Raw genomic sequence first — 113445 nt, 5'->3', positions numbered from 1 at the left:
GTGAGTCCGCCGATCAGCAGCCCGAGCCCGGCCCGCTGCAACGAAATGGGAAGCGCGGCTTGAAGATCGCCGGTCGACCACAGCTCGCCGTAACTCTTCAGGATCGTCAGGGGCCCGGGCAGAACGGTTGGACTCAGCCAGCCCTGCCCGGACACCAGTTGCCAGGCGACGAGCAGCAGTATCGGCACGATGAAGCGCACACCGAGCGTCCGGGTGACTGACCGGCGAGGACGGCCCGATGCGGCGGACGGCCGGTAGTCGCGTTCGACGATCGCTGCCGGGTCGGGTGAGGCGGTGCCCTGTGGCGCGGCGACGGTGGCGGTCATCGGTCGTCGACGCTGTCGAAGTCGAAGAAGGGATCGCCGTCCGAATCACGCAGCAGCGACAGCTCCCATGCGAAATAGGCCTCGTACCAGGAAGCCCGTTCGGGGCCGAAATCCGGTGGGCCCGTGCGGTCCACGATCGCGCCGGCATACTCGGGGTCCGCGGTGGTCAGCGCATCGGCCGCCGCCTCGATGCCGCCTTCGAGCACCGAGACCGCCGACGGCAGCGTCGCCGCGACGTGTTCGGCGGCGAAGTCGGCGTCGCCGACCAGCACGATGCGCGCGCCGTCGGCGTCGGCGATGATGTCGTCGAGGTGCTCGCGACGGGCGTGGAGCGACCCGCGCAGGTGACCGGCGTCGTACCGCGTCGAATCGCGCAGATCCACGAGCCGGACCGGTTGTTGCTGCACTTCGCTCCACGAGATCCGCGCGACGTCGGGCAGCGGTATCTGGAATCGGTTGCCGGGCAGCACATCTTCATCGGGCGTGTAGGCGACGACCGCGAGCGGCCCGTCGTGCAGGAATCGCAGCCACTGCGTGGTGTTGGCGGCTCGCACGAAATCCGGGGTGTCGACCAGAATCACTCGTGCGCCCCGGACCGCGATGAACTCGTCGGTGCCTTGTACGAGCTGCCCGCCGGGTGCCGAGATGGCCGCGGCGAAGTGCTGCTCGGCGAACTCACCCGGCGTGCGTACGTCGAGGAGATAGGTGGTGGCCTTGGTGTCGTCGAGGTGCTGGGCGACTTCGGCGACGGTGAGAACCTCGGCGCCGGCCTTCGCCAAGGTGCCGGCCGCCCACTGGGCGAGCTCCGGCGTCACCGCTTCCGGAGCGGGGATGTCGGATTCCGCGCCGAAGGCCAGCGCGCGACCGGACTTCTCCCACGCCGGGGTGCCGTTGTGCAGCGAGAAGACCGGATTGCGAATCCCGGTGTTGATCAGCGATTGGGCGCCGACGATGCCGCGGGTGCGGCCGGCGCAGTTGATCACCACCTTCGTCTGCGGATTGTTCACCAGTTGGGTGCCGCGGTAAGCGATCTCGGCTCCGCCGCCCGTGTTGTAGCCGCCGGGGATGTGGTGGTGGAGGTACTCGGCCGCCGGACGGCTGTCGAGGACGATGACGTCCTCGCCGGCTTGCCGCCACTGTTGCAGGGTGTCGCTGTCGATCGTGGGCGTCGCGTACGTGCGTTCGATCCACTCGCCGAGAGTCTTGCTGCGGACATTCGTACCGGTGTAGATCCGGCCGCCTGCGCTCTTCCAGCCGTCGACGCCGTTTTCCAGGACCTCGACATTGCGGTAGCCGAGCCGTTTGAGGAGTTCGGCGCCGCGCTCGTCCACCTCGGGCCGCCCGGCGAGCACGATCAGCGTGTCCGGCCGCGGGACGAGAGCAGTGATGTGCTGCTCAATGTCATGGAAAGGGAGGCCGGCGCTGATCGCGATGTGGCCATTGCTGCGGTCGAGGGGCGTCCGCAGGTCCAGGATGGCGATCTCACGGTCGCGCTTGGCGAGGAGATCCAGCAGGTGATGGGCGGTTATGGGCACGTCGGCCAACAATGCTCCGAACTCGCAGGCCGGGCGACGGTTGTAGTCACCCCGATTTGAAACCAGAATCCGGGAATGGATTCGGACCACGGTCCGGTTAATCTCTTTGAAGGCGCCGGACGGGCCGGCCCTCGAAAGCAAGGAGACCTCATGACCGTTGCAGTAGCCACCGACCTGAGCGCTGGCACCTGGGCGATCGATCCGGTGCACTCGTCCATCAGCTTTTCGGTCCGCCACCTCGTGGTGAGCAAGGTCCGGGGCAAGTTCGACACGTTCAGCGGAGCCATCACGGTCGCCGAGGACGGCACCCCCTCGGTGACCGCCGAGATCGCCGTGGACTCCATCAACACCGGCAATGAGCAGCGTGACGCCCACCTGAAGTCCGCCGACTACTTCGGCGCCGACCAGTACCCCGTCGCGACGTTCAAGTCGACTTCGGTGACCGCGAACGGCGACAACTACGTCCTCGACGGCGACTTCACCCTCAAGGGCGTCACCAAGCCGGTCAGCCTGGAACTGGAATTCAACGGCGTCAATCCCGGCATGGGCCACGGTGCGGTCGCCGGCTTCGAGGCATCGGTTGTGCTCAACCGCAAGGATTTCGGTATCGACATCGACATGCCGCTGGAGACCGGTGGCGCCGTCGTCGGCGACAAGGTCACCATCACCCTCGAGATCGAGGCTCTCAAGCAGGCCTGAGTTGCAGGCGCGAGCGTGCGCAAAATGCTGCTGCTTGACGGCGTGTCGGGCCGCAGACGCGCACGCTCGCGGTGCAAGGGGCTAGAGCCGGGCGGCCAATTCAGTGCCCTGGCGAATGGCGCGTTTGGCGTCGAGCTCGGCCGCCAATGCCGCTCCACCGATGACATGGGGCGAGATTCCGTGCTCGCGAAGCCCGGCTTCGAGGTCGCGGACCGACTCCTGCCCGGCGCAGATCACCACGTTGTCGACGGGAAGAACGCGAGCATCGGTCCGGTCGGCCCCGAAGCTGATGTGCAGACCCTCGTCGTCGATGCGTTCGTAGTTGACGCCGGATAGCTGGTGCACGCCTTTGGCTTTCAATGACGCGCGGTGCACCCAGCCGCTCGTCTTGCCGAGATTGCGGCCTTGCGGACCCTTGGTGCGCTGCAGCAGATACACCTCGCGGACGGCGGGGGCGGGCAGCGGCGTCACCAGTGCACCGCGGGCCTCTTGCGGATCGGCGGCGCCCCATTCGGCTTTCCATTCCTTGAGGTTCAGCGTGGGGGATTGATCGGTCGTCAGGAACTCGCTGACATCGAATCCGATGCCCCCGGCGCCGATGACGGCGACGGACCGGCCCACCGGAGCGCCCATGATGGCCTCGGCGTAGGTGAGCACCTTCGGATGATCGATTCCGGGAATGTCGGGCATTCGCGGCGTGACGCCGGTGGCCAGCACCACGTCGTCGAATCCGGCAAGCTCCTTGACACCGGCGCGCACGCCAAGCCGTACGTCCACGTCGTGCTTGTCCAGCATGGTGGTGTAATAGCGGATCGTCTGGTCGAACTCCTCCTTGCCGGGAATCCTTCTGGCCAAGTCGAATTGACCGCCGATGGTAAAGCCGGCCTCGAACAACGTCACCCGATGGCCACGTTGGGCGGCGCTCACCGCGGTTGCGAGCCCGGCCGGGCCCGCGCCGACGACGGCCACCGATCGGGCGCGGCGCGTCGGGCCAAGGATCAACGACGTCTCACGACCGGCCCGCGGATTGAGCAGGCACGACACCTTCTTGTGCACGAAGGCGTGATCCAAACATGCCTGGTTGCAGGCGATGCAGGTGTTGATCTCGTCGGCATGGTCGGCGGCGGCCTTGCGAACCCAGTCCGGATCGCTCAGCAGTGGCCGCGCCATCGAGATCAATTGCACGTGGGTATCGGCGAGGATCTGTTCGGCCGTCTGCGGCATGTTGATGCGGTTGGACGCCACGACCGGGATGCGCACGTGTTCGGCCACCGCGCTACTGATGTCGACGAATGCGCTGTTGGGCACCGACGTGACGATGGTCGGCACCCGGGCTTCGTGCCAGCCGAAGCCCGAGTTGATGATCGTCGCCCCGGCCGCTTCGACTTCCGTTGCCAGCGCGATGATCTCGTCCCAGGTCTGGCCGTCTTCGACATAGTCGGCCATCGACATGCGGTAGCAGACGATGAAATCCGTTCCGACGGCCTGTCGAACGCGGCGCACGATCTCGACGGGGAACCGGCGCCGGTTCGATGGCGAACCGCCCCACTTGTCCGTGCGCTTGTTGGTGCGGAGAGCAAGGAACTGATTGAGCAGATATCCTTCGCTGCCCATGATCTCGACGCCGTCGTACCCGGCTTCGCGGGCCAGCAGTGCGCACCGGACGAAGTCGTCGATGGTGCCGTCGACATCGCGCAGCGCGCGGGGGCGGAACGGATTGATCGGTGCCTTGATGGACGAGGCACTCACCGAAAACGGGTGATAGGCATAGCGTCCCGCGTGCAGGATCTGCAGCAGGATCTTGCCTTCCGCGTCGTGGACGGCAGACGTGATCTTGCGGTGTCGTCGTGCCTCGGTCGACGACACGAGCTGTGAGGCGAACGGCAGCAGCCAGCCTGTTTTGTTGGGAGCGTATCCGCCGGTGATGATCAACCCGACGCCGCCGCGGGCCCGCTCGGCGAAGTACTCGGCGAGCTTGCCGGTGTCGTGTGCGCGGTCCTCCAGGCCGGTGTGCATCGAGCCCATCACCACGCGGTTGCGTAGGGTGGTGAAGCCAAGTTCCAACGGCGATAACAGGTTTGGATAGCTCATCAAGGCTCCCTCAGTGCGGCTGAGACTTCGGAAAGCCAGTCGATGGCGCTCTCCTCGGCGCGGATCCCGCCACGCAGCACCAAATACTGATGTAGAGCACTGCCACTGAGCGCCGCTGGATTCGGAAACTGTCGCTTCTCGTATCCCCGGTAGGTGTCCAGCAGGGCAACGCGTTCGGCGCGTAGCGCGTCGATCTGAGACCGCAGCGCGGCGACGTCCCCGTATGCGGCCGCGCGGACTTTCACGGCCAGGTCACGCGTTCGGTTGTCGGCCACCGAGCCGCCCCGGCCGCTCAAGGGTTCGGCGATCCAGCGCGCCAGCTCGGCGCGGCCGGCGTCGGACACGGTGTAGACCTTCTTGTCCGGACGCCCGCGTTGAACGACGGGCGTGACGTGTACCCAGCCATCGTTCTCCATCGCTCGGAGCGTGCGGTAGATCTGCTGGTGCGAGGCCGCCCAGAAGTAGCCGATCGAGCGGTCGAACCGATGGGCGAGTTCGTAACCCGAACCGGCCTGTTCGCAGAGCGACACCAGGATGGCGTGTGGCAGGGCCATGTCCGCACAGTAGGCGGTACCGGTGGTCCTATGCAACAAGTTGCAGTGCAGCAAAGTGCATAGGGGGTGGCTACTAGGCGAGGTGTATCTGCAACGTTTAGTATCAGTAACCACGCGCCACCCATAACTGGGCGGCGCGTGAAGTTAGGGCACACTGAGACGCGCGTCCAAGTATGGGCAACGCATACTGTCGCGACGGACTCACGAGTCCTGACCACACGTACCCGACCAGCAGCCCACTGGACAGGAGAGACATCAGTGACGTACGTCATTGCCGAACCCTGCGTCGACGTCAAAGACAAGGCATGCATCGAGGAATGCCCCGTCGACTGCATCTACGAGGGTGCACGCATGCTGTACATCCACCCCGACGAGTGCGTGGACTGCGGTGCATGCGAGCCGGTCTGCCCGGTCGAGGCCATCTACTACGAAGACGATGTGCCGGACCAGTGGAGCAGCTACACGCAGAGCAACGCTGATTTCTTCTCCGAGCTCGGCTCGCCGGGCGGTGCCTCCAAGGTGGGCCAGACGGACAACGATCCGCAGGCCATCAAGGATCTGCCGCCGCAGGGTGAGGACTGATCACGGTCGGGACTGACCTCGAGCCCGTGCGCCAGCGCCGTTCAGCGATATTGCCGGAGTTCCCGTGGGACACCCTGGCCGACGTCACCGCGCTGGCACGCTCGCACTCTGACGGCATCGTCGACCTTTCGGTAGGCACTCCGGTAGACCCGGTCGCCCCGGTGATCCGGGAGGCGCTGGCCGCCGGTAGTGCCGCACCCGGTTATCCGACGACCGCGGGGACGGCTGCGCTGCGCGAGGCGATGGAGAAGGCGCTTCAGCGTCGCTACGGCATCACCGAGTTGACGCCGGATGCCGTGCTGCCGGTGATCGGTACAAAAGAGCTCATCGCCTGGCTGCCGACACTGCTCGGCCTCGGCCCGGACGATCTCGTCGTCGTACCCGAACTCGCCTACCCGACCTACGAGGTCGGCGCGCTTCTGGCCGGGACGCAGGTCCTGCGCGCAGACTCGCTGACGCAGCTCGGCCCTCAAGTGCCCGCGCTGATCTATCTGAACTCCCCGAGCAATCCGACCGGCCGGGTGTTGGGTGTCGAACATCTGCGCAAAGTGGTGTCGTGGGCGCGGCAACGCGGCGTGCTGGTCGCCTCAGACGAGTGCTATCTGGGCTTGAGCTGGGATGCGCATCCGCTCAGCGTGCTGCATCCTTCCGTCTGCGACGGCGACCATACCGGGCTGCTCGCCATTCATTCGCTGTCGAAGACGTCCTCGCTGGCCGGCTACCGAGCCGGTTTCGTCGCGGGTGACCCGGCCGTGGTCGCCGAGCTGCTCGCGGTCCGCAAGCACGCCGGGATGATGGTCCCGACGCCGGTGCAGGTGGCCATGATCGCCGCCCTCGACGACGACGACCATGAAGTGGTGCAGCGCGAGCGGTACGCGCATCGCCGCGACCTGTTGTTGCCCGCGTTCCGCGCGGCCGGATTCACCGTCGAACACTCCGAGGCGGGCCTGTATTTGTGGGCCACACGTGGTGAGCCGTGCCGCGAAACCCTGAAGTGGCTGGCCGGGCGGGGCATTCTCGTCGCACCCGGCGAGTTCTACGGACCGGCCGGTGCGCAGTACGTGCGGGTTGCGCTGACGGCCACGGACGAGCGCATCACCGCTGCGGTGCAGCGATTGACCTGAGCTGCGGTGCAGCGATTGAGCTGAGCTGCGGTGCAGCGATTGACCTGAGCCGCGGTGCAGCGGCTCTCAGCCCAGTAGCCCGAGCGACATCGCCGTTGTGACCGCCGCGGTGCGGTCCGACACCTCGAGCTTGTTGAACGCGCGCAGCAGATGCGTCTTCACGGTCGCCTCGCTGATGTGCAGTTCGCGGCCGATGTCGGCGTTGGTCTTGCCCTTCGCCACCAACGCGAGCACCTCGACCTCGCGCGCGGACAGTGACGCAGGAGCGCGCATCAGGCCGAACAACCGGCTCGCCACCGACGGCGCCAGCACGGTCTTGCCGGCGGCGGCGTCGCGCACCGCCGTTGCCAACTGTGCGCGGGACGCGTCTTTGAGCAGATAGCCCGCCGCGCCTGCCTCGACGGCGCGCAGGATGTCGGCGTCGGATTCGTAGGTGGTGACGACGACGACGCGAGTCGACGCCGAGGCGGCCAGGATGCGTTCGGTCGCAGCGACGCCGTCGACGCCGGGCATCCGCAGATCCATGAGAACCACGTCCGGGCGCAGGGATTCGGCCATCGTGATCGCCTCGGCGCCCGAGGCCGCCTCGCCGACGACCTCGAGATCTTCCTCGGCGTCGATCATGCCGCGCAGCCCTTCCCGGACCACCGGGTGATCATCGACCAACAGCACTGTCGTCGTCATGCCGGAACCTCGATGTCGATTCGCACGCCGGGCGGTGATGACACCGTCACCGTGCCACCCGCCTGGCCGACCCGCGCGCGGATACCCTGCAGGCCGAAGCCGTCTTGGTGGTCGTCGGGGAGTCCGATCCCGTTGTCCGACAACGTCAACTGCACCGAATCTGCCGCGGCGCGCAGCGTCACGGTGACTGCACTGGCGTGGGCGTGCTGGCGGATGTTGGCCAGTGACTCCTGGGTGGCGCGCAGCAGGACGACGTCGGTGGCCATGCCGAGCGCGGGCAACTGCTCATCGACGTGCACCGCCACCGGTATGCCGGTCTCGGCGGTCAGGCGCTCGCATTGCCTGCGGATCGCCGCGGGCAGCGAGTCGGCGCCGAGGGCGGCGGGCGTGAGGTCGGCGACCATGACCCTGGCCTCGGCAAGGTTTTCGCGTGCCGTGGACTCGATGAGCTCGACGTGGTTGACGGCGGCGGCGCGGTCGGTTTCCAGCTCGACCTGTACGGCCTGCGCGAGCGCGACGATGCTGGTGAACCCTTGCGCGAGCGTGTCGTGGATCTCGCGCGACAGGCGCTCGCGTTCGGCGGCCGCACCGGCCAGCCGGGACAGCCGTGCCGATTCGGCACGGGACGCGGCGAGTTCGGACACCACGTCCGCGAGCATCCTGCGCTGTTTCATCGAGGTCATGATGACCGTGCCGATGACGGGTGCACTCACCACGCCGATGGCGGTAATAGCAATGGCCAGTGGGAGATTCGGGGAGCGGATGTCACCGAGCAGCGTCAGTGACAACGGCACGAGGTTCACCACGGTGGTCACGGCGAGCGCGGCCGCGAGCGGCAGGGTCGCGAAAAACAGTGGATACAGCGCGGGTATCGCGGTGACCGCGACTGGTGAAGCCCACATGGCGAGCACCCACAGCGCAACGACGACGACGATGAAGCTGACTGTGCGCCAGGAGGTCTCATCGCTGCGAATGACATCGTTCCCGACGGCCGCGATGACCGCCAGGAGTGCCGCGAGCGCACACACCGCCAACACCACATGTCCACCGAACCGGCCCTGCAGCAACACGACCGCGACCATGGCGACCACGATCAGGCCCGCCACGTAGCCTTTCCACAGCCAATGCCACTCGCTGCCCCGGGCCGTCGGCGCCGTCATCCTGCCGATGCTAGCGCTCAGCTGTCCACCCAGTTGCCGTGAAAGCCATGCGGCACGCGGACCGGAATGTGCACGGTGGCCACCGTCTCCAGCGTCTGCCCGTCGAGCAGGATCAGGTCGCTGCGGTCCGCGGCGTGGTCGTAGACGAAGCCCATCAGGACGCCGTCGTTCTCCTCGGAATCGGGACCCGACGGGACGAACACGAACTCGCCGGGCTCGCGCCCCGGCCCGAAGGACACATGCTCGCTGGTGCCGGTGGCCAGGTCATGGCGCAGGATCGACTCGGGCGCGGTGATTCCCGGCGCATGCGGGGTATAGCCGACGGCGTAGCCGTACCGATGCCGCAGGCCGACGAGGCGTTCGTCGACCCGCGGGAACTCCTGGGGCGTGTCGTCCAGGCGTTCTTCGTCGACCTTGCCTGTCGCGAGGTCGACGGTCCACCGGTCGAGTGTGCGGGCGTTGGTGAACTGCTCCTCGGGGGCGAACACCGACTCGTGCCGCACCACGTCGAGCACAATCCGCTCACCCTCGGGTCCGGATTCGTCGTAGGCGTTGAGCGGGTGGAACACGTAGCAGGGATCGACCTCGAACCACCGGATGTCGGCGGCCGTACCGGCCCTGGGAAATACACCGATGCGTGCTTGCCGCTCGGGCGCCCAGCGATACGGAAACGCGCCGAGCGCCGAGGTGCCGCCGTTTTCGGAGGCCCGGATGACGGCGCGGACGACGAAATCGGGCGCGGCGTGGTGAGAGGCGAACCGGCTGAGCCACCGTGCGGCGGCCTTGGTCGGCCGGCTGGTCATCTGGCCGGAGAAGTCCAGTGCGACCGGCAGGTCGTAGATCACGACGTAGTGCTCGGTCAGCGAGAAGTCGTGCATCATCGTCTGTGCGCGCAGTGGTATGTCGACGGTCCTGCGCACCTTGCCGTGCACATCGGTGACTGTGTACTGCACCAGGTTGCCGCGCATGGGGTGGTAGGACACCGCGTGCAGCTCGCCGGTCAGCGGATCGCGTTTGGGGTGCGCGGTGTAGCCGGCCATCAACGTCCCGCAGAAGTCCGAGCCGCCAATGGTCTCCAGCTCGTCGTCGAGTTCATAGGGCCGGACGCCGGACTCGGTGAGGGCCAGCGTGCGGCCTGCGTGCCCGATGACGTTGGTGTTGGCCGCGAAGTCGAGACCGGCGCGACGCGGTCCGCCCGGCCAGCGCTCACCGAGCTTGCGGGCCACGTCGGCCGACCGGACCCAGCGGTTGCGGTACCACTGTGCCTTGCCGTCGCGCAGCCGCAGTCCGTGCACCATCCCGTCGCCGAGGAACAGGTGATATCGCGCGGGGTCCGGATTGCCGACCGAATTGGGACCGTTGCGCAGGTAACGCCCGTCGAGATAATCGGGAATGGTGCCGGTGACGGCCAGGTCCAAGGCCGTCGTTTCCTGGTGAACCGGCGCGTAATTGCCGGCGAGATAGACGTTTTCGGATTCTCGTGCCGTCAGTGCCGTTGTCATGCATTCATGGTCTGGTCTCTACGCGACGACCGCGACGACCTGGCGGCTGATTGTGCTGTCAGTCGAATGGTTGACAGTGTCCGATGAGCTTCACGCCGTCGCCCGCAAGCTCAGCGAAAGCAAGAGCCGTACATCGGGATCGGAGAGCGGTGTGCCCAGGAGGTTTTCCAGGCGGCGGACCCGATAGCGGACGGTGTTGGGGTGAACGTGTAGCCACTGTGCGGCGGCGGCGATGTCACCGAAACTGTCGAGATACGCGCGCAACGTGTCGGCGAGCATGGGTTCGTCGGTTCGCAGTGCGCGCACCCGCGGATCGATCAGCCGGTCGTCGGCGGCGATCGCGGTGACGATCTCGTCGAGCAACACCGTGGTGCGCGCCTCGGCCAGGGACGTGACCTGGCCGAGCGCACCGGGGTGACGTTCGGCGCTGTCGAGCACGCGGTCCACCTCGGCGCGGGCGGCGGCTGCCCCGGCCAGTCCGGCAACCGGCGCCGCGATCACGGCGTGCACCTCGAGACCGAGCTCGGAGCGCAGCGCTGCCACAGTCCCACGGATCCACGACGTCACCGCGGCCGGCTTTCCCGTGCTCGGGAACAGCACGTAGACCCGCGTGCGAACCGACGCCACCTGTGCGTCGTGGCGAAAAGCGCTGGCGCTCAGGGACAGTACGTCGGCCAGGCGGGCACCCGCCGAACTGCCGTCGAATCCGATCAGCGCGGCCCGGCCGTCGAGCGGAACGCCGAGTTCGCGCGCGACGAATTCGATGTCGACAGGGTCGTCGTCGTCTCGCAGCCCGAGCAGTTCCTGCACACGGATGGCGTGCGTCGACGGGGTCGCGGCCAAACGGGCCATGATGCGTGCGGCGAGCACGGCTGCGCCGCGTAAGACGTCGTCGGCGTCCTCGGCCAGCGGGCGGCTGCCCTGCTGAACCCAGATCGTGCCGGCGAATGCGGGTGCTCGACGCTCGTCGGCGGCCGGTTGGAAGATGCCGATCGCCGACCGTGGCCGCAAACCCAACTCGGGACGCTCGGCAACGCGCACCACCTCGGGTTTGGCGCGCAGCGCATCGAAGATGCCCCACTGGGCGATCCACGCGAGGTGTTCCGACGGCCCCGCGCGGCCGAGGATCGACAGCCGCCGCAGTTCGTCCGCCTCGTCGTTGGATGCCGAGTACGCCAGCACGTGCGACTGGGCGTCTTCGATGCTCACCATGCCGTGCGTACGGTCGGCGATCGACTGGGCCAGCCCGAACAGGTCGGTTCCCGAATCGTGCAGCGCGCGGTCACCGTGATGTTCGAAGACGTGGTTGACCAGCCGGTAGAGCCGCTCCCAGCGTGCCCGCGGGTCGACGGCGACCACGGCGGTTCCAGCGCCCGCGGCGCGGGCCACCACAGCCGGTGACGGCTCTTTGATGAAGATCGCGGCCGGCGCTCGCCTTGCGGTCTGGTGGTCGACCCAGTTCAGCGCGTCGGTTTCCGAGATGCCCAACAGGAAGAACAGATCGGCCGATCCGGCGGCCGGGGCCAGCCCGAGCCGCACGTCGTCGGAATCGATGAGCGCCGCCGACGCCACTGGCAGATCGAGCCCGCGCGGTGCCTGCACGAGCCGGACCAGCGTGGCGTCCAGCGCCAACAGCAGTTGTCCGAGGCTGACACCGGTGGCCCGCATGTTGTCCGATTCTACTGACGGCCACTCGCACTGTTGTGTGATCGGACAAGGGTTACGTGGATCACGTCGGGGATTCTTATGGCATGGATGCCATCACCGACGTGCCGATGCCGGCCAACGAGCCGGTCCACGACTATGCACCGGGCTCGGGTGAACGCACCCGGCTCACCGCGGCCCTGTCCGAACTCCAGGGCGCTCCGATCGATCTGCCGCATGTCATCGGCGGCGACCACCGGATGGGCGGGGGCACGCGCATCGACGTCGTGCAGCCCCACCGTCATTCGGCTCGGTTGGGCACCTTGACCAACGCCGAGCACGCCGACGCGTCGGCGGCGATCGACGCCGCGCTCGCCGCGAAGCACGAATGGGCCGCGCTGCCGTTCGACGAACGCGCCGCAGTCTTCTTGCGTGCCGCCGATCTCCTGTCGGGCCCCTGGCGGGAGAAGATCGCCGCGGCGACGATGCTGGGGCAGTCCAAAACCGCCTACCAGGCCGAGATCGACGCGCCGTGCGAGTTGATCGACTTCTGGCGTTTCAACGTCGCGTTCGCGCGCCAGATCCTGGCCCAGCAGCCGATCAGCAGCCCCGGCGTCTGGAACCGGACCGATCACCGGCCGCTGGAAGGTTTCGTCTACGCGATCACGCCGTTCAACTTCACCGCGATCGCGGGCAACCTGCCCACCGCACCCGCACTGATGGGCAACACCGTGGTGTGGAAACCGTCGCCGACCCAGACCTTCGCGGCGTACCTGACCATGCAACTGCTGGAGGCCGCTGGACTTCCGCCGGGTGTGATCAACCTGCTCACCGGCGACGGAATCGCGGTTTCCGAAGTGGCCCTTGCCGATCCGCGACTCACGGGCATCCACTTCACCGGATCGACCGCGACCTTCCAGCACCTGTGGCGCGAGGTCGGCGCCAACATCGACCGCTACCACACCTACCCGCGGCTGGTGGGGGAGACCGGCGGCAAGGATTTCGTGCTGGCGCATGCGTCGGCTCAGCCGGACGTGTTGCGCACGGCACTGATCCGCGGCGCGTTCGACTACCAAGGCCAGAAGTGTTCGGCCGCGTCGCGCGCGTTCGTGCCGCGGTCGGTGTGGCACGAGATGGGTGACGACTTCCTCTCGGCCACCTCCGAACTGGCGTACGGCGATGTCACCGACCTGTCCAACTACGGCGGTGCGGTGATCGACGAGCGGGCGTTCGCCAAGAACGTCAAGGCCATCGAGAGGGCGAAGAGCGCCGCCGGGGTCACCATCGCGGCGGGCGGTGAATACGACGATAGCGTTGGCTATTTCGTACGACCTACCGTGCTTCTGTCCGACGACCCGACCGACGACGCGTTCTGCACCGAGTACTTCGGGCCGATCCTCGCCGTGCACGTCTATCCCGACTCCGACTACGACAAGATTCTCGATGTCGTCGACACCGGCGCACGCTACGGGCTCACCGGCGCGGTGATCGCCGACGACCGCGCCGCCGTGCTTCAGGCGCAGGACCGGTTACGTTATGCCGCAGGCAATTTCTACATCAACGACAAGCCGACGGGTGCCGTCGTCGGGCAGCAGCCGTTCGGTGGATCCCGGGCATCGGGCACCAACGACAAGGCGGGCTCGGCGCTCAACTTGTTGCGGTGGACCTCGGCGCGGTCGATCAAGGAGACCTTCGTGCCGTCGACCAACCACACCTACCCCCACATGGAGGCCTGACCATGGGCGTCTTCGATCGCGTCGCGCGACCGGCGATCCTGGCGGCGTCGCGCTCGCAGCGCCTGCGCCACACCGCCGAACGGCTGTCGGTGACCCGTAAGGTGGTGGACCGGTTCGTCGCCGGCGAGACCATTCCCGATGCCCTCGATGCTGTTGTGGCGCTGCGTGGTTCGGGGCGCCTCGTCACCATCGACTACCTCGGTGAGGACACGACGAGCAGTGAGGATGCCGAGCATACGGTACGGGCCTACCTGGCGCTGCTCGACGGACTGCAACTGCGTGCCGAGGCCGAAATGCCGGTCCGCCCACTGGAGGTGTCGCTCAAGCTCTCTGCGCTGGGCCAGGCGTTGCCGCGGGACGGCGAGAAGATCGCGCTCGAGAACGCGCACACCATCTGTACGAAGGCACGGGAAGTCGGCGCATGGGTGACCGTCGACGCCGAGGATCACACCACCACTGACTCCACCTTGTCGATCGTTCGCGACCTGCGGACTGAGTTCGACTGGCTGGGCACGGTCCTGCAGGCCTACCTCAAGCGCACGCATGGTGATTGCGAGGAGTTCGCCGCGGCGGGTGCCCGTATCCGGCTGTGCAAGGGCGCCTACGACGAGCCTGCGTCGGTGGCCTACCGCGACACCGACGAGGTCACCGACTCCTATCTGCGCTGCCTGAGAACGCTCATGGGCGGCCGCGGATATCCGATGGTCGCCTCGCACGATCCGGTGATCATCGACGCCGTACCCGCCCTGATCCGCGAATTCGGCCGGGGGATCGACGATTTCGAATACCAGATGCTCTACAACATCCGCGACGCCGAGCAGCGACGGTTGGCCGATGCCGGCAACCATGTACGGGTGTACGTGCCGTTCGGATATGAGTGGTACGGCTACTTCGTGCGCAGGCTCGCCGAACGCCCGGCCAACCTGACGTTCTTCCTGCGTGCGTTGGCTGAACGCGCCTGACGTTCACTGCCGAACACCTTGCCCCGCAACATTTCCCGGTGGCGGCGTCAACCCTGGTGAAGTAAGAGCATCGCCCACGCTGCGATACTCTGCGCGTCGGTGATGCCGCCGTCGCGAATCATCCGCTCGACCTCGGCGCGGGTGAACCATTCGCTGTGCATGTCCTGTTCTTCGTGCTCGCGTTCGTGGTCGCCCTCGGTCAGCCCGGTCGCCAGGAACACCCAACCCCGCTGGCTGCTCATACCCGGTGCGACGTCGAGTTGGCCGAGCCGCACCACGCTGGCCGCGCGGAGCCCGGTTTCCTCGCGAAGCTCACGCTCAGCCAATTCTGCGGGTTCGAGGTGTTGCTGTTCAGGTGCAGTGCCCTGCGGGAACTCCCAGCGCCGCAGCCCGAGCGGATACCGGAACTGCTCCACGAGGTGAAATCGGTCACCATCGCACGGGATCACCAGTGCGTAGGTCGGTTTGTCCACCACCGCGTAGACCCCGCTACTGCCGTCGGGGCGCACGATGTCGTCCTCACGCAGCGTCAACCAGTTGTTCCGGTACACCTCACGTGTCGAGACCTGCCGGATTACTCCCATCGTTCCATTATCCCGGCGGAGTAGCCTCACATGCGTGTTGCTGGCCTCCTTGAACCCCGCAGCGGTCGCTGCCGGCGCCGATCTCGGCGATGCGGTCCGCATCGACGGTGCTGTGCTCAGCCGCAGCGATATCGTCGGCGCCGCCACCTCGGTCGCCGAACGCGTTGCCGCCGCCCAACGGGTCGCCGTCCTGGCGACACCGACCGCGACCACCGTGCTGGCGATCACCGGATGCTTGATCGCCGGCGTGCCGGTGGTGCCGGTGCCCGCCGACGTCGGGGCCACCGAGCGCCGTCACATCTTGACGGATTCGGGCGCTCAGGCCTGGCTGGGGGAGCGGCCCGACGAAACGGAAGGGCTGGCGCACATTCCCGTCCGGCTGCATGCCCGGTCCTGGCACCGCTATCAGGAGCCCGCGCCGGATGCGACCGCGATCATCATGTACACATCCGGCACCACCGGCCCGCCCAAAGGGGTACCGATGAGCCGGCGGGCGATCGCCGCGGATATCGACGCTCTGGCGACGGCCTGGCAGTGGACCGCTGACGATACCCTGGTGCACGGGCTGCCTCTCTTTCACGTCCATGGTTTGGTGCTGGGACTGATCGGCTCCCTGCGGATCGGAAACCGCTTCGTACACACCGGGAAACCCTCACCCGCTGCCTATGCCGAGGCGCAGGGGTCGCTGTACTTCGGTGTGCCGACCGTCTGGTCGCGGGTGGTCAACGACCTCGACGCGGCGCTGGCCCTGTCGTCGGCGCGTCTGCTCGTGTCGGGTAGTGCACCGCTGCCGGTACCGGTGTTCGAGCAGTTGACCAAGCTCACCGGCAAGCCGCCGGTGGAACGCTATGGCAGCACCGAATCGCTCATCACCTTGAGCACGTTCGCCGACGGTGAGCGCAGACCGGGTTGGGTCGGGTTACCGCTTGCCGGGGTACACACGCGACTGGTCGACGACGACGGCGCACCGGTGCCCCACGACGGCGAAACCATTGGGCGGCTGCAGATCAAGGGGCCCATGGTGTTCGACGGCTACCTCAATCGACCCGATGCCACCGCAGAGGCATTCGATGCGGACGGCTGGTACCGCACCGGGGATGTCGCGGTGATCGACGAAGGCGGGATGCACCGCATCGTCGGCCGGGAGTCGGTCGACCTGATCAAGTCCGGTGGCTATCGCGTCGGCGCCGGTGAGATCGAAGCGGTGCTGCTCGGCCATCCCGGCGTCAGCGAGGTCGCCGTCGTCGGCGTGGCCGACGACGATCTCGGCCAGCGCATCGTCGCGTTCGTCGTCGGCGACGCTGAGCCGGCAGCCCTGATCGACTATGTCGCACAGCAGCTTTCGGTGCACAAGCGGCCACGGGAAGTGCGGCTCGTCGAGAGCTTGCCCCGCAATGCGATGGGGAAGGTCCTGAAAAAGGAGCTCGCGCAATGGGGTTGAGGTTCTCTGAGATCTGCATCGACGCCCGCGATCCCGAAGCGTTGGGTGCGTGGTGGGCGCAGGCCCTGGGCTGGCCGAAGCACACCGATTCCGACGGTGACGTGGTGCTGACCCCGCCGGCCGGTGCCGGCCCCATCTGGTTGTTCCTCGCGGTGCCTGACGACAAGGTGGTCAAGAACCGCCTGCACCTCGACTTCACCCCCGACGACCAGGGTGCCGAGGTGGACCGCCTGATCGGCCTCGGCGCCCGGCATGTCGACATCGGCCAGGGCGAACAGACGTGGGTGGTGTTGGCAGACCCCGAGGGCAACGAGTTCTGCGTGCTGGCCGCCGACTGACCGGTGACAATGGGCTGATGGATCAGGGACAGCTGGCCGACTTCCTTCGCACCCGACGTGAAGCGCTGACACCCGAGGACGTGGGATTGCCCGCCGGTCCTCGCAGGCGAACCGTCGGATTGCGCCGTGAGGAGGTCGCGGCACTCGCGCTGATCTCGACCGACTATTACTGCCGCATGGAGCAGCGGCGTGCACCGCAGCCGTCGGCGGACGTGTTGGTCTCGTTGGCGCGCGCGCTGAGGTTGTCGCTGGACGAACGCGACCACCTGTTCCGGCTGGCCGGGCACAACGCCCCGGCCAGACTACCCACCGGGGATCATGTCAGCCCGGCCACGATGCGGATTCTGGATCGCCTGCAAGACACACCGGCTCAGGTGATGTCGGCGTTGGGCGAGACGCTGGTGCAGACCCCGCCGGCGCGGGCTCTGCTCGGTGAGGAAACGACCTACCAAGGCTTCGCGCGCAGCGTTGTGTACCGATGGTTCACCGACGACGCGTCCCGCGAGCTGTATCCGGTCGACGATCGCCCCGCCATCGGGCTGTCATACGCTGCCGGCGCCAGAATGGCCTATGCGCGCGACGGTGCCGGCTCGCGAGCCGCCCAGATCGTCGACGACCTGCTGAGCCGCAGCGCCGAGTTCGCCGAACTGTGGAAGCGCCACGACGTCGGGCATGCTCCCGAACTGACCAAACGCATCGTGCATCCGAAACTCGGTGTCCTAGAGGTGCAATGCCAGATCCTGCACGACGCGGTGCAATCGCACAGCCTGTTGGTGTTCACCGCCGAACCCGGGACCACCAGCCACGCCAAACTCACTGCGCTGGGCGCCGACCCGGAGTCCTACCTGCGCGACCTCCCCGCCGATGCGCGGGTGAGCCAGTGAGTTTCAACCGTCGAATCGGTGGTGGCCGATGACCGTGGCCAGTTTCAGCTTGGTGTGGCTTTCCGAACCCGGCACCGTCAGGTAGATCACCACCCGCCGGTTGCGGTCCCTGTCGAACAACACCTCGCGCTGCAAGTCGATCACACCGAGTGCGGGATGAACGACACGGCAGGGCCGGTTGACCCGGACCGCGTCCAGCGGCGGTTCACGCCGCCACATCTCGGCGAACTCCGCGCTGCGGCGCAGCAGAAGCTTCACCAATTCCGCTGCTGCTGCGCCGAGTTCACCATCCATCCGGCTTCGGCGCAGATCGCGGACGATCTCGTGACCGATGGTTACGTGCTCATCCACATCGTGGCGTTGCCGTTCGGCTGGGTCGGTGAACCACCGGTAATAACCACTTCGCGACCAACCGGTGAAGCCGGACGCGTCGCCGAAAAGTGCCTTCGCCGAGGGTGTCTGATGCAGCACCCCGCCCAGCGCGTCGACGGCCATGGCCGGTGTGTCGGCCAATCGGCCCAATACGTGCATGACGCCGGGGTTCACATGCGCCGTACCGAGGGTCTGCGCGGCGACGTCATAGCCCGCCGCACTGAACAACCGGTCCCGGTCGGCTCGAGCGAACCGGAGGCCGCGAGCGATGTTGGCGAGCATGGTCGGCGACGGGCGAGGGCCGCAGCGGCGTTCCAGCCTGCCGTAGTAGGCAGACGACACCGAACACAACGCGGCGACCTCGTCGCGGCGCAGACCAGGCGTGCGCCGGCGCGGGCCCCGCGGGAGACCGACGTCTTCTGGCTGCAACACTCGCCGGCGCGCACGCAACAGATCGGCCACATCAGCGAGATCGGCCTCGGCGGATTCCACAACACGATGGTGGGTGAGGCGACCAGGCGGCGGGAGGACCCGGTCATCGGGGGATCGGCGATCAGTGGATAAACCGCCCCTGAATGCGCCATCAGGAACCTGACAGCTTGGAATCACAGAGCTGACAACGCACCGAGGAGACTGTGATGCCGCGCAATGCAGAAGTTCACGTGCCGGACCTGAGCGGCAAACTGGCCGTGATCACCGGTGGCAGCGACGGCATCGGTTTCGGGCTCGCCGGGCGGTTGGCGGCTGCCGGTGCCGAGGTCATTCTGCCGGTGCGCAACACCGACAAAGGTCGTGGCGCCGTTGACCGCATCAAAATCGCCACGCCCGGTGCCCGGGTCGGTATCCGTCGTCTGGATCTGTCATCGTTGCAGTCCGTCGCCGACCTTGCCGGTGAGCTGGTCGACGAGGGACGACCGGTGCACCTGTTGATCAACAACGCAGGCGTGATGAGCCCACCGAACCGCCAAACCACCGTCGACGGTTTCGAACTGCAGTGGGGCACCAACCATCTCGGGCATTTCGCGCTCACCGCGCGGCTGCTGCCTGTGCTGCGGGCGGGCCGGGCGCGGGTGACGACCCAGTCGAGCATCGCCGCCGAAAGAAACGCCATCAACTGGGACGATCTGAACTTCGAGAAGTCCTACTCGGAGAGCAAGGCATACAGCCAGTCCAAGATCGCCAACCTGATGTTCGGTCTCGAGCTCAACCGCCGCAGCGAGCGCGCCGGATGGGGCATCACCAGTAACGTCTCACACCCCGGCGTGACACCGACCAACCTGCTGGCCGCCCAACCGCATATGGGTCGCAGCCGCGACACGCTTCAGGTCCGCGTGGTCCGCCTGATGGCCCGGCTGGGCTTGGTCAACAAATCCGTCGACGAGGGCATGCTGCCCGCGCTGTATGCCGCCACCAGCCCGCACGCGCAGGGCGGTAAATTCTACGGGCCCAGCGGGTTCCGGCATCTGGCTGGCTCACCTGCCGAGCAGGACGTCTACAAACCGGCCCGCGACGCCACCGAGGCCGCCCGCCTGTGGGATCTGTCCGAACGGCTCGTCGGCGTCAACTTCGCCATCCGATAGGGCGGGTCGTGTCAGCCCGCGAAACAGTCGTCTTCCCCGCCGGCCGGAAGGGTGGCGTTAGTAGTGGAAAAGTGCGCCACCACACCGGTTTTGTCCACGGCCACGCTGTCGGCGTGCACGCCGAGGGGGAAGTTGTCGGTCTGGCTGGCCAGGAAGTCGTCGAGCATCGGCTGAAGATCGCTGATCGCGCCCATCCCCGGCCCGGTGGCATCGACGATCTGCAAGGCGAGACCACCTTTGGCGCTGACCTCCGGTTTCACGGTGACGCTGGCCAGCAGGCTGTTGAGTTCCAGCGTGCCGTCGTCGGGGTTGCTCGTCACGTCGGTCACCAGCTGGCCGAGCACCGGAATCGCCGATTGGATCGATTCCTTGATGCCGTCCGCCGGCCAGGTCACGTCGGCGTCGAGGGAACCCATCGTTCCGGCGCTACCCGGACCGTCTTCGAGCCGCAGATTCCGGATGGCGATGTCGAACCGCATGCCTTTGGCTTCGCGGATCTGCCGACCGGCAGTCTGGATGTCGATGACCGTGTAATCCCCGGTGAAGTGCTGCCACAGGAACGGCGGCATCGACGCGAGTTGCACCGTGGACGAATCGCCCATCAAGCACTGCAGCGTCGCGGAGACGATGCTCTTGGCGCGGTCGCGGGCATACCATTCGGCTGCGCCGAGACCCGCCACAACAAGGAGCATGACGATGGCCGCGGTCAACAGGATCTTGGGGCCGCGGCGTTTGGGCGGTGCCTGCGGCTCGGGCGCAGGCAGGTTGCTACGGGCGAACTGGATGGTGGCGTCGTCAAACGGCGAAGGCGCGCTGCCGGGTCGGATCCACGGTTGATCGCCCCTCGGCGGGTATGTCACCCGCCCGATTCTGCCTCACCCACCTCGAGTCAGTTCGCGTGCAGGGCCTCGTTGAGAGTGATGCCGGTGCCGTCCCGCTTGACGACCTCGACCGCACCCGACAGCGAGTTGCGGCGGAACAGCAGATTGCTTGCGCCGGACAGTTCCTTGGCCTTCGTCGTCTGACCGTCGGCGGTGGTCACCTTGGTCCCACCGGTCACGTAGAGGCCGGCTTCGACGACGCAATCGTCGCCGAGCGAGATACCGAGACCCGCGTTGGCGCCGAGCAGACAGCGCTTCCCCACCGAGATGACCTCGGTGCCGCCGCCCGACAACGTGCCCATGATCGACGCGCCGCCGCCGATGTCGGAGCCGTCGTCAACCACGACACCCGCCGAGATCCGGCCCTCCACCATCGAGGTCCCCAGGGTTCCGGCGTTGAAGTTCACGAAGCCCTCGTGCATGACCGTGGTGCCGGAGGCGAGGTGCGCGCCGAGCCGCACCCGGTCGGCGTCGGCGATGCGTACGCCCGTCGGCGTCACGTAGTCGACCATGCGGGGGAACTTGTCGATTCCGTACACCGCGACCGCGCCGCGACGACGCAGCCGGCCACGCGTGGTCTCGAAGCCATCCACCGCGCACGGTCCGAAGTTGGTCCACACCACGTTGGTCAGCTTGCCGAAGATGCCGTCCATGTTGGCTCCGTGCGGGGCGATCAGGCGGTGCGACAGCAGGTGCAGGCGCAGGTAAGCGTCGTGGGTGTCGGCCGGTTTGTCGCCGAGGTCGGCGATCGTCGTGCGTACTGCCACGACCTCGACGTTGCGGTCCTCGTCCTTGCCGGTGAGGCCGGAGAACTCGGCGGGCACGTCGTCGCCGCTCAGCCGGACGGTTCCGGCCGGGCTGTTCGCGCTCAACTCGGGCGCGGGAAACCAGGTGTCCAGGACGGTTCCGTCGGCGGCGATGGTGGCCAGGCCGACGCCAGATGCTGCAGTCACGGAGCTACACGGTACTGGACTAGCCTCGGTGTCCATGGGGCTAGACCTGCGCGCCGATCCGATCGCACTGACGGCGGCGCTCGTCGACATCCCCAGCGAGTCACGACACGAGCAGCGCATCGCCGACGAGATCGAGGCGGCGCTGCGCGCGCAGGCCCCGGCGTTCGAGGTGATCCGCAACGGTGACGCCGTGCTGGCCCGCACCAACCTGGGCCGCCCGTCGCGCGTGATGCTCGCCGGACACATCGACACGGTGCCCGCGGCCGACAACCTGCCGAGCCGCGTGGAAGACGGGGAGATGTACGGCTGCGGCACGTCGGACATGAAGTCCGGTGATGCGGTGTTCCTGCATCTTGCCGCCACGATCGCCGAACCGACGCACGACATCACGCTGGTGATGTACGACTGCGAGGAGATCGAATCGAGCGCCAACGGCCTCGGCCGCATCGAGCGCGAGCTGCCCGACTGGCTCGTCGCCGACGTCGCGATCCTGGGTGAGCCGTCCGGCGGCTACATCGAGGCCGGCTGTCAGGGCACCATCCGCGTCGTCGTCAAGGCCACCGGAACCCGCGCGCACTCCGCGCGATCCTGGCTCGGCGACAACGCGATTCACAAACTCGGTGCGGTCCTCGACCGGCTGTCGGCGTACGAGGCGCGTTCGGTCGACATCGACGGCTGCGTGTACCGGGAGGGCCTCTCGGCGGTCCGAATCGACGGCGGGATCGCCGGCAACGTCATCCCCGACGCCGCGGCCGTCACGGTGAACTTCCGGTTCGCACCGGACCGCAGCGTCGAGCAGGCCGTGGCACACGTGCACGAGGTGTTCGACGGGCTCGACGTGACGATCGAACTGACCGACGCCGCAGCCGGGGCGCTACCGGGGCTGTCGAAACCCGCCGCGGCCGCGTTGATCGCCGCCGCCGGGGGACAGGTGCGCGCCAAGTACGGCTGGACCGATGTCGCGCGCTTCGCCGCGCTGGGGATCCCGGCGGTCAACTACGGGCCCGGCGACCCCAACCTCGCGCACCGCGTCGACGAACGCGTCCCGCTCGATGCCATCACCGCCGCGACCGACATGCTGCGCCGCTATCTGACGAGCTGACCGGGCTACCGTTGGACAGGTGAGCAGTGTTCGCGTCGACAGCTGGATCTGGGCCGTGCGGATCACCAAGACCCGCTCCGCGGCGGCGGCGGCCTGCCGGGGTGGCCATGTTCGCGTCAACGACGTCGCCGCCAAGCCGGCACAGCACGTCAGCCAGGGCGACGAGGTGCGGGTCCGGTTGGACGGCCGCGAACGCATCGTCGAGGTGGTGCGGCCGATCGCCAAACGAGTCGGAGCGCCGATCGCCGCGGAATGCCTGATCGACCGCAGCCCGCCACCTCCGCCCAAGGAGATCCTGGCCGCCGTTCCGGTCCGCGACCGGGGCGCCGGCCGGCCCACCAAACGTGAACGGCGGGAACTGGATCGGTTGCGCGGCTATTCCTGACCGGATAATCGGTTGCACCCGTCGCTATCATGGGTGATTGCAACTGCTGTCGACCGAGGTGGGCTGAAAACATGCTGGGAGACGACGAGATCTCCGGGTAAAACCCCGAGAGCCGATTCTGTCGTCCTGTCCTCACTGCGGTTGCGTGCCGCAGACTCTTCTGGAGTTCCAGCATGTCTATTGTCTGTTCGAATTTGTCGTTTTCGTGGCCCGATGACACCGAACTGTTCTCGGAGCTGTCATTCACCGTCGGACCTGGCCGCACCGGACTCGTCGCACCCAACGGTGCCGGAAAAAGCACGCTGCTCAAGCTGATTGCCGGAGAACTGAAACCGACGGCCGGTTCGGTGACCGTGAACGGCACGGTCGGCTACCTGCCTCAGACCTTGCCCTTCGTCGCCGATCTCACGGTGTCGGCAGTGCTCGGCGTTGAGCCCGTGCTCGATGCGCTCGCGGCGCTGGCCGCAGGTGACGCGAGTGAGGAGATCTTCACGATCATCGGCGATGACTGGGACATCGAGGAGCGGTCACGGGCCCAGTTGGATCGGCTCGGCCTCGCCGAGCTGGAACTCGACCGGAAGATGGGGACGCTGTCCGGCGGGGAAGTGGTGTCGCTGGGTCTTGCGGCGCAACTGCTGAAACGACCCGATGTGCTGCTGCTCGACGAGCCCACCAACAACCTGGATCGATCTCGTTGCGCGGCAACGTCTTTACGCAGCTATCGACGACTATGCCGGGTGTCTGCTGCTGGTCAGTCACGACCGCGTGCTGCTGGACCGGATGGATCAGATCGCCGAGCTGTATCGCGGTGACATCGTCTTCTACGGAGGGAATTTCACCGCATACCAGGAGATCGTGGAAGCCGGTCAGCGGGTGGCCGAGAGCAACATCCGCAACGCCGAACAGCAACTCAAGCGCGAGAAGCGCCAGATGCAGGAGGCTCGCGAGCGTGCGGCGCGGCGGGCGAGCAATGCCGCGCGAAACATCAAGGACGCCGGGTTGCCGAAAATCATTGCGGGCAAGCTCAAACGAGACGCGCAGGAGTCGGCGGCGCGGGCCGACGACGTGCATTCGCGGCGGGTGGACGATGCGCGTTCCCGGCTCGACGACGCCGAACGCGCGTTGCGCGACGACAAGGTCATCGTGCTCGACCTGCCCGACACGGTGGTTCCCGCCGGCCGGACCTTGTTTACGGCGGAGCGAGTGCAGATCAGCCGTGGCGGCCGGAAGTTGTTCGCCGACACGGGAATCGACGTCTCCGTACGGGGACCGGAGCGGATCGCGCTGACCGGTGCCAACGGTGCCGGTAAGTCGACGCTACTGCGGATCATCGACGGGCAGCTCGAGCCGGATTCCGGGATGGTGCAACGCGCCGACGGCCGAATCGCCTACCTGTCACAACGGTTGGATCTGCTCGATCCGGAGCGGACGGTGGCCGAGAGCCTGGCTGCCGCCGCGCCGAGCCTGTCGCACACCCGCAGAATGCATCTGTTGGCGCAGTTCCTGTTTCGCGGCGACCGAATTCACCTGCCGGTCGGCGTGCTGTCCGGGGGCGAGCGGCTGCGCGCGACGTTGGCCTGCGTGCTCTACGCCGAGCCGGCGCCGCAGTTGCTACTGCTCGACGAACCGACCAACAACCTCGACCTGGTCAGTGTCGGGCAGCTGGAATCGGCGCTGAACGCGTATCAAGGCGCGTTCATCGTGGTCAGCCACGACGAACGGTTTCTCGATTCGATCGGCATCGATCGTTCGTGGCGCCTCGAGGGCGGAGAGCTGACGGTTACAGGTTGACCGGGTTGATGCCCGGGCGGTCCTGACCGACCGGGGCGTGGTCCATGCGCTGCATCTCCTCGCGCTCGCCCTGCAGTTCGCGCATGCGCTCTTCGCTCATGATGCCCGACTGCACGGGAGCCTTCTCACCGGTCTCGGGGGCTCCGGCCCCGGCCGGTGCCGCGCCTTCCGGTGCTTCGCCTGCTTGCGTCGCACCGGCGCCGGCACCCTGTGCGGCCGCCGCCGCGGCGCCGCCGCCCGCTCCGGCGGCGCCCTGCGTGGCGGTCTGCACGATGCCCTGAACACCCTGGAACACCTGCTGCGGCATCTGGCCGAGAGCCTGGGCCATGCCCTGCAACGGTTGGGTGACGCCTTGCATCATCTGGCCGGCGATCTGGCCGAACTGGCCCATCATCTGGCCGGCGGACTGGGCGCCGCCGTCCTGACCACCGGCGCTCAGCGTGCCCCCGGCCGAACTCGGCGCACCGGCTGCGCCCTCCATCTGCTGGGCCTGCGCCTTGAGCTTGTCGGCCGAGGCCATGTCACCACGCTCATATGCTTGGGCGGCCTGCCGGAGCAGATCGGAGATCTTGGCAGACGCGGACTGCGTCGCACCCATCGCACTGCCACGTGCCGATTGCGCAGCGTCGAACGCGGTCTGCATCGGGTGGCCGATCGTGCCGTGGCTGTTCAGGACCGTAGAGACGCCGGGGGCGCTGTTGATGAAGTTGCCGACGTCAGTGCTGAGATCGGTCAGCTGCTGCTGCCAGCTGTTCATGGCGCCGGTGTTGGCGACGAACTGATTCATCGAAGCCCCTTGTCATGCGTCGAGCTCATGCGGTCTAGCTAAGGATTCTACGGTCGGCGTAGCTGGGTGAAGTGCGGAAGTTTGTCACCCTGCGCTGGCCGACCCGGGATCTTGGGGTCGGTGAAGTTGAGTGCTCCGGGGAGGTTCTATGTCATTCGCGGTTTGGCCATCCGGGCGTAGCGGGCTCCACCGGAGGGGGATTGTCGATCACCGTGGTAGCCAACTTTTCACGTTCTGCGGCGTTCATCGGATAGCGGTCGAGGCATACCTGCCGCATCTGATCCTCGGTCTCCCGCGCTTCGGCCCGGAAGCGGGTTGCCTCGGGGGAGTCGCGGGCGACGCCAGGATGGTCGACTTCCCACCAGAAAGCCACCGATTCTGAACCGGTAACCGACCACGGGCCGAAAACATCGTCGAGCGGTGCCGGTGACGAGCCCGACTGCGGGCCCGCGGCGGCCGGGGGGGAATCCCCCTCGGCCGCGGCTTGCTTGAATTCGATACGCCAGACCGCCATGTTCGGGGCGTCAGCGTTGCCCGAATGCGTCACGGCGGTGTCGCGCAACGGAGTGAACGCCGCTGACTGCGGGCGGTGGGTGTAAACCCGAAATGTTGCGTCACATACGAAGGCACGGAAGCCTTGTTCGGCGGGTTCGACACGCAAGATGTGCAGGTCTTCGTTTCCGGCGACTTGTTCGCCCGGCGAGACTGTGCCTCGGAACTCGCGAATTTTCTGCTGCGGCAACGGCAGTCGGAGTGTCGCTGCGGCGCCGGGGTTGAGTGATTCCGGTGTCGCTCGAAGGTAGCCGGGGTACGCATACTCGAGGTTCTCGGTGTATGCGACGATCAGCCACGACTCCAAATATGCCCGGAGCGGCACAGCCTGGCCCGATTCGATGTCGATACCGGGTTCTGCGCTCCACCGAAACCGGAAATCGCTTAACTCGGCCGGCCAGTTCGACCGTGCCTCATTCGTAGGTGAGGGCGGGATAGGTGCTGAGTCGCCGCGACAGCTCGTGACGAGCATGCAGCAAACAAGGATTGCGGCAGTCAATACACGTGACATGGGTCCTTATTCGTCCTCTTGCGGATGTAGTGCGTCCAGTTCGTACTGCGGGATGTCGAGGCCCTGCTGGTAGGCGCCCGTGTACATGTCCCACCCCATGTCGTTTTGACCCGCGAGCCCGGACAGATAGTCGGTGAGCTCGCTGGTTGTGACGCTGCCGAATGGGCCCAGCCAGTTCTGGGTCGATTCTGATGGCTGCAACTGGTCGCCGAATATCGCGAGATCCCCTGCCCCCCGTGCTGCTGCATAGGTAGCAGCGAGATGCATGACCTCGTTCACGTTCTTGCCACGCAGTTCCGGGTTGTTGATGTCTGGTGGTTGCCCGACGAAGAAATCACGCAGTGTATCTCCAGGCAGGGCGTCATAGATGGAGAGAGCCGTATCGGCCTTCGGGACGAATCCGACGGCGTCGTGGATCGCGTCGTACCATACTCCGCGCGCTTCCATCGCCTTTTTCGCAGCCTCTTTGGTGTCCCCGGTCTGGTCGTACTGATTGAGAAACTCGCCTTGGTCCATCATGCGTTGCAGATATCCCGCTGACTGCAACGCGCCGGTATCCGGACGCGGTCCGTCGACGAGTGAGCTCGAGTAGTCGGCGATCAAGCCGCGCCATTCGTTAGCCGCGGCGCCGCCGAAAATCCTGTTCGCGGTCGGGTCGGAATCGATGACAGCGAACAGGCCGCGAGTGACAGGCATGTTCGCGTCGCCGCCAGCCTTGTCCAACCCGTCGAGGGAGCCGAAGCCTTGAGTCCCGTCGTCGTTGGCGAGCACCATATCGTCGATATAAGGCATGTTCGCCCGCGCCAGTTCTTGCGCCAGGGCGGGATTGATCTGACCGAGCGACTGATTATCGGTGATATTCAACAGTTCCTTGTAGTGCCTGCCCGCGTAATCGTCGAATGCGTGCATCGTCTCGCCCGCGCGCACGCTGGTGTCGGTCTCGTCCGGTAACAAGAAACCTGCGGAGATGCCGTTGTCGGCCCAGTTGTGCTTGTAAATATCCTCGATGAATCCGTTGTTCGGTGTACTTCCATCCGACCCGACGATCGCGTCGTGGACTGCCGTCGGATCCTGTGATGCGGCCTGCAGCATTCGCTGCAGTGTCGGGTCGAGGTTCTCATGGCCCCACGCGGTGTCCCCATAGGTGGGGAAGCCTTTGTTCTCGAAATCCTCAAGGAGCTCGCGTGTTTGGGCGAGTAGACCGTCGTTGATGGCACTGCCGCGCTGCAGGTTCGGGTCCCCATATTGCGAGATAGCCGCGATATCCCGGTATTCGTCCATGTTGCGGTACGGATCGTTGGGATGGGGCGGGCTTTCCAGGAGGGGTGCATCGAAGACGTCCTGAATGCCCGTCGGCAGGTTGTTCTCATCGCCCTGTGCGGGGACGTAACCAGCATCGCCGGGCTTGAGCGACGGGTCGATCGGCTCGGTGTGCACTTTGTCGCTACCGACAAGATGCAACGCATTGGACACTGCCTGCGCCTGGTTGGGTGGGAGGCCGTCGAGAATGGCCCTGATCTCGGCGGGGGATTTGCCGTCCAGTGAGTCTGACAAACCGTTGAAGTACGCCATGTCCTCAGGGGGAATGTTGAGATTGCCCTCGTTGAGGGCAGCCTTTTCCTCCGCGGTCAGACTGGTGGCGTCCTGCAGGCGCTGCGCTTCTTCGGGGCTGAGTTCTCCGTCTGACAGTGATTCACCGTCTTTACGCCCCTCCTCTGCGGCTTTCTCGACGTCCTCCTTGCGCTTCTCCTCTTCGGATTTCTGGCCCTGGTCTTCGTTGGTGCCTGACGCATTCTGCGCATCGGGGCCGAATCTCTGATTGGTCAGGGTGTCGTACTCACCCTTGAGTTTGTCGACGTTGCCTTTGATGGTCGTCATGTCGGTGGTGGCGGACGTGACGATGTCGTCGACCTTGGTGATGCCCGCCTTGGCGATCGGGATCAACTTGTTCTCGCGATCGGTGGCCGACAGGCCGGTGGGCAGTGAGTTGACCATGCTCTCGACCCAGCCCTTGGACGTATCGAGGTTGGTCCGTCCGACAGTCACGACGTCGGCGGCCTTCTTGACCTCGCCGGCCATCTTCTTGTCGAGCTCGGCGAGCTTCTCGTAGACCGACGCGTGCTCTTTGTTGGCCGCGGCGTAGGCCTGAGATCCGGAACCTTGCCAGCGGTCATCGGGTGCCGCGGCCTCGACGCCGGCCTTCATCTCCATGAGCCGTGAGCTGCCGTCGAACTGGGATCCGTCGTCGGGAGTGCCTTGCCCGAAGGTCTCGCGGGCCTTGTTCCACGTCGAATAGAACCCGTCAAGCGCACTCACACCGCCACCTCCACCGTCCGTGCGATCCAACCAAGCTTATGGCCGGGTAGCGAACGCTCGACGCAGGAATTCAGGCTGACGCTTGACGGGTGGCGTCGTCGGAGGCAGCTCCGAGTCCATGCTCGCGATAGCGCGCAGACACTTCCAGAAGTGCGGCGCTGTCACCGGCGGCCAATGCGCGGGCATGGTCACGGGCGAGCTTGCCGAGAAGGCAGTCCACGTCGATGCGGGCCAACGCGTCGACCGCGCGGGCATCGCCCAAGCGGACTGCGTCGTGCAATGCGCGCAGCGCGATCGCCAGTTGCCCGCCGCGTTCCGCTGCTTTGACGGCCTCGCGCGCCGCTGAGATGGCGCCCGCGGAATCCTTGCGCGCGAAGCTGGTCCAGGCCCGCGCCAACGACAGCTCGGGCGCGAACAGCATCGACTTCAGACCGTGCCGGGATTCCGCGCGTGACAGCGCCTTCACCGCCTCCGCCGGCATACCGCGCTGACCGAGCACCTGCGCCAACAGCATCCACGCCAGCGGCCCCCAGGAGTATCCGGTCGGCGCCAAAGCGCTTGTCGCCCTGCGCAACAGCGTCACCGCATCATCGAGTTGGCCACGGACCATCAGCACATCGGCCACCAGCACCTCGCCGATCGCCCGGCCCGGCTGCAGCAGCTGTGCGAAATCGGTCAACCGCTGTGCCAGCGCTTGTGCCCGGTCCAACTCACCGGCCAGGATGAGCGACGTCGTCTGACCGAATCCACTGGTGAACCGCAACAGCCCGGGGTGGCCGGCGTCGATCGCCCGCTGCGCCATCGCGTCGACCTCGCCGAACCGACCGATTCGCGCGCAACTCAACGCAGCCGCCGAGGCCGCCCATCCGACCGCGGTGTCGTCGGCTTCGGGGGAATCAAGCACGCCGGGGGCGATCTCCAAAGCGCGTTGCGGTGCACCGGAATTCATCGCGAACGTCGCCGAAAGCGCGTCCAAGGTCACCCGTGCGCGCGGTGAGGTCACCCGGTTGCTAGTGGCACGCAGAAACGCCGTGGCCCGCTCCGGTTCCGACAACATCCAAAACTGGTTGGCGGCCCGCGGCAAGGCCCACGCCATCAATTCCGACTCGCTCAACGTGGCCGGATCGACCTCGGCCAGCACGGCGTCGGCTTCCCGTCCACGTCCCTGCCATGCCAGCGCGTAGGCGAGCGTCAGCCGGGCCTCGAAACCGCCGCCTGCCGCCACCGCGGCCCGGCCGAGCCGCTCGCTCAGTTCCAAATCGCCGAGCCGTAACGCCTCGGCGCCCGCCGCGGTGAGGTCAGCGGCCGGAAATGCGACATCACTCTCGAGTGCCAGTACCGCGAGCCGCAGCCGGTCGACCACTCCGGCGGCCGGCGCGGCGGCCATCCGCTCGACCAGTGCGGTCCGCAGTCGGCGCAACCCCGGCCCACCGACCACCGCGCGGACCGCGTCCAGGAACAGCGGATGCGCGCAGTGCACCATCGCGCCGTCGACTCGTACCGCCCCGGACTCGTATGCCCGCTCAACCGCGTCCGAGCCCGCCAAGGCCGTCACATCCGACAACGGCAGCGGATCGTGCACGGCGAGGTAGTGCAGCGTGTGCATGGCGCCCACCGGGAGATCGGCGATGAACGCCGACACCTGTTCGGCCAGCCGCACGTCGTCGTGTCCGGCGGGCTGCACTTCGACGCGGCTCAGCAACCCGTCCGTCCACAGCGCCGCGACCTCGTCGGGTACTGGCCGCTCGGCCGAGGCGGTGACGATGAGTTTCGCGGCCCCGCTGACGGCCAGCTGATACACCAGCGCGGCCGACAGCCGGTCGAGCAGATGCGCGTCGTCGACCACCAGGAGCAGGTCCGAACCGAGTGAATCCCGGGCGGCGCACAAGACGTCGGCAGTCCTGCCGGCCGCCGGTACGTCGATCAGGTGCGCGACCGCCGCGAACGGTATGGCAGCTCCGGACTTGGTGCCCGATATCCAGACGACCCGGTGGAAGTCCGGGCCGATCCAGTCCGCGGCGGTGCGGGCCAGGGACGTCTTCCCGACGCCGTCCGGCCCCAGCAGAACGGCTCCGGAGCGCTTCCGCAGGCCGGCCTCGACGCCGTCCAGGGCACGGTCGTGGGGTGCGATCACCCAATCGACTGGCATGTTGCCGAATGTAGTCGGGGACACGATCGCATCCGGCCGGAAATCGCTCGTTCACCCAGAACCCTTACGTTGGGGAGGTGTCAGCTGTATTCGACCGCCAGTGGGCGGTGTGTGTGTATTGCGCGTCGGGACCGACGCATCCCGAGCTACTGGCATTGGCCGGCCAGGTGGGCGTGGCGATCGCCGATCGCGGCTGGACGCTGGTCTCGGGCGGCGGCAATGTGTCGGCCATGGGGGCGGTGGCCCGCGGTGCGCGTTCCAAGGGCGGTCGCACCGTCGGCGTGATCCCCAAGGCGCTCGTGCACCGCGAGCTTGCCGATGTCGACGCGGCCGAACTCGTCGTCACCGACACCATGCGCGAACGCAAGAAAGAAATGGAAGACCGCTCCGACGCGTTCATCGCGCTGCCCGGTGGCATCGGCACGCTCGAGGAGTTCTTCGAAGCGTGGACGGCCGGCTATCTGGGTATGCACGACAAGCCGCTGATCCTGCTCGACCCGTTCGGCCATTACGACGGGCTGCTGACGTGGCTGCGGGGGCTGGCCGATACCGGCTACGTCTCGCCGGGTGCGCTGGATCGGCTCGTCGTGGTGACCGATGTGGATTCCGCACTCGACGCCTGCGCGCCGTAGGCAGAACCGGCGGTAACGCCGATCGCGGCACGTGGTTAAGGTGTTGCCCACATCAACGCCCACACAGCGTGGAGGGGGACCCAGCGAATGACCGACCAGAAACCGGGCACCAGGAGCAGTGTCGGGCTGCTTGACATCGCCACCCAGGTACCGAGCCTGCTGATGGACGCGCCGGTCATCCTGCGTGGAGTGCTCACCGGCTTTCTGGCCAGGCCGACCACCAAGACGTCGATCGGCAAGGTCTTCCAGGAGCGTGCTGCGCAGTACGCCGACCGGGTTTTCATCAAGTTCGGTGACGAGCGGCTGACCTACAAGCAGACCAACGAGACGGTCAACCGCTATGCCGCGGTGTTGGCCGCGCGCGGTGTGGGCCATGGCGACGTCGTCGGGGTGATGCTGCGTAACTCGCCCGACGCGGTGTTGTTGATGCTTGCGATCGTCAAGTGCGGTGCGGTCGCAGGCATGCTGAACTACCACCAGCGCGGCAACGTTCTTTCGCACAGCATCGGACTGCTCAACGCGACGGCCATCGTCGCCGAAGGCGACCTCGTCGACCCGATCACCGAATGCGGGGCAGAGACAACGGGGTTGATGACGGTCGAGGAGCTGCAACGGCTCGCGGCCACCGCGCCGACCGGCAATCCGGCCAGCGCGTCGGCGGTGCTGGCCAAGGACAAGGCCTTCTACATCTTCACGTCCGGCACCACCGGCATGCCCAAGGCCAGCGTCATGACGCACTACCGGTGGCTGCGAGCACTGGCCGGATTCGGCGGAATCGGGCTGCGTCTGCACAGCAACGACACCCTGTACTGCTGCCTGCCGCTCTACCACAACAACGCGCTGACGGTGTCTGTCGGCTCGGTCCTGAACTCAGGTGCCGCTCTGGCGCTTGGCAAGTCGTTCTCCGCGTCGCGCTTCTGGGATGAGGTGATCGACTACGGCGCCACCGCATTCGTCTACATCGGTGAAATCTGTGGTTACCTGCTCAACCAGCCGCCGAAGCCGACGGACCGCGCCCACAAGGTTCGTGTGATCATCGGAAACGGCTTACGGCCTGCTATCTGGGACGAGTTCACCGAGCGGTTCGGCATCGACCGCGTCTGTGAGTTCTACGGCGCCAGCGAGGGAAACACCGCCTTCGTCAACGTGTTCAACGTGTCGAAATCGACCGGAATCTGCCCGAGCCCGGTCGTCTTCGTCGAGTACGACCCGGACAGCGGGGAGCCCGCACGTGGTCCCGACGGCCGGCTGCGCAAGGTGAAGTCCGGTGAGCCCGGCCTGATGCTGTCGAAAGTCAATGCGCTGCAACCCTTCGACGGTTACACCGACTCGTCGGCGACCGAGAAGAAGTTGGTGCGCAACGCTTTCAAGGACGGCGATGTCTGGTTCAACACCGGCGACCTGATGCGGTCGCAGGGTTTCGGGCACGCGGCATTCGCCGACCGGCTCGGCGACACCTTCCGCTGGAAGGGTGAGAACGTGGCCACCACCGAGGTGGAAGCCGCCGTCGCGAGCAATCCGCTGATCGAGGAATGCACGGTGTTCGGTGTCGAGGTGCCCGGCGCCGGCGGGCGCGCGGGGATGGCCGCGGTACAGCTCAAGGAGGGCAAGGAATTCGACGGCAAGGAGCTTGCCAAGGCGTTCTACGACCACCTGCCGCCATACGCCGTGCCCTTGTTCGTGCGCGTCGTCGGCGAACTCGCCCACACCTCGACGTTCAAGAGCCAGAAGGTGGACCTCCGCAAGGAGGGTTTCGGATCTGAGGTCTCCGATCCGCTGTACGTACTTGCCGGCCGCGACGAGGGATACGTGCCGTTCTACGACGAGTACCCCGAGGAAGTCACGGCCGGCAAGCGGCCCACGAACTAGCGCAGCAGCCCGTCAGGGCGCCGGTGACACCCGCTTCCACAGATCGTCGAATGCGATGGAGTCGAAGAACGCCGACGCCTTGACGATCTTGTCGTCTAGCAGGGTCAGAAACCACGCGTAGGTGTTGCGGTACGGCAGACCGTCGCGAGCCGTGCCTTCGGCGTCGAAGAACACGATCACGGTGTCGCCGTCGGTGTACATGTCGCGAATCGTCGGGATCAGCCGTGCCGACATCCGGGCGTTGAAGGGCCTGATCACGTTGGCCAGGAAATCTTCCTTGCCGGTGTAGACGCGGGCGGCCACCGAGTTCCCGGTGATTTCCCACGTCGCGTCGTCGGCGAGCGCGTCGTAGGGGCTTCCGGTGCCTTCGCGCCATGCATCGAACCCGGCCTGAACGGTCGCCAGGTTGCGCGCTGAGCGCTCATCGAGTGGTTGCGCGGCGGCGGTTTCCATCGGCACGGTGAACAACCACATCAGTGCCAGGAGCAGACTACGTCGAAACAGTCTCGGCAACACGGGTATTCGGTCTCCTAGTCGTAGACGATGACCGCCCGGCCCAGGACGTCCCCGCGGGCCATGGCATCGATGGTGTCGTTGATGTCGTCGAATCGGACCTTGGTCACGGTGTGCTTGATCTGTCCCTGCGTGGCCAGCGCGAGGACTTCGGTCAGGTCGTTGAAATTGCCCCAGAAGGACCCGAAGTAGGTGTACTCGCGTGCCACCAGTGGGAAGAGCGGGATGTCGATGCGATTGCCGATCAGCCCGACGGACGCGACCGCCCCTTCGGTGGCCAGCAATGAGAACGCCAGCCGGATGGACTCCTCGGCGCCCGCACATTCGATGACCGCGTCGATCTCGGAGCGCCCGGTCAGTTCGGCGAGTTCGGCGGCCACCGCCTCGGCGGTCTTGTCCCGCACGTTGACGGCATGGTCGACGCCGTTCTCCTTGGCGATCTTGAGCTTGTCGTCGCTGCGGGCGAAGGCCACCACGTCCGCGCCGCCACCCAGCAGCTTGGCGTATTGCGCGGCGTAGCTGCCGAGGCCGCCGATGCCCGTGACCGCCAGTGTCCGGCCCGCGCCGAGATGACCGGACTCCCGCAACTTCTTCAAGCCGCGGTAGGGGGTCAATCCCGCGTCGGTCAGCGGGGCCAGGTTCTCCGGTGACAGATCGTCGCGGGCGGGAACCTTGATCAGATAGCGGTAGGGGACCGGGATGTACTCCTGGTAGCCGCCGTGCGTGCCGAAGCCGACCCACGTGCCGTGTGCGCACAACTGCTCGTTGCCGCCGTGACACTGCCGGCACGAACCCTCGCCCCAGCTGCCGTACACCACCACCTGATCGCCCTCGGCGAGCCCGGCCGACGCGGGCACGTCGGCGCCGACGGTGTCGACCCAGCCGGCGATCTCATGGCCGGGGGTGATCGGGAAATTCATGTCGAGGCCGGTGTCGAAATAGCCGTCGATCAACTGAAAATCGGTGCGGCACATGCCCGCTCCACCGACTTTGATCAGTACCTCGCCGGGACCGGCTTCCGGGATTGGTATTTCTTCGAGCCGTAGGGGTTGCTTGTAGCCGTACATGCGGGCCGCCCGCATCTTCATGGAGCCAGTCCTTTCGACCGCAGGGCCCCCCTGAAAATGACACGGTATCTTGCCCGGCGCCGGACCGCTCGCTCATCCTGAGCGCACCTGGCAGGAGTGCGGCCAGGCACTATGGAGACGTGTTGTCGACGTTTTGTGGTCGCCCGGTCGCCGGTGACCGGGCGCTGATCATGGCGATCGTCAACCGGACCCCGGACTCGTTCTACGACCGTGGTGCCACCTTCACCGACGAGTCCGCCAAGGCCGCCGCTGCCCGCGTGATCGACGAGGGCGCAGACGTGATCGACGTCGGCGGTGTCAAGGCGGGTCCGGGCCACGGTGTCGACACGCAGGAGGAGATCGCGCGGGTGGTGCCGTTCATCGAATGGCTGCGCACCACCTATCCGGATCAACTCATCAGCGTCGACACCTGGCGCGCGGCGGTGGCCAAGCAGGCATGCGCGGCGGGTGCGGATCTCATCAACGACACCTGGGCCGGAGCAGACCCGGGCCTGCCCGAGGTCGCGGCGGAGTTCGGCGCCGGTCTGGTGTGCTCGCACACGGGCGGCGCGGTGCCGCGAACCCGGCCGTTCCGGGTGAACTACGGCATCACCGAACGCGGTGTGGTCGACGACGTCATCGCCGAGGTGACCGCGGCGGCCGAACGCGCCGTGGCAACAGGTGTACCGAGGGACCGGATCCTCATCGATCCGACCCACGATTTCGGCAAAAACACTTATCACGGTCTTAGTTTGTTGCGCCACGTAAAAGATCTTGTTAAGACCGGATGGCCGGTCCTGATGGCCCTGAGCAACAAGGATTTTGTCGGGGAGACTCTCGGTGTGGACCTCACCGAACGCCTCGAAGGGACGCTCGCCGCGACGGCACTCGCCGCTGCGGATGGAGCAGCCATGTTTCGGGTACACGAGGTGGGACCCACACGGCGCGTGCTGGAAATGGTCGCGTCGATCCAGGGAGTGCGGACACCTGCACGAACAGTGAGGGGACTGGCATGACTTTCAGCGAGGGGCCGAAGGCGGATCGCGCATGACTACAGCATCAGACCTGGCTGTTACCGACGGCGTCGCAGGGCACCGTTGGCTGACCGATCACAGCTGGAACCGGCCCACCTGGACGGTGGCCGAACTCGAAGCGGCCAAGGCCGGCCGCACCGTCTCGGTGGTGTTGCCCGCCCTCAATGAGGAAGAGACGGTCGCCTCGGTCGTCGAGACCATCACGCCGCTGCTCGGCGGGCTGGTCGACGAGCTGATCGTGCTCGACTCGGGATCCACCGACGACACCGAGATCCGCGCGGTGGCCGCGGGCGCCCGGGTGGTCAGCCGTGAGGTCGCGCTTCCCGAGGTCGCACCGCAGCCCGGCAAGGGCGAGGTGCTGTGGCGTTCACTGGCCGCGACGACGGGTGACGTCATCGCCTTCATCGACTCGGATCTGATCAATCCCGATCCGATGTTCGTACCCAAACTTCTCGGTCCGCTGTTGACCACCGACGGTATGCACCTGGTCAAAGGCTTCTATCGGCGCCCGCTCAACGTGAGCGGCCGCGAGGACGCAAACGGCGGTGGCCGAGTGACCGAGCTTGTCGCGCGACCGTTGCTGGCGTCGCTGCGCCCAGAACTGACGTGCGTGCTGCAGCCGTTGGGTGGCGAATACGCCGGCACTCGGGAGCTGCTCACCGCAGTACCGTTCGCACCCGGTTACGGCGTGGAGATCGGTCTGCTGATCGATACTTACGACCGGCTCGGCCTCGACGCGATCGCCCAGGTGAACCTCGGGGTGCGGGCGCACCGCAACCGGCCGTTGACCGAGCTGGCTTCGATGAGCCGCCAGGTCATCGCCACGCTGCTGTCGCGGTGCGGGATCCCGGACTCCGGCATGGGGCTCACGCAGTTCTTCGCCGACGGCGACGGATTCACGCCGCGAGTGTCGTCGGTGTCGCTGGCCGACCGGCCGCCGATGGTGACGCTGCGCCCGCGCTGAGCGCTTGCGGGCCCCGTGGCGCAAGTCCTTGTCGGGGGCGTGAGGCAGTATCGAAGGCGTAGCAAGCCTCACGGCGTAACGTAACTCATGTGAGAGCGGCTGTCTACCTACGTCAGAGCCAAGATCGAAGCGGTGAACAACTCGGCATCGGCCGGCAACGCGAGGACTGCCACCGGCTAATCGCCGCGCGAGGCTGGACTATCGCCGCCGAATTCGTGGACAACGACGTCTCGGCACTGTCACGGAAGCCACGGCCTCAGTTTGTCGCGATGATGGCCAGGGTCGACGCCGGTGAGTTCGACGTGATCGTGGCCCGGCATATGGACCGGCTGTTGCGCCGCCTCGCCGAGCTGGAAAGCGTCATCGAACGCTGCCAGGCCAGCAGCACAACCATTGTCACCGCGGCAGACGGAATCGACACCGGGACAGACGGCGGCCGCACCGTCGCCCGCATCATGGCATCGATCGCACAAGGCGAAGTCGAGCGCAAAGCGGCACGTCACCGGTCCGCCGCGGTGCAGGCCGCCAAGCAGGGACGCAGGACCGGCGGTGGTCGACCGTTCGGCTACGACGCGGACGGCATGACCATCCGGATCGAAGAAGCCGAGCTCGTCCGCCAGGGATACGCGGACTTCCTTGCCGGGGAATCGTTCGGCGAGATCGCCCGCCGGTGGGCGGCCACTGGGCAGCGCACACCACTGGGCAACGACTGGACGCGATACGCGGTGCGCGAGGTTCTGATGAATCCTCGCTATTGCGGCCTGCGCCGCCACGTGCCTAACGGGCAGATCACCGCAGCACGCAAGAATCCCGCACTGTTCATCATCGGCCAGGCGCAATGGCCGGCCATTGTGGATGAGCCGACCTGGCGGGCTGTAGCGCACATCATGGCCAGCGAAGACCGGCGCAGAGCTCCGGTTGCAGCGAAGGGTCTGCTAACTGGCGTCGGGGTGTGCGGCGTGTGTGGCGAAACGGTCCAGCGCAGTGGCGCCAGCGTGGCGGCGCCGCAGTACCGATGCAGGTCGCGGCAGCATGTCACCCGCCGCGCCCAACCGGTTGACGAATATGTATCGATGGTGACTGTTGCCAGGCTGACGGCTCCAGACGCCTCGAAGCTGTGGACGGCTGATGCTCCGGACGTGGGGGAGCTCATGGCAGAGGCCGACACGCTACGCCGGCGACGCGACGACCTGGCCGAGCTCGTCGCAGACGGCGCAATGACGCCGGCGCAGTTCCGGGCAGCAAATGAGCGAGTGCTGTCACGACTCGGTGAACTCGAAAGTCGCATCGCTGCGATAGGACAAGGCTCGCCGCTGGCCATCGTCGCCGAGTCAGACGTCCAAGCGGCATGGGATGCGCTTCCGATCGCGCAGCGCCGCGGAATCATCGACGCACTGATGGTTCCGGTGCTTCACTTGCCGGGCCGCGGTGTGCGTGCATTTGATCCGAACACAGTCGAAATCCGTTGGAAGAGTTGATAAGTGGCCAACGTCTCCAAGTATCAGCGTGACGTAGTGATCACGTGCAACCACGGCATCACTGACAGAAAGCCCGACTACGTGTCTCGGTACCGCTTCATGCAGGATCAAGAAGCGTGGGTCTCAGTAGACCGCGGCGGGACGGAGAGCACCGAGGTTGGCGGCGCCGATGATGGCTGGTTCCCAGCGAAAGAAGCGTCCGGTCCCCGGCACACGCAACAGAAGACCCGTTGCAGAACGTGCGGCAAGGAAATCTCAATCACGGCCGAGCGACTCGAAGACTTGCTCAGTCTCATTGCGCCACAGACGGATACCGTCACCATTGCGGAACTGCAAAAGGTGCTGCGTCACTCGGCGTCGAAGCGTCGGCGGTAGCTGCTAAGCTCAAAGCACGCCGAAGCGCCATCGGGCGCGACGAGCCGAGGTTCCATCGACCTCATTCCATCCGGATCGCTCCGGGCAGATTTCGCATGCCCCGAGGATCCCAATGCCCACCAAGCTCAGCCAGCGTGGCCGCGTCGCCGCACTCAGCCGCTCACGCCCGGCCGACGACCCCGAACTCCTTGAAGCTAAACGCAATCTCGCAGCACTGAGTCTCGAAGATTACGTGCGGCGCGTCGTCGCTAGCGCGCCACCCCTTACCGACGAGCAGCGAGACCGCATCGCCGCCCTGCTCCGTGCTGGTGGCGGTGCGTCGTGACCTCACTGTCCGCCCGGACATCCGGCGGACGTCCGACCGCTGTCCACCCGGACACAGTCCGCGATCGGCCGGTCTGACATGGGAAGACGCAACCCAATCCACGTTGTCGGCGAGCCTATGCGCAAAGAAGTCACGTGGATGTCCAATGAGCTAATCCGCTCCGGTGCGCACGATGACGCGCTGGGAGCGGACGGCTTCGTGGTGATGGCGTACCTGCTGTCCAATGTGCGCGCGCCGGACAAGCCACCGTGGGAGACCTCGGCGGCACAGATCTCCGAGCAGTTCGGGTGGGGCCGCAACCGTGAACGCGCATCGAGAGCACTCGACCGGGCGGTCAAGGACAACCGTCTGCTGATCCGCGGATACCTCCGTGATGGGCAGCTAGTTGCCCGCAGACGCGCATATGTGGTGTGCGCCGGCGGCCGGCGCTTCACCGATGAAGAACTACTCCGGTACTCGGCGCCGATCGAACTGGAATCCAAATCGACTAGAAGCGAGATCCAATGACATTCATCTTGCACGGTTTCCGTGCATGTTCACTGTTCCCGTCATGCACGGTTTCCGTGCATGACGAAAGTGTCGACCTTGCACGGTTTTTTGTGCAACATCAGCACCCGGTTTCTTGCACGGCTGCCGTGCAAGGTTTCTTGCACCCCCGGGGGTGCAACATAGGACAACCATTACTACGGACTACAAATCCCGTCATGCACTCGCGTGCAAGACGGAACGAACTCCCTACCGCAACTTGGCTACCCGGTTACGCAGACCGGGGACTCCGCAGTAACCCACCGACCGCGCGCGCGGAATGAGGTTGCCGCCATACGGAACGCGATCGCCCAAGCCTCCCCAGCCAACGACACGAAGGAATCCTCATGACCGACACCCACGACTACGACGACATTCCCGGGGCCCGCGCAGCAGCGCGAGCGATAGTTGCGCGAGAGTATGCCTGGCGCCGAATCGCTGCCGAGTACGACGACACGCCCCGCCCGGTATGGATCCGCGAGACCAGCGATGCCGAGGCGCACGAGATCCGGCGGCAAGCGGTCCGGGCCGTCGATCGCGGTGCCCAGTACGCAGGCCTGACACTCGCAGAGCTCGACGCCGCTGAGCTTGAGATCCGGCGCTTGTTCGTGGACGACGGTGGGCGCTCATACCTGCTTGACGTCGCCCGCCATCACCTGGCGCTGCTGCAACTGCCGCCGCCGGATGGCCCAGGGCCGGATGCCGAAGATTACCGCCGCGATGACGGGATCCCACTGCGGTGATGACCCAGCCCGCCGGTGTGCTGCTCACTGTGGATGACGCGCGGTATGTGCTAGCCGCGTTCGATGCGCTGCTGACCGATGGTCGGAGCGCATCGCCTCGGCTGGCCCGGTTCATCAACGAGCTTAGGAAAACTGTTGCGAAGGCCAGTGTTTCGACCGGTGTTTCTGGCGACTACGCCAGAAACGACCGAGTTCACGAGCACAACAAACCGAACCCAGGCAAGGTCACCGCTTATGACCTGCTCGACGCCAACGAGGCCGCGACCATCCTCGGCATCACGCCCAACGCCGCGCGTGACCTCGCGCGCCGGGGCCGGATACCAGCTCGACGTGCCGGCACGCGGTGGCTATATCCGGCGGGTCCCGTTGTCGAACGCGCCGAACGCAAAGCCGCACGCGCAGCCCGTAAACGAGGCTGACCGTGCCTGAACTGCGCACCATCCGCGGCGTCCAGATCGCCAAGGTCGGAACTTGGGAGATCTCTACCGGCGAATGGACCGTCACCGCCGCAGATCTCGCCGCCGCTGTGACCGCACACCGGGCCGGAGTGCTGCGCCGCCCGGTCCTCAAGATCGGCCATACCGACCCACGTTTCGACGGCAGCCCAGCGCTCGGCCGCCTCGACAACCTGCGCCTGACAGACGCCGGCAACACCCTGGTCTGCGACCTGCTCGACGTACCCCGCGCCGTCGCCGCGCTGCTGCCGCACGCCTACCCCGATCGCAGCGTCGAAGCGCTCACCAACTACACCGCTCCGGACGGCAAGCTCTGGCCGCTGGTAGTCACCGGCCTGGCGCTGCTCGGCGAAACCGCACCCGGTATCGACAACCTGTCCGAGGTCGCCGACCTGTACGGCATCGCCGCTGCCGGGCGGGTCTTCGCGGCCGCCTCCACGTTCAACACCGACGACGACGCACCGCGGCGCCGCGCTGTCCAGGTCGCTGCCGCACGCCGGCGACGCACCCACCGAACCCTTACCCGAATGGAAGGCTGACCATGTCCACCACCCTGACCAATCCCAGCGTCTACGCTCCCGGCGCAGACATCACCGCACAGGCCACCGCAGCTGTCACCGCGCGCACATTCCTGGCCATCTCAGGCAACCGCGTCAGCGGCGGCAACATCGCCGTGGCACCGGCCACTGCTGCCGGCCGGGTGTGCGGTGTCGCCGGCAACGATGCGGCGATCGGCGAACTCGTGACAGTGGTACGCGGCAACTCGCGCGTCGTGAAAGTCACCGCCGGCGCCAACATCGCGGCCGGCGCCGAAGTCGAAGTCGGAGCCAACGCGCGAGCCGTCACCAAAACCTCAGGCGTGGCAGTCGGCTACGCCATCACCGGCGCCGCTTCCGGCGCTGTCGCCGAAATCTCCCTCTACTGAACAGGATTGACGAAACATGCCCAACGCACTCATTCCCGAAGTCTCCGGCCGGCGGATCACCGTCGACTACGCACTCAAGCAGCCAACCAGCATCCGCGCACAGATCGCTAAGCTCGCCGACAGCCAGATCTTGCTACCGAAGTTCTTCCGCACCCACGGCGAGAAAGTCGACGGGGCCGGCATGCTGTACTCGGTAATCCAAGCCTCAGACTTCTTCACCAGCGACGTTGAAAAGCGAAACCCGAGAGCCGAATACAAGGTCGTCGAGGGCGTCGACCCTGAACCCAAGCTGGCGCCGGTCGAAGACTGGGGCGGCAAGTTCCAAGTCGGTGTGGAAGATGTCACCCGCAACAACGTCAGCTACCTGGATCAACAGACCACACAGCTCGCGAACACGATCGCCCGCAAGCTCGACGTTCGTGCGATGGCTGAACTCGAGGATGAGCTCACCGGCGCCAATATCGTGCCCGGGCACGACTGGTCGCAACTGGTCACGGTCGGCGATCCCACCACACTCACAGCATCCGCCGATCTGCCGACCGCGGACCTGTCGGCGGCGCAACTGGCCAGCGACTTGCAAGAACTCGGTGTCAAGCATGACCTGCTTGTCCTGCATCCCTCGCAGGCCCACGACCTGCGCACCGCGTACGGCGATCAGTTGAAGGCCATGCTCGACAGCGCCGGCGTCGCAATGTTCGTCAACCCGCGCGTCACAGACGGCACCGGCTGGGCCATCGAAGCCGGCAAGGTCGGCACGGTCGGATTCGAATTCCCGCTCACCGTCGACACCTGGGAAGACAAGGCCACTCGGTCCTGGTGGGTACAGGCCTACGTCGTGCCAGCTTTCGCCGTCGACCGTCCCTTCGCTGCAAAGAAACTCACCGGCCTGGACGGAACGCCGTAATGGCCACCCGAACAGTCGGTGTCGCCGTGTGGTCGTACCGCGGAAGCGACGGACGCCGTAGGCGTGGCTACTACGGCCAAGTCCTCACGCTGACCGACGACGAAGCAGATCAGGGCGACGAGGCCGGCGCGTTCGCCCCACTCAACGCCCGGCCGGATGCCGACCAACACGCGGGAGAGGTCGAACCCGACGCCGACGAGAACGAGCAGGAACCGGCCACCGCTGACGATAACGACGCGACGGAAACCAATGCGGAGCCCGCCGCCAGCGACGAACACCATGCGCCAGTGGTCGAACTGAATCGACCAGCCAAGACCGCTGGCCACCTGGCATGGGTCGAGTACGCCGTCGCCGCCACAGCGCACACAGACGCACCCATCACCCGCGACCAAGCCGACGCGATGAGCAAGACCGAACTCATCGGCGCCATCACCGAAAGGCACTGAGAGACAATGACACTCACGTTTGACGATGGCCAAGCCGCCGCTCTCCTAGAAGCGCTCGGATTGCCAGCGGACACCACGGACCCGCAGCTCGTCACCGACACCGCCGTCGACCTGGCCGCGCAGGTCGAGACGCTCGACCCTGCCAAGCCGTCCACGGTCGCCGCCGCGGCGAAAAAGGCCGGCCTCGAAGTCATCGACACCGCCACCGCCACCGCATTGCGCCACGACGCCGCCGAAGGCCGCAAAATCGCCGCAGCAGCCGCCCAACAGCGCATCGAAGCATCCGTCGATGACGCTGTGCGCAAGGGCAAGATCACCCCGGCGCGCCGCAAGCACTGGATCACCCTCATTTCAGCGGATCCCGGCATGGCTGAAGTCCTGGCCAGCGTGCCGAACGAGACCGCCGCACCGATGACCGAATCGGGGCACGCGATGAACCCGGACCCCGGCGACGACCTCGCTGACGCCGACGCGTGGGTTTACTGAACAAGCTCGCGGCGTCCTGGTCCTGGCGCCGCGCGGGCCGGTGCAGCGTCTCGCCTCCTTGGTCGGAAAGGCGCGGCGCTGCACCACCCCCGTCGATTTTCTTGCAGGGGCGGGGGTACCCGACTCCCAAGGGGTGAGTCGGGATATTTTTTTTTGGGCTGGCGCGCGAAATCGGCGGCCGCAACCGATGACTACATCCCAAATCCGTCAGCAAGCTGGACGTAGGAACTTCCGATACCTGCTACAACGCCGTGGAAGCTATCTGGCCGCCCCCGTGGATCAAGGCTGCGGCTGACCTGGGAGAGCGGCAGCGTGGCCTTTGAGTTTGCCTGCACCGTGGCCGTCGATCTCCGGCGAAACATCATTTACACGCGTGTACGCGCTGTAAAGACGCGGGATCAACATCACCAGCAATAGCATCTCGTACACGCCAACCACCGCAAGGATTATCGCCCAAACTCCCGCAATCTCTGGCTGCGCCGGTGGAATGGGGTCAGTGACCGCCATCGAGATGACGATCACGGTCGATGCTACGAGGCCGAGCAATGCGGCCAGCAAAACGTGAGAGACAGATTCGTCAAGAGAGTCTTTAAGCACGCGGCGCCGGACAGATTCATCTGGGGAATCGGTCAGTCGAACACGCATGGAAGCTAGCTGCGCAAAGACCGAGAGCAGGACACCGCTCAGCAGAGAGAACCCACTCAGAATTGCAGTTGGCGCCGAAAAGCTGACCTGCCAGTGCCAGACGGCAGCCCCGACCCCGGCGCTGCCCACCACAAGGATGGTCCTTGTGACGGCGTCGCCGCCGACATAGGCACCATCTCGGTCGATGTTGGAGAGCCCGCGCCAGTGCCCAACTACGAGCGGAAGAGGGTTAAACCGCACCTCAGAACCCCCAATCGTGCATTTCACCAGGAGGCGAAATCTACCTTCGCATCGATGACCTTCGCTAAGGCTATCCCCTGAGTCTTCACCGCTGCCTTGAACTCACTCAGTGTAGGTCTGCTGTCCGACACCGGGTAAGTGAAGACTTCGGGCAGCCGTGACGGGCTGATTTTCTTGACGATTCCGGCGGGAGTCTTCACGACGAGGTAGCCGTCATCGATGTCTAGCTGTTCGACGGTGTTGCCGTAGCTGTCGGCAAGCTGTTGTGCGAATGCAGCATCGGACTCGATCTCTAGTACGTCATCAAGCTTTTTCCGAGCCCAAAACCGTTCGGTCACACCCACCTTTGCTGTCAGCCGAAATCGTTCATGTCGCTCGTTGCGCTCGCTGTCGTAGTAGTGCTTCAGCAGCACTAGTTCTTGCGGGTCGCCGCCTTCGAGGAACACATTCAATTGGTCTCGGCTGCCAAGTGGTGTGGCTTTGAGTCGCCACCAGGGCCGCACTTTGTCTTCGCCGAGGGGGTTCTCGGTGTCCAGGATTGTCTGATGTTCTCGGGACCAGTTGCTGACCCACCGCGTGAAGAACTCATACGGACAGGCGCGGCCGATCGCTTCGACGGCCAGGATCCCAATGGTGCCCGAGTTGGGCAGTAGGAGCGCTGCGCGGTACGGCCTGGTGGGTGAATAGCCCACAAGGTCGACGTACTCAGTCTGGCCTGTGTCAGGTGCGGGATAGGCGCGATCGTAGTCATCCGAACGCCCGACACGGAATTCGGCCGTAATCCCAGCTGACCCAAGCGGAGTGACGTCATTGAAGATGACGGTAGTTTTCTTGCGAATATCTTCGGCGGTCTCTGCGGCGGCATCTGGTGACCGAGGGAATCCACGAACCTGTGTCTCTTTGAAGCGGGCCAATACGGCACTGAGGTGGTCGCCGTAGCGCCATACCTTGCTGGTTTTCTCGTCGGTTTCTTCGAAGTTGATCGCTTTCAGCTTTCGGCCGGGGAAGAGTTCCGCCTTGTAGAACCGCACACCATAATTGGGCACCGGCGACCAACCCTCTCAAGCACAGGACTCTCGTCAATTAAATCGTGCCTGGAAGTTTGCGGCGGTTCCGACACGCTGGTTTGCATAGGCCGCAAACGTTAGTGGGGGAAGCCAGCATTACCGGGTGTGTCACACCGCGTGTCGCAATCGTGTCGCGCCCGGTCACACCACCAGTCACATGAGCACCAAAAGTGTGCTGTCGGAGCTCTCAGTCGCTCCCAAATCGCTGATGTGCGGCCTGGCGACTGATGCCGAGCGCCGTGCCGACCATCGCCCAAGTGTCGCCGGCCGCGCGGGCATCGGCGACAGCAGCCTCGAGTTCGGCTTCGGTCCGGGCCGCAGCGATCCGGCGCATGTACCGGGTATCGCGTCCGGCGGCCGGGTCAACGTCGAGACCGTCGAGCCAGGCGTCGACATCGCTATCGCTCATACCTTCTATCAAACCGTGTGACTTCCGTCTGTGCCGACACCGGCCAAGATCGGCAACGAATTCCGGCTGGTTGCTGAATCGTGGCATTACGGTTATTTCATGCCTCAATACCGAACGATACAAATAGCGATCGAGCAGGTCGAGCCTGGCATGACTGTGCTTTTCCCAATGCCTGATGGCCGGGAAGATGTTCCGTTCCGTGTGAAGTCAAAGACGCTGTCGTACAGCCAACATGAGCACAGCATCACGCTGAAATCGGATGTGATGGAGGCCGGCGGGGGGATTTGGACTATCACCGAGCGCCCTGGCTTCTACCTGTTCCAGATCGTCGGCATCGAATGACAGCGGCCACCGAGGCAAGCGCCCCGGTGGCCGTCGTTACTGTTTCAGTTCATTGCGGCCATCATCGCCGCCCGCATCTCATCGTCGTTCACCGCCGTGTATCGCTCCGTCGTCGCGACACTGGCGTGTCCGAGCAGCTGTTGTACCGCCCTGATGTTCCGTGAGCCGCGGTAGGCGCGTGTGGCGAAGCGGTGACGCAGCATGTGCATGGTGACGCCTTCCGGCAGTACCCGACTCACCATCGTGCCGACCCACCGGGCCGTGATATGCCCGTTGAATCCGTCTGGGAATAGCCAGCCGGTCTGCGGGGCGCCCGGGGTGTGGCCGGCCGCTCCGAGCCGGATCAGTTCAGCCAGTCCCTGACCGAGTGGAACTATGCGCCTATTGGCGCCCTTGCCGTGGACAACCAACTGCGGGCCCGCGGCCGAGTCGATCAGATCGCGGGTGTGAACCTTGGCAACCTCACCGCGCCGGAGGCCAGCCTCAGCGGCCAGACGCAACATCAGTGTCACCCGTAAGTCGGCCGCGGCCAACGCTTCTTGCCACGCAAGGTCATCGGCAGGCCTCGGCGCCGCGGTCGGCGAAGGTAGCCTAGGCAACTCGGTTGTCGGGTTCGCCGTAGTCCGTCCCATCGCATACGTCCACTGGAAGAACCCGCAGATCGCGGCCCGGTAGCTGCGACGTGTCTCCAAGCTCCAATCCGCGTAGCAGCCGAACCACGTCACCAGGTCATCCTCAGTAACGGCGTTGGGGTGACCACCGACCTCTTGAGCAACCTGTCTCAATTGGCTTTTGCGCAGCTTGATCGTCTCCGGCGATCGGCCTACCCCGCTGAGCCATGCCGCGTAGTCGGCGATGAGCATGTCCCAGGTGATCACCGTCGCGGGCAACCTGCCACGCTTCGGAGCGCTCACCGGACACCCTCGATCTCGTCCGCAGCCGCGATAAGCTCGGCGGCGAATTGCCGGGCGCCGGCCAGGTCGAACTCTTCCCGTTCGTCACCTTGCACAGCGATCGTCCGGAACACCGAACCGTCCGGGTACTGCCGACCATCAATCGACACACTGAATCCACCGGCCACGCGGCGGGTGCCGTCGAACTGCCGGAACCACTGGCTGCGCTCGTCCTGCTCCCAGTGCCACACGTAGGCGGCGCCAATTGGCCGGGCAACGTGACCGAAGCGCGCCGCGTCGGCGAGGTTGCCTCGGGCGTGCTCGCGAGCTTGGTCGAGCAGCAACCAGGCGCGGCCGCCGTCCGAGGCGGGCAGTTCCAAATGTTCGACGCGCTCAAGCCGGGCGATCTGTTCGGGTGTGAGTTGGTCGGCGAGGTCGCGCCAGCCGGCCGCAGTGTCGTCGGGGATAGTAGTCATTGATGAATATGCCTTCCTCTGTGATTGCGTGAGGTTTGCAGTGACACTGATACTGCTGTACCTGGTGGTCCTGGTTCTGGTCGCCACCGTGCTGTTCGGCCTTGGCAGCGTCATCTTCGGCCGTGGCGAGACGCTGCCGCCGTTGCCGCGGGGGACCACCGCAACGGTGCTGCCCGCCTCGGGCGTCACCGGCGAGGACGTGGAGGCCCTCAAGTTCAGCCAGACGCTGCGGGGATACAAGACCAGCGAGGTCGACTGGGTGCTGGACCGGCTGGGCACCGAGCTCGACGCGCTGCGCGGTGAGCTGGCGGCCGTCCGCGCGGCCTACGGAATCGCCGACGACGAGGACGTAGACGATCCCGACGATCCCGACGATCCCGACGATGTCGAGGTGTCGGCCACCGCCGGCCAGATTCGAACTAGCACCGACGAGCCGTCGTGACCGACGACGGCAAGACGCGATGCGGTTGGGCGGTCCAGTCGGCCAAGGCAGGCGACACGCTGTATCGCGACTACCACGACACCGAATGGGGTCGCCCGCTGCGCGATTCCACGGCGCTGTTCGAGCGGGTCAGCCTCGAGGCGTTCCAGAGCGGTTTGTCGTGGCTGACCATCCTGCGCAAGCGGGAGAATTTCCGCCGCGCGTTCGACGGGTTCGATGCCGAGCTGGTCGCTCGCTACACCGACGCCGACGTCGGGCGACTGATGGCCGACACCGGCATCGTGCGGAACCGCGCGAAGGTTGAGGCCACGATCGCCAACGCCAGGGCAGTCGCCGACCTCGACGTGGACCTGGGCGAGCTGCTGTGGTCGTTCGCGCCGCCTCCGCGTCCCCGCCCCGCTGATCTGTCGCAGGTGCCTGCGGTGACCGACGAGTCGAAGGCCATGGCCAAAGAACTCAAACGCCGCGGCTTCAAATTCGTCGGTCCGACGACGGCATATGCGTTGATGCAGGCCACCGGAATGGTCGACGACCACATCGCCTCGTGCTGGGTTCCGGCGGCCGGATAGCCGCCACGCCGTCGGCCTTAGACGGGTCTTTGCACACCCATTGACGTGGATAGGGAAGAATAGGGCTAGTTCAGAAGCAGTTCAGTGCCGGGTGCCGCCAACGAGTGGGCGGCGTCGGCCCCGACCTGGCCCGCTGAAGCGGACCGGCTCAGTTGGAGGGAGCACTCGATGGCGGCGATGAAGCCCCGGACTGGCGACGGTCCACTGGAAGCAACCAAGGAGGGGCGAGGGATCGTGATGCGGGTACCGCTGGAAGGCGGTGGACGTCTCGTCGTTGAGCTGACTCCGGACGAGGCGGCTGCCCTCGGCGACGAACTCAAGGGCGTAACCAGCTAGTCAATCCGGCGCGGCAGCGTGCAGCATCGCACGGGCCGCGCCGGAGTCCGCTATGCGGACACCTTGCGATAAATCTCCAAAGTCTGCTCGGCGATGTGTGCCCAGGAGAATTCCTCGATGCACCGCTGGCGTCCGGCCTCGCCGTACTTGCGTGCCGTTTGGGGTTCGGCCACCAGCGAGTTGACGGCGTCGGCGAGCCGCGTCTCGTAGAACTCCGGGTCGTTCGCGTCGTAGTGCACCAACAGACCGGTTTGATGATCGGCCACGACCTCCGGAATGCCACCGACATCGGAGGCCACGACCGGTGTGCTGCACGCCATCGCCTCGAGGTTGACGATTCCGAGCGGTTCGTACACCGATGGGCAGACGAAAACGGTTGCAGCCGAGAGTATTTCGCGGATCTTGTTGATCGGCAGCATCTCTCGCACCCAGAACACGCCGGTGCGGGCGCGGGCGAGATCCTGCACCGCAGAGGACACTTCGGCGGCGATCTCTGGTGTGTCGGGAGCGCCTGCGCACAACACCAATTGCACGTCGGCGCTGAACTTGTGTGCAGCGGCGACGAGGTGGGCCACGCCTTTCTGACGGGTGATGCGTCCGACGAACGCCACGATCGGCCTGTTCAGATCGACGCCCAGTTCGGCCAGAACCGAGTCACCTGGCACCGGGGGCGCCGGGTACCAGACGTCGGTGTCGATCCCATTGCGCACCACATGCACCCGACTGGGGTCCAGCGCCGGATACGTGTGCAGGACGTCGTCGCGCATGCCCGCACTCACCGCGATCACCGCGTCAGCGGCCTCGATCGCGGTGCGCTCGACCCACGACGACACCCGATACCCGCCGCCGAGCTGTTCGGCCTTCCACGGCCGCAGCGGTTCGAGCGAATGCGCGGTGAGCACATGGGGGATGCCGTAGAGCAGCGCAGTCAGGTGGCCGGCCATTCCGGAGTACCAGGTGTGGGAGTGCACCACGGTCGCCTCTGCGGCGTTGTTGACCATGTTGAGGTCCGCCGACAGCGTCGACAGTGCCGCGTTGGCGCCGCGCAGCGCCGGATCGGGCTGGGCCACGAACACCCCGTCGCGCGGGGCGCCCATGCAATGAACGTCGACTTCGCACAGGTGACGCAATTGAGCGACGAGCTCGGTCACGTGAACCCCAGCACCGCCGTAAACCTCGGGTGGATACTCCCGAGTCATCATGGCCACCCGCATATCTGGAACGGTAGTGGTCGCTTCGCGAAGACGCATGCTTGTGGACAACGTTTGCGGAGTTGTTCATCACCCCAAGCAACTTGACGGCAAGGCCGTTGACCAATCGTGTCATTGGCTAGCCCCGGTGGTGGCTGGCGGATAGGTTTGATTCATGAGGGAGTTGCCACATGTGCTGGGCATTGTCCTGGCCGGCGGAGAGGGCAAGCGGCTGTACCCGTTGACGGCGGATCGCGCCAAGCCCGCGGTTCCCTTCGGTGGCGCCTACCGACTGATCGATTTCGTGCTGTCCAACCTGGTGAATGCCCGGTATCTGCGAATCTGCGTTCTCACGCAATACAAGTCGCATTCACTCGACCGTCACATCAGCCAGAACTGGCGACTGTCGGGCCTGGCCGGTGAATACATCACCCCAGTGCCCGCGCAGCAACGGTTGGGCCCGCGGTGGTACACCGGCTCCGCTGACGCCATCTATCAGTCGCTCAACCTGATCTACGACGAAGACCCGGACTACATCATCATCTTCGGTGCCGATCACGTGTACCGCATGGATCCCGAGCAGATGCTGCAGTTCCACATCGAGAGCGGTGCGGGCGCGACCGTCGCCGGTATCCGGGTGCCGCGCGCGGAGGCGAGCGCGTTCGGCTGCATCGACTCCGACGAGTCGGGCCGTATCCGCGGCTTCATCGAGAAGCCGGCCGATCCGCCGGGAACACCGGACGATCCCGAGCAGACGTTCGTCTCGATGGGCAACTACATCTTCACGACGAAGGTTCTCATCGACGCGATCCGTGCCGATGCCGACGACGACCATTCCGATCACGACATGGGTGGCGACATCATCCCGAGGCTGGTCTCCGATGGGATGGCCGCGGTGTACGACTTCAAGAACAACGAGGTGCCTGGCGCCACCGAGCGCGATCACGGTTACTGGCGCGACGTCGGGACCCTCGACGCGTTCTACGACGCACACATGGATCTGGTTTCGGTGCATCCGGTGTTCAACCTGTACAACAAGCGTTGGCCGATCCGGGGTGAGTCGGAGAACCTCGCACCGGCCAAGTTCGTCAACGGGGGCTCGGCTCAAGAATCCGTCGTGGGCGCCGGGAGCATCATCTCGGCGGCGTCCGTGCGCAATTCAGTGCTGTCGTCCAACGTCGTGATCGACGACGGCGCCATCGTCGAAGGCAGCGTGCTGATGCCCGGTGTGCGGGTGGGCCGGGGCGCGGTGGTGCGGCACGCGATTCTGGACAAGAACGTCGTCGTCGGCCCGGGGGAGATGGTCGGGGTGGATCTCGACAAGGACCGTGAGCGCTTCGCGATCAGTGCGGGCGGCGTCGTAGCCGTCGGCAAGGGTGTGTGGATCTGAGACTCACTCCCACGAGTCGACCGGTGCGGCCGGGGCCGCGGTCTTCGCCTCCGCACGGCGCCTTCGCCATCGCCACAGCCGGAACACACCCCACGCCAGGGCCAGCAGTGCCACCAGGACGAGGATCGGCACCAAGATCGCGACGAACACGAGCCCGATGCTGGTGACGTCCTCGACCGTGGACAACACCGGCGCGGCCATGCCCGCCGAGGCGACGTTGGCCGCGGGCCGCACCGCCGATTTCGTCAGCGACACCACCAGCGCGGTGACCACGCCGATCGCCACCGGAACCCATTGACCGGATTGGGCGAATGCCCCCGGGTCGGTTACCGCCGCGGTTTGGGATGCCGTGCCCGAGCCGAACACGATGCCGCCCGCGGTGGGCCGCACGAACGTCTGAATCGTGTCGTTGACGGTGTCGAGGGCGGGGATCTTGTCGGCGACGACCTCGATCACGAGCAGCACCGCCACGATGGCCATCACCCAGCCGTTCTCCAGCCAGGCCCAGCCCGCAGGCAGCGACACCAGATCGGTGAACCGGGACAACAGGCCGAGCGCCAGCAACGGGATGTAGGCATTCAATCCCGCTGCCGTGGCCAGCCCGAAGCCGGTCAGCAGTTCCACACGGCCATTATGGGCACGGGTGGGGTTGCTGGTTCGGCACTTTCTACGATGTGGTGGGTCGCGTCGCGTTGCGCCACGCCAACGGGTTCAGTTCGCGGTACGGATCGTCACGGCGAATCTTGAGCAACTCAGCGAGGCTCTTTTCCAGGGATTCCTTGGTGTGCTTTTTTACCGTGGCGGCCCATCTCTGGGCCGACGCTCGCGGCGGCTTCGTCGTATCGATGGGAGCCGCGAACCGGACATACATGCGTTGCGGCCGTGGGATCAGGGTCGGGCCCACACCGCGCAACAGCGGCATCGCCATGTCGGTTCGGCCCGACAGCTTCTCGCTGACCGTCTGGCTGAGCCGGCCCAGCCAATGGTCACGCGTCGTCATACTCACGTAGACGTCGTCGCCGCCGACGAGTGCGACCGGAACGATCGGATACCCGTGCTCGGCGGCGATGCGCGCGAATCCTTCGCGGCCCTCCCAGCGCAACGTGTACTGCTCGCCTTTGAATTTCGGGATCTCGCGGCCGCCACCGGGGAACACCAGGATCGGCTCGTCGTGGCGCATGAGTTCCCTCGCACTCTCCGGTGCTCCGACCACGGCGCCGCACGCGGCCAGCAGATCTCCTGCCGGCCGCGGCATGTCGCCGAATCTGCGGTCGGCCAACGGCCGCACCCGCATGCCGATCTCGCGGCGCACCACGTAGGGAACCAACAGTGCTTCCGCTCCGAACTGGGTGTGGTTGCCCACCAACAGAAATCGGCCGTCGCGGGGCAGATTGTGTAGTCCGTCCACGTAGGGCCGGTACAGGTCGACCAGCGGTTCGATGCCGTCGGCGACGGTCTCCACGGCTCGCCGCATGACCTGGATGTGGCTGGGGGGCTTCATGATCGCATCGATCTTCGTGACAGTCATGGTCGCGAGAACACCACGACCGTTGGAGTGGGTCCGAGCCGGAACGCCTGCGGCAGGAACCGGATGCGCATCTGTGGGTCGGCGGCCTTGCCTAAGGCGATGAAGGCCGAGCGGCTGTATGACCGCAGCGTGCTGATGAATCCGTCGTGGACGACCGGTTTCACGAGTGCGAACGGCGCCATGACCGCCAGCGTCAGGAGCAGCCCCACGGGTCGCGGTCGTTTGACGTCGATGACGAGGAATTGCTTGCCGACCCGGGTGGCTTCCGCGATAGCCCGGAACGCGACCGCGGGCGGGAGGTGGTGGAAAGCTAGGGCGAAGACCACCAGGTCGAAGCTGTCGTCCTCGTCGTCTATGGCGGTTGCGTCGACGACCCGGGTGGTCACCCTCGGGTCGGCGCCGAGTGCGCCGGCGGCGACGTTGGCCACCGACGTCGGGTCAAGATCGCTGACCGTCACGGTCGCGGTCGGATGCAACTCCAAGATGCGGGCGGAGAGCTTGCCGTGGCCGGCGCCCAACTCGAGGATGCGCGGATTGGGGATGTCGGACACGAGATCCACTGCGATGCGGGCGTTCTTGTCGTGCTGCTGCGTGCGGGTGCCCATGCGATCGAGGCCGGCGATCACCTTCTGCTTGATGTCATCACCGACGTCGTCGCGGTCGAGGTACTCCAGCGCATCGGTTTGCAACCGCCGGTCGAGCCATGACGCATCGGGTCCGCCTCGCGGCATCCGGGCGATTTCTGAAACGGTCATGCCTACACCGTACCGAACGAACTAGTTCGTCTGGTTATGATTCTCCTGTGAGATCCACGACCGAGCTGCGTGAGGAGATCTTCTCCGCGGCACGATCCGAGTTCGCGCAATACGGGCTGGCCGGCGCCAGGATCGACCGCATCGCACGATCGGCGCAGGCGAGCAAGGAACGGCTCTACGCACACTTCGGCGACAAAGAGACGCTGTTCCGGGAGGTGTTCGCCGCCGACGGCGCGGAGTTCTTCCGCTCGGTCACCCTGCGTCCGGAGGCCGTCCCCGAATTCGTCGGCGAGGTCTACGACCTCGGCCTGCGCAAGCCAGAACACCTCCGCATGATCATGTGGGCTCAGCTGGAAGGGTTCATGCTCGACGAGCCGCAGTCCGATGGGCACCCCATCCCCGCACACGCGGTCGCGGCCATCGAAGCCGCTCAGGCCGGTGGCTACGTCGACTCATCTTGGGACTCAACGGATCTGCTCGCCTTGCTGTTCTCGATCGGACTGGCGTGGGCCCAGTCACCGCACCCCGACGCCGTGACCGACGATCCGGCGGTGATCTCGCGCCGCCGCGCCGCGGCGGTCGAGGCGGCCGCCCGCATCGTCGCCGTCGCGAGCTGAGTCACCACACATACGGCATCAATCGGTACCGCACCTGCTGCGTGTACTCGGTGTACCCGGCGAGTTCGCGCTTGAGCGCTTTCTCCTCATCGAGGATTCGTAACGCGAGGACCGGCACGCCGGGAAGGATCAGCACCAGCCCCCAGTACGAGCCGAGCGCAATCGGCAATCCGATCATCAGGATCAGCGCGCCGAAGTACATCGGGTGACGCACCAGCGCATACAGCCCTGTTGACACCACCTGCTGGCCGGCCTCGACTGTGATGGTGGCCGCGGCGTAGCTGTTCTGGACGACAACGAGCATCGTGATGCCCAGGCCGATCGCCACCATGGCGTCGCCGAGCAATGCCACCGCCGTCGGCACATCCGACCACCCGAAGCGGTGGTCGAGGGCACTGAGTACCGCGACCCCGAAGAACCACACATAGATGCCCAAGACAATGAGCTTCTGCGCCGGTCGGGTTTCGGCGGTCGGGCCCGAGTGCATACGCCGTCGCAGCACCTCAGGCTCCTTGACGGCGAGATAGATCGTGTAGACGGTGCCCAACACGGCGAACACGGCGATGAAAAGCCAAGCCTGCCAGTAGTTCAGGGTGCCTGCCGGGCCGAACAGCAGCGCGGCGATCACCACGAATCCGACAAGGGAGAACCCGAGCGCTTGCATACCCGTTTTCATCATTCCTCTTCTCGTTGCTCGGTGCGTGCCGTCACCACACGTACGGCACCAGCCGATACCGGACCTTGTGGGTGTAGTCGTCGTAGCCCTCGAGTTCGGTGCGCAGCATCTTCTCCTCGTCGCGGATGCGGACGCCAAGGATCGGCGCCGAGGCGATGGTCGCGAGCATGGCCCAGTAGGACCCCAACGCGAGGGGAGTGCCGAACATCATCAACAGGGCGCCGAGATACATCGGATGCCGGACCAGGCCGTACAGACCCGTTGACACGACGTGCTGTTCGTCCTCGACGCGAATGCTGGCTCCGGCGAAGCTGTTCTGGAAAACCACGGCCTGCGCGAGGACGAGGCCCACCGCCACCAGGATGTCGCCGAATATGACGACCTCGGTCGGTACCTGCGACCAGCCGAAGCGGTGATCGAGGGCGCTGACGATGAGCACCGCGAGCACTGCGACGACGATCGCCCACATCGCGATCTTCTGCACGAGCCGGGTTTCGGCCATCGGTCCCGCCTGCATGCGTCGCCGTAACGCCGCAGGGTCTTTGAGCGCCAGATAGAAGCTGGGCGCCAGGGTGGCGATCAGGAACACAGCGATGAAAACCCAAGCCTGCCAATAGTCGAACGTGCCAGCCGGCCCGAACAGCGCCAACCCGAAGAACACCAGGCCGAAAACTCCGGACGCCACCGCTTGAAGTACCAGTTTCACCTCTGCTCCCTTCGGGTTCACACCGCGTCGCGGCGGCGGTAGATCCACCCGGCGCAAAACGCCGTCAACGTTGCGACCACGAGCATCACGATCAATGCCACGACCGGGAAGTCCGTCGGGACGGTGGTCTGCCCGACCGGCGACAGGTCGATCAGCCAGCGCGGCAGCCTGAGCAAGGCGCCGAGGTAGAGCGCGATGATCACGAACGTGACTGCAAGCCAGCCGATCCAGGGTGAACGCAGCGCCACGGCCAACGCCGCGACAGCGGCCATCACGGCAAGCGCGGGTACGTAGGCCAGTCCGGCGAGCGTCAACCGCACGATCGTTGCGGGTTCTCCGAGTGTCAGGCCGGCACCCAGCCCGTTGCCCAGCCCGGCGCAAAACATCAGGATGATCGACCCGATCACGGCGGATACCGCCGCGCCCAGCAGCCAGTGCCAACGCGACACCGCACCGGCCAGCACCGGCTCGCCGAGGCCGTTCTGCTCGTCGCCGTACACCCGCAGAACGGCGGCCACCACATACGCGGTCGCGGCGGCCGCGAGGAACTGCGTCATCGTGGTGTACACGCCGTCGTTTCCCTGTGCGGCGAAAACCCGGGCGATGAGCTCGTTCTCCCGCGCGGCGTCCATGAGCGATTTGGTCATCGATCCGAATGCGAGGCCGCCCAGGAACAGGCCCATGCTCCAACCGACCGTCTGGCCTCGCTGCAAGGTCAGATGCAGGCTCAGCGGCCCCCTGATCTCGCGTGCGTTCGGACGCTCTCCGGTCGACGGGATCGTGCCGGCGTCGTATTGGCGGCGCCTCTCCAGCAAGCCCGCCAATGCCATCAGGCCGACCGCAAGACCGACCAGCAGTCCCAGTGGCCACCAGCGTAATTCGACGAAAGCACGCATCTGCTGCGCCCAAGCGATCGGCGAGAACCAACTCAGCGCACTGCCGGAGTTGTCGATGGCGTCGCCGACTCCGCGCACAAGCGCGGCCAGGGCAAGGGTGGCCATCGCCGCACCGGTCGCGGTGCGGGCCTGTCGCCACAGTTGTGCGGTCACGGCGGCGACCGCACCGAACACCATGGCGACGGCGGTGACACCCAGGCACATGCCCGCGGTGTCGCCAAGCCCGAAGCCCGTCGAGGCCATGGCCAGCGTCATCGTCAGTGCCAGGATCGCGTTGAGACCGCCGACCAGTATCAACGCTGCCGCGGTGCGGGCATAGCGCCCGACCACGGATGACAGCACGAGTTCGGCTGCACCGCTTTCCTCCTCGGCTCGGGTATGGCGGATGACGGTGAGAATCGCCAGGATCGACGTGGCAATGATCAGCGTGAGCATCAACTCGTTGGCCATCATCACACCGAGATCGGTTTCCTTGACGCCGAACATGGGCCCGCCCAGCATCATTCCGGCCGGCGTTTTGAGGAGGTTGACTCGTGCGAGCCGCTGTGGCTCCTCGGGATAGGCGAGCCGTATCGCATTCGGTGCGTACACCATCATGAGCGTCAGCACCGCGATCCACCCGGTCAGCCGCACGCGGTCGCGCCGGATCGCCAGGCGCAGTAGGCCACCGACGCCGGTGAACGGCGAGGTCCCCGTCGCCTGGCGCCGATGGTGGGACGTCACCGCGCCCCTTGCGCTCACGGCGCGACCCCCTGGTATTCCCGCAGGAACATGTCTTCGAGCGAGGCGGGCGTGACGGTGAGATCTTCGATGCCGAGGTCGGTCAGGTGCTCCATGGCGAATTCGAGATCGCCGCGATCCACCGAGAATCTGACCTGGCCGTCGTCGGCGCTGAAGTCGTGGACGTACGGGATGTCGCGCAACGAGCGGCCATCGGATCGGGTCCGGGCGGTGACCGTTGTGCGCATCAGGTGACGCAACTCGGCCAGCGTGCCCGAACGCACCGTACGGCCCGCTCGGATGATCGTGACGTTGTCGCACAGCTTTTCGACCTCTGCCAGGATGTGGCTCGACAGCAGCACAGCCGCGCCGCGTTCGGCCACCTCTGTCACACACTGTTGAAAAGCTCGCTCCATCAACGGGTCGAGACCCGATGTCGGCTCATCGAGGATGTAGAGCTCGGCGTTGCAGCTGAATGCCGCGACGATCGCGACCTTCTGCCGGTTGCCCTTCGAGTAGGTGCGTGCCTTCTTGTGTGGATCGAGTTCGAAACGGTCGATCAGCTGATCGCGCCTGCGCGTGTCGATGCCGTTGCCGCGCAGCCGGCACAGGAAGTCGATGGCCTGCTGCCCGGTGAGGTTGGGCCACAACGTGACATCGCCTGGGACATAAGCGATCCGGCGGTGCAGTGCGACGGCGTCATGCCAGGGATCGCCGCCGAGTAGGCGCACGGTACCGCGCTCGGCCCGCAGCAGCCCGAGCAGCACCCGGATGGTGGTGGACTTGCCCGCGCCGTTGGGGCCGAGAAATCCGGTGATGTGGCCGTGTGACACGGTCAGATTCAGCCCGTCGAGCGCCTTCGTGCGGCCGAAAGACTTTGACAGGCCGCGGATCTCGACGGCTGCGGACTGGTTCGTCATCGTTGTCCTCACGCTGGTTCCTTGTTGTCGGCCGCGTCGGCGGGGGCGCTGAACGGGATGCCTTGTTCGCGCTGGCGCAGAAATGCGTCGTACATCGTGGAGTCGGCCAGCAGGCCCTCGGTGTAGAGCTCGAGCGCGGGCAGCACCATGTCCTCGCCGTAGTCGCGCAGAACCGCACGCAGATCGGTCGGGTCGTCATGCATCTGCAGATACAGCAGGAACCCGCCGCCGTTGGTGATCGCGACGTACTTGGCCCGTGCGCGCGGATCGCGACTGGGCTTGAGCGTGCCTGCCCTGACCCCTTCTTCGAGGTATTGCTCGGCGTTGTCGGCCATGCGGCGCCAGAAGGTCTTGGCGAGGTCACTGCCCGACTGCATGCTGCGCACGAGGTAGGCCATCAACGGTGCATAGGTCTCGATCTCCGACATCTGGGCCAGCCAGGTCGCCGGATCGGCCGTCTGCAGCGATTCCGACTTGGCCTCGCGGATCACCTCGGCGACGTAGTCGTCGCACGCCTTGCGCAGGCCGTCCTTGGAGCCGAAGTGGTGGATCACCAGGGCCGCGCTGACGCCCGCGGCGTCGGCGATCGTCCGCAGACCGACGCTGAATCCGTGCTGCCCGAATTGCTCGATCGCGGAATCGCGGATTCGGGCGATCCCGGTCCGATCTTCGACTGAACGCATGTTTAGTACGCTAAACACTCGTTCAGTCGGCAGTCAAGGGAGTGACCCGTCAGGAATTCGTAAAGATCTTGCTCCCGGCAACCTTCCGCGGAAAACCGGCGAGCGTCAGTCGCGAACGGCGGCGAGCAGCCCGTCTCCGAGCGGGATCAACACCGGGGTGAGCCGTTCGTCCTCGGCGATCAACCGGGCTGCCTCGCGCACGGCGTTGACCTCCGCATCGCGGGCGGATGCGTCGCCCGCGCGGCCGCCGAGCGCCGCGCGGTGCACCACGATCGCGCCGCCGGATCGCAGCAGTCGCACACCTTCCACGACGAATTGTGGTTGGTCGATCGGGTCGGCATCGATGAACACCAAGTCGTAGGACTCGTCGGCGAGCCGGGTGAGCACCTCTTGCGCCCGCCCGCTGATCAGCCGGGTGCGTCCCGGGCCGACGCCGGCCTCGGTGAAGCCCTGTTTGGCGATGCGCTGGTGTTCGGGCTCGACGTCGATGGTCGTCAGCACGCCGTCGTCACGCATGCCGGACAGCAACCACAGCCCGCTGACGCCGGCACCGGTTCCCACTTCCACCACGGCGCGTCCGCCGGTGATCCGGGCCAGCACGCTCAGCAACGCCCCGACCGCCGGTGTGACGGCCCCGGCACCGATGTCGTCGGCGCGTTCGCGGGCCGCGGCGACGATCGCGTCCTCCGAGATCGACCGTTCGGCGTGGGTGACGATCGCCTCGGCGCGGCCGGGTTCGGAGCTGACCATGCCCGCAGCGTAGGCCAGACGGGTGCGCCGACGTTGCGACACGCCCGTCATCCAGGGCAGAAGGCCGCCCGATAATCGCTGGTTTCTGCAGGTTGTACGCCGTATCCTCGGATTTCTCAGGGAAAGTTCAGTTTGCTCATATGCCAACCACACCGGCATCGGGAACGGTATCTCCCATGGAACACGGCGGCCGCCGGCGCACAGCGCAGCGCGATCGGAATAACGAAACTGTCAGTCGTGTTGAGCAAAGTGAAATTTGTGAGCAGGAGGACCTCGCCACCATCGCATCTCAGCAGATCACCACAGCCCAGTCGGCCCCGGTGTCAATGGCACATCTGGAGCAGTTCACCGAAGGAGACTGGGTGGAGCCCTCAGACGAATTGACCGGCACCGCGGTGTTCGACGCCACCGGAGACAAGGCGACCATGCCGTCCTGGGATGAACTGGTCCGCCAGCACGCCGACCGCGTGTACCGGCTGGCCTACCGACTGTCGGGTAATCAGCACGATGCCGAGGATCTGACTCAGGAGACGTTCATCCGGGTGTTCCGCTCGGTGCAGAACTATCAGCCCGGCACATTCGAGGGCTGGTTGCACCGCATCACCACCAACCTGTTCCTCGACATGGTGCGGCGCCGCGGACGTATCCGCATGGAGGCGCTGCCCGAGGACTACGACCGGGTGCCTGCCGACGACCCGAACCCCGAGCAGATCTACCACGACTCGCGCTTGGGTGCGGATCTGCAGGCCGCGCTCGACTCGCTGCCGCCGGAGTTCCGTGCTGCGGTCGTGTTGTGCGACATCGAAGGTCTGTCCTACGAGGAGATCGGCGCCACGCTCGGCGTCAAGCTTGGCACGGTGCGCAGCCGTATTCACCGGGGTAGGCAGGCGCTGCGCGACTATCTGGCGAAGCATTCACCGGAAACGGCTCAGTCCGCCTGAGCGTTGGCGGATGTCGAACACAGCGTCGCGCGCTACATTCAGGACAGGACGTTGTGAGTACCGAGAGGAGCTGGGTGATGGTCGACCCGGGACATGTGTTCCGTCGCGCTTTCTCCTGGCTACCGGCGCAATTCGCGTCGCAGAGTGATGCCCCGGTCGGTGCGCCGCGCCAATTCGGCTCGACCGAACACCTGTCGATCGAGGCCATCGCCGCGTTCGTCGACGGCGAGCTGCGGATGAGCGCGCACCTGCGCGCCGCCCATCACTTGTCGTTGTGTCCGGACTGTGCGGCTGAGGTGGACGCTCAGAGCCAGGCGCGGGCGGCGTTGCGGGACTCGTGCCCGATCGCCATCCCGAATTCTTTGCTGGGAATGTTGTCGCAGATACCGCACCACATTCCGCAGCCGCCACCCGACGTGCCGGATAAATCTCAGTTTGCTGAAGACCCGACGCGGGGCCGGCGCAAGCGCCGGTAGGGTGAACCAAAGGCGATCAGTGACCAGCACCGGCCGACCTGGCTGGGGCGGGCGCTCCGATAGAGAGTGATACACCGGTGACCAACCAGGACCAGTCCGGCGATAGCGGCCGCCTGGCGCCGCGCCCTGTTGAGCGGCCACCCGTCGACGCCGCGTCGCAACGCACCTTCGGCAGGCCCTCGGGCGTCGACGGCTCATTCCTCGGCGCCGACAAGTATCAGGACCAAGGGGAGTACGCGCCCAAGGATCAACCGCCGGACCCGGTGCTCGCGGAGGCCTTCGGGCGTCCCAAAGGCGCCGCCGATACCCTGCAGCGTCATCCGACCGACGCGGGCGCCCTCGAGGCCGAGCGGGCCGGTGGCGATGACGACTTCGACGATCCGTGGCGCGATCCCGCGGCCGCCGTCGCGTTGGGCACGCCGGCGCAGGCTCCGTCGGCACCGGTGGTCGTCTCGGCGCCCGCAGGCAAGCTGGGCCTGCGTGAGGTGCTGTTCGGCGGCCGGGTGTCCTGGGTCGCCCTCGTGGTCCTGATTCTGACCGCGCTCCTCGTATCGTTCGTGGGCGGCTGGGTGGGCCAGAAGACCGCGGGCACGGTCGAGGCTTTCACGACGTCGAAGGTCACGCTCGAAACCGGCGACCTGCCCGAACCCGAAGCAGGCCGGATCGCCACGGTGGCCGCCGCCGTGGCCGATTCTGTGGTCACGATCGAAGCCAAGAGCGACACCGAAGGCTCCCAGGGGTCCGGCGTGGTGATCGACGGGAACGGCTACATCGTCACCAATAACCACGTGATCTCCGAAGCCGCGGGCAAACCCGCCGACTACAAGATCACCGTCGTGTTCAACGACGGCAAGGAAGTGCCCGCCAACCTCGTCGGGCGTGATCCCAAGACCGATCTCGCCGTACTCAAGGTCGACAACGTCGACAACCTCACCGTCGCGCGCATGGGCGACTCGGAGAAGCTTCGCGTCGGCGAGGAAGTCATCGCCGCAGGCGCCCCACTAGGGCTGCGCAGCACGGTCACCCACGGCATCATCAGCGCGCTGCACCGGCCGGTCCCGCTGTCCGGTGACGGTTCGGACACCGACACCGTCATCGACGGTGTGCAGACCGACGCCTCGATCAACCACGGCAACTCCGGTGGTCCGCTGATCAACATGGACTCTGAGGTCATCGGGATCAACACGGCCGGAAAGTCGTTGTCCGACAGTGCGAGCGGCCTCGGATTCGCGATCCCGGTCAACGAGGTCAAGCAGGTCGTCGAGACGTTGATCAAGGACGGCAAGATCGCTCACCCGACCTTGCAGCTGACGGCCAAGTCGGTGAGCAACAGCGTGGCCTCCGGCGCCCAGATCGCCAACGTCGTCGCGGGCGGCCCGGCGGATAAGGCCGGCATCCTCGAGAACGACGTCGTCGTCAAGGTCGGGGACCGCAAGGTGGCAGATGCCGACGAGTTCGTGGTGGCCGTCCGCCAGCTCAAGATCGGTCAGGAAGCTCCCATCGAGGTGGTCCGGGAAGGACGCCCGATGACGTTGATGGTGACGCCCATCGGCGACGACCAAAAAGCGCAGTAACGATGTTCGCGAATATCGGGTGGGGCGAGATGCTGCTTCTGGTGATCGCCGGACTGGTGATCCTTGGGCCCGAGCGCCTGCCCGGTGCGATCCGCTGGACCTCCGGCGCACTGCGTCAAGCCCGGGACTACGTCACGGGCGCCACGAGCCAATTGCGCCAAGACCTCGGGCCGGAATTCGACGATCTGCGTGAACCGCTGGCCGAGCTTCAGAAGCTGCGTGGCATGACGCCGCGCGCCGCGCTCACGAAGCATCTCCTCGACGGCGACGACTCGATCTTGACCGGCAAATTCGACGAGAAGCCGGCCCAGCAGCCGCCTGCCGCGTCGCCCGCCGTGGACAAGGCGCCCGAGAAACCGCCGGAGAAGCCGGCCGGGACCGTGTTCGACACCGACGCGACGTAGCCGCCAGGGGCGTCAGCGTCCCGCGGGATCGAGGCCCAGCGACATACCTGCCAGCCCGCGCTTACGGGCCGACAGCGAGTCGGCGATCTTGCGCAGTTCCTTGCCCGCGGGCGAGTCCGGCGCCGACAACACCAGCGGTACCCCGGCATCGCCCGCGTCCACCAGCGCCTTGTCGATCGGAACCTGGCCGAGCAACGGCACCTCGGCACCGACCGAGCGGGTGAGCGAATCGGCGACCAATCGTCCGCCGCCCTCGCCGAACAGCTGCATGATCGAGCCGTCGGGCATCAGGAGGCCCGACATGTTCTCCACGACGCCCGCGATGCGCTGACGGGTCTGCAGCGCGATCGCGCCCGCCCGTTCGGCGACTTCGGCCGCGGCCAGCTGCGGTGTCGTCACCACGAGGATCTCCGCACCGGGGATCAGCTGGGCCACCGAGATCGCGACGTCGCCCGTTCCCGGCGGGAGATCGAGCAGCAGCACATCCAGATCGCCCCAGTACACGTCGGCGAGGAACTGCTGCAGCGCCCGGTGCAGCATCGGGCCGCGCCAGACCACGGGCGTGTTGCCCTGCGTGAACATCGCGATCGAGATGACCTTCACGTCGTGCGCGGTGGGCGGGAGGATCATCGAGTCGACCTGGGTGGGCCGGTCGGTGGTGCCCATCATGCGGGGCACCGAGTGGCCGTAGATGTCGGCGTCCAGAACACCGACCGTGAGGCCACGCGCGGCCATCGCTGCGGCGAGGTTGACCGTGACGCTCGATTTGCCTACCCCACCCTTGCCTGAGGCGACCGCGTACACGCGGGTCAGCGAGTTGGGCTGGGCGAACGGGATCACCGGCTCGCGCGAATCGCCCCTGAGCATCTTGCGCAGTTCGGCCCGCTGCTCGTCGTTCATCACGTCGAGAGTGACTTTGACCGCGCCGGTCCCGGGTACGTCGGCGACGGCGGCGGAAACCAGCTCGGCGATCTCGTTCTTCTTCGGGCAGGCCGCGGTGGTCAGGTAGATCTCGACGTGGACACCGTGATCGGGCTCGATCGAGATGTTCTTGACCATGCCTAGTTCGGTGATCGGCCGCCGCAGTTCGGGGTCGATCACCTTGGCCAGCGCGGAGCGGACCGCGGTTTGCAGCTCAGTGGCAGATTCGGACATCACCGCCGAGTCTACGGCTGCTGACGGGCGTCGATTCGTCAGGCCGGACCGGGCGCGGGACCCGGAGCGGGTCCGAGCGCCGGGCCCGGTGCCGGCGCCATCGGCACGATGGGCGGCGCTGCGGGTGTCTGCGGCGCCGCCGGTGCGGCGGGCGGCGGTGGGAGACCGGGCAACAGCGGCCCCGGCGCGGCGGGCGGCGGGGGAGGAGCCTGCTCACCGAGACAGAACACGACGCACGTCGGTTGTCGGGGTGGCTGCTCCCACGGCGGAATCCACCGCGGGGGCTCCGCGGGCGTCGGTGTCGGGGCGGCCTGCGCGGGCCCGGGCAACGGACCGAGGACCTGGCCAGGCGCGAATCCGGGCACGTTCGTCGATGGCACGCGGCTCGCGGTCTCGTTGTTGCTGAGCAACGGGATCAGTGCGAGCGGGTCGCCCGCGGGCAGGCCCAAGGCGTTTGCAGGCAGACCCGGTCCAAGGCCTTCGGGATCGTCCAGGTGCGAATCGCCGATCGGCGGGATCGAACCCGTGATCGGCGGCAGGTCGACGGGTACGACCCCGGTGGCGTAGGCAGCCGCCCAGCCCAGCACGTTGCGGGCATATGCCACGGAGTTGTTGTAGCGCAGGATGGCCGCCATCACCTGGGACTGATCGCGGAGGTTGAGCCCGCCGCTGCACAGGTAGCGGGCAGCGGCCAGCGACGCGTCGAAGACGTTCTGCACGTCGGCCTTGCCGTCGCCGTCACCGTCGGACGCGTACCGCGCCCAGGTGCCCGGCAGGAACTGCATCGGTCCCATCGCGCGCGCATAGACCACCCGGCCCGCCTGCGCGCTCTGCACGATGATCTCGTTGCCCGGCAGGGTGCCGTCGAGTGCCGGTCCGTAGATGGGCCGGACCGCCGTGCCACGGGCGTCGGTGGCACCGCCGTTGGCGTGCATGGATTCGATACGGCCGATGCCTGCCAGCAGGTTCCAGCTGACGCCGCAGCCGGGGTAGGCCGCGCTCATCATCCGTTCGGCGTTGCGATAGGCGTTCAGCGCCATCCCCGGAATGCCAAGGGCGCCAGGCGTATTCACGACGAAGGCAGGCGGGGGAGCCGATGCCGTCGAGGCGGCGATGCGGAACATCGTCGGCGCTTTGGCGGCCGCAACCACCGCCGGCCCGGCGCGGTCGACCTGCGGTTCGACCGCGGCGAGCGGCGTGACCGAGGTGTTCGTCGAGGCGGGGTGGGGCGCGGCACCGACCGCGCCGGCGAGGATGAGCGGGGTGAGCGCCGCGACGCCGACGACACCGCGTGCGCTGGGAGCGGTGAAGACACCGCTGACGCGAGGCATGGAGCCAAGACCGCCGAAGCGTGGCTCGGGAAGGAAGCCGCCGAGCGGAGTGACGGCGGACGCGCCCATGAGTCGGCCCGCACGGCGTCGAGCGGCCAGAAAGCCCGCTCCTCCCCCTACGCGCACTTGACCGTCCTTAGCTCCGCTCCGACCGCTATGCATCCCACAAACATGTTGTGAACCAAGTCACCATACCTAGTGCACGTTCGCTTGTTGCGACAATGGTCGACCCAGCCTTCAGCTACTGCGTTTCGACCGCCGCTCGGCGCCGTCGGGTTTGCCTGACTTGCCGCGCTCGCCGTCGACGGGCGGTTGCTGCAGCGCGCCGATCATCTCGCGCAGCTCGTCCAATTCCCGGCGAAGGTAGTCGCGGGTCGCGACCTCGCCGATCGCCAACCGAAGCGACGCCAGTTCGCGGGCCAGGAACTCGGTATCGGCTTTGGTCTGCTCGGCCCGGCGCCGATCTTCTTCGAGCGACACGCGGTCGCGGTTCTCCTGGCGGTTCTGGGCCAGCAGGATCAGCGGGGCGGCGTAGGCCGCCTGGGTCGAGAAGGCCAAGTTGAGCAGGATGAACGGGTACGGGTCCCACTGCAGGCTGACCGCGAACAGGTTCAGCGCGATCCAGACGATCACCACGATGGTTTGGATCGCGAGGTAGCGGCCGGTGCCGAGGAACCGGGCGATGGACTCGCTGAACCGGCCGACGGCCTCGACGTCGACGTGCAGGCCGAGGCCACGGGTAGCGCGCGGGGTGTCCAGCCGCTGGCGCGCGGACGATTCGCTCATGCGCCGGCCACCGGAAGATCGGGCTCGTCACGTTCGCGCCAGTCGTCGGGCAGCAGGTGGTCGAGCACGTCGTCGACCGACACCGCGCCCACCAGATGGCTCTCCGCATCCACCACCGGACCGCACACCAGGTTGTAGGCGGCGAAGTAACGCGTCACCGCGGCGAGCGAATCCTGGGGGCTCAGCGTCGGCAGGTCGATGTCGACGATGCCGCTCACCAGCGTGGCCGGAGGTTCGCGCAGCAGTCGCTGCAGGTGGACGCAGCCCAGATAGTGGCCCGTCGGTGTGGCGGTCGGCGGTCGCGCGACGAACGCGAGCGACGCCAGCGCGGGCGTGAGGTCGGGATCGCGCACCCGCGCCAGAGCTTCGGCGACCGTCGTGTCGGGGGCCAGCACCACCGGCTCCGAGGTCATCAGACCGCCCGCGGTGTCGGGCGAGTGGCTCAGCAGGCGGCGCACATCCTCGGAGTCCTCGGGATCCATGCGGCCCAGCAGCACCTCGGCGTCGGCGGGCGTCATGGTGCCCAGCAGGTCGGCGGCGTCGTCGGGATCCATCGCCTCCAGCACATCCGCCGCGCGTTCGGTGTTCAGCTGCTGCAACACCTCGGCCTGCTCGTCCTCGGGAAGCTCCTGCAGCACGTCGGCGAGCCGCTCGTCGTCGAATGCGCGGAACAGCTCGTAACGACGCTTGGCGGGCAGTTCGCGCAGCGCCTCGGCCACCTCGACCGGGCGTTGGCCTTCGAACTGCTCGAGCAGCGACGCCACGCCCTGGTCGGGCATCGCCAGACCCGATGGCGTCAGGCCGTGCACGTTCTGCCAGTCGATGACGTGGATGTTGCTGCGCCGGCCCAGCCTGCGCTGTGGGCGCACCGCGACGCGCGTGACCATCCAGTCCCTGGTCCGGGTTTGTTCGATGCCCAGATCGACCACCACGACGTCGATTCCGGACAGCTCAGGCAGATCGGGGTCGACGACCTTGACCCGCGTCTCCAGCACCTGGCCCAGTACCAGCACCTCGCCTGGCCGCTGCGCGAAACGGCGTAGCGACACGCTGCCGGTCGCCAGTGTCACCGAGCCCGGCTCGATTGCCGTCACTCGCAGGATCGGTACGAAAATCCTTCTCCTGGTGAGCAATTCGACAACCAGCCCGAGCACTCGGGGCTGCTGCCGAACGATGCTGATGCTGATCACCACATCGCGGACGCGGCCGATGGATTCGCCGTCGGGGCCCAGCACCACCAACCCCGCAAGCCGGGCTGCGTACACCCTGTTCACCGCCGCCATGAGTCAAAGGGTAGAGACTGTGGTCGTGGACAACACGTATCGGCCCCGCAGAACCTGCCTCTCGGTTCCCGGCAGTAGCGCCAAGATGATCGATAAGGCGAAAACCCTGCCGGCAGACGAGGTGTTCCTCGACCTCGAAGATGCCGTCGCTCCGGACGCCAAGGCGCAGGCCCGCACCCAGGTGGCCGTCGCGCTGGCTGACGACGGCTGGGCGGGTCAATTGCGCGGCGTGCGTGTCAACGACTGGACCACGCCATGGACTTACGCCGACGTTATCGAGGTCGTCTCGACCGCCGGTGCGGCGCTGGATCTGATCGTGCTGCCCAAGGTGACCGACGTGGCACACGTGCACGCACTGGATCTGCTGCTGAGCCAACTGGAGACCACGCACGGATTGCCGGTCGGCCGGATCGGTATCGAAGCTCAGATCGAGAATGCGCAGGGTTTGACCAACGTCGACGCGATCGCCGCGGGGCCGCGCGTGCAGGCGCTCGTGCTCGGGCCGGCCGACATGATGGCCAGCCTCAACATGCGGACCCTGGTGGTAGGTGAGCAGCCCGACGGCTATGACGTCGGAGACGCGCACCATCACGTGTTGATGCGCATCCTCATCGCCGCGCGTACCCACGGCATCAACGCGATCGACGGGCCGTACCTGAAGGTGCGCGACACCGACGCGTTCCGGCGCGTCGCGGGACGGTCCGCGGCACTGGGCTACGACGGCAAATGGGTGCTGCATCCCGACCAGATCGAGGCGGGCAACGAGATCTTCAGCCCGCGCCAGGACGACTACGACCATGCCGAGCTGATCCTCGACGCCTACGAATGGCATACCTCGCAGGCCGGGGGTGCGCGGGGCGCGGTGATGCTCGGCGACGAGATGATCGACGAAGCCAGCCGCAAGATGGCGCTCGTGATCGCGGGCAAGGGGCGGGCGGCCGGGATGTCGCGGCAGGCTGAGCCGTTCCGCCCGCCCAGTTAGTCCCGCGTCAGGTGCTGCCGGTCGCGGCCAGGACGAGCAGGACCAGCACGTACAGCACCGTGCCCGCGGTGATGATCCCGCCGATGATGGCGCCGGCCAAGGCAAGTCCGTATCCGTCTTGACCGGTGCGGCGCGTTTCGCGCATGGCCATGAAGCCCAGGATCAGCCCCACCACGGCGGGTAGACAGCAGATCAGCCCGGCGACCGAGCACGCCAGCGAGGCGATGGCCATGCCGTTGGTGCCCATCGGCCGATGCTGGCCGTACGGGTCATACGGGTCGGTCTGGTATGGATAGCCCTGATATCCGGGATTCGGGGGATAGCCGGGCGGCGGGAAGCCGGCACCTGGCTGCGGATAACCCGGCGGCGCAGGCGGCGGGAATGCCGGCGGGGGTAACCCCGCGCCGGACGGATAGTCCAGTGGGGCAAGCGGATCCGGCGCAGACGGTGAGCCGTACGGCGGCGGTCCTGCGGGCGGTTGTGGTGCCCAGCCCGGGGGCTGCGGGGGATAGTCGTTCGGGTAATTCACCGGAGGGTACGCGGGCCCCGCGTCGTAGAACGGTTGCGTTTCGCCAGCTTGCGGCCGATCCTGGGACTGCTCGATCGGAGGTGCTTCGTAACCGCTCGACGACGGCTCCGACGGCCCGGTGCTGGGCTCGGATGGTGACGTTTCGCCCGCGTTGCCGCCCGGGTTTGTCATGCTGTTCAACCTAGCGCACGGACTGTGGGCTGCAGGTCACGTAACGGTGGCACCAAATCCGGGAACGGATCGTTGCTGTAGGTAGAGAAGTCGCGCAGAACCGGCGGCACAGAGGAGAGTGAAGATCGATGACGAGCCCATTCCAGCCCGGACAGTCGCCGGGCAATGCGTCCGGCAGTCCGATGCGCGGTGCGTTGCCGACCCCGCCAAAGGGGTGGCCGATCGGCTCGTACCCCACGTACGCCGAAGCTCAGCGCGCTGTCGACTACCTGTCCGATCACCAGTTCCCGGTTCAGCAGGTGACGATCGTCGGCGTGGACCTCATGCAGGTCGAGCGGGTCACCGGAAAGCTGAGCTGGCCGAAGGTGCTGGGCGGCGGCGTGCTCTCCGGTGCCTGGTTGGGCCTGTTCATTGGCTTGATCCTCGGGTTTTTCAGCCCCAATCCGTGGAGTGCGCTGCTCACCGGCCTGGTCGCAGGCGTTTTCTTCGGTCTGATCACCTCGGCGATCCCGTACGCGATGGCTCGCGGCACAAGAGATTTCAGTTCGACCATGCAGCTCGTTGCGGGCCGCTATGACGTTCTGTGCGATCCGCAGAGCGCTGAACAGGGCCGGGATCTGCTGGCGCGCTTGACGATCTGATCCGCTCCCGGCGGCCGCGCCGGGCGTGCTGGCAAAGCGCCGCAGATCACGATTGCGACGCGCAGTGCCGAAAGTGTTGCATATCACGCGTATCTGGCTCTACGGTTTGCGCGCGGGAGGTTGCCCGCCCGGAGTCGCTTCGACGGCGACATCGGAAGTGGACGGGAGGCGGAGCGGTGCGCGCTCGGCGGCTGTGTGCTGCGGCAGTGGCCGCGCTGACGACAGCATCGGTGGTTTCGGCCTGCGGTTCGCAGACCGGCGGCATCGTCATCAACTACTACACGCCGGCCAACGAGTCGGCCACCTTCACCGCCGTGGCCAAGCGCTGCAACGAGCAGCTCGGCGGGCGGTTCCGGATCGAGCAGCGCAACCTGCCCAAGGGCGCCGACGATCAACGGCTGCAGCTGGCTCGCCGGCTCACCGGCAACGACAAGTCGCTCGACGTCATGGCGCTGGACGTGGTGTGGACGGCGGAGTTCGCCGAAGCCGGCTGGGCGCTGCCGTTGTCCGACGATCCGGCAGGCCTGGCTGAAGCCGACGCGATGGAGAACACGCTGCCCGGGCCGTTGGAGACGGCCCGCTGGCAGGACAAGCTGTACGCCGCCCCGATCACGACGAACACCCAATTGCTCTGGTACCGGGCCGATCTCATGCCCGAGCCGCCCAAAACGTGGGACGACATGGTGGCCACGGCGACCCGTCTGCACGCCGCGGGCGAGCCGAGCTGGATCGCCGTACAGGGCAAGCAGTACGAGGGCCTCGTGGTGTGGTTCAACACGCTGCTGGAAAGCGCCGGCGGCCAGGTGCTGTCCGACGACGGGCAGCGGGTCACGCTCACCGACACCGAAGAACACCGCGCCGCGACCGTCAAGGCCCTGCAGATCATCAAGTCGGTCGCGACCGCGCCGGGAGCCGACCCCTCGGTGACCCAGACCGACGAGACCACGGCCCGGCTCGCGCTCGAGCAGGGCAACGCCGCGCTCGAGGTGAACTGGCCGTACGTGTTGCCCTCGCTGCTGGAAAACGCCGTCAAGGGCGGCGTGTCGTTCCTGCCGCTCAACAACGACCCCGCCCTCGAGGGCAGCATCAACGACGTCGGCACGTTCGCGCCGAGTGACGAGCAGTTCCGGATCGCGTTCGAGGCCAGCAAGAAGGTGTTCGGTTTCGCGCGGTATCCGGGTGTGCAACCGGGTGAGCCGGCCAGGGTGACGCTCGGCGGTCTGAATCTGGCGGTGGCCAAGACCAGCCAGCACAAGGCCGAGGCGTTCGAGGCGATACGGTGCCTGCGCAATGTCGAGAATCAGCGCTACACCTCGATCGAGGGCGGCCTGCCCGCGGTGCGGGAATCGCTGTACGACGATCCGGCCTTCCAGATGAAGTATCCGCAGTACGACATCATCCGCCAGCAGCTCACCGACGCTGCCGTGCGCCCGGCGACGCCGGTGTACCAGGCGGTGTCGACGCGGATGTCGGCGACGCTGGCGCCGATCTCCGACATCGACCCGGAGAAGACCGCCGACGAACTGGCCGACGCGGTGCAGAAGGCGATCGACGGGAAGGGCCTGATCCCGTGACCACAACGGAGAACCGCAGATCCGAGCGCAGGCTCGCCTTCGCCCTCATCGCGCCCGCCGTCCTTCTCATGCTCGCGGTGACCGCGTATCCGATCGGTTACGCCGTGTGGCTGAGCCTGCAGCGTTACAACCTCGCCGAACCCGACGACACCGCATTCGTCGGGTTCGCCAACTATCAGACCGTGCTCACCGACCGGTACTGGTGGACCGCGTTCGTCGTCACCCTCGCGATCACCGTCATCTCGGTTGCCATCGAGTTCGTCCTCGGTATGGCGCTCGCACTGGTCATGCACCGCACGATCTTCGGCAAGGGTGTGGTGCGCACCGCCGTGCTGATCCCGTACGGCATCGTGACGGTAGCCGCGTCCTACAGCTGGTACTACGCCTGGACGCCAGGCACCGGCTATCTCGCCAACCTGCTGCCCACCGGCAGTGCGCCGTTGACCGAACAACTTCCGTCACTGGCGATCGTGATCCTGGCCGAGGTGTGGAAGACCACCCCGTTCATGGCGCTGCTGTTGCTGGCCGGGCTCGCACTGGTGCCGCAAGACCTGCTCAACGCGGCCCAGGTCGACGGCGCGGGTGCGTGGAAGCGTCTGGTGAAAGTCATTCTGCCGCTGATAAAACCGGCCATCCTGGTGGCGCTGTTGTTCCGCACCCTCGATGCGTTCCGCATCTTCGACAACATCTACGTGTTGACCGGCGGGGCCAACAACACCGGTTCGGTGTCGATCCTCGGCTACGACAACCTGTTCAAGGCGTTCAACGTCGGCCTTGGTTCGGCGATCAGTGTGCTGATCTTCTTGTCGGTGGCCGTCATCGCGTTCATCTACATCAAGATCTTCGGGGCCGCTGCGCCGGGAGCTGAGCAGGAGGGCCGCTGAGAATGGCAGGTGCAACGGGCGCCCGGCGCGCCACGTGGTGGACGATCGTCAACATCCTCGTGGTCGTCTACGCGCTGGTTCCGGTGCTGTGGATCCTGAGCCTGTCGCTCAAACCGACGTCAAGTGTCAAGGACGGCAAGCTGATTCCGGCCGAGTTCACCCTCGACAACTACCGCGCCATCTTCCAAGGCGACGCGTTCAGTTCGGCGTTGATCAACTCGATCGGCATCGGCCTGATCACCACGTTCATCGCGGTGGTCATCGGTGGCATGGCCGCCTACGCCGTCGCCCGGCTCGATTTCCCCGGCAAGCAGCTGCTGATCGGTATCGCGCTGCTGATCGCGATGTTCCCGCACATCTCGCTCGTTACACCGATCTTCAACATCGAACGCGCCCTTGGCCTGTTCGACACGTGGGCCGGCCTGATCATTCCGTACATCACCTTCGCGCTGCCGCTGGCGATCTACACGCTGTCGGCGTTCTTCCGGGAAATCCCATGGGATCTGGAGAAGGCCGCGAAGATGGACGGCGCCACCCCGGCGCAGGCTTTCCGCAAGGTGATCGCACCGCTGGCCGCGCCGGGCATCGTCACCGCGGCCATCCTGGTGTTCATCTTCGCGTGGAACGACCTGCTGCTGGCGTTGTCGCTGACGGCGACACAGCGCGCGATCACCGCGCCGGTGGCGATCGCGAACTTCACGGGCAGTTCTCAATTCGAGGAGCCGACGGGTTCGATCGCGGCAGGCGCGATGGTCATCACCATCCCGATCATCATCTTTGTTCTCATCTTCCAGCGACGGATCGTCGCTGGCCTGACATCCGGTGCGGTAAAGGGGTAGGCGATGGCCGAAATCGTGTTGGACAGGGTGACCAAGAGTTACCCCGACGGCGCAGGCGGTGTCAGGGCGGCCGTCAAAGAGTTCTCGATGACGATCGCCGACGGCGAGTTCATCATCCTCGTCGGTCCGTCCGGGTGCGGAAAATCCACGACGCTGAACATGATTGCGGGCCTCGAGGACATCACGTCGGGGGAGTTGCGCATCGGCGGCGAACTGGTCAACGACAAGGCGCCCAAAGACCGTGACATCGCCATGGTCTTCCAGTCGTATGCGCTCTACCCGCACATGACCGTGCGCCAGAACATCGCATTCCCGCTCACGCTCGCCAAACTGAAGAAGGACGAGATCGCGGCCAAGGTCGAAGAGACGGCCAAGATCCTCGATCTGACCGAACTTCTCGACCGCAAGCCGGCCCAGTTGTCCGGCGGGCAGCGCCAACGCGTGGCGATGGGCCGCGCAATCGTGCGGAGCCCCAAGGCATTCCTGATGGATGAGCCGCTGTCGAACCTCGACGCCAAGCTGCGGGTACAGATGCGCGCCGAGATCGCCCGGCTGCAGAGCCGGCTGGGCACCACGACCGTCTACGTCACGCACGACCAGACCGAGGCGATGACGCTGGGCGATCGGGTGGTGGTCCTGCTGGCCGGTGAGGTACAACAGATCGGCACACCCGACGAGCTGTACAGCAACCCGGCCAACCTGTTCGTGGCCGGCTTCATCGGGTCCCCGGCGATGAACTTCTTCCCGGCGACGTTCACCGATGTCGGCGTGCGGTTGCCGTTCGGCGAGGTCACTCTCACACAGCAGGTGCACGACCGGCTGGCCCGTCACCCCAAGCCCGACAACATCATCGTCGGGATCCGGCCCGAACACCTCGAGGATTCGTCGCTGCTCGACGGGTATGCCCGGATCCGGGCGCTGACCTTCACGGTTCGGGCCGACATCGTGGAATCCCTCGGCGCCGACAAGTACGTGCACTTCACCACCGAGGGCGCGGGTGCGCAGGCTGCGCAGCTGGCCGAGTTGGCCGCCGATTCGGGTGTCGGGGTCAATGAATTCGTCGCACGGGTGTCGTCGGAATCGCGCGTGACGGCGGGCCAGCAGATCGAGTTGGCGTTCGACACGTCCAAACTGGTGATATTCGACGCCGATACGGGGCTGAACCTCACCAGAGCAGCCGAGGCGGATCACGAGCCCGAGCCGGCACCACCCGCTGAGCCGGCTGAGCCGACCGGCGAAACCGAACCGGCCGACGAGCCCGAGGAACCGACGAAAGAGTGATCGACGTCCTGGCTGCCGTTCGGGCCCGGCTGGACGCGCATTTCAGCGCGGCAGGGATCACGGCCGAGCCCGTCAGCGCCAGCGTCACGTTTCTGGGCACCGAACGCGTCGACGTGCTGCGATATGGTCCGGACCTGCGCAGCGATCTCGTTGAGGTGTATCACTATGTGACGCTGGGCTGTTCGCGCCATCCGATGTTCGACCCGACGGAGCTGGTGTCCGATCCCATCCACGGTCCGCGGGCCGAGGTCGTAGTGTCGCTGCGCGGGCCCACCCCCACCGGTCTGGCCCGGTCGCTGGCTGTGCTCGCCGCGGCACCGGCTGTCGAGGGCCTGATCCTCGACGCCGATGCGCTCGTCGACCTCGAGACGCCGTTGTTCGACTCGGCGCCGTTCACCGCATTCTTGTTGGGAGCCAGCGATATCGAGGATGTGGTGCTGCCCGATCCGCTGTCGCCGGTGCGCGTGTTCTCGGCCACCCCGATCACGCCGACCGAAGCCGCGTGGGTGCGGCTCAAGGGGGCCGACGCGATGCGTGAGGCGTGGCAGACCGACGGCGTGGACGTGCAGGATCCGGGCCGTAGAGCCGCCAACCCCAGCTGAACGGTCAGAGCCAGTTGTTGTGCCGGAACGTGCGGTACAACAGGAAACACACCGTGGCCATCACGACCAGAACCATGGGATATCCCCAGGTCCAATGCAATTCGGGCATGTTGTCGAAGTTCATGCCGTAGATGCCTGCCATCGCGGTCGGCACCGCGGCGATCGCTACCCACGCCGAGATCTTGCGCATGTCCACGTTCTGCTGCATGGCGACCTTGCCGAGTGCGGCCTGGACAAGCGAACTGAGCATCTCGTCGTAACTAGTGATGCGCTCGGATGCCTGCACGTTGTGGTCGTGGACATCTCGCATGTACCGGCGCACCTCGACCGAGATGAGGTCGTTGTGGTCGGTGAGCAGCCGGGCCAGCGCCAGGGTCAACGGGCCGACGGCGCGGCGCATCTCGACGACTTCGCGTTTGAGCAAGTAGATGCACTCGATGTTCGTCTGCGTGCGCGGGGAGAAGATGTCCTCTTCCATCGCGTCGATGTCGGTTTCCATCAGATCGGTGACGTCGAGGTAGCTGTCCACGACGTGATCGGCGATCGCGTGCATCACCGCGAACGGACCGAGCTTGAGGATCGCCGGTGAGGCGTCGAGGCGTTTGCGCACCCCGGCCAGGCCGCCGTGTTCCCCATGACGGACCGTGACCACGAAGTCCGGCCCGACGAAGACCATGATCTCGCCGGTCTCGACGATCTCGCGGGCATTGGCCACCGACTCGTGCTCGACATAGTTGACGGTCTTGAGCACGAGGAACAGGGTCTTGTCGTAGCGCTCCAATTTCGGCCGCTGATGCGCATGCACCGCGTCTTCCACGGCGAGTTCGTGCAGGCCGAACACGTCGGCGACCGACTGCATCTGGAACTGGTCGGGCTCATGCAGACCGATCCAGACGAACGCCTTCTTGTCGTCGCCCTGCAGTTCACGCACTTTCTCCACCGCGCCGGCGTGCGTGAACTTGCCGGGCAGGCGCCGACCGTCGCAGTAAACACCGCAGTCGACCATTGCCCGGGCGACCGGGACGTGGATGTTCGTGGCGTTGGCCGGGGAGGTCCGTTCGCGCGCGCCGGGGCGCAGCAACGACGGTGGCAGTGCACGGAATGACGGCATCCGAGCCTCCCTTCACTGCGGTGTAATCGGTTGCTCGATACCTGCAAAATGCTACGCGGTTCGGGTGAAACGCACCGTGGCGAAACCGGCCGGTTGACAATCGTGCCCACCGAGTCTCTAATGATCGCGGCACTGACTCCATGTGCTGTTGAGTCGACACAGGAAGCGAGGTGAGCGGCATATGCCCGGCGACAGTACCGGCGCAGAGTCCCGAGCTGCCCTCGTGGATGGGCTCTGGTCAACCCTGCGCTGACACCGGTCTCGACGATCGGCTCGGTAGCCCGCTGTGTGAACGCGTCTGCCTGACGACGCGTTAATTGTTTCGCCACAACGAATTTCGTGCGTCCCCGCCTCGGTCGGGGCGCTTGATGGTGTGCGCCTGCTTTGGATATTCGATTCTGCTTGGCGCACAAAATGATTGGAGAACCAACATGATCACCAAGTTTGCGTCCCGCGATGGGCACCGGCGCCGGCCGCCGAACCTGGAGCGGCAGGTCATCTGGTTCACGGTGGGCTTGTACCTGCTGATCTGCGCAGGGCTGCTGGTGCTGCACTATGCCCATCCGCAGCACGAGGTCGGATCGTCCTCGGTGTCCCCGGCTCATCAGTCCTACGGGCACTGACTCGAACCCGATATTCAGACGACTTCCTGGAGGGATCATGACGACTTCTCTGACTGTTGACCGCTTCGGCTCAAATGTGCTGGGGCGGCACTGGATTGCGCTTGCTGCGGCGGACGAAGCGAAAGCCGCCGAGTTGCGCGCACAGATCGGCGTCGACTTCTCGGTCGCCGCCGCCAAAGGCCGGGTCTGGGAAACCGACAACTTCATCTACCTACCGGTGGTGGTGAACTTCAAGCGCGGAGAGAACATCGAGCGGGATGCGATCATGTTCGCCCTCGGCTCGGAATATGTGGTCACGTTGCAGCCCGGCGAGCACTTCGGGCCCTTCGACAAGGCGATCGCCAAGATGCGGCGCCAACCCGAGCTGGCCGAGTCCTCCTACGGAGTGATGTACGCGCTGCTGTGGGCTCTCAATGAAGCCTCCGAACGGGTCATCGAGTACGCGAGTGATGCGCTTGAGGCGATGAATGGCGAGATCGATATGGCCACCGCGGGGTATGACGCCAAGGGACGCGAGATCGGGGTCGGTGACATGCGCGGCGTGTTGTCACGCATGAACGGAGCCGAGGAGATCGTCTCGCGAACCCAGGAATCTCAGTTGCTGCTCGCCCGCGCGGCCCGGCATTTGATGGCGGAGACGCCGAAGGACGCGACGAGCCCAGCCGGGCTGATCGGCATTCTGTTGGCCGACATCGATGGGGTGAAGGAACATGCCGGTTTTGAACACGACAAGGTCCGTTACCTCCAGCAGTCGGTGATGACGTGGCTCGACGTCAAGCAGAACCAGATCGTGAAGGTGTTCACCATCATCACCGCCGTATTTCTGCCGCCGACGCTGATCGCGACGTTCTACGGAATGAACTTCACGTGGATGCCGGAACTGGAATGGCAGCACGGTTTCCTCGTGACAACCCTGTTCACCTTGGTGGCGGCCGTGATCCCCTTGGCCTACATCAAGCAGAAGGGCTGGCTGCGCTGATTTGCCGGGGTCATGTCGAGGGCGTAAAGCACCGCTCACCAACGGGGAACCCGCCCCTGTGAGATCTGGCCTTGAAGTACCCTGACGCCGTGTCGGAATCCACAGTCGCTTCCTCGCGTGAGCGCGAGTCAGAGGTGCGTACCCCGCAAGTAGTCGTCGAAGACTCCGAGATCTTCGCTGCTCACGAAGGCGGAAAACTCTCGGTCGAATTGAAGTCGCCGCTGGACACCCAGCGGGCATTGTCGATCGCCTACACGCCCGGGGTCGCCCAGGTGAGCCGGGCCATCGCCACTGACCACACCCTGGCCGCCAAGTACACGTGGGCCAACCGCCTGGTGGCAGTGGTCAGCGACGGCAGTGCGGTGCTCGGCCTCGGCGACATCGGCGCGGCCGCGTCGCTGCCCGTCATGGAGGGCAAGAGCGCGCTGTTCAAGACGTTCGGCGGGCTGGACTCGATCCCGATCGTGCTCGACACCAAGGACCCCGACGAGATCGTCGAGACCCTGATTCGGCTGCGCCCGACGTTCGGCGCAGTGAACCTCGAGGACATCTCGGCACCGCGCTGCTTCGAGATCGAGCGCCGCGTGATCGAGGCGCTGGACTGCCCCGTCATGCATGACGACCAGCACGGCACCGCGATCGTCGTGCTCGCCGCGCTGCTCGGCGCCACCAAGGTGCTCAAGCGCGACATGCACGAGTTGCGCGTCGTGGTCTCCGGGGCCGGTGCGGCGGGTGTCGCGTGCACCAACATCTTGCTTGCGAAGGGCATCACCGACATCACGGTGCTGGATTCGCAGGGCATCGTCTCCACGGGCCGCGAGGGCCTGAATCCGTTCAAGGCCGAGCTCGCAGGGCGGACCAACCCGCGCGGGCTGACCGGCGGCATGGCCGAGGCGCTCAAGGATGCCGACGTGTTCCTCGGAGTGTCGGCAGGTCTGGTGCCCGAGGAGCTCATCGCGACCATGGCTCCCAACTGCATCGTCTTCGCGCTGTCGAACCCCGATCCCGAGATCCACCCGGATGCGGCCCGCAAGTACGCCTCCGTCGTCGCGACCGGACGAAGCGACTTCCCGAACCAGATCAACAACGTGCTGGCGTTCCCCGGCGTGTTCCGCGGTGCGCTCGACGCGGGTGCGCGGCGCATCACGGAGAAGATGAAAGTGGCTGCCGCCGAGGCGATCTTCTCGGTCGTCGGCGACGATCTTGCCGTCGATCACATCGTGCCGAGCGCGCTCGATCCCCGGGTCGGCCCGGCCGTCGCCGCTGCGGTCGCGGCGGCGTCCGAAGCCTGAGCCGGCGCATGCGCCGCACCCTGGCGTTGGCGCTACTGGCGCTGCTGATCGCCGGTTGCGGTGGACACCCGGCCCCGGCCGCCATGGCGGTCGGGGCGGGGCCCGGCCCGGAGTCCGCTCTCATCGGCCATCTGTACGCGGCCTCACTGCGGTACTACGGCACCCCGGCGCAGGTCATCGACACCGACAAGGCGATGGGCGCCCTGGACTCCGGGTCGGTCACGGTGCTGCCGGGGTTCACCGGCCGGTTCTTGACGGCACTGGATCCCGACGCCGCCGCCCGAGCCGACGAGCAGGTCTACCGCGATCTGGTTTCGGCCCTGCCGGAGGGCGTCGCAGCGGGTGACTACACCATGTCGGCACAGGACAAGCCCGCGATCGTCGTGGCGGAGGCGACCGCAGAGCAGTGGGACGGCCGCGATCTCGCGGCGCTGCGGCGCAACTGCGCGGCCGTTCGCCCCGGCTCGGTCGCCGGTGCGCGAGTGCCTGCCGCGGTCGGCTCGTGCGAACTGCCCGAGACCCGCGAGTTCCCCGACGACGAAAGTCTCTTCGCCGCCCTGCGCGCCGGGAAGGTCAACGCGGCGTGGTCGACCACGGCCGACCCGGCCATTCCTTCTGAGCTCGTGGTGCTGGCGGACGAGACGGCGCTCATCCGTGCCGAGAACCTCGTGCCGCTCTACCGCCGCAACGAACTCAACGAGCGTCAGATTCTCGCGCTCAACGAGATCGCCGGGGTGCTCGACACGGGGTCGCTCGCCGACATGCGCCGCCAGGTCGCCGAGGGGGCCGATCCCGGCGCGGTGGCCGACGCCTTCCTGCAGGCCAACCCGCTCGGTCACTGATCCTCTTGCACCGCGAGCGACCGTGTCTGCACGCCGACACGCCGCAAAACGCGTACGTCAGCGGTCACTCGTCGGGCTTGAGGGGCCGCAAGCGCTCCTAGCGTGGCATCGTCTTACCGACGACGGACTGGAACAGCCGCTGGTAGCCGGAGCCCGTGATCCGAACAATGACGTCGAGAACCTTGGCATCCGGACCGACGAGCACGCGTGCCTTGTTCTTGCGCACGCCGTCGAGGATGATCGTCGCGGCCCGCTGCGGGCTCGTGTTGGCGAGTTTCTTGTCGAAGGTCTCGGCGAGTTCCTTCGGGTCGAGCCCCTCGGCGGCCGTGGCGTTGCGCGCGATCGCGGTCTTGATGCCGCCGGGATGCACGCAGGTCACTTTGACCGGGTGCTTGGCCAGTGCCATCTCCTGGCGCAGCGCCTCGGTGAAGCCGCGCACGGCGAACTTGGCCGAGTTGTAGGCTGCCTGACCGGGGACCGAGAAGATCCCGAATAGGCTGGAGACATTGACGACGTGGCCGTCGCCGGAGGCGATGAGATGCGGCAGGAACGCCTTCGTGCCGTTGACGACGCCCCAGAAGTCGACGTCCATGACCCGCTCGATGTCCTTGAACTGGCTGACCTCGACGTCGCCGGTGAACGCGATACCCGCGTTGTTGTAGATCTGGTTGACCTTGCCGAAGTGTTCTTTGACGGCGTCGGCGTAGACCAGGAAGGCCTCACGCTCGGTGACATCGAGCCGGTCGGCCTTCACCGGGGCGCCGATGGCCTTGAGGCGTTCCTCGGTTGCGGCGAGCCCCTCGGTGTCGACGTCGCTGATAGCCACCTTCGCACCTGACCGGCCCAGCTCGATGGCCAGCGCCTGACCGATACCCGATCCGGCACCGGTGACGACGGCGACCTTTCCGGCGAAGCCCTCCATACCCACACTCCTCGTGTCCGTTGGTTGGCACCGAGATTAGCCGGTACCCGCGGTCCCGCGTACGGGGCCCTGCCTGATTCCTCGGTTAGCTCGCGACCGCGGGTGCGCCGGCGTCGGACCAGGCGTCGGCGAGCGCCTGCAGGTCGATCCTGAGCGCCGCGCTGAGTCCGACCACCGTGCCGAACGCGGGGGAGGGCAGTCGGCCGGTCTCGATCTTGCGCAAGGTCTCCGGGGAGATGCCGGCCTGGGCGGCGACGTCGTCGAGCGTGCGCGATCCGCGGGCTTCCCGCAGCGTCTTGCCGAGTCGGCGGCCTGCGGCGATCTGTTCGGGCGTGAGCGGAGTGCGGACCACGACACCACCGTAGCGGTTGGTATATAAATACCGCTAGTGTTGGTATTTAAATACCGAGGAGGAAACGTGATCGAGCTGAAAACCGCCGACGAGATCGAACGCATGCGGGTGACCGGGGCATTCGTCGCCGAAGTGCTCGCCGAACTGAGCGGCATCGCCGACGTCGGGGTGAACCTACTCGACCTCGAACGGCACGCACGCGGCATGATCGAACGCCGCGGCGCGGTGTCCTGCTATTGGGATTACCACCCGTCGTTCGGCTCGGGGCCGTTCCGCAACGTCATCTGCCTTTCGGTGAACGACGCTGTGCTGCACGGTCTTCCGCATGACTATCAACTACGCGACGGGGACGTGTTGACGATGGACTTCGCGGTGTCGATCGACGGCTGGGTGGCCGATGCCGCCCGCACCGTGATCGTCGGGACCCCCGCGCCGGAAGACGCCCGGCTTGTGCGGGCCACCGAGGAGGCGTTGGCCGCAGGCACCGCGGCCGCGCAGCCCGGTGGTCGGCTCGGTGACATCTCGGCGGCGATCGGCGCCGTCGCCGCAGACTACGGGTATCCCGTCAACCTCGAATTCGGCGGCCACGGCCTGGGCCGCACGATGCACGAGGACCCGCACGTGCCCAACAAGGGCCGCGCGGGCCGCGGCATGCGACTGCGGCCCGGTATGACGCTCGCGCTCGAACCGTGGTTCGCGCGCACGACCGACCGCATCGTGTTCGACCGCGACGGCTGGACCATCCGCTCCGCCGACGGATCGCGCACCGCCCACACCGAGAACACCGTCGCGATCACCGAGGGCGGCCCGCTGATCCTCACGCAGTGATTCAGTGCTCCGGCCGCAGCAACAACGTGGCGACGACGCTGATCGCGGCCGTGGCCGCCAGGTAAGCACACGCGTACCACGGCGTGCCGCCGCCGGCGGCGATGAGCGCGGTCAGGATCAGCGGCGTCAGGCCCGACGCGTACACGCCCGACAGCTGATAGACCGTGGACAAGCCCGTGTAGCGGCTGCGGGTGGGGAACAGCGACGCGTAGAGCGTGCCTTGAGCACCGTAGAACCACGCGTGGATCACCCCGAACGCCAACAGCATTCCCACGGCGTACGCCGCGATGCTGCCGGTGTTGAACAACGCGAACGCGGGAAACACGATCAGGCCGTAGGCCGCGATACCGGTCGCGTACACCGTTTTCGGGCTGAACCGATCGGCGAGTAGTCCGGATACGGGCAGCAACACCGCCATCAGCAACGCCGCGATGGTGACGACGACGAGCACCGGAACCTTGCCGAGATGCAGTGTGGCCGTGGCGTAGGAGATGGTGAACACACCCCAGGTGTTGAACGCCGCACCTTCGCCCCACCGGGACAGCAGGCCGAGGACGGTCGAGCGCAGTACGGGAGGCTTGAAGATGTCGCGCACCGGAACAGCCGACCTGTCGTCCTCTTGGCGGACCTTCTCGAACGCGGGCGTCTCGGCGACCCGGAAGCGCACGACCACACCGAAGATCACCAGTGCGATGCTGATCAGGAAGGCGATGCGCCAGCCGTAGGACTGAAAATCCTCGGCGGACAACGCAAGCTGCAGCACCACGAACACGCCGGTGCCCAGCGCCAGACCGAGCGCCAACCCGACCTGCGGGATGCTGCCGAACAGCCCGCGGCGATTGCGGGGACTGTGCTCGACTGCGAGCAGTACGGCACCCGCCCACTCACCGCCGAGCGCGAAGCCCTGCACGACCCGCAAGAGCAGCAGCAGAATCGGGGCTAGCACGCCGATCTGGGCTGCCGTCGGCAGCACGCCCATCAGCGCCGTCGCCGCGCCCATCAAGAGCATGGTGAGCGCGAGGGTTTTCTTGCGGCCGATCCGATCACCGATGTGGCCGAACACGAATCCGCCGATGGGCCGCACGACGAACCCCACGGCGAAGGTCGCGAACGCGAGCATGGTCCCGACGAACGAGCTCTGGTCGGGGAAGAACGCGTGATTGAACACGAGGCTCGCCGCCGTCGCGTACAGGAAGAAGTCGTACCACTCGATCGTGGTGCCGACCAGGCTCGCCAGTACCGCGGTACGTACGGTCTTGTCCGACGTGGGTGTCGCCGTGGGGTCGGCGACCTGGGTCAAAGTCACCCTAGTTGCTTAGTCACCGCACCGTGAGGTTCCCAGTATTGCGCGCGCGGTGATTCGAACCCTGCGCCGAGAACGACAAAATGGTCGCCACCGTCGTGCGGCAGCGACCATTTCGTCGATCTGGGGGAGCAGAGGCGCGTTAGGCAAATGCCTCGTCGATGATCTCCTGCTGTTCGACCGCGTGCACCTTCGACGAACCAGACGACGGCGCCGACATCGCGCGCCGCGAGATCCGCTTGATCGGGGTGAAGTACTCCGGCAGCACCTCGGGCAGGGTGAGCCCGACCGACGGCCACGCGCCCTGGTTGGCCGGCTCCTCCTGCACCCAGAACTTCTCGGTGACGTTCGGGTACCGGTCGAGGGTTTCGGCCAGCCGGCGGCGCGGCAGCGGGGCGAGCTGCTCGATACGCACGATCGCGATGTCCTCGCGATTGTCCTTGGCCTTGCGGGCCGCGAGCTCGTAGTAGAGCTTGCCGCTGGTAAGCAGGAGCCTGGTGACCTTGTTGCGGTCGCCGTCGCCGTCGGTGTAGGTGGGCTCCTCCAGTACCGAGCGGAACTTGTTCTCGGTGAAGTCGCGGATGTCGGAGACCGCGGCCTTGTTGCGCAGCATCGACTTCGGCGTGAACACGATCAGCGGGCGCTGGATGCCGTCGAGGCCGTGGCGGCGCAGCAGGTGGAAGTAGTTCGCCGGGGTCGACGGCACCGCGATGGTCATCGAACCCTCGGCCCACAGCTGCAGGAAGCGCTCGATACGGCCCGACGTGTGGTCGGGGCCCTGGCCCTCGTGGCCGTGCGGCAGCAACAGCACCACATCCGACAACTGGCCCCACTTGGCCTCACCCGACGAGATGAACTCGTCGATGATGGACTGCGCACCGTTGACGAAGTCGCCGAACTGCGCCTCCCACAGCACCATGGCGTCGGGGTTGCCCACCGAGTAGCCGTACTCGAAGCCCACCGCCGCGAACTCCGACAGCGCGGAGTTGTACACCAGGAACTTGCCACCGGTCGGCGTTCCGTCGGGGTTGGTCGCCAGCAGCTGCAGCGGCGTGAACTCCTCGCCGGTCTTGCGGTCGACGATCACGGCGTGGCGTTGCGTGAACGTGCCGCGCTGGGTGTCCTGGCCGCTCAGGCGCACGAGCTTGCCCTCCGACACGAGGGTTCCGAGTGCCAGCAGCTCGGCGAACGCCCAGTCGATCTTGCCCTCGTAGGCCATCTCGCGGCGCTTCTCCAGCACCGGCTTGACGCGCGGGTGCACGGTGAAACCCTCCGGCACCGCCAGGTGCGCGTCGCCGATGCGGGCCAGCAGTGACTTGTCCACCGCGGTCGACAGCCGTTGCGGGATCTGCTGATCGGCCTCGACCGACTCGCTCGGCTCGATCGCGTGCTTCTCCAGCTCGCGGACCTCGTTGAACACCCGCTCGAGTTGGCCCTGGTAGTCGCGCAGGGCGTCCTCGGCTTCTTTCATCGAGATGTCGCCGCGGCCGATCAGCGCTTCGGTGTATGCCTTGCGCGAGCCCCGCTTGGTGTCGATGACGTCGTACATGTACGGCTGGGTCATCGACGGGTCATCGCCCTCGTTGTGCCCGCGGCGGCGGTAGCACAGCATGTCGATGATGACGTCCTTCTTGAACGCCTGCCGGAAGTCGACGGCCAGGCGCGCCACCCAGGCGCACGCCTCGGGATCGTCGCCGTTGACGTGGAAGATCGGTGCGCCGATCATCTTCGCCACGTCGGTGCAGTACTCGCTGGAGCGGGAATCCGTTGGCGCCGTGGTGAACCCGATCTGGTTGTTGACCACGATGTGGATCGTGCCGCCCGTGCGGTAGCCGTCGAGCAGCGCCAGATTCAGCGTCTCGGCCACCACGCCCTGGCCCGCGAACGCCGCGTCGCCGTGCAGCATGAGCGGCACCACGGAGAACTTGGGCGAGCCGCCGGCCTCTTCACCGACGTCGAGCAGATCCTGCTTGGCGCGAACCAGGCCCTCGAGCACCGGGTCGACGGCCTCAAGGTGCGACGGGTTGGCTGTCAGCGACACCTGAATGTCGTTGTCGCCGAACATCTGGATGTAGTTGCCGGATGCGCCGAGGTGGTATTTCACGTCACCCGAGCCGTGCGCCTGCGACGGGTTGAGGTTGCCCTCGAACTCCGAGAAGATCTGGCTGTAGGGCTTGCCGACGATGTTGGCCAGCACGTTGAGCCGGCCGCGGTGCGGCATCGCGATGACGACCTCGTCGAGCGCGTGCTCGGCGCACTGGTCGATCACGGCGTCCATCATCGGGATGACGGTCTCCGCGCCCTCCAGTGAGAATCGCTTCTGCCCAACGTATTTCGTCTGCAGGAAGGTTTCGAACGCCTCGGCCGCATTGAGCTTGGACAGGATGTACTTCTGCTGTGCGACCGTTGGCTTGTCGTGCTTGACCTCGATCCGCTCCTGCAGCCACTTCTGCTGCTCGGGTTCGAGGATGTGGGTGTACTCGACACCGACGTGGCGGCAGTACGCATCGCGCAACACCGAGAGCACGTCGCGCAGCTTCTTGTATTCGGCGCCGGCGAATCCGTCGACCTTGAACTCGCGATCGAGGTCCCACAGCGTCAGCCCGTGGGTCAGCACGTCGAGGTCAGGGTGGCTGCGGAACCGGGTGTTGTCCAGGCGCAGCGGATCGATGTCGGCCATCAGGTGGCCGCGGTTGCGGTACGCCGCAATGAGTTCGATGACGCGGGCGTTCTTGTGCTCGATCGAGTCCGGGTTGTCGACGCGCCAGCGCACCGGCTCGTACGGGATGCCCAGTTCGCGGAAGATCTCGTCGAAGAACTCGTCGTCGAGCAGCAGCTGGTGAATGGTCCGCAGGAAGTCGCCCGACTCCGCACCCTGGATGATCCGATGGTCATAGGTCGAGGTCAGGGTGATGAGCTTGCCGATTCCGAGCTCGGCGATGCGCTCCTCGCTCGCGCCCTGGAACTCGGCCGGGTACTCCATGGCGCCGGCGCCGATGATGGCGCCCTGGCCGGCCATGAGGCGCGGCACCGAGTGCACGGTGCCGAGCGTGCCGGGGTTGGTCAGCGAGATCGTCACGCCCGAGAAGTCCTCGGCGGTGAGCTTGCCGTCACGGGCGCGGCGCACGATGTCTTCGTACGCGGCGATGAACTGGCCGAAACGCATTGTCTCGCAACGCTTGATGGCCGCGACCACGAGCGAGCGGTTACCGTCCTTGCCGGGCAGGTCGATCGCAAGCCCGAGGTTGGTGTGAGCCGGCGTGACCGCATTGGGCTTGCCGTTGATCTCGGCGAAGTGCCGGTTCATGTTCGGGAACTTCTTGACCGCCTGCACGATCGCGTAGCCGAGCAGGTGGGTGAAGCTGATCTTGCCGCCGCGCGTGCGCTTGAGGTGGTTGTTGATGACGACGCGGTTGTCGATCATCAACTTGGCCGGGATGGCGCGGACGCTCGTCGCGGTCGGCACCTCCAGCGACGCGTTCATGTTCTTGACGACGGCTGCCGCCGCGCCACGCAGAACCTGGGATTCGTCGCCGTCAGCCGGCGCCGCGGCAGGTGCGGGCTTGGCCGGTGCGGCCTTCGCCGCAGGCGCTGCCGGCTTGGCGGCGGCAGGCTCGGGTGCAGCGGGCTTCGCGGGGGCTGTCTTCTCGGGTGCGGGGGCGGGTGCCGGGGTGGGCGGCGCGACAGGGGCCGTCGTCTGGCCGTTCGCGACCGTATTGTCGGTCGTCGGTTCGGGGGAGTAGTCGACCAGAAATTCGTGCCAACTCGGATCCACCGAAGAGGGATCCTCGCGGAACTTGCGATACATCTCCTCGACCAGCCACTCGTTCTGTCCGAATGGGGAAGGTGAACTGCTCACGGCAGGCACTCGCCTCGATTCTTGTGTCCGGCAAGCCGTGACAAAGAGGCTCGCCGCTCTTGTTTTTCTGTTGGCGGTTTACCCCGCACGACCGCCGCATAAAGGCTATCGCCTTTCGGCGCGCGCCGACCATGGCACCACGTTTAACGGGCCGGGAGGTTTGCGCGGTCGTCAGGACTCAGCGGACGGCAGCACATGCAACGTTGCGGGCCACCGCGGCGGGGGTGCGCCGAACGCCTTGCGGGCGTTGGCGACGATCTTCTTGCCCATCAGGCGGTTGCCGACACCACCGATGACAGCGCCGATGCCCACCGGCAGCATCTTGCCGAACATCATCGCGCCGCGCTTGAGCGTATACCTCTTGACGAAGTACTTGAGCAACCGGGAGTTGAGTTGGGAGACGGCGGGCAGCGGGAGCGTCGCCGCCCCCTCGGACAGCCAAGCCCCGCTCGTCCGGCCCGAGCCGAGCAGATCGGCGATGGCACGCTTGCTGTCGTCGCCGACCAGTACCGAAAGAACCAGTGCACGGCGGCGTTCGCGATGGTCGGCGGGTATGCCGTGGACTTCGGCGACGGCCAGGACGAACACCGAGGTGGCCTCGAGGAACACCACGGTCTCGCCGGTCACGGCCGACAGCGCGACCAGTGTGCCGATGCCCGGAAACGCCGCGGCCGATCCGACCGCGGCGCCGCTTGCCATCACGGCGGCGATGTAGTGCTTCTCGAGCTTGGTGACGATCTCGGCGGGGGTGGCGTCGGGCGCGTGACTGCGCAGCCGGTCAACGTAGGCCTTGACCGCGGGCGCTTGTACGCGCGAGCTGCGTTCGATGATGGCCGACAGCACCTTGGCGGCGGTGCTTGGGTCGTCGGCCGCCCCGTCAGCACCGTTGACGGTGGCCGGCAAATGGCTTTTCGACCGAGCTCGCACTATCGGGCCTCTCTGTGTAGAACCCAGCGGTTGACTGTCAGGCTAACGCGTCACCTGGCGTCCAGAGAACGAACAGGAACCTGCCATGAGTGCCCGACAGTGACGGCCGTCACTGCCGGCTGCGGGAACAAAATATTGATATGCGCAGCTAATAAAGTCCATGGCATCATCGCCCGACGTGGACCAGTCGAATTCTGCGGGCGTGCCAAGCCGCATCCGGATGATCTTGGTGCTCGGCGCGCTGATCACGCTCGGTCCGCTCACCATCGACATGTACCTGCCTGCGTTGCCGAAGATCGGCGAGGAGCTCGCGGTCTCGTCGTCGGTCGCGCAGCTGACCCTCACCGGAACGCTGGTCGGCCTCGCGTTGGGGCAGCTCATCGTGGGGCCGCTGTCGGACTCGCTGGGCCGCCGGCGCCCGCTGATGGTGGGCATCGTGTTGCACATGGTGGCGTCGGTGCTGTGCGCGCTGGCTCCGAACATCGTCGTGCTCGGCCTGGCGCGGGTTTTGCAGGGTATGGGCGCTTCGGCTGCGGCCGTCGTCGCGATCGCCGTCGTCGGTGACCTGTTCGCCGGATCGGCCGCGGCCACGGTGATGTCGCGGCTCATGCTCGTGCTCGGTGTGGCCCCCGTCCTTGCGCCGTCGCTCGGCGCGGCAGTGCTGCTGAAGGGGTCATGGCCCTGGGTCTTCGTCGCGCTTGTCGTATTGGCCGGCGGGCTGTTGCTGATGGGTGCGCTTGCCTTGCCCGAGACCTTGCCCTCGTCGCATCGCCGTCCGCTCAAGGTGCGCGGCATCGTCGCGACATACGGCGAACTGCTGCGTGACTCGCGGTTCGTCATCCTCGTACTGGTCGCGGCTCTCGGTATGTCGGGCCTTTTCGCCTACATCTCGGCAGCGCCGTTCGTCCTCCAGGGCGGCTACGGCCTCGATCAACAGATGTTCGCGCTCGTATTCGCCGCCGGTGCCATCGCACTGATCGGTGCGACGCAGTTCAACGTGGTGCTGTTGCGGCGGTTCACCCCGCAGGCCATCACCGTGACGGCGCTGGCCGCGGCCTCGGTGGCCGGGGTGGTGTTCGTCGGGCTGACGATCGCGCGGGTCGGCGGATTGTTCGGGTTCCTCGTGCCGGTGTTGGCGATCCTCGCGGCCATGGGCCTCGTCATCCCCAACGCGCCGGCCGTGGCGCTGTCACGGCACCCGGACGCCGCGGGCACCGCGGCCGCGCTGCTGGGCGCCGCGCAGTTCGGGCTCGGTGCGTTGGTCGCACCGTTGGTCGGCGCGCTCGGCAACGGTGCGCTCGCGTTGTCGGTGGTGATGACGGCAGGCATGGTGATCGCGTTGGTGGCGTTGTTGCTCGTCGGGCTGCGCGGCGGTGGTGTCGACCGCGGCGACGAGCTGCGGGCCGACGACGACGAACTGGTGTCGGAGGCGGTTGCCGAACCGGCCTGATGCGGTCATGGCAACCCCGGACTTGTCCGGATTGCGGCGGATCCGTAGCGTCGGCGGGGCGCTGCTCAATTGCCGTACCTACTGATTTGCCATGTCTTCATCGCTGAACGCCCGCACCGAGGCCCACAACCCGTGGCACGCGTTGTGGGCGATGATGGTCGGCTTTTTCATGATCCTGGTCGACGCGACCATCGTGGCCGTCGCCAATCCGACCATCATGGACCAACTCGGCGCCGACTATGACGGCGTCATCTGGGTGACGAGCGCCTATCTGCTTGCCTATGCCGTCCCACTGCTCGTCGCGGGTCGGCTGGGCGACATGTACGGACCCAAGAATCTGTACCTGGTCGGACTCGCGGTCTTCACCGCCGCGTCGTTGTGGTGCGGTCTGGCAGGCAGCATCGAAATGCTCATCGCGGCCCGCGTGGTGCAGGGCATCGGCGCGGCACTGCTGACTCCGCAGACGCTGTCGACCATCACGCGGATCTTCCCGCCCGAGCGGCGCGGCGTCGCGATGAGCGTGTGGGGCGCCACTGCCGGGGTTGCGACGCTCGTCGGGCCGTTGGCCGGCGGCGTCCTGGTGGGCGGCCTGGGCTGGCAGTGGATCTTCATCGTCAACGTGCCGATCGGCATCGTCGGCCTCGGCCTGGCTGTCTGGCTGGTGCCCACGCTGCCCACCCAACGCCACCAGTTCGACTGGCCCGGGGTCGTGTTGTCCGGGGCTGGCATGTTTCTGATCGTGTTCGCGCTGCAGGAAGGTCAGTCGAGGCACTGGGCGCCCTGGGTGTGGGGCACCGCGGCACTTGGCGTGGGCCTCATGGCGGCGTTCGTCATCTGGCAATCGGTCAACACCCGTGAGCCGCTGATACCGCTGCGCATCTTCGGCGATCGGGACTTCAGCCTCGCCAACCTCGGTGTCGCGACCATCGGGTTCGCGGTGACGGCGATGATCCTGCCGCTGATGTTCTACGCCCAGACCGTGTGCGGGCTGTCGCCGATCCGGTCGGCACTGCTGACCGCGCCGACCGCGATCGCGAGCGGTGTGCTCGCCCCGCTCGTGGGCCGCATGGTCGACCGCGTGCATCCCATGCCGATCATCGGTTTCGGCTTCTCGGCCATGGCGATCGGGCTGACCTGGTTGTCGATCGAGATGATGCCGACCACTCCGATCTGGCGGCTGTTGTTGCCCCAGCTGCTGATGGGCATCGGCATGGCGTTCATCTGGTCGCCGCTGGCCGCCACCGCGACGCGCAATCTGCCGCCGGATCTGGCGGGCGCCGGTTCCGGGGTCTACAACACGACCCGCCAGGTCGGATCCGTGCTGGGCAGTGCCGGCATCGCCGCATTCATGACCTCGCGGATCGGTGCCGAAATGCCGGGTGGCGCAACCGAGGTGCCGCGCGGTGAAGGAGTGGCCGCCGAGCTGCCTGACTTCCTGCACGAGCCGTTCTCCGCGGCCATGTCGCAGTCGATGTTGTTGCCCGCGTTCGTCGCCCTGTTCGGCGTGGTCGCCGCGCTGTTCCTGCTGGGGTTCGGCAACGGATCCGTTGCGCCAGAACCCGAGCCGGACGTCGATGACGACGCCGACGAACAGACCGAGGCGCTGCGTGTCGTCGGCGAGGCCAACCGTCTTCTGCCTGCCTATCCCGACGACGACGAGTACGTCGAGGTCATGCTGGCGGGCGTCGGGCTCCCGGACGAGGACACCGAACCGTTGGCGCCTTCGGCCGCGAGCGTGCGGGAAGATCGCTGGGAGCACATCCTCGCGCAGCTCATGGAAGAGCCGCCGAGGACCTCGGTCGAGCCGATCGGCCACGCCCACAACGGTTTTCACGTCGAACATCAACGGTACTTCCGTGACTTCAACGGCAGTGACCATGACGGCGACCCTGACGACAACCCGTCCTTCGGCAGGCATTCCCGCCCCGGCGACGAATGACGGTCGCGCGGTTCAGCTGAAGAGCACCGCGGGGTTGAGGAATCCCGCCGGGTCGAACGCGGTCTTGACCGTGCGCATCGCCGCGATGTCGGTCTCGGTGCGCGACATCGAGACGTAGTCGCGCTTGCGGCTGCCGACGCCGTGCTCGGAGCTGACGTTGCCGCCGCAGCCCGCGATCAACGCCATCATCGCCGCGTACAACCCGCTTTCGGCTTCCAGCGCGCAGCGCAGCACGTTGAGGTGCAGATTGCCTTCGCCGATATGGCCGAACAACACCGGGATCGCATCCGGCGCATGCTCGGCGACGAGTTCGCCTGCAACCGTCGCAAACTCCGAAATCGCCGACAGTGGCAGCGACACATCGAATTTCAGCGGTGGCCCGAACAGCCCGAGCACCTCGGCCACCGATTCGCGCACCTGCCACAGCCGCTGCTGGGCGTTGACGTCCACACCGACAGCCGGTTCGCCGCACAGCGCCGCCCCGTCCAGCGCGTCGGCGAGCCGCTCGGTCTGATCGGTGTCGCCCGCGAGCTCGATGAGCAGTTGCCAGGCCCCGTCGACCGGCGCGGGCACACCCAGATGCTCGGCGGTCAGCGCGCTGGCCCTGGCATCGATGAGCTCGAGTGCGGCGATGCCGCCGATGTCGCGGAACTCGCGGCCCGCCTCGACGAGCGCGTCGAGATCGGCGAATCCGCAGACCGCTGTCACGCGGTGCGTCGGAACGGGATGGAGACGCAGGTCCAGTGCGGTGATGACCCCGAGGGTGCCCTCGGCGCCGACGAACAGCGACGCCAGGTCGTAGCCGGTGTTGTCGCTTCGCACCTTGCTGTGCCGGTGCACGACCGACCCGTCGGGCAGCGCCACATCCAGCCCGAGCACCTGTTCGCCCATGTTCCCGTACCGGACGGTGCGCAGGCCGCCCGCGTTTGTCGAGGCCATGCCGCCGACAGTCGCCGAATCACGCGCTGCCAGGTCCACGCCGAACACGAGGCCTGCCGCCGATGCGGCCCGCTGTACGGCCGCCAGTGTCACGCCGGCACCGACGCTGATCCGGCGCTCGACGGTGTCCACCTCACCGATCTGGTTGAGTCGCTCGGTCGACAGCAACACGTCGTCGTTCTCGGGCACCGTCCCTGCGACCAGTGACGTCCGGCCGCCCTGCACGGTCACGTAAGCCTGCGCGTCGCGGCAGGCCCGCAGGACGGCGGCCACCTGGTCACCGTTTCCGGGCCGCACGAGCACGCTGGCGCGGCCGCGGTAGCGCCCGGTGTGGTCGACCGACCGGCCGGCGAGCACGTCGGAATCGGTGGTCACATACCCCGCGCCGACGATTGCGGCGAGCCGATCGGTAAGCGTTTCCGTCACATCGACGGTGTATCACACGTCCGCAGGAACGCACCCAACTCGACCACCCCGGCCGGGGTCGTCGGCAGATACTCGGTCAACGTGGCCGACCGGACGATCACCGCCGCGTACTTGGCCCGGCTCACCGCGACGTTGAGGCGATTTCTGTTGAGCAGGAACGAGATTCCGCGCGGCACGTCGTCGATCGACGACGCCACCATGGAGATGAACACCACCGGTGCCTGCTGCCCCTGGAACTTGTCCACCGTGCCGGCCCGTACCTCGGTGAGCCCCACGGCGTCCAGGCGCTGACGCACCGCGACGACCTGGGCGTTGTACGGCGTCACGACCATGATGTGCTGCTGGCTCAACGGCGTGGTGCCGTGCTCGTCGGTCCACGCCGAGCCGAGCAGCCGGCCGATCTCGTCGACGATCACCTGCGCCTCTTCCGGGCTGTCGGTGGCATTGCCGTCGTGATCGACCAGCAGCACGCGCACGCCCGGCTCATACCCGTCGAGGCGGCGGGCTCCCGTCACCGCATCGACCGAACGCAATCGCCCGTCATAGGACAGCCGCGACACCGCCGCGCACACCGCGGGATGCATTCGATACGAGCGATCCAGGAAATAGCCCAGTTCGGCGGGCAGGGTGTGGCGGCCGTCCACGAGCCAGCCCAGCGCCGAGGTATCCACCGGTTCGGGGTGGGTGCCCGCGCTGACCTGGGGCAGCTGCTGCGGGTCGCCGAGCAGCAGCAGGTTGGCCGCGGCCGGCGCCACCGCGATGGTGTTGGCCAGGCTGTACTGCCCGGCCTCCTCGACCACCAGCAGGTCGAGTCTGCCCGGTTCGACGCGGACGGGATTGGCGAAATCCCATGCGGTGCCGCCGATCACGCATCCGGCGTGGTCGGAGATGAACGCCGGGTAGTCCTTCTCGTCGAGTTCGGTCCAGCATGCGTCGACGCCGTGCGGCTTCTTGGCGACGACGGCTGCGTCCACCCCGGCGGAGATGACATCGCGAAACAGGTTCTCCACCACCGCGTGTGACTGCGCGACCACCCCGATGCGCCAGCCGTGGTCGTTCACGAGACGCGCGATCACGGCCGCCGACGTGAAGGTCTTGCCGGTGCCTGGCGGCCCGTGCACCGCCAGGTACGACGAGTCCAGCTCCAGCAGTGCCGCGGTGATCAGGTCTTCGACGGGCTCGTCGCCGTGCGGCAGCGGCCCAGCGGCACGGGTGCGTGGCGGCCGGCGCAGCAGGATGTCGACGACGGCGGTGTCCGGTAAACGAGGGAGCCCGGCCGCGATCTGGTTGGCGGTGGCCTCGATCGATTCGCGCAGCGCGGTCGTGCGGATCGGGGGACCGGGTGTCAACGCGAACGGCAGCTGGTCGAACACCGTGCCGCCCTTGGGTTCGCGTTCGCAGATCAAAACCTCGGTGGGCGCGGACGGGTCGTCGGCTTCGAGCACCTGCGCCGAGCCGAACGCCCGTCGCTCGGGATCGTCGCGCAGTCCCTCGGGTGCGGGCGGCTCGTACAGCGCGTACATCTCCCGGCTCAGCTCACCGTTGGCCAGCGCGCCGGTCAGCCGCACCCGCCGCTGCGGTTTGCGGGCGCGCGGCGGGGTGTGCCAGTCGGTTTCGACGACCGCGGTGTCGACGATGAATACGCCCGTGCCGTCGGCCCATTCCTCGACGGGATGGTTGAGCCGGTCGAAATGACTCCACCAGAACGGCTTGTCCTCGCGACGGTGATAGCCCCTTGCCGCCGCGATCATCGCGACCGCCTGCTGTTCGGGGCGGCGGTCGGCGTCACCGACGAATCTGCGTAGCGTGCGGGCCAGCTGATCCTCGGGTTCGACCGCGACGTTCGGGCCGACCGGCTGCGCGCCAAGCGGCGGGACGCTGCTTTCGATGGCGCGGTTGATCAACCAGTCCCGCAGTTTGCGGGTCGACGTGCAGTCGTAACGGTTATAGTCCTCGATCTCCTTGAGCACGATCGCCGCGTCGTCCTCGCGGCCCTCGGCGCGCAGGGCGCAGTACTGCGCGTACTGGGTGATGGAGTCGGTGGCCGTGGTGACGTCGCCGCTGCGCAACTGCGCGCCCATGTACAGTGGCTCAAGCGATTTCAGGCTGTAGTTCTCGGTGCCGACGCGAATGCTCTTGCGCACCAAGGGATACAGATCGACGAGGACGCCGTTGCGCAGGAGTTCGTCTACGGCGTCTTCACCCTCGCCGTAGCGCCCGGCCAGCCGCAGCAGGGCGGTTTTCTCGTAGGCGGCGTAGTGATAGATGTGCATATGGGGGTGACGCTTGCGCCGTTTGCGCACCATGGCCAAGAAATCGCGCAGCGCCCGGCGCTCTTCGGGGCGGTTGTGTGCCCACAGCGGGTGAAAGTCGTCCTGCCCTTTCGTGCCAGTGCCGAGTACACCGAACATGTACTCCAGGCCCCATTGCACACCGTCGTCGGTCCACAGTGGGTCTCCCTCGAAGTCGAAGAACAGATCGCCCTTGTCGGGGTTCGGCAACCCCATGAGCGGCTGTGCGTCGATGACCTCGTACGGCGGCTTGCCGTCGGCGCGTGGCGCGCGTTGCAACCGGGCCTGCGCGGTCAGGCCGCTCAGGATGCGTGGATGCAGCCCGTCCACCGGGCCTTCGTGCGCGGTGAGCGCGCCGACGCTGGTGATTCCGGCGTCGATCAGCCTGGCCCGCTGGCTCACGCGCATACCGGCCACCAGCAGGAGATCGTCCTGACTTCGCACCTGGATGGTGCACTCGGGGCAGCGGAAACAGGCCCGTACGCCCGTGTCTTCCCAACTGACCGGCGCGCCGGAGGCCAGATGGTTGTCGAGCAGCCGCTGCAGCGCCTCGCGGCGCGGCCGGTACACCGGCAGCAGTTCGTCGACGGGATAGCTGGCGGTGGCGCCGTCGCCGAGCACGAGTTGCACCTCGGGCGCGACCGGCACGCCCGCGGCAGCAAGTGTTTCGCTGTAAGCGGCCAGCTGCAGCAGTGCCTCGACCTTGACCGACCGCGCGAGCTTCGTATCGCGAAGGGTGTAGCGCTCGCCGTCGAACACCAGGAAATCGGCGAAGCCGGCGAACCTGCCGTCGAACATCGCCGCCTGATAGATCACCGCGTCGCGGCGTTGCACGGCGGCCAGAGTTGCGTGCGCGGCCGCGGTCAACCCGCGCACGGTGTATGCGGGCCTGCCGATCACCGTGATGCCGGAGTCGGCCTTCAGCTCGTCGAGATGGCGTTGCTCGTGCTCGCCGCCCAGTTGCGCGGTGCGGGCGAGCAATTCGTCTTCCGCCGTGACTGCGGGGCCGCGGCCGAGTTTCGCGTCGAACGAGCGCAACAGTGCGTACTCGCAACGGGCGGCCGCTGCGAGATCCGACGCGCTGTAGATCACAACGCCGTCGTCGGTGACGAACACGTTGCCACTGTAGGCGAGCGGCCCGACACTTCATGCCCGCGAAACGGCCGAGGGAACGATCAGCCGGTGTTGCCCATCAGCTCAACGCCGTTGCCGTTCCACCGGAACCTCACGACGCTGGCGAGCCCGTGGAAGCCGCCGGAGTACTGCAGGGCAACGGTGTCACCGGTGGTGGCGGACTTGTCGATGCCGTTGAAGCCGTAAGTGTCGGGCACACCCGTCGGGATGAACTTGCCGAGGTGGAACATCACGGCTCTGGTGTTGGGGTTCTCGGCATTGGTGTTGGCCCGCACGATCACCGCTGACAACTGTGCGCATTCGTTGTAGTTGCCCGCCACCGGCTCGGGGCTCCACGCCTGATTGCTGCGCGGGTCGCGGGGCAGCTCGGAGACCGCCCTGGCGATCTCGGGGGCGGCGAGGTTCACCGCGCACGGGTCGGCCTCCGGGGCCGCCGACGTCGGCGCGGCCGCGGTCGGGGCCGGGTTGGGGGTCGCCGCGGCCGGCGGATTCGCCGTTGCGTCGGGGGTCTTGGAAACGGTGGAATCACCCGAGCCGCATCCGGCGAGCGTGACCAGAGCCGTTGAAACGGTCACGAAAATCAGTCCGACCTGTTTCACAACTGGGCAACCTACCGCGACCGCTTGTGGGCCCCGGGCAGGCGCGCGGCGGCGGTGCCGCCTATCGGCCCGGCGGCGGTGCCGCGTATCGGCGTTGCGGGTTAACCGCCCGATTGGCACTAGACTGCAGATCCTGATGACCTCGCAAGAACCGGACCCGGGCCCGGACAACAACTCGGATCCGGTGGACACCAACCCGACCTTCGCCGACCTGCAGATTCACCCCGCGGTGCTGCAGGCCGTGACCGACGTCGGATATGAGTCGCCGTCGGCGATCCAGGCCGCCACGATCCCGCCGATGCTGGCCGGCTCCGATGTCGTCGGCCTCGCCCAGACGGGCACCGGAAAGACTGCGGCGTTCGCGATCCCGATCCTGTCGAAGATCGACGTCACGAGCAAGGCCACGCAGGCTCTCGTGCTGGCCCCGACGCGGGAGTTGGCCCTGCAGGTCGCCGAGGCGTTCGGCCGGTACGGCACGCATCTGCCCGAGGTCAACGTCCTCGCGATCTACGGCGGCGCGTCCTACGGCCCGCAGCTGGCCGGGCTCAAGCGGGGCGCGCAGGTCGTCGTCGGAACGCCGGGCCGCGTGATCGACCATCTGGAAAAGGGCACCCTCGATCTGTCGAACCTCGACTACCTCGTGCTCGACGAGGCCGACGAGATGCTCACGATGGGCTTCGCCGAGGAGGTCGAGCGGATACTCGCCGACACCCCCGAGTACAAGCAGGTGGCGCTGTTCTCGGCCACCATGCCGCCGGCGATCCGCAAGATCACGACCAAGTACCTGCACGACCCGGTCGAGGTCACGGTCAAGGCCAAGACCGCGACTGCCGAGAACATCACGCAGCGGTTCATCCAGGTCGCGGGCCCACGCAAGATGGATGCGCTGACCAGGGTCCTCGAGGTCGAGCAGGGCGACGCGATGATCGTGTTCGTCCGCACCAAGCAGGCCACCGAAGAGGTCGCCGAACGCCTCAAGGCCCGCGGTTTCGCGGCGGCCGCCATCAACGGTGACATTCCGCAGGCGCAGCGCGAGCGCACGATCACCGCGCTCAAGGACGGCACGATCGACATCCTCATCGCGACCGACGTGGCCGCGCGCGGGCTCGACGTCGAGCGCATCTCGCACGTGCTCAACTACGACATCCCGCACGACACCGAGTCCTACGTGCACCGCATCGGCCGCACCGGCCGCGCCGGCCGGTCGGGCAACGCGCTGTTGTTCGTCACGCCGCGCGAACGCCACCTGCTCAAGTCGATCGAGAAGGCCACCCGCTCCAAGCTCGTCGAGGCCGAACTGCCGAGCGTCGACGACGTGAATGCGCAGCGCGTCGCCAAGTTCCGCGATTCGATCTCCGAAACGCTCAACGCGCCCGGCCTCGAGCTGTTCCGCCGGCTCATCGAGGACTACGAGCGCGACAACGACGTGCCACTCGCCGACATCGCCGCGGCGCTGGCCCTGCAGTCGCGCAACGGCGAAGAATTCCTGATGACCGAGCCGCCGCCGGAGAAGCGTCGCGAACGCGATGACCGGGGTGAGCGCCCACCGCGCAAGGAGCGGCCGCCCCGCGAGGGTATGGCCACCTACCGCATCGCGGTCGGCAAGCGGCACAAGGTCGGACCGGGCCACATCGTCGGCGCGATCGCCAACGAAGGCGGGCTGCACCGCAACGAGTTCGGCCACATCACCATCCGGCTCGATCATTCGCTGGTGGAGCTGCCGGAGAAGCTGCCGAAGAAGACGCTCAAGGCCTTGGAGAACACCCGAATCTCGGGCATCCTGATCAATCTGCAACTGGATCGTGCGCCGCGGCGCGAGCGGCCGGAGCACCGGGACCGGACGGGTGGGTCGGGCAAGCCTCGCCGGAAGGCGAAGTGACGCTTTCGAAAGACGTGAACGAGCCGCCCGTGCAGGGCGGGCTGGAATCGGCTGACGTACCGCCATCCGCGTCCGCCCGGGTCGCGTCGCTCACGGGCATCCGCGCCGTCGCGGCGCTGCTCGTGGTGCTGACGCACGCGGCCTACACCACCGGCAAGTACCCGCAGGGCTATCTGGGCTTGGTGTATTCACGCGCCGAGATCGGCGTGCCGATCTTCTTTGTGCTCAGCGGGTTTCTCTTGTTCCGGCCGTGGGTGAAGGCTTCGGCGACGGGTGGGCCCGCACCATCGGTACGCCGATACGCCTGGCATCGGGTGCGACGGATCATGCCGGCCTATGTCGTCACGGTTCTCATTGCCTACCTCGTGTACCACTTCCGCACGGCAGGGCCCAATCCCGGCCACACGTGGGAGGGCTTGTTCCGCAACCTGACCTTGACGCAGATCTACGCCGACAATTATCTGTATTCGTTCCTGCACCAAGGGCTTACGCAGATGTGGAGCCTGGCCGTCGAGGCCGCCTTCTACGTGGTGCTGCCACTGCTGGCGTACGTGCTTCTCGTCGTGTTGTGCCGGCGGAAGTGGCGGCCCTGGCTGCTGTTGACGGGCTTGGCTGTGACGGCCGCGATTTCGCCGGTGTGGCTGATCGTCGTGCATGACACGACGGGGCTGCCCGACGGTGCTCGGCTGTGGTTGCCCACGTATCTCGCGTGGTTCGTCGCGGGCATGGCGCTGACCGTGCTCGCGCAGATGAGGGTGCGCGGTTACGCGATGGTGTGTGTGCCGCTGGCGGTCGTGAGCTACTTCATCGCGTCGACACCGATCGCGGGGGAGCCGACGACGTCACCCGCGGTGCTGAGCGAGGCTCTGGTCAAGACGGGCTTCTACGCGGTGATCGCGGCCCTGCTGGTGGCGCCGCCCGCGCTCGGCGACCGTGGCTGGTACACCCGCTTCCTGGCCAGCCGGCCCATGGTCTTTCTCGGCGAGATCTCCTATGAGATCTTCCTGATTCACCTGATCATCATGGAGCTCGTCATGGTCGAGGTGATGCGGACACCGGTCTACACCGGTTCGATCGTCAACCTTTTCGTCCTCACCATGGCGTTCACGCTTCCGGTGGCCTGGCTGCTGCACCGGTTTACGCGCGTACGCTCCTGACCAGCAACGCTGAAGTTAGGGTAAGCTAACCTAATCAAGCGGTGAAAGGTTGTGAGGGTATGGCCGAGCAGAAGGCCTCGCGCGGGATCGAAGGTGCGCTCGTCAAGTTGTGGCGGGGTGGCGACTATCAGTTGACGGTCACCGGCCGCACCGAGCTCACCCCGAACTACCTGCGCCTGCACTTCGATGCGCAGCGGCTGCTTGCCGAGCAGCGCCTGCATCCGACGATGTGGGTGCGTGGGTGGTTCCCGCGCACGCGAGGAGCAGAACGGGGCCAGCGCGGCGCCAAGGCCCATCAGCGCGGCTACACGCTGGCAAATCCCGACCGGGAGGCGGGCACCGTCGACATCGATTTCGCGATGCACGACGGCGTGGCCACCCGCTGGGCGCGCGCAGCACAGCCCGGCGATGTCCTTGAGGTGACGGTGCTCGGCAGCAACTTCGCGCTGCCCGAGCCGCAGCCCGCGGGCTACGTCATCGTCGGTGACACCGCATCGCTGCCCGCGATCAACTCGCTGCTCGACGCGATCGGGGATGCCCCGGCGCGGGTGTTCCTCGAGGCCGGGCACGACGACGATCGTGAGCTGCCGGTGGCCGGGGGTGCCGATATCACCTGGGTCGACCGCGACGACGAGGCGCTCGTGGAAGCGGTCAGTTCATCGGCGTTCGACGCGGCCGATCACTTCGGCTGGGTCGCGTGCAACAACCGCACCACCCGCGCGGTCGCCCGCGTGTTCCGCGAGCAGTACAACATCCCGCGCAAATCCATCAAGGCACAGGCCTACTGGGTGGCCTGAGCTGCCGGCACCACGAGTGGTGCGACGAATTCCGAGAGCATCGCGCGTTCGTCGGCCTCGTCGCCGCCGGGAAACACGAGCAGCGACACCATGACCCGGACGAGCCACCGGGCCCGTCGGCCGATGCCTTCGTCGGTGCCGTCGGCGCCGAGGGATCGGACGAACCCTTCCACAAGCGCCCTGATCACCTCCGAATGCTCGGCCATCTCACCGCCGATCGGTGGCTGGGCGGTCGCGAACCACGACGACAGCGCCGGGCTTTCGCGGACTGCTCGCAGGGCGGTGACGACACCTTCGATCAACCGCTGCGCGGGATCGGTCACGCCGCCGACTTGCTCGCTGACCTCCTGGTAGAGCCTGCGGGCCTCGCGGTGCACGTATGCGGTGTAGAGGGCTTCGCGGTTTTCGAAGTAGCGGTACAGGGTGGCCCTGGAACACCCTGCGGCTGAAGCGATTTCGTGCATGCCGACGGATGCCGCGTCTTGGCGGGTGAACAGCTCGTCGGCCGCGTCGAGGATCGCGTCGGCGGCGACTTCGGTGCGCTTGGCGGCCAGCCAGTCGCGGGCCATCAGCTACCCGCCCGGAACGGGACGGACAACGGCCGCCGGACGTAACTGCCGCCGGCCCACACAACAGCGTCCACATCGACCTCGAAATCCGGATAGCGCGACAACAATTCGGTCAACGCTACCCGTGATTGCATGCGCGCGGCGGCGGCCCCCAGGCAGAAGTGGGCGCCGTGGCTGAAGGTGAGAATGTTGCGTGGCTTGCGGCGGACGTCGAGTTCGGCTGCGTCCGGGCCGAATTCGCGCTCGTCGCGATTACCCGAGCCGTACAGCAACAGGGTCTTGCGGCCGGCCGGAATTGTCGTGTCGCCGATCATGACATCGCGCGTGGTGGTGCGGGCCAGGCCCTGCACCGGGGAGGTCAGCCGCAGGAACTCGTCCACCGCGTCGGTGATGAGCGCCGGGTCATCGACCAGCAGCTGCCGCTGATCGGGCCGCTGGTGCAGCAATTGCACTGCGCCGCCGAGCATTCCGGTCGTGGTGTCATTTCCACCGGTCACCATGGTGAACGTGAACGCCAGAATGGACAGCACGCCCGCGATGTCGCCGTCGGCACCCACTCCGGCGGCAACGAGATGCGAGATCGTGTCGTCCTGCGGTTCGCGTCGACGGCGCTCGATGAGCTCGGAGAAATAGCCCATCATCGAGGCGACCGCTTCGCCCGCGGTGCCCATCGCCGAGGTGATCCCGCCGGACGCGGTGTTGGCTGCGACGATCGCCTCGGTCCATCCGTCGAACTGTGCGCGGTCTTCGTCGGGCACCCCGAGGTAGTGCGCGACCACCATCGACGGCAGCGGTTTGAACAGTTCGGTGACGATGTCACCGCCACCGTCGGCGCGCAGTCTCTCCAGCCGCTCCACGACGAACTCACGCACCTTGGGCTCGACTGCCTCAACCTGACGCGGCGTGAAACCCCGCGACACCAGCTTGCGGAACTGTGTGTGCCCCGGCGGATCCTGCATGACGAATGGCGGGTTGTCCGCGAGCCCGATCATCTCGAGTTCGCCGTAGGTGACGGTCAGGCCCTGTGCTGACGAGAAAGTCTCGTGGTCTCGTGCCGCGGCCCAGATGTCGGCGTGCCGGGACAGCACGTAATAGTCCTGCCCGGGCTGATCGGCGGGGACCACGTGGTGCACCGGATCGCGGTCGCGCAGTGCGGCATACATCGCCCAAGGACTCGCCCAGGTGTCGGCGGTGGCGAGCTCGAACCGAGCCGGGGCGTCGGAGGCCGTCTGAGACAAAGAAGCTGTCATGTCTTATTGCTACGACAGTCGGCCGTGGAGTGTCAATAGGGCAACGAGTTATTCGCGTCGTCGCATTAGGCTCGGGCCGGTGAGCTACCCCTACTCGCCGCAGTCACCTGCCGAGACGCCGACGTGTTACCGGCATCCCGACCGGCAGACCTACGTCCGCTGCACGCGCTGCGGCCGCTACATCTGCCCGGAGTGCATGCGTGCGGCCGCCGTCGGCCATCAGTGCGTCGAGTGCGTCGACGAGGGCGCCAAATCGGTGCGGGCGCCGCGGACGCAGTTCGGCGGAGTCCAACGCTCAGGCGCGCCACTGCTCACCTACGGCCTCATCGCAGTGAACGTCGTGATGTTCGTGCTGCAGATGGCCTCGGGAAACCTCGAGAGCGAGTTCACGCTGTGGCCGCCGGGAATCGCCTTGCACGACGAGTGGTATCGCCTCGTGACGTCGATGTTCCTGCACTACGGCGCAATGCATCTGCTGTTCAACATGTGGGCGCTCTATGTCGTCGGACCGCCGTTGGAGGCGTGGTTGGGCCGCCTGCGGTTCGGCGTGCTCTATGCGCTGAGCGGGCTGGGCGGCTCGGTGTTGGTCTACCTGCTCTCGCCGCTGGAGTCCGCAACTGCCGGTGCTTCCGGCGCGATCTTCGGCCTGTTCGGCGCGATCTTCGTGGTGGCCCGCCAACTCAATCTCGATGTCCGCTGGATCGGTGCGGTCGTCGTGCTCAACCTGGTGTTCACGTTCGCCGGTCCGGCGCTGGGGGCGGGGGCGATCAGCTGGCAGGGCCACGTCGGCGGCCTGCTCACCGGCGCGCTCGTCGCGGCGGCATTCGTGTATGCCCCGCGCGAGCGCCGCAATGCCATTCAGGCCGGCGTTTCCGTCGCCTTCGCGCTGCTATTCGCGGCGGCGGTCTGGTGGCGCACCAACGATCTGCTCACGACGTTCGGCTACGCGTGACGCTCAGACAGCCGCACCCGGGTTGAGGATGTTGTCGGGATCGAGTGCGCGTTTGATCCGTTGGTTGAGTTCCATCGCGTCCGGGCCGATCTGACCCGCCAGCCACGGCCGCTTTAACCGGCCCACGCCGTGTTCGCCGGTGATCGTGCCGCCCAATCCGACGGCGAGATCCATGATTTCGCCGAACGCGAGCTGGGCGCGGTCGGCCATGTCGGCATCGGCCGGATCGAACACGATCAGCGGGTGGGTGTTGCCGTCGCCGGCATGCGCGATGACCGAGATGAGCAGATCCCGTTGTTCGGCGATCTTGGCCACTCCGCTCACCAGATCAGCCAATGCCGGCAGCGGTACGCCGACGTCCTCGAGCAGTAGCGAGCCTTTGGCCTCGACTGCCGGGATGGCGAACCGTCGTGCCGCGACGAACGCTTCACCCTCGTCCGGGTCGGATGTGGAAAACACCTCGGTGGCACCGCATTCGGTGAACACCTCGGCCATGAACGCCGCGTCGTCGGCACCGGCGGCGCCGCGGTCGTCGGATGCGGCCACCATCATCGCGGCCGCGGTGCGGTCCAGCCCCATCCTGAGCTTGTCCTCGACGGCGTTGATCGCCACCGCGTCCATGAACTCCAGCATCGACGGCCGGATCCGGCCCGTGATCTTGACCACCGCACCGGCGGCGGCTTCGACGGAGTCGAACGTGGCCACCACCGTGCACGGCGAATGTTGCGGAGGCAGCAGCCGCAGCGTGACCTCGGTGACGACCCCGAGCGTCCCCTCGCTGCCGACGAACAGCTTCGTCAGACTCAGCCCCGCGACGTCCTTGAGCCGCGGCCCGCCGAGCCGGACAGCGGTGCCGTCGGCCAGCACGACCTGCAGGCCGAGGACGTAGTCGGTGGTGACCCCGTACTTGACGCAACACAGGCCACCCGCGTTGGTGGCAACGTTGCCGCCGATGCTGCAGATCTCGTACGACGACGGATCGGGCGGATACCACAGGCCGTGTTCGGCAACGGCTTTCTTGACCTCGGCGTTGAGCAGGCCGGGCTGCACCACGGCGGTGCGCGTGACGGTGTCGACCGTGATGTCGCGCATCTTCTCGGTCGACAGCACGATGCCGCCGTCGAGGGCGGTCGCGCCGCCGGACAGTCCGGTACCGGCGCCGCGCGGCACGACCGCGATCTGGTGCTTGCTCGCCCAGCGCAACACGGTCTGCACTTCTTCGGTCCGGCGGGGCCGGACCACCGCCAGCGGGGTGCCTGCGTCCGGGTCGGCGGCCCGATCCTGCCGGTAGGACGCGAGGATGTCGGGATCGGTGACGACGACGCCGTCGGGCAGTTGGGCGATCAGACCGGTCAGTGCGTCGTTGCTCACTCCTCGATGCTACGAGCGCGGATGAACTGTTCGTTAACGAAGTATGTCTAGTATCTCTGCCCTATGGTCACGATCTCCCGCGCCTTCAGCACACAGGGCGCGGTCACAATCGATGCTGTCGCCGAGGCACTGCAGCCGAAGTACACGCTCAACGCCGAACCCGCCAGGGCGGTCTCGCGCACGTGGATCGACACGTTCGACTGGCGATTGCACGATGCGGGTATCTCGCTGCGGTTCGTCGACGATCGTCCGCTGACCGCTCAACTACCGGATGGCACGCAACTGCAATGTCCGGTGGCACCGAAGTGGCCCGCGATGGCCGAGAACCTGCCCGCCGGGCGACTGCGTGAGGTGTTGTCGCCGATCATCGAGCCCCGAGCGTTGATACCGGTGGTCGCGGTGCAGGGGACCGTGCAGGAATGCCGCGTGCTCAATTCCGACGAGAAGACGGTTGCACGGCTGCTGATCGAACACAGCGACAACGGCGTGGGCTGGCTTCAGGTGATGCCGTTACGCGGTTACGACAGCGACGGTGAGCGCATCGCCGCGGGGCTGTCGGCTGTCGACGGTCTCACGCCCGCGCAGTCGACGTCGTACGACGACGCGCTGGCCCACGCCGAGCGCAAACCGCAGGGCCGGGCCGAACAGTTCACGCCCGAAACTCCCGCCGCAGTGGCGGTTGCGGCAGTCCTGCAACGCTTCGCCGACGCGATCGCCGACAACGTCGACGGCACCATAGCGGCCATCGACATCGAATTCCTGCACGACCTGCGGGTCGCCGTGCGGCGCACGCGTTCGATCCTCAAGCTCGTCGGCGATGTGCTTCCCGACGGTTTGGCGGAACGGTTCGGGCCCGAGTTCAAGTGGTTGGGTGATCTCACCACGCCAGTGCGTGATCTCGACGTCTACCTGTACGACTTCGACGGGATGGCGGCGGGACTCACCTCGGCCGATCCGGCAGATCTCGCGCCGTTCCAATCGTTCTTGCGTAAGCACCGCACGGCCGAGCGGCGAATCCTCGTGCGGGGGCTGCGTTCCCGCCGGTTCGAGCGGCTCATGCAGGACTGGCGAGCCGAGTTGGCCCGGGTGGCCGAGGAAACGACTTCCGGCCAGACCGTTTCGGACCTGGCACGCGAACGCGTCGGCAGGGTGTTTCGGAAAGTCGCCAAGCGCGGCGAGGCCATCACGGCCGAATCGCCGAGCGACGACGTGCATTCGTTGCGCAAGAGGTGCAAGGAGCTGCGATACCTGCTTGAGGTTTTCCGGCCGCTGCACGCCGAGGAGCCGCATCGCCGGCTCGTGAAAGAGCTCAAGGCGCTGCAGGACACCCTCGGGGATTTCCAGGACGGCGAGGTGCAGCGCGAGGCGGTCCGCGAATTCGCGGCCGCCATGATGGACGAAGGCTCGGCGCCCCCGGCCACCGTACTGGCGATGGGCGAGTTGGCCGCTCAGCTCGATGCGCACCAACTGCGCGCGCGGTCGGCCTTGGTGGGCCGGCTGCAGCCATTCCTGGCAAAAGAGAACAGGGACCGAGTGAAAGCGCTGATCCGCCGGTGAAAATCTACGCGACCTACAACATCAAGGGCGGCGTCGGCAAGACTTCGGCGGCGGTGAACCTGGCGCACCTTTCGGGGCGCGACGGTAACCGCACGCTGCTGTGGGATCTCGATCCGCAGGGTGCGGCGACGTATCTGTTCCGGATCCGGCCGAAGGTCAAGGGCGGCAGCAAGGCGCTGGTGCGGGGGACGAGAACTCTCGACGAGGCCATCAAGGCAACCGATTTCGATCTGCTCGACCTCGTGCCCGCGGATTTCACATACCGCAACATGGACGTGCAATTGGACAGCGCCAAGCGGCCGACGCGCCGGATCCGGCAATTGCTCGCCCCACTCGAAGACGAGTACGACGTCGTGTTCCTCGACTGCCCGCCGAGCATCTCGCTGGTGTCCGAGAACGTCCTGCACGCGGTGGACACCCTGCTCGTACCGATGATCCCGGCGACGCTGTCGGTGCGTACATTCGACCAATTGGTCGACTTCGTCGGCGATTTCGACGGCAGGCAGCCGGCAGTCAAGGCGTTCTTCTCGATGGTGGACCGGCGCAAGAAGCTCCACCGCGATGTCGTCGCGCAACTGTCGCAGGAGCGCCAGGGGATCCTGAGCACCGATATCCCGGCGCTTTCGGTCATCGAGCAGATGGCCGAAAAGCGGGCACCGGTCACCGCTTTCGCGCCGCAGAGCTCGGCTGCCCAGCAGTACGAAGCACTCTGGAAAGAGATCCGCTAGTTCCGGTCGAGCTGACGCAGGGCGGGCAGCCCGACGGCGACCAGGCCGAGCAGCAGCATGGGCAGCGACAGCGCGAGGAACGTCGCGTGCAGACCGACCGAGTCGGCGAGCGGGCCCGCCACGATCAGACCGAGCGGGCCCGCGGCGTAGGCCAGTGAGCCCATCACGCCGACGACGCGCCCTCGCAAGTGCTTCGGCGCCTTGGTCTGCATCACGTAGTTGTAGATCGGGGCGATCGGTCCGTACACGAAACCGACCACCGCGCACAGCAACAGGATCAGGGGCAGCGGCGGCAGGAACGCGATGACCGTCATCGCCACGCCCAAGGTCAGCAGTGCCGTCAGCATCGTCGCGCGCCGGCTCATGTACTTGCTCATCACCGCGTAGCCGAGCGCGCCCAGCAGGCCGCCGATGCTGAGCGCCATCAGCACCCAGCCCAGTTCCTGCGGCTCGTCGCGGTCGGTGAAGTACTTCGGGAACAGCACGCTCTCCATGGGCATGTACAGTCCGGTCGCCACCAGATCGACGATCGCCAGCGTGCGCAGCACCGGTGTGCGCCAGACGAATTGCAGGCCCTCGACGATGCCCGACCACACGCCCTCTGGCAGTTCGGTGCGATCGGGCTTACCGGCGCCTTCCAGTCGCAGCACCGAGATCGCCGCAATCGAGAACAGGAACGCGAGTGCGGTCACCCACATGGTGTTGATCCCGCCGACCGTGGCGATCAGCAGGCCACCGATTCCGGGCCCGACGATGTAGGCGAGGTTGAACACCGCCTCGTACACGCTGTTGGCGTGGTCGAGGGTCCAGCCCGCGCGTCCGGCGGCTTCCGGGAGCATGGTCTCGCGCGCTGTCATCCCGGCCGGATCGAAGAACGCCCCGAGCGCGGCCAAGACCGCAAGCACCGCGACGTTGACCGCGTCGACGCCGAACGTGAGGGCCAACACCGGCACGGCGACCACCGACAGCGCCGAGAGCAGGTCCGAGATCATCGACACGCGTCGGCGGCCCAGATAGTCGACTGCGGCGCCGGCGATCACGGTCGCGACGAGCAGCGGCAGCGTGCCCGCCATCGCGACGATCGAGGCGTCGAGCGCGGATCCGTTGCGCTGCAACACCAACCAGGGAAAGGCGACGATCGAGATACCGTTTCCGGCGCCTGCCATCAACGCGGCGAACAGAATCAGCATCAGTGGGCCGCGTTTGGTGTTGGTCATGGGGTATCGCGGCCGAATCTAACAGCGCACCTACGCGTCTTGCGACGGATTTTCGGGCAGAGTGGACCGGATGCAGCTGGCTCACCCCCGGACCGGGGACTTGTTCACCTCGCCGGTTCCGCCCGGCAGCGGCTGGCCAGGTGACCCGGCGAGCCCAGCCACGCCGCAGGCGAAGACCGCCGCCCAGGTGCGGCGCCTGGCCGCCAAGGTGAGCACGGTCGACGAACTCGATGCCCTGGTCTCGGTGTGCCGGGCCTGCCCGCGACTGGTCGGCTGGCGCGAAGAGGTCGCGGTGGCCAAGCGCAAGTCCTTCGCCGACCAGCCGTACTGGGGTCGGCCGGCGCCCGGCTTCGGCGCCGAGGCGCCCCGCATCATGATCGTCGGCCTTGCCCCGGCCGCGCACGGTGCCAACCGCACCGGACGCGTCTTCACCGGCGACCGGTCCGGTGACTTCCTGTTCGCCGCGCTGCACCGGGCGGGGCTCGCGAACCAGGCGTTGTGCGTCGACGCCGCCGACGGAATGCAGTTGATCGGCACCCGGATGGCGGCCGCGGTGCGCTGCGCCCCGCCGGCCAATGCGCCCAACCCGGCCGAGCGCACCACGTGCGCGCCATGGATGGCGGCCGAATGGCGTCTCGTCGGGCAATCGGTGGCGGTCGTCATCGCGCTCGGAACCTTCGCATGGCGGGCCGCGCTGGACCTGATCGCCGACCGCCCGAAGCCCGCGCCCAAATTCGGTCATGGGGCCACAGCGACATTGACCACGGCCCATGGCGAGGTCACGCTGCTGGGTTGCTACCACCCCAGCCAGCAGAACACCTTCACCGGCCGGCTCACCGAGGCGATGCTCGACGACATCTTCACCACGGCCAAATCGCTCGGCAGCCTCGGGAACGAACCCGGCGGGCGATGACGTTGACGCTGTCATGCGGCTTTCTGTCCTCGACCTCGTCCCGGTACGTACCGACCAGACCACCGCCGACGCCCTGACCGCCACGACACACCTCGCGCAGACCGCTGACCGGCTCGGATACACCCGGTACTGGATCGCCGAACACCACAACATGCCCGCGGTAGCGGCCACCAGCCCGCCCGTCGTGATCGCGCATCTGGCCGCGCACACCGACCAGCTGCGGCTCGGTTCCGGTGGTGTGATGCTGCCCAACCACGCGCCGCTGGCGGTGGCCGAACAGTTCGCGCTGCTCGAGGCCGCGCATCCGGGGCGCATCGACCTCGGCATCGGGCGGGCACCGGGTTCGGACCCGGTTACCTCGCTGGCGCTGCGCGGGGCCGCAGGCCGTGACGATCGCGATATCGAGGCGTTCCCGCAGTATCTCGACGATGTTCGCGCGCTCATGAGCGCGCGTGGTGTTCGGGTGCCGCTGCCGCGTGACCTGCTGCGGGAGAACTACGTGCTCAAGGCGACTCCGGTCGCGGTCACCGAACCGCGGCTGTGGCTGCTCGGGTCGTCGATGTACTCCGCCCACCTCGCGGCGGCCAAGGGCCTGCCGTACGTGTTCGCCCACCACTTCTCGGGGCACGGCACAGCCGAGGCGCTGGCCGTGTACCGCGACGAGTTTCAGCCGAGCGACCTGGCGTCCGAGCCCGTCACGTTCCTTACCGTCAACGCGGTCGTGGCCGAAACCAGCGAGGAGGCCAAGGCGCTACTGCTGCCGCAGTTGCAAATGATGGGCCGGCTGCGCACCGGGCAACCGCTCGGCGCGCTCGACCTCGTCGAGGACGCCGAGGCGACCACCATGACACCGCAGGCGCAGGCCGTCGTGCAGGCCGGTCTGCAACGGGCAGTCGTCGGTTCGCCGACCGAGGCCGCCGATCAGGTGCGGGCTTTGGCCGAGGAGTTCGGGGTCGACGAGGTCATGGTCAACCCCGTCGCGTCGGCTCGGCGCGGTGCCGACCCGGCCACCGCGACCGCGCGCGACACCACGCTCGAGCTGTTGGCCAAAGAGCTGTTCTAAGGCGTCAGCACCACGATCGGGATCGGCCGCGAGGTCTTCTTCTGATACGCCTCATAGCGGTGGGAGTTGTTCTCGTTGACGATTCTCCATAGCCGTGCGTAATCCGGATCGTCCGGCAGGATCGGGTTCGCCGTAACCTTCAAACGCTTTGTGCCCACATTGATTTCGATATTGGGATTAGCTTTGAGGTTGTGATACCAGCCCGGTGAACGGGGCGCGCCGCCCATCGACGCCACGACGAGGTAGTTCTCGCCATCGCGAGCGTAACTCAGCGTGTTGATGCGCGCCTGGCCGGTCTTGGCGCCCGTCGTGTGCAACAGCAGACTCGGCGGCACCCCGGGCATCCGATGCCCGATGCGCCCGCCGGTCTTCTGATAGATCAGATCGTGGATGTGCAATAACCGGAGGCCGACGAGCTCGACCTGGGACCGAAGGCTCATGGGCTCAATCCTGCTCGGCGCTGTCGAGTTGTGCCAGCGCCGCACGTAGCAGGCGTCCGGACTCTTCGCGGTCGGGGTCGCGCCGCAGCACCATGCCCTTCGCGAATGAGAACTTGTCACCGGCGCGCCGCGGCACCACGTGCAGGTGGATGTGGAACACGCTCTGGAACGCGGATTTGCCGTCGTTGATCACGATGTTGTTGCCGTCGGCATGCAGACCCGAACTCCGGGCCGCGCGGGCGATGCGCTGGCCGATCGCGGCCATGTCGGCGACGGTGGCCGCGGGCGTGTCGGTCAGATCGACCGTGTGCTGCTTCGGAATCACCAGGGTGTGGCCACGCGTGAACGGCCTGATGTCGAGGATCCCCAGGTAGTCGTCGTCTTCGTACACCCGGATCGCGGGTGCCTCACCGGACACGATGGCGCAGAACACACATGACATTCCGCCACGTTAGCCGTTGACGTCGGCGATCAAGTCGGTGAAGCGGTCGAACCTCGAACGCTCAGTGACACCGGCAGCAGGATGGTCCGGGGCAGGCGCTCGCTGTCGTCCATGCCCGCGACGAACAGCCGGGCACCCTCCCGCCCGATGTCGAATTGCGGAACGGCGACGCTGGTCAGCGGTGGAGCCAACCGGTCCATCAACGGCATGTCGTTGTAACCGGCCACGCTGAGGTCGGCCGGGCAGGACAGGCCGCGTTCGGCCATGGCGTCGTAACAGCCGAGTGCGATCAGATCGGTTGCCGCGACGACGGCGGTGAACGGGATGTTCTCGTCGAGTGCCGACGCGAGTTGGATGGCGCCCTGTTCGGTCGTCCACGATTCACAGATCCGAATCAACTTCTGATCCCGGTCCAGCCCGTGCGATTCGACCGCGGAGCGAAATCCGCGCAACCTCGCCACACCGGTGGAGGTGTCTTGTGGGCCGGCCAGGCAGAGGATGCGCTCGTGGCCCAATTCGGCGAGATGGCTTATGACCAAGCCCATTCCGGTTTCGTCGTCGGCCGTCACGGAGTCGAGATCTCGTCCGCCCAGGCGCCGGTTGATCATCACGATCCTGGTGCCCTGATCGGCGAGCCGCTCGAACGTAGGGTCGTTCAACCGTGCCGTCGCGACGATGAGGCCGTCGACCTGCCTGGCCAGAAGCGCCGAGATGGCCGCGGCTTCGCGTTGGGGGTCGTAATCGGTGCTGACGATGAGCGGGCTGAATCCTCGGCTGTCGAGCACGGATTGGATGCCGCGGATCATCGGCGGAAACAGTGGGTTGGTGAGGTCGGGGATGACCACACCGACGGTGTTCGACGTCGCCGTCCGGAGGCTGCGCGCGATGGGATTGGGGACATAGCCGAGCTCGCGTACGGCCTTGTCGATGCGGCGAAGGGTGTCTGCGCTGACGCGGTCCCTCGTCGCCTCGTTGAGTGCGCGCGACACGGTGCCGGTGTGGACGCCTGCGGCGCGTGCCACATCCTGCATCGTCACGTTCGGCGTCATCGTCACCTGCCCCTCCTTGGCTTTCGATTGCATAGATCGTGGCATTTCACTGCCCGAGGTTCAAGCATCAACCCCTATTGACGTGCTGTGTGACCCGCCTTACGATTCCTGCAATCGATTGCACAAGGAGGTTGTGAAAGCCATGGAATTCATCACCGCGGGAGCGGACCCGGCCGAAATGCCGTTCATGCCGGCCATCGTCACCAGCGGTGGGCGCCACATCTGGCTGTCCGGCGCCACCGCCTTTCCGCTGGTGCACAAGCACCCGCACGACGAGGACGAGCTGCGCGTGCCCGATGGCATCGCCGATCAGACCCGGGCCTGTCTGAAGAACCTGAAGATCGCGCTGGCGGCCGCCGGTGGCACTGTCACCGACATCGTCGAGGTGACGATCTACAACACCGACATGGACGCGCAGGACGCGGTCAACGAGGCGTATATGGAGTTTTTCGGCGACCACCGCCCGTGCCGGACCCACATCGGCGTCGACCGCCTGGTCGGCTCCCAGTTGAAGATTGAGATCAGCGCACATGCCGTCATCGCCTAGAACCGGAACACGTTGGGCCGTCGCGATGT

The 113445-nt window shown here is 66.5% G+C and carries 114 protein-coding genes and 1 pseudogene (2 of these 115 only partly in view); 61 read left to right on the top strand and 54 right to left on the bottom strand.

Features of this window, described 5'->3' with window-relative positions:
- Positions 1-326, bottom strand: the 5' portion of a protein-coding gene (locus ACRCUN_RS17300) for an ABC transporter permease (protein ID WP_462142845.1). It extends 544 nt beyond the left edge of the window; only the first 326 of its 870 coding nucleotides appear in the window; it begins with the start codon at positions 324-326; its stop codon lies off the left edge, out of view.
- The gene (locus ACRCUN_RS17295; protein ID WP_462142844.1) at positions 323-1861 is read right to left on the bottom strand and encodes a rhodanese-like domain-containing protein; all 1539 of its coding nucleotides are present in this window, start codon (positions 1859-1861) and stop codon (positions 323-325) included. The genes ACRCUN_RS17300 and ACRCUN_RS17295 overlap by 4 nt, the downstream gene beginning before the upstream one ends.
- A 150-nt stretch (positions 1862-2011) precedes the next feature.
- Here ACRCUN_RS17295 and ACRCUN_RS17290 point away from each other — a divergent pair, with 150 nt between their 5' ends.
- Complete coding sequence (locus tag ACRCUN_RS17290; protein WP_462142843.1) at positions 2012-2560, top strand: YceI family protein; 549 nt, start codon at positions 2012-2014, stop codon at positions 2558-2560.
- An 81-nt stretch (positions 2561-2641) separates the two neighbouring features.
- Here the strand turns inward: ACRCUN_RS17290 and ACRCUN_RS17285 are convergent, their stop codons facing one another.
- Positions 2642-4651 carry an FAD-dependent oxidoreductase gene (locus ACRCUN_RS17285; RefSeq protein WP_462142842.1) on the bottom strand — a complete coding sequence of 670 codons (2010 nt, stop codon included), beginning with the start codon at positions 4649-4651 and terminating at the stop codon, positions 2642-2644.
- Positions 4651-5205 carry a PadR family transcriptional regulator gene (locus ACRCUN_RS17280; RefSeq protein WP_462142841.1) on the bottom strand — a complete coding sequence of 185 codons (555 nt, stop codon included), beginning with the start codon at positions 5203-5205 and terminating at the stop codon, positions 4651-4653. Before ACRCUN_RS17280 ends, ACRCUN_RS17285 begins: the two co-directional genes overlap by 1 nt.
- A 258-nt stretch (positions 5206-5463) precedes the next feature.
- On the opposite strand from ACRCUN_RS17280, the gene fdxA reads away from it, so the two are divergent.
- Together fdxA and dapC are read left to right on the top strand one after the other, a co-directional pair.
- Positions 5464-5787, top strand: a complete 324-nt coding sequence (gene fdxA / locus ACRCUN_RS17275) for a ferredoxin (protein WP_462142840.1) — start codon at positions 5464-5466, stop codon at positions 5785-5787.
- Positions 5788-5813: 26 nt separating this feature from the next.
- Entirely contained in the window at positions 5814-6911 is a 1098-nt protein-coding gene (gene dapC / locus ACRCUN_RS17270) for a succinyldiaminopimelate transaminase (protein WP_462142839.1), read from the top strand.
- 66 nt (positions 6912-6977) lie between these two features.
- Here dapC and ACRCUN_RS17265 read toward each other — a convergent pair whose 3' ends face one another.
- From ACRCUN_RS17265 to ACRCUN_RS17250, 4 genes are all read right to left on the bottom strand, one after another.
- Positions 6978-7595, bottom strand: coding sequence for a response regulator (locus tag ACRCUN_RS17265; RefSeq protein WP_462142838.1), 618 nt, complete (start codon positions 7593-7595; stop codon positions 6978-6980).
- Complete coding sequence (locus ACRCUN_RS17260) at positions 7592-8755, bottom strand: sensor histidine kinase (protein WP_462142837.1); 1164 nt, start codon at positions 8753-8755, stop codon at positions 7592-7594. The genes ACRCUN_RS17265 and ACRCUN_RS17260 overlap by 4 nt, the downstream gene beginning before the upstream one ends.
- Before the next feature lie 17 nt (positions 8756-8772).
- A complete protein-coding gene (locus ACRCUN_RS17255) occupies positions 8773-10257 on the bottom strand; it encodes a carotenoid oxygenase family protein (protein ID WP_462142836.1) in 1485 nt (494 codons plus the stop codon).
- A gap of 90 nt (positions 10258-10347) precedes the next feature.
- Positions 10348-11925, bottom strand: coding sequence for a PucR family transcriptional regulator (locus ACRCUN_RS17250; protein ID WP_462142835.1), 1578 nt, complete (start codon positions 11923-11925; stop codon positions 10348-10350).
- Between the two features lie 83 nt (positions 11926-12008).
- On the opposite strand from ACRCUN_RS17250, the gene pruA reads away from it, so the two are divergent.
- Positions 12009-13637, top strand: coding sequence for an L-glutamate gamma-semialdehyde dehydrogenase (gene pruA / locus ACRCUN_RS17245; RefSeq protein ID WP_462142834.1), 1629 nt, complete (start codon positions 12009-12011; stop codon positions 13635-13637).
- A gap of 2 nt (positions 13638-13639) precedes the next feature.
- Complete coding sequence (locus ACRCUN_RS17240) at positions 13640-14599, top strand: proline dehydrogenase family protein (RefSeq protein WP_462142833.1); 960 nt, start codon at positions 13640-13642, stop codon at positions 14597-14599.
- A gap of 47 nt (positions 14600-14646) precedes the next feature.
- Here ACRCUN_RS17240 and ACRCUN_RS17235 read toward each other — a convergent pair whose 3' ends face one another.
- Positions 14647-15183, bottom strand: coding sequence for an NUDIX domain-containing protein (locus tag ACRCUN_RS17235; RefSeq protein WP_462142832.1), 537 nt, complete (start codon positions 15181-15183; stop codon positions 14647-14649).
- Between the two features lie 34 nt (positions 15184-15217).
- Between ACRCUN_RS17235 and ACRCUN_RS17230 the strand changes: the two genes are divergently transcribed.
- Genes ACRCUN_RS17230 through ACRCUN_RS17220 form a run of 3 tightly spaced genes read left to right on the top strand, consistent with a single transcriptional unit; the run spans position 15218 to position 17846 of the window.
- Complete coding sequence (locus tag ACRCUN_RS17230) at positions 15218-16624, top strand: acyl-CoA synthetase (RefSeq protein ID WP_462142831.1); 1407 nt, start codon at positions 15218-15220, stop codon at positions 16622-16624.
- On the top strand, positions 16615-16962 hold the full coding sequence (locus ACRCUN_RS17225; protein ID WP_462142830.1) for a VOC family protein: 348 nt from the start codon (positions 16615-16617) through the stop codon (positions 16960-16962). The genes ACRCUN_RS17230 and ACRCUN_RS17225 overlap by 10 nt, the downstream gene beginning before the upstream one ends.
- A 17-nt stretch (positions 16963-16979) precedes the next feature.
- Positions 16980-17846, top strand: coding sequence for a helix-turn-helix transcriptional regulator (locus ACRCUN_RS17220; RefSeq protein ID WP_462142829.1), 867 nt, complete (start codon positions 16980-16982; stop codon positions 17844-17846).
- 3 nt (positions 17847-17849) lie between these two features.
- Here ACRCUN_RS17220 and ACRCUN_RS17215 read toward each other — a convergent pair whose 3' ends face one another.
- Positions 17850-18710, bottom strand: coding sequence for a helix-turn-helix transcriptional regulator (locus tag ACRCUN_RS17215; protein WP_462142828.1), 861 nt, complete (start codon positions 18708-18710; stop codon positions 17850-17852).
- Between the two features lie 146 nt (positions 18711-18856).
- Between ACRCUN_RS17215 and ACRCUN_RS17210 the strand changes: the two genes are divergently transcribed.
- Positions 18857-19798 (top strand): SDR family oxidoreductase, encoded by a 942-nt coding sequence (locus ACRCUN_RS17210; RefSeq protein ID WP_462142827.1) that lies wholly within the window; start codon positions 18857-18859, stop codon positions 19796-19798.
- Between the two features lie 11 nt (positions 19799-19809).
- Here the strand turns inward: ACRCUN_RS17210 and ACRCUN_RS17205 are convergent, their stop codons facing one another.
- Together ACRCUN_RS17205 and dapD are read right to left on the bottom strand one after the other, a co-directional pair.
- Positions 19810-20658: an LmeA family phospholipid-binding protein gene (locus ACRCUN_RS17205; RefSeq protein ID WP_462142826.1), complete on the bottom strand. Its 849-nt coding sequence runs from the start codon at positions 20656-20658 to the stop codon at positions 19810-19812.
- A gap of 29 nt (positions 20659-20687) precedes the next feature.
- A complete protein-coding gene (gene dapD / locus ACRCUN_RS17200) occupies positions 20688-21668 on the bottom strand; it encodes a 2,3,4,5-tetrahydropyridine-2,6-dicarboxylate N-succinyltransferase (protein WP_462142825.1) in 981 nt (326 codons plus the stop codon).
- On the opposite strand from dapD, the gene dapE reads away from it, so the two are divergent.
- The 3 genes and pseudogenes from dapE (at position 21667) to ACRCUN_RS17185 (ending at position 24910) form a co-directional block, all read left to right on the top strand.
- Entirely contained in the window at positions 21667-22734 is a 1068-nt protein-coding gene (gene dapE, locus ACRCUN_RS17195; RefSeq protein ID WP_462142824.1) for a succinyl-diaminopimelate desuccinylase, read from the top strand. The genes dapD and dapE overlap by 2 nt on opposite strands.
- A 19-nt stretch (positions 22735-22753) precedes the next feature.
- Positions 22754-23119 carry an Hsp15 family ribosome-associated heat shock protein gene (locus tag ACRCUN_RS17190; protein WP_462142823.1) on the top strand — a complete coding sequence of 122 codons (366 nt, stop codon included), beginning with the start codon at positions 22754-22756 and terminating at the stop codon, positions 23117-23119.
- 173 nt (positions 23120-23292) lie between these two features.
- A pseudogene (locus ACRCUN_RS17185) lies at positions 23293-24910 on the top strand (ABC-F family ATP-binding cassette domain-containing protein).
- Here ACRCUN_RS17185 and ACRCUN_RS17180 read toward each other — a convergent pair.
- The 4 genes from ACRCUN_RS17180 to ACRCUN_RS17165 all read right to left on the bottom strand — a co-directional run bounded on the left by ACRCUN_RS17180 (position 24900) and on the right by ACRCUN_RS17165 (position 31225).
- On the bottom strand, positions 24900-25697 hold the full coding sequence (locus tag ACRCUN_RS17180) for an ESX-1 secretion-associated protein (protein WP_462142822.1): 798 nt from the start codon (positions 25695-25697) through the stop codon (positions 24900-24902). The pseudogene ACRCUN_RS17185 and the gene ACRCUN_RS17180 sit on opposite strands and share 11 nt — an antisense overlap.
- A 151-nt stretch (positions 25698-25848) precedes the next feature.
- Positions 25849-26574, bottom strand: coding sequence for a hypothetical protein (locus ACRCUN_RS17175; protein WP_462142821.1), 726 nt, complete (start codon positions 26572-26574; stop codon positions 25849-25851).
- A gap of 192 nt (positions 26575-26766) precedes the next feature.
- Complete coding sequence (locus ACRCUN_RS17170) at positions 26767-29076, bottom strand: TPR repeat domain-containing protein (RefSeq protein ID WP_462142820.1); 2310 nt, start codon at positions 29074-29076, stop codon at positions 26767-26769.
- 70 nt (positions 29077-29146) lie between these two features.
- Positions 29147-31225 (bottom strand): AAA family ATPase, encoded by a 2079-nt coding sequence (locus tag ACRCUN_RS17165; RefSeq protein ID WP_462142819.1) that lies wholly within the window; start codon positions 31223-31225, stop codon positions 29147-29149.
- A gap of 77 nt (positions 31226-31302) precedes the next feature.
- Here ACRCUN_RS17165 and ACRCUN_RS17160 point away from each other — a divergent pair, with 77 nt between their 5' ends.
- Together ACRCUN_RS17160 and fadD6 are read left to right on the top strand one after the other, a co-directional pair.
- Complete coding sequence (locus ACRCUN_RS17160; RefSeq protein ID WP_462142818.1) at positions 31303-31857, top strand: cytokinin riboside 5'-monophosphate phosphoribohydrolase; 555 nt, start codon at positions 31303-31305, stop codon at positions 31855-31857.
- A gap of 87 nt (positions 31858-31944) precedes the next feature.
- Entirely contained in the window at positions 31945-33726 is a 1782-nt protein-coding gene (gene fadD6, locus ACRCUN_RS17155; RefSeq protein WP_462142817.1) for a long-chain-acyl-CoA synthetase FadD6, read from the top strand.
- A 12-nt stretch (positions 33727-33738) separates the two neighbouring features.
- Here the strand turns inward: fadD6 and ACRCUN_RS17150 are convergent, their stop codons facing one another.
- Positions 33739-34200 (bottom strand): nuclear transport factor 2 family protein, encoded by a 462-nt coding sequence (locus tag ACRCUN_RS17150; protein ID WP_462142816.1) that lies wholly within the window; start codon positions 34198-34200, stop codon positions 33739-33741.
- A 56-nt stretch (positions 34201-34256) separates the two neighbouring features.
- Positions 34257-35327 (bottom strand): NAD(P)-dependent alcohol dehydrogenase, encoded by a 1071-nt coding sequence (locus ACRCUN_RS17145; RefSeq protein WP_462142815.1) that lies wholly within the window; start codon positions 35325-35327, stop codon positions 34257-34259.
- Positions 35328-35497: 170 nt separating this feature from the next.
- Here ACRCUN_RS17145 and folP point away from each other — a divergent pair, with 170 nt between their 5' ends.
- The 13 genes from folP (at position 35498) to ACRCUN_RS17080 (ending at position 43966) form a co-directional block, all read left to right on the top strand.
- Entirely contained in the window at positions 35498-36322 is an 825-nt protein-coding gene (gene folP / locus ACRCUN_RS17140; protein WP_462142921.1) for a dihydropteroate synthase, read from the top strand.
- A gap of 31 nt (positions 36323-36353) precedes the next feature.
- Positions 36354-37304: a glucosyl-3-phosphoglycerate synthase gene (locus tag ACRCUN_RS17135; protein WP_462142814.1), complete on the top strand. Its 951-nt coding sequence runs from the start codon at positions 36354-36356 to the stop codon at positions 37302-37304.
- An 89-nt stretch (positions 37305-37393) separates the two neighbouring features.
- Entirely contained in the window at positions 37394-38782 is a 1389-nt protein-coding gene (locus ACRCUN_RS17130; protein WP_462142813.1) for a recombinase family protein, read from the top strand.
- A gap of 3 nt (positions 38783-38785) precedes the next feature.
- The gene (locus ACRCUN_RS17125; protein ID WP_462142812.1) at positions 38786-39157 is read left to right on the top strand and encodes a hypothetical protein; all 372 of its coding nucleotides are present in this window, start codon (positions 38786-38788) and stop codon (positions 39155-39157) included.
- Between the two features lie 112 nt (positions 39158-39269).
- Complete coding sequence (locus tag ACRCUN_RS17120) at positions 39270-39482, top strand: hypothetical protein (RefSeq protein ID WP_462142811.1); 213 nt, start codon at positions 39270-39272, stop codon at positions 39480-39482.
- Between the two features lie 138 nt (positions 39483-39620).
- Positions 39621-39989: a hypothetical protein gene (locus ACRCUN_RS17115; RefSeq protein WP_462142810.1), complete on the top strand. Its 369-nt coding sequence runs from the start codon at positions 39621-39623 to the stop codon at positions 39987-39989.
- Between the two features lie 365 nt (positions 39990-40354).
- Complete coding sequence (locus ACRCUN_RS17110) at positions 40355-40750, top strand: hypothetical protein (protein ID WP_462142809.1); 396 nt, start codon at positions 40355-40357, stop codon at positions 40748-40750.
- A complete protein-coding gene (locus ACRCUN_RS17105) occupies positions 40750-41169 on the top strand; it encodes a helix-turn-helix domain-containing protein (protein WP_462142808.1) in 420 nt (139 codons plus the stop codon). The genes ACRCUN_RS17110 and ACRCUN_RS17105 overlap by 1 nt, the downstream gene beginning before the upstream one ends.
- Before the next feature lie 2 nt (positions 41170-41171).
- Positions 41172-41744 carry a hypothetical protein gene (locus ACRCUN_RS17100; RefSeq protein ID WP_462142807.1) on the top strand — a complete coding sequence of 191 codons (573 nt, stop codon included), beginning with the start codon at positions 41172-41174 and terminating at the stop codon, positions 41742-41744.
- A gap of 2 nt (positions 41745-41746) precedes the next feature.
- A complete protein-coding gene (locus ACRCUN_RS17095) occupies positions 41747-42130 on the top strand; it encodes a DUF2190 family protein (RefSeq protein WP_462142806.1) in 384 nt (127 codons plus the stop codon).
- A 16-nt stretch (positions 42131-42146) separates the two neighbouring features.
- The gene (locus tag ACRCUN_RS17090) at positions 42147-43034 is read left to right on the top strand and encodes a major capsid protein (RefSeq protein ID WP_462142805.1); all 888 of its coding nucleotides are present in this window, start codon (positions 42147-42149) and stop codon (positions 43032-43034) included.
- Positions 43034-43480 carry a hypothetical protein gene (locus tag ACRCUN_RS17085; RefSeq protein WP_462142804.1) on the top strand — a complete coding sequence of 149 codons (447 nt, stop codon included), beginning with the start codon at positions 43034-43036 and terminating at the stop codon, positions 43478-43480. Before ACRCUN_RS17090 ends, ACRCUN_RS17085 begins: the two co-directional genes overlap by 1 nt.
- A gap of 6 nt (positions 43481-43486) precedes the next feature.
- Positions 43487-43966 carry a hypothetical protein gene (locus tag ACRCUN_RS17080; protein ID WP_462142803.1) on the top strand — a complete coding sequence of 160 codons (480 nt, stop codon included), beginning with the start codon at positions 43487-43489 and terminating at the stop codon, positions 43964-43966.
- 279 nt (positions 43967-44245) lie between these two features.
- Here the strand turns inward: ACRCUN_RS17080 and ACRCUN_RS17075 are convergent, their stop codons facing one another.
- From ACRCUN_RS17075 to ACRCUN_RS17065, 3 genes are all read right to left on the bottom strand, one after another.
- Positions 44246-44851, bottom strand: a complete 606-nt coding sequence (locus ACRCUN_RS17075) for a hypothetical protein (protein ID WP_462142802.1) — start codon at positions 44849-44851, stop codon at positions 44246-44248.
- Between the two features lie 23 nt (positions 44852-44874).
- Complete coding sequence (locus ACRCUN_RS17070) at positions 44875-45882, bottom strand: hypothetical protein (RefSeq protein WP_462142801.1); 1008 nt, start codon at positions 45880-45882, stop codon at positions 44875-44877.
- Between the two features lie 223 nt (positions 45883-46105).
- The gene (locus tag ACRCUN_RS17065) at positions 46106-46327 is read right to left on the bottom strand and encodes a hypothetical protein (RefSeq protein WP_462142800.1); all 222 of its coding nucleotides are present in this window, start codon (positions 46325-46327) and stop codon (positions 46106-46108) included.
- Between the two features lie 30 nt (positions 46328-46357).
- Between ACRCUN_RS17065 and ACRCUN_RS17060 the strand changes: the two genes are divergently transcribed.
- A complete protein-coding gene (locus ACRCUN_RS17060) occupies positions 46358-46669 on the top strand; it encodes a hypothetical protein (RefSeq protein WP_462142799.1) in 312 nt (103 codons plus the stop codon).
- A gap of 44 nt (positions 46670-46713) precedes the next feature.
- Here ACRCUN_RS17060 and ACRCUN_RS17055 read toward each other — a convergent pair whose 3' ends face one another.
- Together ACRCUN_RS17055 and ACRCUN_RS17050 are read right to left on the bottom strand one after the other, a co-directional pair.
- A complete protein-coding gene (locus ACRCUN_RS17055) occupies positions 46714-47583 on the bottom strand; it encodes a tyrosine-type recombinase/integrase (protein WP_462142798.1) in 870 nt (289 codons plus the stop codon).
- Complete coding sequence (locus ACRCUN_RS17050) at positions 47580-48038, bottom strand: hypothetical protein (RefSeq protein WP_462142797.1); 459 nt, start codon at positions 48036-48038, stop codon at positions 47580-47582. Before ACRCUN_RS17050 ends, ACRCUN_RS17055 begins: the two co-directional genes overlap by 4 nt.
- A 40-nt stretch (positions 48039-48078) precedes the next feature.
- On the opposite strand from ACRCUN_RS17050, the gene ACRCUN_RS17045 reads away from it, so the two are divergent.
- The 3 genes from ACRCUN_RS17045 (at position 48079) to ACRCUN_RS17035 (ending at position 49385) form a co-directional block, all read left to right on the top strand.
- Positions 48079-48480 (top strand): DivIVA domain-containing protein, encoded by a 402-nt coding sequence (locus tag ACRCUN_RS17045; RefSeq protein WP_462142796.1) that lies wholly within the window; start codon positions 48079-48081, stop codon positions 48478-48480.
- Positions 48477-49049 carry a DNA-3-methyladenine glycosylase I gene (locus ACRCUN_RS17040; protein ID WP_462142795.1) on the top strand — a complete coding sequence of 191 codons (573 nt, stop codon included), beginning with the start codon at positions 48477-48479 and terminating at the stop codon, positions 49047-49049. Before ACRCUN_RS17045 ends, ACRCUN_RS17040 begins: the two co-directional genes overlap by 4 nt.
- A 168-nt stretch (positions 49050-49217) precedes the next feature.
- Positions 49218-49385, top strand: a complete 168-nt coding sequence (locus ACRCUN_RS17035; protein WP_003406247.1) for a DUF3117 domain-containing protein — start codon at positions 49218-49220, stop codon at positions 49383-49385.
- Between the two features lie 50 nt (positions 49386-49435).
- Here ACRCUN_RS17035 and glgA read toward each other — a convergent pair whose 3' ends face one another.
- Positions 49436-50599 carry a glycogen synthase gene (glgA, locus tag ACRCUN_RS17030; RefSeq protein WP_462142794.1) on the bottom strand — a complete coding sequence of 388 codons (1164 nt, stop codon included), beginning with the start codon at positions 50597-50599 and terminating at the stop codon, positions 49436-49438.
- Positions 50600-50750: 151 nt separating this feature from the next.
- Between glgA and glgC the strand changes: the two genes are divergently transcribed.
- The gene (glgC, locus tag ACRCUN_RS17025) at positions 50751-51965 is read left to right on the top strand and encodes a glucose-1-phosphate adenylyltransferase (protein WP_462142793.1); all 1215 of its coding nucleotides are present in this window, start codon (positions 50751-50753) and stop codon (positions 51963-51965) included.
- Between the two features lie 3 nt (positions 51966-51968).
- Here glgC and ACRCUN_RS17020 read toward each other — a convergent pair whose 3' ends face one another.
- Genes ACRCUN_RS17020 through ACRCUN_RS17010 form a run of 3 tightly spaced genes read right to left on the bottom strand, consistent with a single transcriptional unit; the run spans position 51969 to position 54248 of the window.
- On the bottom strand, positions 51969-52589 hold the full coding sequence (locus tag ACRCUN_RS17020) for a DUF4126 domain-containing protein (protein ID WP_462142792.1): 621 nt from the start codon (positions 52587-52589) through the stop codon (positions 51969-51971).
- Between the two features lie 43 nt (positions 52590-52632).
- Complete coding sequence (locus ACRCUN_RS17015; protein WP_462142791.1) at positions 52633-53493, bottom strand: lysophospholipid acyltransferase family protein; 861 nt, start codon at positions 53491-53493, stop codon at positions 52633-52635.
- Entirely contained in the window at positions 53490-54248 is a 759-nt protein-coding gene (locus ACRCUN_RS17010; protein ID WP_462142790.1) for a class I SAM-dependent methyltransferase, read from the bottom strand. The genes ACRCUN_RS17015 and ACRCUN_RS17010 overlap by 4 nt, the downstream gene beginning before the upstream one ends.
- Before the next feature lie 47 nt (positions 54249-54295).
- On the opposite strand from ACRCUN_RS17010, the gene ACRCUN_RS17005 reads away from it, so the two are divergent.
- A complete protein-coding gene (locus tag ACRCUN_RS17005) occupies positions 54296-54865 on the top strand; it encodes a TetR/AcrR family transcriptional regulator (RefSeq protein ID WP_462142789.1) in 570 nt (189 codons plus the stop codon).
- Position 54866: 1 nt separating this feature from the next.
- On the opposite strand, the gene ACRCUN_RS17000 is transcribed toward ACRCUN_RS17005, so the two are convergent.
- The 6 genes from ACRCUN_RS17000 to ACRCUN_RS16975 form a co-directional block, all read right to left on the bottom strand.
- Positions 54867-55541, bottom strand: coding sequence for a methyltransferase family protein (locus ACRCUN_RS17000; RefSeq protein ID WP_462142920.1), 675 nt, complete (start codon positions 55539-55541; stop codon positions 54867-54869).
- 31 nt (positions 55542-55572) lie between these two features.
- Positions 55573-56247, bottom strand: coding sequence for a methyltransferase family protein (locus ACRCUN_RS16995; RefSeq protein WP_462142788.1), 675 nt, complete (start codon positions 56245-56247; stop codon positions 55573-55575).
- A 17-nt stretch (positions 56248-56264) separates the two neighbouring features.
- Entirely contained in the window at positions 56265-57866 is a 1602-nt protein-coding gene (locus tag ACRCUN_RS16990) for an ABC transporter permease (protein WP_462142919.1), read from the bottom strand.
- Between the two features lie 14 nt (positions 57867-57880).
- Positions 57881-58783, bottom strand: coding sequence for an ABC transporter ATP-binding protein (locus ACRCUN_RS16985; protein WP_462142787.1), 903 nt, complete (start codon positions 58781-58783; stop codon positions 57881-57883).
- Between the two features lie 8 nt (positions 58784-58791).
- Positions 58792-59466, bottom strand: a complete 675-nt coding sequence (locus ACRCUN_RS16980) for a TetR/AcrR family transcriptional regulator (RefSeq protein ID WP_462142786.1) — start codon at positions 59464-59466, stop codon at positions 58792-58794.
- A 105-nt stretch (positions 59467-59571) separates the two neighbouring features.
- Positions 59572-60216 carry an O-methyltransferase gene (locus ACRCUN_RS16975; RefSeq protein WP_462142785.1) on the bottom strand — a complete coding sequence of 215 codons (645 nt, stop codon included), beginning with the start codon at positions 60214-60216 and terminating at the stop codon, positions 59572-59574.
- A 176-nt stretch (positions 60217-60392) separates the two neighbouring features.
- Between ACRCUN_RS16975 and sigE the strand changes: the two genes are divergently transcribed.
- The 4 genes from sigE (at position 60393) to tatB (ending at position 63611) form a co-directional block, all read left to right on the top strand.
- Complete coding sequence (gene sigE, locus ACRCUN_RS16970) at positions 60393-61157, top strand: RNA polymerase sigma factor SigE (RefSeq protein ID WP_462142784.1); 765 nt, start codon at positions 60393-60395, stop codon at positions 61155-61157.
- Between the two features lie 77 nt (positions 61158-61234).
- Positions 61235-61633, top strand: a complete 399-nt coding sequence (gene rseA / locus ACRCUN_RS16965; protein WP_462142783.1) for an anti-sigma E factor RseA — start codon at positions 61235-61237, stop codon at positions 61631-61633.
- 77 nt (positions 61634-61710) lie between these two features.
- Positions 61711-63207, top strand: coding sequence for a serine protease HtrA (gene htrA / locus ACRCUN_RS16960; RefSeq protein WP_462142782.1), 1497 nt, complete (start codon positions 61711-61713; stop codon positions 63205-63207).
- 2 nt (positions 63208-63209) lie between these two features.
- Positions 63210-63611, top strand: a complete 402-nt coding sequence (gene tatB, locus ACRCUN_RS16955) for a Sec-independent protein translocase protein TatB (RefSeq protein ID WP_462142781.1) — start codon at positions 63210-63212, stop codon at positions 63609-63611.
- Between the two features lie 12 nt (positions 63612-63623).
- On the opposite strand, the gene ACRCUN_RS16950 is transcribed toward tatB, so the two are convergent.
- The 4 genes from ACRCUN_RS16950 to ACRCUN_RS16935 all read right to left on the bottom strand — a co-directional run bounded on the left by ACRCUN_RS16950 (position 63624) and on the right by ACRCUN_RS16935 (position 68166).
- A complete protein-coding gene (locus ACRCUN_RS16950; protein ID WP_462142780.1) occupies positions 63624-64766 on the bottom strand; it encodes an Mrp/NBP35 family ATP-binding protein in 1143 nt (380 codons plus the stop codon).
- Between the two features lie 38 nt (positions 64767-64804).
- Entirely contained in the window at positions 64805-66097 is a 1293-nt protein-coding gene (locus tag ACRCUN_RS16945) for a lytic transglycosylase domain-containing protein (RefSeq protein WP_462142918.1), read from the bottom strand.
- Positions 66098-66334: 237 nt separating this feature from the next.
- Positions 66335-66883, bottom strand: a complete 549-nt coding sequence (locus ACRCUN_RS16940) for a DUF1003 domain-containing protein (protein ID WP_462142779.1) — start codon at positions 66881-66883, stop codon at positions 66335-66337.
- A complete protein-coding gene (locus ACRCUN_RS16935; protein ID WP_462142778.1) occupies positions 66880-68166 on the bottom strand; it encodes a magnesium transporter MgtE N-terminal domain-containing protein in 1287 nt (428 codons plus the stop codon). The genes ACRCUN_RS16940 and ACRCUN_RS16935 overlap by 4 nt, the downstream gene beginning before the upstream one ends.
- A gap of 25 nt (positions 68167-68191) precedes the next feature.
- Here ACRCUN_RS16935 and ACRCUN_RS16930 point away from each other — a divergent pair, with 25 nt between their 5' ends.
- A complete protein-coding gene (locus ACRCUN_RS16930; protein ID WP_462142777.1) occupies positions 68192-69148 on the top strand; it encodes an HpcH/HpaI aldolase/citrate lyase family protein in 957 nt (318 codons plus the stop codon).
- A gap of 7 nt (positions 69149-69155) precedes the next feature.
- Here the strand turns inward: ACRCUN_RS16930 and ACRCUN_RS16925 are convergent, their stop codons facing one another.
- Positions 69156-69848: a DUF4190 domain-containing protein gene (locus tag ACRCUN_RS16925; RefSeq protein ID WP_462142776.1), complete on the bottom strand. Its 693-nt coding sequence runs from the start codon at positions 69846-69848 to the stop codon at positions 69156-69158.
- Positions 69849-69976: 128 nt separating this feature from the next.
- Between ACRCUN_RS16925 and ACRCUN_RS16920 the strand changes: the two genes are divergently transcribed.
- The 6 genes from ACRCUN_RS16920 (at position 69977) to ACRCUN_RS16895 (ending at position 75669) form a co-directional block, all read left to right on the top strand.
- A complete protein-coding gene (locus ACRCUN_RS16920; RefSeq protein WP_462142775.1) occupies positions 69977-70489 on the top strand; it encodes a YflT domain-containing protein in 513 nt (170 codons plus the stop codon).
- Between the two features lie 176 nt (positions 70490-70665).
- A complete protein-coding gene (locus tag ACRCUN_RS16915) occupies positions 70666-72063 on the top strand; it encodes an ABC transporter substrate-binding protein (protein ID WP_462142774.1) in 1398 nt (465 codons plus the stop codon).
- Complete coding sequence (locus ACRCUN_RS16910; RefSeq protein WP_462142773.1) at positions 72060-72947, top strand: carbohydrate ABC transporter permease; 888 nt, start codon at positions 72060-72062, stop codon at positions 72945-72947. The genes ACRCUN_RS16915 and ACRCUN_RS16910 overlap by 4 nt, the downstream gene beginning before the upstream one ends.
- A gap of 2 nt (positions 72948-72949) precedes the next feature.
- Complete coding sequence (locus ACRCUN_RS16905; protein WP_462142772.1) at positions 72950-73786, top strand: carbohydrate ABC transporter permease; 837 nt, start codon at positions 72950-72952, stop codon at positions 73784-73786.
- 3 nt (positions 73787-73789) lie between these two features.
- Positions 73790-75067: an ABC transporter ATP-binding protein gene (locus ACRCUN_RS16900; protein ID WP_462142771.1), complete on the top strand. Its 1278-nt coding sequence runs from the start codon at positions 73790-73792 to the stop codon at positions 75065-75067.
- Positions 75064-75669 (top strand): suppressor of fused domain protein, encoded by a 606-nt coding sequence (locus ACRCUN_RS16895; protein ID WP_462142770.1) that lies wholly within the window; start codon positions 75064-75066, stop codon positions 75667-75669. Before ACRCUN_RS16900 ends, ACRCUN_RS16895 begins: the two co-directional genes overlap by 4 nt.
- A 4-nt stretch (positions 75670-75673) precedes the next feature.
- Here ACRCUN_RS16895 and corA read toward each other — a convergent pair whose 3' ends face one another.
- Complete coding sequence (gene corA, locus ACRCUN_RS16890) at positions 75674-76780, bottom strand: magnesium/cobalt transporter CorA (RefSeq protein ID WP_462142769.1); 1107 nt, start codon at positions 76778-76780, stop codon at positions 75674-75676.
- A 431-nt stretch (positions 76781-77211) separates the two neighbouring features.
- Here corA and ACRCUN_RS16885 point away from each other — a divergent pair, with 431 nt between their 5' ends.
- The 4 genes from ACRCUN_RS16885 to ACRCUN_RS16870 all read left to right on the top strand — a co-directional run bounded on the left by ACRCUN_RS16885 (position 77212) and on the right by ACRCUN_RS16870 (position 80516).
- Entirely contained in the window at positions 77212-77403 is a 192-nt protein-coding gene (locus ACRCUN_RS16885) for a hypothetical protein (protein ID WP_462142768.1), read from the top strand.
- A 37-nt stretch (positions 77404-77440) separates the two neighbouring features.
- Positions 77441-78382: a CorA family divalent cation transporter gene (locus ACRCUN_RS16880; RefSeq protein ID WP_462142767.1), complete on the top strand. Its 942-nt coding sequence runs from the start codon at positions 77441-77443 to the stop codon at positions 78380-78382.
- 89 nt (positions 78383-78471) lie between these two features.
- On the top strand, positions 78472-79674 hold the full coding sequence (locus tag ACRCUN_RS16875) for an NAD(P)-dependent malic enzyme (RefSeq protein ID WP_462142766.1): 1203 nt from the start codon (positions 78472-78474) through the stop codon (positions 79672-79674).
- Positions 79675-79682: 8 nt separating this feature from the next.
- Positions 79683-80516, top strand: a complete 834-nt coding sequence (locus tag ACRCUN_RS16870) for a glycine betaine ABC transporter substrate-binding protein (protein ID WP_462142765.1) — start codon at positions 79683-79685, stop codon at positions 80514-80516.
- A 97-nt stretch (positions 80517-80613) separates the two neighbouring features.
- Here the strand turns inward: ACRCUN_RS16870 and ACRCUN_RS16865 are convergent, their stop codons facing one another.
- Both ACRCUN_RS16865 and ACRCUN_RS16860 read right to left on the bottom strand, forming a co-directional pair.
- On the bottom strand, positions 80614-81438 hold the full coding sequence (locus ACRCUN_RS16865; RefSeq protein WP_462142764.1) for an SDR family NAD(P)-dependent oxidoreductase: 825 nt from the start codon (positions 81436-81438) through the stop codon (positions 80614-80616).
- A gap of 85 nt (positions 81439-81523) precedes the next feature.
- Positions 81524-81790, bottom strand: coding sequence for a helix-turn-helix domain-containing protein (locus tag ACRCUN_RS16860; protein WP_462142763.1), 267 nt, complete (start codon positions 81788-81790; stop codon positions 81524-81526).
- Between the two features lie 66 nt (positions 81791-81856).
- Between ACRCUN_RS16860 and map the strand changes: the two genes are divergently transcribed.
- Positions 81857-82618 carry a type I methionyl aminopeptidase gene (gene map, locus ACRCUN_RS16855; protein WP_462142762.1) on the top strand — a complete coding sequence of 254 codons (762 nt, stop codon included), beginning with the start codon at positions 81857-81859 and terminating at the stop codon, positions 82616-82618.
- 1 nt (position 82619) lies between these two features.
- On the opposite strand, the gene ACRCUN_RS16850 is transcribed toward map, so the two are convergent.
- The 3 genes from ACRCUN_RS16850 to ACRCUN_RS16840 form a co-directional block, all read right to left on the bottom strand.
- On the bottom strand, positions 82620-83924 hold the full coding sequence (locus ACRCUN_RS16850; RefSeq protein ID WP_462142761.1) for an MFS transporter: 1305 nt from the start codon (positions 83922-83924) through the stop codon (positions 82620-82622).
- 139 nt (positions 83925-84063) lie between these two features.
- Positions 84064-87729, bottom strand: coding sequence for a multifunctional oxoglutarate decarboxylase/oxoglutarate dehydrogenase thiamine pyrophosphate-binding subunit/dihydrolipoyllysine-residue succinyltransferase subunit (locus ACRCUN_RS16845; RefSeq protein ID WP_462142917.1), 3666 nt, complete (start codon positions 87727-87729; stop codon positions 84064-84066).
- Between the two features lie 222 nt (positions 87730-87951).
- Positions 87952-88710 (bottom strand): hypothetical protein, encoded by a 759-nt coding sequence (locus tag ACRCUN_RS16840; RefSeq protein ID WP_462142916.1) that lies wholly within the window; start codon positions 88708-88710, stop codon positions 87952-87954.
- 157 nt (positions 88711-88867) lie between these two features.
- Here ACRCUN_RS16840 and ACRCUN_RS16835 point away from each other — a divergent pair, with 157 nt between their 5' ends.
- Together ACRCUN_RS16835 and ACRCUN_RS16830 are read left to right on the top strand one after the other, a co-directional pair.
- Positions 88868-90157, top strand: coding sequence for a multidrug effflux MFS transporter (locus ACRCUN_RS16835; protein WP_462142760.1), 1290 nt, complete (start codon positions 88868-88870; stop codon positions 90155-90157).
- Positions 90158-90248: 91 nt separating this feature from the next.
- Positions 90249-92096, top strand: coding sequence for an MFS transporter (locus tag ACRCUN_RS16830; RefSeq protein ID WP_462142759.1), 1848 nt, complete (start codon positions 90249-90251; stop codon positions 92094-92096).
- A 12-nt stretch (positions 92097-92108) separates the two neighbouring features.
- Here the strand turns inward: ACRCUN_RS16830 and ACRCUN_RS16825 are convergent, their stop codons facing one another.
- The 3 genes from ACRCUN_RS16825 to ACRCUN_RS16815 are packed head-to-tail and all read right to left on the bottom strand — an operon-like array spanning position 92109 to position 97461.
- The gene (locus ACRCUN_RS16825) at positions 92109-93461 is read right to left on the bottom strand and encodes an FAD-binding oxidoreductase (RefSeq protein ID WP_462142758.1); all 1353 of its coding nucleotides are present in this window, start codon (positions 93459-93461) and stop codon (positions 92109-92111) included.
- A complete protein-coding gene (locus ACRCUN_RS16820; RefSeq protein ID WP_462142757.1) occupies positions 93458-96868 on the bottom strand; it encodes a TM0106 family RecB-like putative nuclease in 3411 nt (1136 codons plus the stop codon). Before ACRCUN_RS16820 ends, ACRCUN_RS16825 begins: the two co-directional genes overlap by 4 nt.
- A gap of 59 nt (positions 96869-96927) precedes the next feature.
- The gene (locus ACRCUN_RS16815; RefSeq protein WP_462142756.1) at positions 96928-97461 is read right to left on the bottom strand and encodes an LppP/LprE family lipoprotein; all 534 of its coding nucleotides are present in this window, start codon (positions 97459-97461) and stop codon (positions 96928-96930) included.
- Between the two features lie 160 nt (positions 97462-97621).
- Between ACRCUN_RS16815 and ACRCUN_RS16810 the strand changes: the two genes are divergently transcribed.
- From ACRCUN_RS16810 to ACRCUN_RS16800, 3 genes are read left to right on the top strand one after another with little or no spacing between them, the layout of a single operon-like run.
- Positions 97622-99364 (top strand): DEAD/DEAH box helicase, encoded by a 1743-nt coding sequence (locus ACRCUN_RS16810; protein ID WP_462142755.1) that lies wholly within the window; start codon positions 97622-97624, stop codon positions 99362-99364.
- On the top strand, positions 99361-100521 hold the full coding sequence (locus tag ACRCUN_RS16805; RefSeq protein ID WP_462142754.1) for an acyltransferase family protein: 1161 nt from the start codon (positions 99361-99363) through the stop codon (positions 100519-100521). The genes ACRCUN_RS16810 and ACRCUN_RS16805 overlap by 4 nt, the downstream gene beginning before the upstream one ends.
- A 59-nt stretch (positions 100522-100580) precedes the next feature.
- Positions 100581-101318: a siderophore-interacting protein gene (locus tag ACRCUN_RS16800; protein ID WP_462142753.1), complete on the top strand. Its 738-nt coding sequence runs from the start codon at positions 100581-100583 to the stop codon at positions 101316-101318.
- On the opposite strand, the gene ACRCUN_RS16795 is transcribed toward ACRCUN_RS16800, so the two are convergent.
- Positions 101303-101887 (bottom strand): TetR/AcrR family transcriptional regulator, encoded by a 585-nt coding sequence (locus ACRCUN_RS16795; protein WP_462142752.1) that lies wholly within the window; start codon positions 101885-101887, stop codon positions 101303-101305. The genes ACRCUN_RS16800 and ACRCUN_RS16795 overlap by 16 nt on opposite strands.
- Positions 101887-103137 carry a cytochrome P450 gene (locus ACRCUN_RS16790; protein ID WP_462142751.1) on the bottom strand — a complete coding sequence of 417 codons (1251 nt, stop codon included), beginning with the start codon at positions 103135-103137 and terminating at the stop codon, positions 101887-101889. Before ACRCUN_RS16790 ends, ACRCUN_RS16795 begins: the two co-directional genes overlap by 1 nt.
- 79 nt (positions 103138-103216) lie before the next feature.
- Here ACRCUN_RS16790 and ACRCUN_RS16785 point away from each other — a divergent pair, with 79 nt between their 5' ends.
- Positions 103217-104089 carry a rhomboid family intramembrane serine protease gene (locus ACRCUN_RS16785; RefSeq protein WP_462142750.1) on the top strand — a complete coding sequence of 291 codons (873 nt, stop codon included), beginning with the start codon at positions 103217-103219 and terminating at the stop codon, positions 104087-104089.
- A 3-nt stretch (positions 104090-104092) separates the two neighbouring features.
- Here the strand turns inward: ACRCUN_RS16785 and ACRCUN_RS16780 are convergent, their stop codons facing one another.
- A complete protein-coding gene (locus ACRCUN_RS16780) occupies positions 104093-105460 on the bottom strand; it encodes an FAD-binding oxidoreductase (protein ID WP_085145863.1) in 1368 nt (455 codons plus the stop codon).
- Positions 105461-105523: 63 nt separating this feature from the next.
- On the opposite strand from ACRCUN_RS16780, the gene ACRCUN_RS16775 reads away from it, so the two are divergent.
- Together ACRCUN_RS16775 and ACRCUN_RS16770 are read left to right on the top strand one after the other, a co-directional pair.
- Complete coding sequence (locus ACRCUN_RS16775) at positions 105524-107017, top strand: CHAD domain-containing protein (RefSeq protein ID WP_462142749.1); 1494 nt, start codon at positions 105524-105526, stop codon at positions 107015-107017.
- Positions 107014-107745, top strand: coding sequence for a ParA family protein (locus ACRCUN_RS16770; RefSeq protein ID WP_462142748.1), 732 nt, complete (start codon positions 107014-107016; stop codon positions 107743-107745). Before ACRCUN_RS16775 ends, ACRCUN_RS16770 begins: the two co-directional genes overlap by 4 nt.
- On the opposite strand, the gene tap is transcribed toward ACRCUN_RS16770, so the two are convergent.
- On the bottom strand, positions 107742-108962 hold the full coding sequence (gene tap / locus ACRCUN_RS16765) for a multidrug efflux MFS transporter Tap (RefSeq protein ID WP_462142747.1): 1221 nt from the start codon (positions 108960-108962) through the stop codon (positions 107742-107744). The genes ACRCUN_RS16770 and tap overlap by 4 nt on opposite strands.
- A 70-nt stretch (positions 108963-109032) precedes the next feature.
- Between tap and ACRCUN_RS16760 the strand changes: the two genes are divergently transcribed.
- Together ACRCUN_RS16760 and ACRCUN_RS16755 are read left to right on the top strand one after the other, a co-directional pair.
- The gene (locus ACRCUN_RS16760; protein ID WP_462142746.1) at positions 109033-109875 is read left to right on the top strand and encodes a uracil-DNA glycosylase; all 843 of its coding nucleotides are present in this window, start codon (positions 109033-109035) and stop codon (positions 109873-109875) included.
- 13 nt (positions 109876-109888) lie between these two features.
- Positions 109889-110938, top strand: a complete 1050-nt coding sequence (locus ACRCUN_RS16755; RefSeq protein ID WP_462142745.1) for an LLM class flavin-dependent oxidoreductase — start codon at positions 109889-109891, stop codon at positions 110936-110938.
- Here the strand turns inward: ACRCUN_RS16755 and ACRCUN_RS16750 are convergent.
- The 3 genes from ACRCUN_RS16750 to ACRCUN_RS16740 are packed head-to-tail and all read right to left on the bottom strand — an operon-like array spanning position 110935 to position 112869.
- Positions 110935-111378: a nitroreductase family deazaflavin-dependent oxidoreductase gene (locus tag ACRCUN_RS16750; protein ID WP_462142744.1), complete on the bottom strand. Its 444-nt coding sequence runs from the start codon at positions 111376-111378 to the stop codon at positions 110935-110937. The genes ACRCUN_RS16755 and ACRCUN_RS16750 overlap by 4 nt on opposite strands.
- A 4-nt stretch (positions 111379-111382) precedes the next feature.
- Positions 111383-111820, bottom strand: coding sequence for an HIT family protein (locus ACRCUN_RS16745; RefSeq protein WP_462142743.1), 438 nt, complete (start codon positions 111818-111820; stop codon positions 111383-111385).
- Positions 111821-111849: 29 nt separating this feature from the next.
- The gene (locus tag ACRCUN_RS16740; RefSeq protein ID WP_462142915.1) at positions 111850-112869 is read right to left on the bottom strand and encodes a LacI family DNA-binding transcriptional regulator; all 1020 of its coding nucleotides are present in this window, start codon (positions 112867-112869) and stop codon (positions 111850-111852) included.
- Positions 112870-113011: 142 nt separating this feature from the next.
- Here ACRCUN_RS16740 and ACRCUN_RS16735 point away from each other — a divergent pair, with 142 nt between their 5' ends.
- Together ACRCUN_RS16735 and ACRCUN_RS16730 are read left to right on the top strand one after the other, a co-directional pair.
- Positions 113012-113416, top strand: coding sequence for a RidA family protein (locus ACRCUN_RS16735; protein ID WP_462142914.1), 405 nt, complete (start codon positions 113012-113014; stop codon positions 113414-113416).
- Positions 113400-113445, top strand: the 5' end (the start) of a protein-coding gene (locus ACRCUN_RS16730) for an MFS transporter (protein ID WP_462142742.1). Its footprint extends 1202 nt past the window's final position; only the first 46 of its 1248 coding nucleotides appear in the window; the start codon lies at positions 113400-113402; its stop codon lies off the right edge, out of view. The genes ACRCUN_RS16735 and ACRCUN_RS16730 overlap by 17 nt, the downstream gene beginning before the upstream one ends.

The sequence above is a fragment of the Mycobacterium venezuelense genome, assembly GCF_054919535.1.
This window is presented reverse-complemented; position numbering and strand designations above follow the sequence as displayed.

Coding starts and splice junctions, on each gene's coding strand:
- ACRCUN_RS17290 (WP_462142843.1), top strand. CDS start 2,012: ATGACCGTTGCAGTAGCCACCGACCTGAGCGCTGGCACCTGGGCGATC.
- ACRCUN_RS17285 (WP_462142842.1), bottom strand. CDS start 4,651: ATGAGCTATCCAAACCTGTTATCGCCGTTGGAACTTGGCTTCACCACC.
- ACRCUN_RS17280 (WP_462142841.1), bottom strand. CDS start 5,205: ATGGCCCTGCCACACGCCATCCTGGTGTCGCTCTGCGAACAGGCCGGT.
- ACRCUN_RS17265 (WP_462142838.1), bottom strand. CDS start 7,595: ATGACGACGACAGTGCTGTTGGTCGATGATCACCCGGTGGTCCGGGAA.
- ACRCUN_RS17260 (WP_462142837.1), bottom strand. CDS start 8,755: ATGACGGCGCCGACGGCCCGGGGCAGCGAGTGGCATTGGCTGTGGAAA.
- ACRCUN_RS17255 (WP_462142836.1), bottom strand. CDS start 10,257: ATGACAACGGCACTGACGGCACGAGAATCCGAAAACGTCTATCTCGCC.
- ACRCUN_RS17250 (WP_462142835.1), bottom strand. CDS start 11,925: ATGCGGGCCACCGGTGTCAGCCTCGGACAACTGCTGTTGGCGCTGGAC.
- pruA (WP_462142834.1), top strand. CDS start 12,009: ATGGATGCCATCACCGACGTGCCGATGCCGGCCAACGAGCCGGTCCAC.
- ACRCUN_RS17240 (WP_462142833.1), top strand. CDS start 13,640: ATGGGCGTCTTCGATCGCGTCGCGCGACCGGCGATCCTGGCGGCGTCG.
- ACRCUN_RS17235 (WP_462142832.1), bottom strand. CDS start 15,183: ATGGGAGTAATCCGGCAGGTCTCGACACGTGAGGTGTACCGGAACAAC.
- ACRCUN_RS17225 (WP_462142830.1), top strand. CDS start 16,615: ATGGGGTTGAGGTTCTCTGAGATCTGCATCGACGCCCGCGATCCCGAA.
- ACRCUN_RS17220 (WP_462142829.1), top strand. CDS start 16,980: ATGGATCAGGGACAGCTGGCCGACTTCCTTCGCACCCGACGTGAAGCG.
- ACRCUN_RS17210 (WP_462142827.1), top strand. CDS start 18,857: ATGCCGCGCAATGCAGAAGTTCACGTGCCGGACCTGAGCGGCAAACTG.
- dapE (WP_462142824.1), top strand. CDS start 21,667: ATGGGGCTAGACCTGCGCGCCGATCCGATCGCACTGACGGCGGCGCTC.
- dapD (WP_462142825.1), bottom strand. CDS start 21,668: ATGGACACCGAGGCTAGTCCAGTACCGTGTAGCTCCGTGACTGCAGCA.
- ACRCUN_RS17180 (WP_462142822.1), bottom strand. CDS start 25,697: ATGAATCAGTTCGTCGCCAACACCGGCGCCATGAACAGCTGGCAGCAG.
- ACRCUN_RS17165 (WP_462142819.1), bottom strand. CDS start 31,225: ATGCCAGTCGATTGGGTGATCGCACCCCACGACCGTGCCCTGGACGGC.
- fadD6 (WP_462142817.1), top strand. CDS start 31,945: ATGACCGACCAGAAACCGGGCACCAGGAGCAGTGTCGGGCTGCTTGAC.
- ACRCUN_RS17150 (WP_462142816.1), bottom strand. CDS start 34,200: ATGTGGTTGTTCACCGTGCCGATGGAAACCGCCGCCGCGCAACCACTC.
- ACRCUN_RS17145 (WP_462142815.1), bottom strand. CDS start 35,327: ATGAAGATGCGGGCGGCCCGCATGTACGGCTACAAGCAACCCCTACGG.
- folP (WP_462142921.1), top strand. CDS start 35,498: ATGGCGATCGTCAACCGGACCCCGGACTCGTTCTACGACCGTGGTGCC.
- ACRCUN_RS17135 (WP_462142814.1), top strand. CDS start 36,354: ATGACTACAGCATCAGACCTGGCTGTTACCGACGGCGTCGCAGGGCAC.
- ACRCUN_RS17120 (WP_462142811.1), top strand. CDS start 39,270: ATGCCCACCAAGCTCAGCCAGCGTGGCCGCGTCGCCGCACTCAGCCGC.
- ACRCUN_RS17115 (WP_462142810.1), top strand. CDS start 39,621: ATGTCCAATGAGCTAATCCGCTCCGGTGCGCACGATGACGCGCTGGGA.
- ACRCUN_RS17110 (WP_462142809.1), top strand. CDS start 40,355: ATGACCGACACCCACGACTACGACGACATTCCCGGGGCCCGCGCAGCA.
- ACRCUN_RS17105 (WP_462142808.1), top strand. CDS start 40,750: ATGACCCAGCCCGCCGGTGTGCTGCTCACTGTGGATGACGCGCGGTAT.
- ACRCUN_RS17095 (WP_462142806.1), top strand. CDS start 41,747: ATGTCCACCACCCTGACCAATCCCAGCGTCTACGCTCCCGGCGCAGAC.
- ACRCUN_RS17090 (WP_462142805.1), top strand. CDS start 42,147: ATGCCCAACGCACTCATTCCCGAAGTCTCCGGCCGGCGGATCACCGTC.
- ACRCUN_RS17085 (WP_462142804.1), top strand. CDS start 43,034: ATGGCCACCCGAACAGTCGGTGTCGCCGTGTGGTCGTACCGCGGAAGC.
- ACRCUN_RS17080 (WP_462142803.1), top strand. CDS start 43,487: ATGACACTCACGTTTGACGATGGCCAAGCCGCCGCTCTCCTAGAAGCG.
- ACRCUN_RS17065 (WP_462142800.1), bottom strand. CDS start 46,327: ATGAGCGATAGCGATGTCGACGCCTGGCTCGACGGTCTCGACGTTGAC.
- ACRCUN_RS17050 (WP_462142797.1), bottom strand. CDS start 48,038: ATGACTACTATCCCCGACGACACTGCGGCCGGCTGGCGCGACCTCGCC.
- ACRCUN_RS17035 (WP_003406247.1), top strand. CDS start 49,218: ATGGCGGCGATGAAGCCCCGGACTGGCGACGGTCCACTGGAAGCAACC.
- glgA (WP_462142794.1), bottom strand. CDS start 50,599: ATGCGGGTGGCCATGATGACTCGGGAGTATCCACCCGAGGTTTACGGC.
- glgC (WP_462142793.1), top strand. CDS start 50,751: ATGAGGGAGTTGCCACATGTGCTGGGCATTGTCCTGGCCGGCGGAGAG.
- ACRCUN_RS17015 (WP_462142791.1), bottom strand. CDS start 53,493: ATGACTGTCACGAAGATCGATGCGATCATGAAGCCCCCCAGCCACATC.
- ACRCUN_RS17010 (WP_462142790.1), bottom strand. CDS start 54,248: ATGACCGTTTCAGAAATCGCCCGGATGCCGCGAGGCGGACCCGATGCG.
- ACRCUN_RS17000 (WP_462142920.1), bottom strand. CDS start 55,541: ATGAAAACGGGTATGCAAGCGCTCGGGTTCTCCCTTGTCGGATTCGTG.
- ACRCUN_RS16985 (WP_462142787.1), bottom strand. CDS start 58,783: ATGACGAACCAGTCCGCAGCCGTCGAGATCCGCGGCCTGTCAAAGTCT.
- ACRCUN_RS16980 (WP_462142786.1), bottom strand. CDS start 59,466: ATGCGTTCAGTCGAAGATCGGACCGGGATCGCCCGAATCCGCGATTCC.
- ACRCUN_RS16975 (WP_462142785.1), bottom strand. CDS start 60,216: ATGGTCAGCTCCGAACCCGGCCGCGCCGAGGCGATCGTCACCCACGCC.
- sigE (WP_462142784.1), top strand. CDS start 60,393: ATGGAACACGGCGGCCGCCGGCGCACAGCGCAGCGCGATCGGAATAAC.
- rseA (WP_462142783.1), top strand. CDS start 61,235: ATGGTCGACCCGGGACATGTGTTCCGTCGCGCTTTCTCCTGGCTACCG.
- tatB (WP_462142781.1), top strand. CDS start 63,210: ATGTTCGCGAATATCGGGTGGGGCGAGATGCTGCTTCTGGTGATCGCC.
- ACRCUN_RS16950 (WP_462142780.1), bottom strand. CDS start 64,766: ATGTCCGAATCTGCCACTGAGCTGCAAACCGCGGTCCGCTCCGCGCTG.
- ACRCUN_RS16945 (WP_462142918.1), bottom strand. CDS start 66,097: ATGCCTCGCGTCAGCGGTGTCTTCACCGCTCCCAGCGCACGCGGTGTC.
- ACRCUN_RS16940 (WP_462142779.1), bottom strand. CDS start 66,883: ATGAGCGAATCGTCCGCGCGCCAGCGGCTGGACACCCCGCGCGCTACC.
- ACRCUN_RS16935 (WP_462142778.1), bottom strand. CDS start 68,166: ATGGCGGCGGTGAACAGGGTGTACGCAGCCCGGCTTGCGGGGTTGGTG.
- ACRCUN_RS16925 (WP_462142776.1), bottom strand. CDS start 69,848: ATGACAAACCCGGGCGGCAACGCGGGCGAAACGTCACCATCCGAGCCC.
- ACRCUN_RS16920 (WP_462142775.1), top strand. CDS start 69,977: ATGACGAGCCCATTCCAGCCCGGACAGTCGCCGGGCAATGCGTCCGGC.
- ACRCUN_RS16905 (WP_462142772.1), top strand. CDS start 72,950: ATGGCAGGTGCAACGGGCGCCCGGCGCGCCACGTGGTGGACGATCGTC.
- ACRCUN_RS16900 (WP_462142771.1), top strand. CDS start 73,790: ATGGCCGAAATCGTGTTGGACAGGGTGACCAAGAGTTACCCCGACGGC.
- corA (WP_462142769.1), bottom strand. CDS start 76,780: ATGCCGTCATTCCGTGCACTGCCACCGTCGTTGCTGCGCCCCGGCGCG.
- ACRCUN_RS16885 (WP_462142768.1), top strand. CDS start 77,212: ATGATCACCAAGTTTGCGTCCCGCGATGGGCACCGGCGCCGGCCGCCG.
- ACRCUN_RS16880 (WP_462142767.1), top strand. CDS start 77,441: ATGACGACTTCTCTGACTGTTGACCGCTTCGGCTCAAATGTGCTGGGG.
- ACRCUN_RS16870 (WP_462142765.1), top strand. CDS start 79,683: ATGCGCCGCACCCTGGCGTTGGCGCTACTGGCGCTGCTGATCGCCGGT.
- ACRCUN_RS16865 (WP_462142764.1), bottom strand. CDS start 81,438: ATGGAGGGCTTCGCCGGAAAGGTCGCCGTCGTCACCGGTGCCGGATCG.
- ACRCUN_RS16845 (WP_462142917.1), bottom strand. CDS start 87,729: ATGTATCGCAAGTTCCGCGAGGATCCCTCTTCGGTGGATCCGAGTTGG.
- ACRCUN_RS16835 (WP_462142760.1), top strand. CDS start 88,868: ATGGCATCATCGCCCGACGTGGACCAGTCGAATTCTGCGGGCGTGCCA.
- ACRCUN_RS16830 (WP_462142759.1), top strand. CDS start 90,249: ATGTCTTCATCGCTGAACGCCCGCACCGAGGCCCACAACCCGTGGCAC.
- ACRCUN_RS16810 (WP_462142755.1), top strand. CDS start 97,622: ATGACCTCGCAAGAACCGGACCCGGGCCCGGACAACAACTCGGATCCG.
- ACRCUN_RS16800 (WP_462142753.1), top strand. CDS start 100,581: ATGGCCGAGCAGAAGGCCTCGCGCGGGATCGAAGGTGCGCTCGTCAAG.
- ACRCUN_RS16795 (WP_462142752.1), bottom strand. CDS start 101,887: ATGGCCCGCGACTGGCTGGCCGCCAAGCGCACCGAAGTCGCCGCCGAC.
- ACRCUN_RS16790 (WP_462142751.1), bottom strand. CDS start 103,137: ATGACAGCTTCTTTGTCTCAGACGGCCTCCGACGCCCCGGCTCGGTTC.
- ACRCUN_RS16775 (WP_462142749.1), top strand. CDS start 105,524: ATGGTCACGATCTCCCGCGCCTTCAGCACACAGGGCGCGGTCACAATC.
- tap (WP_462142747.1), bottom strand. CDS start 108,962: ATGACCAACACCAAACGCGGCCCACTGATGCTGATTCTGTTCGCCGCG.
- ACRCUN_RS16760 (WP_462142746.1), top strand. CDS start 109,033: ATGCAGCTGGCTCACCCCCGGACCGGGGACTTGTTCACCTCGCCGGTT.
- ACRCUN_RS16755 (WP_462142745.1), top strand. CDS start 109,889: ATGCGGCTTTCTGTCCTCGACCTCGTCCCGGTACGTACCGACCAGACC.
- ACRCUN_RS16750 (WP_462142744.1), bottom strand. CDS start 111,378: ATGAGCCTTCGGTCCCAGGTCGAGCTCGTCGGCCTCCGGTTATTGCAC.
- ACRCUN_RS16745 (WP_462142743.1), bottom strand. CDS start 111,820: ATGTCATGTGTGTTCTGCGCCATCGTGTCCGGTGAGGCACCCGCGATC.
- ACRCUN_RS16740 (WP_462142915.1), bottom strand. CDS start 112,869: ATGACGCCGAACGTGACGATGCAGGATGTGGCACGCGCCGCAGGCGTC.
- ACRCUN_RS16735 (WP_462142914.1), top strand. CDS start 113,012: ATGGAATTCATCACCGCGGGAGCGGACCCGGCCGAAATGCCGTTCATG.